Below are 115,343 nucleotides of genomic sequence, written 5' to 3'. Positions count from 1 at the left end.
ACGTCCTCGCCCAGCAGCTCGACGAGCGTCGGGTAGTCGCCGCCCGACGACGACGCCAGCCACCGCGGGCTCCAGCCCATCTTCGCGGCCGTGCCGACCGCGAGCGCCGTGAAGCCGTTCACCGTGGCGAGCAGCACGTCCTCGCACCCCGCGGCCTGGAGGGCCCCCATCTGCGCGGTGACGTCCTGGTTCGACGTCGAGTACGACTCGTGGGCGGTGACGCCGTCCGCGCCGAGGGCGAGCTCCACACCCTCGAGGAACTCCGCCCCGAAGTCGTCGTCCTGCCCGAGGACGCAGACCTTGCTGCCGGCGTGCTCGTCGGCGGTGTACTGCGCGAGCGCGGCGCCCTCGACCACGTAGTCGGCGTTGAAGCCGAACGTGTTCGGGTGCCCCTCGGGGTCGTCCCACATCGTGCTGCCGGACGCGACGAAGAGGTCGGGCACGTCGTTCTGGTCGAGGTAGTCGAGCACGGACGAGTGCGTCGGCGTGCCGAGGCCGCCGAGCAGGGCGAACACCTGGTCCTCCTGCACCAGCTCGCGGACCACGGTCTGGGTGTTCGCCGGGTTGTACCCGTCGTCCTTGACGACGTACTCGATGGAGCGGCCGTGGACGCCGCCGTTCGCGTTGACGTACTCGAAGTACGCCTTCGTGGCGGCCGAGATCGACGCGTACCCGGCGGCGGCCGGGCCCGTCAGCGGCTGGTGCGTGCCGACCGTGACGGTGTCGTCACTGATGCCGGGGGCCGCCGCGGCGGGCGTGCTGCAGCCGGCGAGGGCCAGGCACGCGACGACGGACGCCGCGGCCACGCCGGCCGTCGTACCGACGGTGGCGGTGCGGGGGTTCCGCATGGGGATCACCTCTCGAGTGGTTGTGACGCTGGGGGTGGTGGCGGGGCCGCGGGCGCGTCGGTGCGGCCGCGGGGACGGTGGGGACGGTGGCGACGACGGGCCGCGGCGCGGGCGAGCCCGCCCGGCCAGGCCAGGGTCACGACGATCAGCAGGGCGCCGAAGACCAGCACGGCGAGGTTGCCGGACAGCCGCTGCTCGAGGTCGGCCGGGACGCCGACGGCGCCGGTGACGGTGTCGACGAGCCACGGCAGCAGCACGACGAGCGCCGCGCCGGCGGCCGCGCCGCCGAGGCTGCCGAGCCCGCCGACGACGGCCGCCACGACGAGCAGCAGCGAGAACGCGAGGTCGTAGCGGCCGGGCCCCACCGACTGGGTGACGAGGCACAGGACGGCGCCGCCGAGCCCGGCGGCGAGCGAGCTCGCGACGAACGCGCCGACCTTGACGCGCGCCGGCGACACCCCGGAGAGCCGGGCCGCGGTCTCGTCGCCGTGCACGGCGCGCATGCGCAGGCCCGCGCGCCCGGAGCGCAGCACGGCCAGCGGCGTGACCGCGAGCGCGGCCACGACGATCGCCACCCAGGCGTGCCACTGCTCCACGACGATCAGCCGGGACAGCACCTCGGGCACGCCCTCGAACGGGACCGCCAGGCCCTGGTCGCCGCCGAGCGCCGGCACCTGCGTCGTGAGGGCGGGCAGCGCGACGACCATGGCGAGCGTCAGCCCCGCCAGGTAGGGCCCGCGCAGGCGGGCTCCCGCGAGGCCGAGCAGCCCGCCCAGCGCGCCGGAGGCGACCAGCGACCCGACCAGCCCGAGGACGACGCGCGCGGTGCCGGCCGCCCCGTCGCCGTCGAGGCCGGCGGAGGACGCCGCGTTCACGGCGAGGGCGTAGCCGTAGCCGCCCGCGGCCATGAGCACGGCGTGACCGAGGGAGAGCTGGCCCGTGAGCCCGACGAGGAGCGTGAGGCCGGCCGTCGCGCAGAAGGTCGCGGCGACGACGGCGAGCTGGTAGTTGCGGTACGGGTCGAGCAGGAACGTGGCGGCGACCGCCAGCAGCGTGAGCACGACCGCACGCAGCAGGATCCGCTGGGTCGGGGTGAGGCGGCGGGCGGGCCGCGGGTCGGGGCGGCGCGCGTCGCGCACGGCGGTCTCCTCGGTCTCGGCGGGTCTCGTGGCGGTCATGCGGCACGCACCTGGGCGGCCGCGAAGATCCCGGCGGGCCGCACCAGCAGCACGAGCGTGAGCAGGGCGAGCACGGCGAGCGGCGCGACGCCGGCGCCGAGGTACCCGGTCACGAGGCTGACGAGCACCCCCACGAGGACGCCGCCGATCAGCGCGCCGGTCGGCGAGTCGAGCCCGCCCAGGACTGCGACGGTGAAGGCGTGCACGAAGAGCAGGTCGGCGGAGTGCGCGTTGAGGCCGAGCTCGGTGGGCACGACCAGGAGCGCCGCGAGGGCGGCGACGGCGCCCGACAGCGCCCAGCCGAGGGTGACCATGCGCGGCACGCGCACGCCCAGCAGCCGGGAGACCTCCGGCGCCGCAGCCGACGCCCGCAGCTGCAGGCCCAGCGTCGTGCCGTTGAAGAGCCACGCGAGCAGCCCGACCACCGCCAGCGCCACGGTCAGCACGAACAGGTCGTACGGCGAGAGCAGGGGGACGCCGCCCACGACGAACGGGCGCTCGTCGAACGGCGCGGCCATCGGCCGGTGCCGGGGGCCGAAGGCGATCCCGAGCGCCGACTGCAGCACCATGACCAGCCCGATGGCGACGATCATCCCGGGCAGCGGGCTGCCCTGCGGCACGCGCCGCACGAGGCCGCGCTCCACGGCCGCGTTCACCGCTGCCCCGGTGAGGAGGGCGGCGGCCAGCCCCGCCCAGAAGGACCCCGTCGCGCCGGTGACGGCGAACGCGGCGAAGACGGCGACGGTGGCGACGGCGGCCTGCGCGAAGTTCACGAGGCGGGCGGCGCGCCAGACGATCACGAGGGACAGCGCGAAGAGCGCGACGACGAGCCCCCGGGCGAGCCCGGTGGCGAGGAGGAAGACGAGTCGGTCCATGGGGAGCCTCTCTCGGGGGACGCGGGTCGGGAGCCGGTCGGAAGCCGGTCAGAAGCCCAGGTAGGCGTGGCGGAGGGCGGGGTCGCCGGCGAGCTCGGCAGCGGGGGCGTCGACCACCACCGCGCCGAGGCTCAGCACGACGCCCCGGTCCGCGATCGACAGGGCGCTGGTGACGTTCTGCTCCGCGAGCAGCACCGTCAGGCCGGTCGCCCGCGCCGTGGCGCGCAGCACGCCCATGAGCTGCGCGACGACGCGCGGCGCGAGGCCGAGCGACGGCTCGTCGAGGAGCAGCACGCGCGGGCGGGCGAGCAGGGCGCGGCCGAGCGCGAGCATCTGCCGCTCGCCGCCGGAGAGCTGGTGCCCGAGGCTGGAGCGGCGGCGCGCGAGCGGCTCGAACAGGTCGTAGGTGCGGGCGACGGCGACCCGTCGGGCGGCGCGGCCGGGATGGCACCACAGGGCGCCGAGGTGGAGGTTCTCGTCGACGGTCAGCTCGGTCACGACGCTCCGGCCCTCGGGGACCTGGGCCAGCCCTCGCCGGGCGCGGTCCTCGACGCTCAGGTCGGAGAGGTCGGCGCCGTCGAGCAGCACGCGGCCCGCGCGCGGCGCCGTGAGGCCGGACAGCGCCCGCAGCAGGGTCGTCTTGCCGGCGCCGTTCGCCCCGAGCAGGGCGACCACCTCGCCGGGGGCGACGGCGAGAGCGAGACCGTCGAGCACGGGCGCGCCCGCGTAGCCGACGGTCAGGCCCTCGACGGCCAGGGCGGCGCTCACGCTGCCTCCAGCCCGAGGTAGGCCGCCTCGACGGCGGGGTCGGCGCGGACCTCGTCGGGCGTGCCGCTCGCGACGACGCGCCCGAAGTCGAGCACGACGACCCGGTCGGCCACGGCCATGACGAAGTCGACGTGGTGCTCGACCAGGAGCACCGCGCAGCCGTCCGCCACGACGTCGCGCACGACGTCGGCGAGGGCCTCCACGTCGTCGGCCCCGAGGCCGCCGGCGGGCTCGTCGAGCAGCAGGAGCCGCGGCCGCGCCACGAGCGCGCGGGCGAGCGCCACCCGCTTGCGCACGGGATAGGGCAGGGCGTCGACCGCGGTCCCGGCGTCGACTGTCAGGTCGAGCCGCGCGAGCGCGGCCGCCGCGGCGTCGGAGGCGCCGGCGGTCCCGGCCACCGGCACCAGGACGTTCTCGAGCACCGTGAGCCCGGCGAAGAGGCCGAGCCCCTGGAGCGTGCGCGCGAGCCCGCGCTCGAGCAGCCGGGACGGGGACGCGGGCGCGGGGCGCCCGTCGAGGCGGATCCCCCCCGCGGACGGGCGCACCAGGCCGCACACCGCGTTGAAGACGGTGGTCTTGCCCGCCCCGTTCGGCCCGATCAGGGCGACGGTCTCGGCGCCCTGCCCGGCCCCCTGATCGGCACGGCCGGACGGGTCGCCCACCGTGAGGTCGACGCCGTCGAGGGCGGTGAGGCCGCCGAAGGTCACGGTGAGGCCGGACACCTCCAGGCGCGGGCGGGCGGCGGGGCTGTGCGCGGCCACGGGGGACGCGGGGAAACGGCGGGACATCGGCACCTCTTCGTGTCGGGTGGTGCCACGCTAGCCGATAAACCGACTAGCCGGTATGCCCTGGCGAGACATTCTTCAGAATGTTGCAGTGCCGTGACGTCCGGCCCGCCCGGCGGGCCCGGGGACGCTCAGACGCCCGCGGTGAGGCCACCGTCCACGACGAGCTCCGTGCCCGTGAGGTACGCCGACGCGTCGCTCGCGAGGAACACCACGGCGCCCGCCACGTCGTCCGGCACGGCCGCGCGCCCGATCGGGATCGGCACGGCGTCGGTGTCGATGCGCGTCGTCATCTCCGTCCGCACCAGGCCCGGGTGCACGGAGTTCACCCGGACGCCGTCCCGCCCCAGCTCCACCGCGAGCGACTTGGTCAGCCCCCGCACGCCGAACTTGGACGCCACGTAGCCGTGCAGCCGCTCCCCGCCCCGCAGCCCCTCGACCGACGACACGTTGACGATCGACCCGCCCCCGGCGGCCTTCATCACCGGCACGACCGTGCGGCAGCCCAGGAACGTCCCGGTGAGGTTCACGGCGATCACGGCGTCCCACTTGGCCGTGGAGTAGTGCTCGATGGGGGCGGAGTTGGCGATGCCGGCGTTGTTCACGAGCACGTCCAGGCCCCCGAACGCCTCGACCGTGGCCTCGACCGCCGCCGCCCACCCCGCCTCGTCCGTCACGTCGAGGCGGACGGACCGCGCCCGGTCGCCGAGGTCGGCCGCGAGGGCCGCGCCCTCGTCGTGGAGCACGTCCGCGACGACGACGGCGGCGCCCGCCGCGTGCAGGGCGCGGACGTACGCCGCGCCCAGGCCGCGGGCACCGCCGGTGACGAGCGCGACCCGCCCCTCGAGCGGGCGGTCGGGGACGGTCGGGACGGGACGAGCGGGCATGGTTCCTCCGAGCGAGATCTGGCGTGCCCCTTCGGTCAGGGGTTCGCGTCAGCCGGCGACGTGGACGACGAGGCGGCCGGTCGTGGTGCCGCCGGCGAGTCGTTGCACGGCGGCGGGGGCGTCCTCGAAGGGCACCTCGTCGGCGACGACCGGCCGCACGGCGCCCTCCGCGACCAGGCGCGTCAGCGCGTCGTGCGCCGCGTCGACCAGGTCGGGACGGCGCTGCTGGTAGAGGGCCCAGTGCAGGCCGAGCACGTCGTAGTTCTTCACGAGGGCGTGGTTCGAGCGCACCGGCGGGACGTCGCCGCTCGCGAAGCCCACCACGACGATCCGCCCCTCGAAGGCGATGCAGCGCGTCGACTGCTCGAACGACGCGCCCCCGACCGGGTCGACGACCACGTCGGCGCCTGCGCCTCCGGTGAGCTCCTTGACCCGGGCGGCGAGGTCGTCGTCGCGCACGAGGACGTGGTGCGCGCCAGCCGCCGTCGCGACGGCGGCCTTCGCCGGGCTCCCGACGACGCCGATCACCCGGGCCCCCGCCGCGACGCCGAGCTGCACCGCCGCGGTCCCCACGCCGCCGGCCGCGGCGTGCACCAGCAGGTGCTCCCCCGGCCGGATGCGGGCCTTGCGGTGCAGGGCGAACCACGCCGTCTGGTACGCGATCGTCAGCGCGGCCGCCTCGGCGTCGCCCAGGCCCTCGGGCGCCGGCCGCACGGCGGCGGCGGGCAGCGCCGCCAGCTCGGACAGCACGCCGATCGCGGAGCCGACCACCCGTGCGCCCGGCGCGAGCCCGCGCTCTCCCACCGCGACGCCCTCGCCGAGGGCGACCACGTCGCCGCACAGCTCGATGCCGGGCACGAACGGCGGCTCGGGCCGCACCTGGTACTCGCCGCGGGCCAGCAGGACGTCGGGGAAGTTCACCGCGACGGCGCGCACCCGCACGAGCACCTCCCCCGGCCCCGGCTCGGGCGCGGGCACCTCGTCGAGCCGCAGCACGTCGGCAGGTTCGCCCGGGCCGGTCACGCGCCAGGCGCGCATCGTCGCGGGACCCTCGGCGGCGGGGGTACGGGCGGGGGTCGTGCCGGGCAGCGTCGTCATCGTCGCTCTCGTCTCGTCGGTGTCGTGCCCGCCCGGTCGTCGGCGCCGCGGCGGACCTGGTCAGTCCGCGGCGGTCCGGATCCCGCGCAGGAACAGCTCCGTGAGCTGCTCGGCCACCTCGGACTTCGTCTCGGGCCCCTCGGGCGAGTACCAGTGCGACAGGTAGTGCACGTCGCTGAAGAAGTGCGCCACCAGCAGCGGCCGCGGGACGTCGGTGCGGAAGACGCCCTCGTCCTGGCCGCGCCGCAGGAGCGCCGCGAACGCGTCGTGGTACTCGCGACGGCGCTGCGTGACCTCCTTGAGCCGCGGCTCGGTGAGCATGTGCATGCTGCGGAAGAAGACGGTGCCCTCCGGCAGGAAGTCGATCGACGTCTCGACGACGTCGACGCACACGGCCCGCACGACGTCCTCGACCGGCCCGCCCGCGGCGACGATCTGGTCGAGGTGGGCCTTCTGCAGCGCCAGCATCCGGTCGTAGATGGCGAACAGGAGGTCGTCCTTGGACTGGAAGTAGTGGTACATGGCGCCCTTGGTGACGCCCGCGGCCTCGACGATCTGCTGCACGCTGGTGGTGGCGTACCCCTGCGTAGCGAACAGGTCCAGGGCGGCCGCGGTGACCCGGTCGGCGACGTTCGTGCTCTTCATGCCCCCATCCTTCACCCGACGGGCGCGATGCTCGCGCCGCCGTCGATCCGGAGCGTCTGGCCGGTGACCCAGGCCGCGTCGTCCGAGAGCAGGAAGGCGACCGGCCCGGCGACGTCGTCGGGCACGCCCAGCCGCGCGAGGGGGTAGCGCTCGGCCACCTGCCCCTCGTGCCCCTCGTAGAGCGCGCGGGAGAACCGCGTCTTCACGACGGCCGGGGCGACGGCGTTGACCCGGAGCGCGGGCGCCAGCTCCTGGGCGAGCTGCTGGGTGAGGTTGATGAGGGCAGCCTTGGATGCGCCGTAAAAGGCGATGTTCGGGCTGGACGACGTCCCCGAGATCGACGCCACGTTCACGACCGACCGGCTCAGCCCGCCGACGACGGCGTCGCGGGTCCACTCGAGCGCGGACACGACGTTGACCTCGAGGATCTTGCGCGCGACGCCCGGGTCCACCTCGAGCGCGGGCCCCCACGCCGGGTTGATGCCGGCGTTGTTCACGAGGTGGTCCAGGCGCCCGTGGCGCTCGGCGACGTGAGCCAGGACGGCGGCGCGGTGCGCGGGGTCGTCGACCCGGCCCGCCACGCCCGAGGCGCGCTCCGGCCCGAGGGCCGCGACGGCCTCGTCGAGCGCCTCCTGCTTGCGCCCGGTGACGACGACGGCACAGCCCTCGTCCACGAGCCGCCGGGCGACCGCGAGCCCGATGCCCCGGCTGCCGCCGGTCACCAGCGCGACCCTGCCCGTGAACCTGCCCGTGAACCTGCCCGTGAACCGGTCGACCGACCCCACCATCGCCTCCTCGCGACGCTCCCTGCCGATCGGCGTACCGTCCGGTCGGTTTGCGCGAGCACCGTACCACGGCCCGCCCGCGCCGCGCTCTGGCCTGCATCGCCGCCCTGGCCAGCACCGCGGGCGGTCGGGCAGCATGGCCTCATGACAGGCACGGACACAGGCATGGAATTCGCACGACCGCTGCCCCCGGACCCGTACTCGCTGCTCCCCGTCCCGGCGACGTTCACGCTCAAGAGCGCGGACGTCACCGACGGCGAGCCGCTCGCCGTCGAGTTCAGCGTCGACGGCGCCGACGTGTCGCCCCACCTCGCGTGGTCGGGCGCGCCCGCGGCGACGCGGTCGTTCGTGGTGAGCTGCTTCGACCCGGACGCACCGACGCCGTCGGGCTACTGGCACTGGACCGCCGTCGACGTCCCCGCGGACGTCACCTCGCTGGAGCGCGGCGCGGGCGCGGTCGGCGGGGCGAGCCTCCCGGCCGGGGCGTTCCACGTGCCGAGCGACGGCGGACGGCTCGGCTTCGAGGGGGCCGGCCCGCCGCCCGGCGACCACCCGCACCGCTACGTCTTCGCGGTGCACGCCCTCGACGTCCCGTCGCTCGGCCTGTCCGAGGAGAACAGCCCGGTGCACGTCGCGTTCAACGTCTACTTCCACGTCCTCGCGCGCGCCACGCTCACGGCGACCTACCGCCGGTGAGCGGCGCGACGACACCCGGGATGCCCGGGCTCCCCACCCTCGGCGACCTGACGTGGACGCCCGCGCTCGACCGTCCCGACCTGCTCGCGCCGCCCGTCGCCGACGCGCTGCGCGCCTGGGCCGCGCTGGACGACCGCGTCGGCGGGCTGGTCGCCGTCACGGAGATCGACCCGGACCACGCGGACACAGCCACGCTGAACGACCTGCACGGGCTGCCGCCCGAGGCCTCCGCCAACTGCGTCGTCGTCGCGGGCCGGCGCGGCGACGTCGAACGCGTCGCCGCCTGCGTCGTCACCGCGGCCACGTTCGCCGACGTCAACACCCGCGTGCGCAAGCTGCTCGACGCACGCAAGGCGTCGTTCCTGCCCATGGAGCGCGCGACCGACGAGTCGGGGATGGAGTACGGCGGCATCACCCCGGTGGGCCTGCCCGCCGGGTGGCGGGTGCTCGTGGACTCCCGCTTCGCCGCACCGGGGGCGCTCGCGCTGATGGGCTCCGGGGTGCGGCGGTCCAAGCTGCTCATGTCCGGCGAGCTCCTCTGCGCGATGCCGGGCGTCGAGGTCGTCGACGGGCTCGGCGTCACCCGCTGACGCCGCACGCACGACGGCGCCCCGCTCCCGAGGGTCGGGAACGGGGCGCCGTCGTCGGCTCAGCGGACCGTCAGCACTCCGCGCGGCCGCGACGCCAGTAGCCCATGAACGCGACGGCCTTGCGGTCGACGCCCTTCTCCGAGACGAGGTAGCGGCGCAGCGTCTTGATCGAGCCGGCCTCGCCGGCGAGCCACGCGTACAGCACCGTGTCCTGCGCGAGCGGCTGGCCGGTCGCGTCGACGGGCACCTCCCAGAGGATGTCCGCGTCGATGTCGACGTCGGGCAGGTCGCCGTCCAGGTCGACGCCCGCGGCGGTCAGCGCCGGGCCGTCGCCCTCCGCGGCCAGCAGCTCGGGAACGGCAGGGGCGTCGGCCGACGGGCGCACGCCCATGGCGAGCAGCCGGTCCGCGGCCTCCTTCACGGCGGGCACGAGCACGTCGCCGTGCTCGCGGTCCTCGCGCGGCAGCCACGAGATCCGCACGCCGGCGGGCGCGGCGAGGGTCCAGCGGTCCTCGCGGTGCGGGACCTCGAGGAAGACCTCGCCGACGGCGTCGTCGGGCAGGGACTCGCAGATCGCGGCGATCGCCGGGACAGCGGTCTCGTCGCCGGCGAGCAGCAGGGCGTGGCTGCGGGCGGGCGGGTTGAACTCGAGCCCGCCGTGCGGCCCGTCCGTGTACGCGGCGTTGGGCCCCATGATGACGAGCGGGGCGCCCGGCTTCGCGCCGTTGGCCCAGCGGGAGGCGGGCCCCGTGTCACCGTGCAGCACGATGTCGACGTCCACCTCGCGCAGGTCCTGCCGGACGGCGCGCACGGTGTAGGTGCGCAGCGGGTTGCGGCGCTCCTCGGGCAGCGCGCGCCACGAGGTGAACCAGTCGGGGTTCTGCCGATCGAGGTACTCCCAGCCACCGCACGGCGCGGGGAGCAGGAACTTGATCCGCTGGTCCTTGCCGTTGTCGGCGAACCCGTCGAGGTCCTCGCCGGTGAACGTGATGCGGATGAACGACGGGCAGAGCCGGGTGACCCGGGAGACCGTGACGTCGAACATGCGGTACGGCTGCTCGGGGACGACGTCCTGCGCGGCGGTCTGGTCGGCGCGCTCGGTCGCCTCGACGGTCTCGGTCACGGTGGTAAGCCTAACCTCACCTCGCCGGGGGTCCGCAACCCCGGGTGACCGTCGTCACACACGCGCTGAGCACCGGTGGGCACCGGCGCGCACCGCCTACGTGGTCGCCTCCACCGCGCCCGGCGCGCGGACCACCACGACCGGGCAGGCCGCCGTCCGCACCAGGGTGTGCGTCGCGGAGCCCAGGAGCAGGGACGCGAAGCCGCCGCGGCCGCGCGTGCCCAGCACGAGTCGCTCGGCGCGCTCCGCCTCGCGGTGCAGCACCCGGACCACCTGGCCCTCGCGCGTCTCGCCGAGCACCTCCAGCGCCCCCTCGGGCGCGCCGCGCTCCCGCAGCCGCTCCTCGACCCGGGCCAGGGCGTGCTGCAGCACCGGCCCGGCGTCGGCCTCGGTGATGTCGTGCGCCTCGTGCTCGGTGGGTCCGCGCGACGTCACCCACTCGGTCACACCGGGCCGCCACACCACGACGACGCGGAGCGCGCGTCCCAGCTCCCACGCGGCGTCGACGGCGGCGTCGAGGGCCACGGCGGACTGCTCCGAACCGTCGAAGCCGACGACGACAGGGGCGTCCGGCGGCAGGTCCGCCCGCGGGCCCTCGGCCGGCACGACGACGACCGGGCAGTGGGCGTGCGCGGTCACCTGCAGCACCACCGTGCCCCGGATCGCCTCGTACAGGCCGCCGTGCCGGGTGGCACCCAGCACGAGGGCGCCGGCGTCGGCCGACATGCCCACGAGCGCCGCGGACGGGGAGGCGTACTCGACGAAGGTCTCGACGGTCACGCCGGGGGCGACGTCGCGGGCGCGGGCCGCGGCCTCCTCGACGACGGGCCACGCGCCGCCTTCGCCGCGCTCCCCCAGGTCCTCCCCGTGCGGCCGCGCGGCCACCCCCGTGTCGTGGGCGTCGCGCACGTAGACGACGCGCAGCACGGCGCCGCGCGTGCGCGCCTCCCGCGCCGCCCAGGCGAGGGCGACGTCGGCGGGCTCCGACGCGTCGTAGCCGACCACCACCGGGGCGGCCCTGTGCTCGTCCACCCCGTCATCGTCCCTCGCCGCGGCCCCGCTCGAAAGGCGGCAAGGGTCAGGCGGTCGCGCGTCCCCGCGACCGCCAGAGCAGGTAGACGAAGTACGGCGCCCCCAGCAGCGCCGTCCCGAGGCCCGCGGGGATCTGCCCGGGGGCGATGACGACGCGGCCGAGCGTGTCCGCCGCGGACACCAGCACGGCGCCGACGAGGATCGCCACGGGCAGCACCCGCGCGTGCCGGGCCCCGACCAGCGCGCGGGCGGCGTGCGGGGCGACGAGCCCGACGAAGCCGATGACGCCCACGGCGCACACGGCGGCGGCCGTGGTCAGCGCGGCGGCCCCGAGCAGCACCAGCCGCGAGCGGTCGACCGGGAGCCCGAGGACGCGGGGGGTGTCCTCGTCGAGCGACAGCACGTCGAGCTCGCGGCGGTAGGTCGCCGCGAGCGGCACCATGACGAGCAGGGCGAGGGCGACGGGCAGGAGCTGCTCCAGGCTGCGCCCGTAGGTCGAGCCCGACAGCCACGTGAGCGCGAGGTTGACGTCCCACGGCGCGATGACGAGGACGACGAGCGTGATGAGCGCCGTCGTGCCCGCCTGGGCGCCGATGCCGACGAGGACCAGGCGTTCGGAGCCGAGCCCGCCGCGCGACGACAGCACGTACACGAGGGCGAACACGCCGAGCGCGCACGCGCCCGCAGCCGCCGACATCGGCCAGATGCCGACCCCGGGCACGAGCAGGATCATCAGCACCGCGCCGAGGCCCGCGCCCGACGTGACGCCGAGCAGGCTCGGCTCGGCGAGCGGGTTGCGGCACACGGCCTGCACGATCGTCCCGGCGAGCGCCAGCGCCGCCCCCGCGAGCACGGCGGCGAGCACGCGCGGCACGCGCTGGTCGAGCACGAAGCTCACCTGGCGCCCCGCAGCGCCCTGCACCCAGTTCGAGACGTCGCCGAGCAGCACGATCCGGTCCCCGAGCAGCAGGCCCGCGACCACGGCCGCGACCAGGGCGACGGAGAGGACGACCAGGACGGTGACGACCCACGCTCGTGAGCGGGGCCGCCCCAGCGCCCCTCGGGCGCCCCGTGCCCCCGCCCCGGCGTCGCGCAGCCGCCGGGCCATCCACACGAGGATGCCTGCGCCGAGCACGCTGGTCACGACGCCGGTCGGCACCACGACCGAGGCCTGACCGGGCAGGATCGCGCGCAGCAGCACGTCCGCGCCGAGCACCACGACGACGCCGACGAGGGCCGCGAACGGCAGGAGCAGCACGTGCCGGCCGAGGCCGGGCACCCTGCGACCCACGAGCCGGGCGATGACGGGCGCGGCGAGTCCGACGAAGCCGATCGGGCCGGCCACCGTCACGGCGATCGCGGCGAGCAGGACGGCCGCCAGGACGGCGAGCACCCGCGTGCGGCGCACGTCGATACCGAGGACGCGCGCGGCGTCGTCCCCGAGACCGAGGAGGTCGAGCCGGCGGGCCAGCAGGAGCGCGCCGAGCACCCCGGCGGCCACCACCGGCGCCGCGAGGCTCACCGTCCGCGTGCCCGACTGCACGATGCTGCCGCTCCCCCACGCGAACAGGCCGGTCGTCTCCTGCTCGAAGAGCACGAGCAGCACCATCGTCAGCGAGTGCAGCGCGAGCATGATGGCCGAGCCGGCGAGGACCAGCCGGGTGGGGCCGTCGGCGCCGCCGCGCGCGAGCGCGAGCACGAGCGCCGCGGCCGCCAGGCCGCCCACGAACGCGATGCCGCCCTGCAGGTAGAACGGCACCGACAGGCCGAGCGCGGCCGCCGCGACCACCGTGACGTACGCGCCGGCGTTGACCGCCAGGGTGTCCGGCGAGGCCAGCGGGTTGCGCGCCACCGACTGCAGCACCGCCCCCGCGACGCCGAGGGCCACGCCCACGAGCAGGCCCGCCAGCAGGCGCGGCAGCCGGGAGGAGACGAGCACGGCGACCGTGCCGTCGTGGTCGGCGCCGACGAGCGCGCGCAGCACGTCGAGCGCGCCGACGTCCGCCGTGCCCTGGGTGAGGTGCACCGCGGCCAGGACGAGAACGGCCAGCAGCGCGACGGCGAACGCCGCCACGACACGGACGGGCGCCGCCCGCCGCCCCGGCACGGTGGCGGGGGCGGCGGACAGCGGGGAGACGGTCACGGACACGTGCTGCGGGCGGGTCAGGCGAGCGCGTCGACGAGCGCGTCGATGTACGCCGCGCCCGACAGCGGGCCGCCGAACATCCAGATGCCGTCGGGGATGCGGTGCACGTCGCCCCCCGTGACGAACGGCAGCTGCTCCCACACCTTGTTGCCCTTCAGCCCGTCGGCGAACGGGTCCGCCTCGGAGTCGTTGGCGGCGTAGACGAACTTCACGTCGCCGAGCTTCGTCAGGCCCTCGACGTCGGTCTGCGCGAGCCCGTAGTCGGGGTCGCCGCCCTCGGTCCACGCGTCCTTGAGGCCGACGGCCTCGCCCAGCGCGCCGAAGAAGGACCCGGGCGTGTACATGCGCACGGAGACGGTGCCGTTGGCGATCCACCCGTCGGCCATCGTGAACTCGGCGCCGCCGAGCCCGGCCTCCTCGAGGGCGGCCTTGCCCTCGGCGACCTTGGCGTCGAAGTCGTCGAGCGCGGCCGCGGCGGCGTCCTGCTTCCCCGTGACCTCACCGAGGGTGGTCACGGTCTCCCTCATGTACCCGAGCGGGTCGGTGCCGTCGGAGCCGCGCAGCGTCAGGACCGGCGCGACCTCCTCGATCTGGGCGATGACGTTCTCGGGGAGGTCGGTGGTGGTGACCACCAGGTCCGGTTCGAGCGCCGAGATCGCGTCGAGGCTGGGCTCGCCGCGCGTGCCGACGTCGGGCGTGCCCTCGTCGATCGGCGCGACCGTGTCCCACGTGTTGTAGCCGGCCACGTCGGCCTGGCCCGCGGGCTCGACACCGAGCGCGACGAGGTTCTCCGTGAGGCCCCACTCGAGCGAGACGACGTCGGCCGCAGGGGCGTCGAGGGTGTGCTCGCCGCGCTCGTCGGTGTACGTGACGGGACCGGTCGCGGCCGACGGCTCGGCGGCGGCCTCGGCCGCCGGGTCCTCGGTGGTGCCGCACGCGGTGAGGGCGAGCGCGGCCACGGCGGCGGCGGTTCCGGCCAGCAGCGAACGGGTGGGGATGCGCATGGGTGTCTCGGTGTCCTTCGGGTCGGTGCGCCACGGGTGCGGGCGCGACGGTGCCGGGCAGGGCGCCGGCGGGGTGTGGGTCTGGTGGCGACGGGGAGGTCAGGCGCCGCGCGCGGCGTGCCTGCCGACCGCCTCGCAGCGGGTGCGGCCGGTGTCCGGGTGGGTCGTGACGTCGACGCGGATGCCGTAGACCTCGGTGAGGAGCTCGCTGGTGAGCACCTCTCCCGCCGGGCCGGAGGCCCGCACCTGGCCGCGGTGCAGCACCACGACGTGGTCCGCGACGGCGGCAGCCTGGTTGAGGTCGTGCAGGACGACGCCCACGGCGACGCCGTGCTCGGTGGCGAGGTCGCGTACCAGGTCGAGCAGCTCCACCTGGTAGCGCAGGTCGAGGTAGGTGGTGGGCTCGTCGAGCAGCAGCACGCCGGTGTCCTGCGCGAGGCAGGTCGCGAGCCACACCCGCTGCAGCTCGCCGCCGGAGAGCTCGTCCACGCCGCGCTCGGCCATCTCGGCGACGCCGGTGACGTCCATGGCGTGCGCGATCGCCCGGGGGCCGTCCGCGTCCGCGGACCGGAAGCGTCCGCGGTACGGGTGCCGGCCGTAGGCGACGACGTCGCGGACGGTCACGCCGCTCGGCGTCGGGTGGCTCTGCGACAGCAGCGTGACCCGCCGCGCGAAGTCCTTGGGGTGCAGGGCGAGCGCGTCGGTGTCGCCGTCACGGTCGCCGTCGGCGAGCGTGACGCTGCCCGCGTCGGGGCGGTGCAGCCGCGCGAGCGAGCGCAGCAGGGTCGACTTGCCCGAGCCGTTGGGGCCGAGCAGCGCCGTCACGGCGCCGGGCCGCAGCTCGATCTCCGCGTCGTCGACGACGGTGCGGCGGTCGTAGGACAGCCGCAGCCCGCGCCCGGCCATCGCGGCGGCGGGACGGGACTCGACCACGGGGGGCGCCGTGGGCGCCAGGGTCTGACTCACGTAGGTGAGGCTAACCTTCACCCCAGGGTTTCGTCATCCCCCTGTTGCGTAATTCCGTGTGGCGCGGGTCACCGACGAGCCCCTGACGACGACCCCGTCCTCCTGTTGACAGGAGCATCGACCTTCGCCAGGGTGGTCAAACTGGTCTAGACCAATGGAGGTTCTCATGACCACCGTCATACGACGACTCGCCGCCGGCACGCTCACGGCCACGATGCTCCTCGCCGCCGGCGTGACGACGACCGCGTCCGCGTCGCCCCCCACCCGGGACGACCTTCCCACCGTCAGCCCCGCACCGCAGGAGATATGGCGTTCCGACGACGACCTCCGCCTCCCCCGGTCGGTGGACGTCGTGGTCGACGCCGACACCGACGACGAGGCGCGCGACGCGCTCACCCGCACGCTGCAGGAGCACGGGGTGCGCACCGTCGTCCGCGGCCCCGACAGCCGGCGTCCGGGCGGCGCGGGGGTCCGCGTCCTCCTCGGCGACGCGTCGCGCACCGACGTCCGGGCCGCCCTGGGCCGCGTCACGGTGCCCGACCACGACGAGGCGTACGCGGTGCAGGTCGACGCGCACAGGGGCCGCGGCACCGTCGTGCTCGCCGGGGCCGACGCGACCGGGCAGTTCTATGCCGTCAAGACCCTCGGGCAGCTCCTGGTCGACGGTCGGCGGGGTACGGCGCTCGCCGGCGCCACGGTCCGCGACTTCCCCGCCATGCCGTTGCGCGGCACCATCGAGGGCTTCTACGGCGAGCCGTGGACGCACGCCGAGCGACTGGACCAGCTGGCCTTCTACGGCGACGTCAAGGCCAACACCTACGTCTACGCCCCGAAGGACGACCCGTACCACCGCGAGAAGTGGCGCGAGGACTACCCGGCCGACAAGCTCGCCGAGCTCGCCGAGCTGGCCGAGGCCGCGACGACGAACCACGTGCGCTTCACGTTCGCGCTCTCCCCGGGCAACAGCGTCTGCTACTCGAGCGACGAGGACATGGCGGCCCTCGAGCGGAAGTTCCAGGCGTTGTACGACGTCGGCGTCCGGGCCTTCAGCGTCCCGCTCGACGACATCGACTACTCGCGCTGGGCCTGCGACTCCGACCAGGAGGCCTACGGCGACCCGTCGCCGGGGAACGCCGGGAAGGCGCAGGCGGACTTCCTCACCCGCGTGCAGCAGGGCTGGATCGAGACCCACGACGGCGCCCGGCCGCTCCAGATGGTACCGACGGAGTACTACAACACCACCGAGTCGCCGTACAAGGCCGCGCTGCGGTCGATGGACGAGGACGTCGTCGTCATGTGGACGGGCAACGACGTCGTGCCCCAGTCGATCTCGGTGGACCAGGCGATCGAGGCCGACACCGTCTTCGGCGGCCCGACCTTCCTGTGGGACAACTACCCGGTCAACGACTACGGCCAGACCAGCGGGCGGCTCCTGCTGGCGCCGTACGACAAGCGCGAGCCGGGGCTGTCGGACCACCTGGCCGGCATCGTCTCGAACCCGATGAACCAGGCCGCGGCGAGCAAGGTCGCCGTCTTCGGCATCGCGGACTTCGCGTGGAACGACCGCGGGTACGACCGTGACCGGAGCTGGCTCGAGGCGATGCGCTACCTGGCCCACGACGACCACGACGCGGTGGAGGCGCTCCTGGCGTTCGGGGACCTCAACCACCTGGCGCCGAGCTTCGGCGACCCGTGGCAGCCGCAGGCCCCCGCCCTCGCGGCGGAGATCGACGACTTCTGGGAGCGCTGGGAGGCCGGCGACCAGGCGCCGGCGATCGCCCGCCTCCGGGACGACGCCCGGACGGTCGCGGGCATCCCCGAGACGCTCCGACGGTCCGGCGTGGACCCCGCGTTCGTGTCGGACGCCGCGCCCTGGCTGGAGGCGAACGACCTGTGGGGCGACGCGTTCCTGGCCACCCTCGACGCCGCCAGGGCCGACCTGCGCGGCGACGCCGCGCGGCGCGACGCGCTCCTCGCCCGGGCCGACGCCTCGGCCGTGGCGGCCGAGCAGGTGATCGTGGACCCGCCGGACAACCGCTGGGGCGCCGCCCCGGTGAAGCTGGGCGACGGCGTGCTCGACGTCTTCCTCGACGACCTGGCGGCCGAGCTGAAGGGTTGACCGGGTTCGCCGGGGGGCGACGAACGGAGGGGGTCGGTGCGGTTGCACCGGCCCCCTCGTCCGTGCCGGGATCAGGCCCGGGTCGCCCAGAACGCCACGGCGGACGCGGCGGCGACGTTGAGCGAGTCCACTCCCCCGGCCATGGGGATGCGCACGACGACGTCCGCCGCGGCCACGGCACCGCGCGACAGGCCGTCGCCCTCGGTGCCCAGCACCATCGCGAGGCGCTCGGGCGGGTCCGTCACGAGGTCGTCGAGGGACACCGAGTCGTCGGACAGGGCGAGCGCCGCGACGGTGAAGCCGTCGTCCTGCAGCGCGTGCAGGCCGCCAGGCCAGGAGTCCAGCCGTGTCCACGGCACCTGGAACACGGTGCCCATGGACACGCGCACCGAGCGGCGGTACAGCGGGTCGGCGCAGCGCGGCGAGACGAGGACGGCGTCCACGCCCAGGGCCGCCGCGCTGCGGAAGATCGCGCCCACGTTCGTGTGGTCCACGATGTCCTCCAGCACGGCGACGCGGCGCGCGCCCGCGCCCCCGCGGGCCGCGGCGAGGAGGTCGTGCACGGAGGGCAGCACCGGTCGGTGCATCGCCGCGAGCGCCCCGCGGTGCAGGTGGAACCCGGTGATCCGCTGCACCACGTCGTCCGACCCGACGTACACGGGGGCGTCGGGGTGGGCGGCGAGCACGTCGGCCATGGAGTCGAGCCACTTCTCGGCCATGAGGAACGACCGGGGGCGGTGGCCCGCCTCGAGCGCACGCCGGATCACGGACGACGACTCGGCCATGTACAGCCCCTCTGCGGGCTCCCTCGCGGCGCGGAGCTTCACGTCCTTGAGGTCGGTGTAGTCGTGCAGGCGCGGGTCCGCGGGGTCGGTGACGCGGGTGGTGCGGGCGTCGTCGACGCCGGGCTCGGGGATGCTCACCGAGGCATTCTCCCCCGCACCGGCACCCCCACCGGACCGGTGCCGGCCGCCCTCAGCGTGCGAGCACCTCGGCGAGGCTGCGCGCAGGGCCGGTCGAGCGCCACGCGCCCGGCGTGGCGCCGTGCCGCCGCACGAAGGCGCGGTGGAACCCCGGCACCGAGTCGTAGCCGACCTGCCGGGCCACGCGCTCGACGCTCGCGTCCGGCGCGCGGAGCAGCCGCGCGGCGGCGTCCATCCGGCACCCGGCCACGTAGCCCATGGGCGGCTCGCCCACGGTGCGGGCGAACCGTTCGGCGAACGCGGACCTGGACAGCCGCGCGACGGCAGCGAGCGACTCCAGCGTCCACGGGCGCTGGGGCTCCGCGTGCACGGCACGCAGCACGGGCCCGAGCGCCGGGTCGCGCAGCGCGGCGACCCACCCCGACGCCGGCTCCTCCGCCTCGAGCCAGCGCCGCACCACGTGCACCAGGAGCACGTCGGCCAGCCGGGCCGTGACCACGTCCGTGCCCGGCCGCGGGTGGTGCACCTCGTGGTCGATCGCGGCGACGACGGCGCGCAGCCAGCCGCCGTCCGGCCCGTCGTCCGCGCCCGACCCGCTCGCGGCGTCCGGCGCCCGCAGCACCGGCGGCAGGCTCGCCAGCAGGCGGCCGACACCCGGGTCGGTGAACCCCACCGCCCCGCAGACCAGGGTCGCCGGGCGTCCGCCCCCGTCGATCCGCAGCTGCTCGTACCGGTCGGCGACCACCGTGCGGTCGACGTCCCACAGCCCGGTGGCGGGGTCGTCGGCGGTGCCCGTGATCGCGTGGCCGGCGCCGTGCGGCACCAGCACGAGGTCGCCGGGGCCGAGGTCGTGCCGCCCGCCCTCGACGTCGACGACCGCCCGGCCGTCGAGCAGCAGGTGGAACATGAGGACGCCCGGCAGCGCCGGCATCGCGATGCCCCACGGCTCGGAGAACCGGCCGGTGGAGCAGAAGACGGCGTCCATCTCGAGGGTCCCGAGCACGTCGGCCCAGGGATCGGCCTGAGGCTTCCCGGCGCCCGGGACGGGCAGCAGGGCGGCAGCGTCGCTCATCCCGCCATCCTGCGACCCTCCGGACGAACGGTCAAGACTCCCGGATGTCACCTCATGGTTCGTCCGGCGCCGTGCCGGAAACCTGGAACCAGACGCCGAAGCCGCACGGGCCCGGCACGACGAGGAGGACTCTCATGGACGTACTGGTGGTCGGAGCGACGCGGGGCAGCGGCCTCGCCATCACCCGCGAGCTCGTGGCCGCGGGGCACCGCGTGACCGCGTTCGGCCGGACGGCGAGCACCGCGTTCGCCGCACCGGTCGCAGGTCCGGACGCGCAGCCGGGGTCCCTGCGGCCCGTCGACGGCGACGCCCTCGACCCCGAGGCGGTCGCCAAGGCGGTCGCCGGGCAGGACGCCGTCGTCGTCACGCTCGGCATCTCGGACAACCCGCTCGCCGTGCAGTGGCTGCGCCGGTCGAGCACCCCTGCGGACGTGCGCTCGCGCGGCACGGCGACCGTGGTCGCGGCCATGCGCGAGACCGGCGTACGCCGCCTGGTCGTGCAGAGCACGTACGGCCTCGGCGGCTCGTGGGCGCACCTCGACCTCACCTGGAAGCTGGTGTTCCGGTTCGTCATCGGCCGCCAGTTCACCGACTCGGGTCGGCAGGAGGAGGTGGTGCGCGCCAGCGGCCTCGACTGGACCCTCGTCCGCCCGGTCTCGCTCACCGACGTCCCGGACGACGCGACCGACGGCGCCGGCGTCGGGGGCCCCGCCCACGTCACGACCGACGACACGCGGCGCGGGCTCACGGTGTCCCGCGCGCAGCTCGCGCGGGTGCACGCCGAGGCGCTGGCCGACGTCGCCACCGTCGGCGCCACCCTCAGCGTCTCGGGCTGATCCCGGCGTCGGGGCCCCGTGCGAGGATCGCCTCGTGCCACGCCGAGTGACCACCGCCCCCGCCATCACCGTCCGTCCCCGCGTCGAGGCCGACGTCCCGACGTTGATCGACGTCGTCCGCGAGCAGCAGCCGACCAGCGGTTACCCGCGGGCCTGGCCGCCCGTCGTCGGGGTCCGCGAGTTCCTCGTGCGACCGGACGAGGAGGCCGCGTGGGTCGCCGTCCACGAGGGCCGGGTCGTCGGGCACGTCAGCGTGACGTCGGTGCACGACGACGAGCACGGCGCGATCTGGTCGGCCGGCGCGGGGCGCCCGGTCGACCAGCTCGGGTGCGTCTCGGTGCTCTTCGTCGCGAGCGACGTCCAGGGCATGGGCGCGGGAGGTCGCCTGCTCGACGCCGCGGAGCAGCACCTGCGCGCCCGGGGCCGCACGCCCGTCCTCGACGTCGACGACCGCGACGGCGTCGCGCACGCCGTCTACGTGCACCGAGGCTGGCAGGTCGTGGGCGAGGCCCGCTTCTTCTGGCAGGCCCCCGACTCTCCGCCCGCCCGGCTGCTCGTCCTGCCCTGACCCCTGACGACATCGAGCGTGCCGGGGCGAGGTCAGACCCCGGCGGGACCGGCGACCACGTCCTCCTCGTCCACCACGGGGGCGCTGAACTGCGACTCGTAGAGCCGCGCGTAGGCCCCGCCCGCGGCGAGCAGCGTGTCGTGGTCGCCCTGCTCCACGATCTGCCCGTGCTCCATGACGACGATGGTGTCGGCGTCGCGGATGGTCGACAGGCGGTGCGCGATGACGAACGACGTGCGGTTGGCCCGCAGCGCGTTCATCGCCTGCTGGACGAGCACCTCGGTGCGGGTGTCGACGGAGCTCGTCGCCTCGTCGAGCACGAGGATCTCCGGGTCGGCGAGGAACGCACGGGCGATGGTCAGCAGCTGCTTCTCGCCCGCCGAGAGCGAGGTCGCCTCGTCGTCGAGCAGCGTCGCGTACCCGTCGGGCAGCGTGCGCACGAACGGGTCCACGTGCGTGGCCCCGGTCGCGGCGAGGAACTCCGCCTCGCCGACCGAGGCGCCGTCGCGCACCCCGTACCGCAGGTTCTCCTCGATGGTGCCCTTGAACAGCCACGTGTCCTGCAGCACCATGCCGATCCGCGAGCGCAGGTCGTCGCGCGTCAGGTCCCGGCTGTCCACGCCGTCGAGCGTGATCCGGCCGGAGTCGACCTCGTAGAACCGCATGAGCAGGTTGACCAGCGTCGTCTTGCCGGCGCCCGTGGGGCCGACGATCGCGATCGTCTGCCCGGGCTCCGCCACGAGGTCGAGATGCTCGATGAGCGGCGTCTCGGGGTCGTAGGAGAACGAGACGTCCTCGAACGCGACCCGGCCCTGCACGTGGTCCAGCCGGCGCGGGTCGGCCGGGTCCGGCTCCTGCTCGGGGGCGTCGAGCAGCTCGAAGACCCGCTCGGCCGACGCGACGCCCGACTGGAGCAGGTTCATCATCGACGCGATCTGGGTGAGCGGCTGCGTGAACTGCCGCGAGTACTGGATGAACGCCTGCACGTCGCCCAGGGACAGCTGCCCCGAGGCCACGCGCAGCCCGCCGATCACGGCCACGATCACGTAGTTGAGGTTGGCGAGGAAGCCCATCGACGGCTGCATCGTGCCGGAGATGAACTGCGACTTCCTGGACGCGTCGTAGAGCGCCTCGTTCTCCGCGCCGAAGGTCCGGGCCGCGGCCTCCTGGCGACCGTAGACCTTGACCAGCGAGTGGCCGGTGAACATCTCCTCGACGTGCGCGTTGAGCCGCCCGGTCGCCGCCCACTGCGCCACGAACTGCGGCTGCGACCGCTTGGCGATCTGCATGGTGAGGATCACCGACAGCGGCACGGTCACCAGCGCGACCAGCGCCAGCACCCACGAGATCCAGAACATCATCCCGAGCACGCCGATCACCGTGAGCACGGAGGTGACGAGCTGCGCGAGCGTCTGGGTCGTCGTCTGCGCGACGTTGTCGATGTCGTTGGTGACGCGCGAGAGGATCTCGCCCTTGGCCTGCTTGTCCACGTAGCTCAGCGGGATGCGGTGCAGCTTGGCCTCGACGTCGTCGCGCAGCCGGCGCATCGTGTTCTGCACGGCGATGGTCATGATCCGCGCCTGCAGCCACCCGAAGAGGAACGCCCCCAGGTAGATGGCGATCACCCACATCAGGATCTCGCCGAGGCGGGTGAAGTCGACGCCCTGGCCCGCCACCACGTTCGGCAGGGAGGAGATCAGGCCGGCCTGTGCGCTGTCCCCGGAGGCGCGCAGCGTGGCGGCGGCCTCGTCGCCGGTGGTCCCGGCGGGCACGCCGGCGGCCGCCAGTCCCTTGCCGACGAAGCCCGCGAAGATGACGTTGGTCGCGTCGCCCAGGATCTTCGGCCCCGCCACGGTGAGCGCCACCGAGACGACGCCGCACAGGGTGAGCAGGACGACGCGCGCCCGCTCGGGGCGCATCACCCCCGCGAACCGCACGAGCGACCCGCGGAAGTCCATCGCCTTGGCGCCCGGGGCGCCGCCCATCATGCCCATCGGGCCGCCGCCACGGGGGCCGCCACCCGGCCGGGCCGCCGGTACCTTGCGTTCGGTGCTCATGCCGCCTCCTCGAGGGACATCTGGGAGGTGACGATCTCCTGGTAGGTCTCGTTGTCGGCCAGCAGCTCGGCGTGCGTACCGCGCCCGACGATGCGCCCGTGGTCGAGCACGAGGATCTGGTCGGCGTCGCGGATGGTCGCCACGCGCTGCGCGACGACGAGCACTGTCGCGTCCTGGGTGCGCGGCCGCAGGGCGGCGCGCAGCCGCGCGTCCGTGCTGTAGTCGAGGGCCGAGAACGAGTCGTCGAACAGGTACACGCGCGGACGCCGGACGACGGCGCGCGCGATCGCGAGCCGCTGGCGCTGCCCGCCGGAGAACGTCGTCCCGCCCTGCGCGACCGGCGCCTCGAGCCCCTCGGGGAGCGCCTCGACGAAGTCGCGCGCCTGCGCGATCTCCAGCGCGGCCCACATCTCGTCCTCGGTGGCGTCGGCCTTGCCGTAGCGCAGGTTGTCCGCGACGGTGCCGCTGAACAGGAAGGCCTTCTGGGGCACCAGGCCGAGCTGCGACCCGAGGTCGGCCGTCGCCAGCTCGCGCACGTCCACGCCGTCCAGGAGGACTCGGCCGCCCGTGACGTCGAAGAGCCGCGGCACGAGGTTGAGCAGCGTCGTCTTGCCCGCACCGGTGGAGCCGATGATCGCGGTCACCCGGCCGGGCGACGCGGTGAACGTCAGGTCGTGCAGCACGGGCTCGTCGGCGCCCGGGTACCGGAACTCGACGCCCTCGAACGTCACCTCGCCGCGCGGCCCCTCTCCGTCGGCCAGGGAGGTGAGGGAGACCGGCGCGGCCGGCTCGGTGACCGAGGTCTCGGTGTCGAGGACCTCGGTGATGCGGCCCGCGGCGACCGACGCGCGCGGCACCATCATCACCATCATCGTCGACATCATGACGGCCATGAGGATGTACATGATGTAGCTGAGGAACGCCATGAGCGCCCCCACCTCCATCTGGCCGTTGTCGATGCGCTGCGCGCCGAACCACAGCACGGCGACGCTCGACGCGTTCATGATGAGCATGACCATCGGGAACGCCAGCGCCATGAGCTTGCCGGCGTTCAGCGACGTGTCGTAGAGGGCCTCGTTCGTGGCACCGAACCGCTCCAGCTCGCGGTCCTCGCGGACGAAGGCGCGCACCACGCGCAGGCCGGTGATCTGCTCGCGCAGCACGCCGTTGATGGCGTCGATCCGCTTCTGCATGGCCCGGAAGTACGGCACCATCCGCCACATCAGCAGGCCCATCGCGATGCCCAGCACGGGCACCACCACGAGCAGCAGAGCGGACAGCTCGACGTCCTCCTGCAGCGCCATGATGACGCCGCCGACCAGCATGATCGGCGCCATCACCATGATGGTGAAGGTCATCAGCACGACCATCATGACCTGCTGCACGTCGTTGGTCGTGCGGGTGATGAGCGACGGGGCGCCGAACTGACCGAGCTCGCGGGCGGAGAAGCCCTGCACCGAGTCGAACAGGTCGCGGCGCACGTCACGGCCCAGCGCCGTCGCGGCCCGGGCGCCCAGGAACACCGCGCCGATCGCGCAGGCGACCTGGACGAGGCTCACGACGAGCATCCACCCGCCCACCCGCATGATGTAGGCCGTGTCCCCGGTCGTCACGCCGTTGTCGACGATGTCCGCGTTGAGGGACGGCAGGTAGAGGGAGGCGAGCGTCGCGAGCAGCTGGAGCACCAGCAGCACGCCGACGGCGCCGGCGTACGGGCGCAGATAGGTCCGCGCAAGGGAGACGAGCATCAGGGCTCCTGGGGGTGGGAGGTACGGGGCGTCGCCGTCCCGGGGGGAATCTCGGACACGGTGGTCTTCCGGTCCGCAGTGTTCTGCGCCGCGGTGGCCTCGGGCACGTGTTTTTCTCCTCGATCCTCCGCGATGCCGTGGACGAGCGCATCGGCGACGACCCGGGGCGAGGGTGCCGGCAGCAGGTGGTCGACGCGGGCGTGCGTGCCGGCGATGCTCGCCTCGACCAGGGCCACGGCGACCTCGATCGGCACCCGGAGCCGGTGCTCGTCGGGCTGCAGCACCCCGATCAGGCCGGCGACCGTGGCCTCGCGCTGCTGCTCCCGCTGCTCCATCAGCTGCGCGCGGAAGTCCTGCACGTGCCCGGGCTCGACCTGGTCGCGCGCCCCGGTGCGGTGGTGCAGCGCACGCAGCACACCCATCCAGCGCATGACATCGCTCATCCGGCGGCGGCCGAGCTCGATGACCCGCTCGAGCCGCTCCTCGAGCGGCGCCTCGCGGTCGATCGCCGCCAGCTCCGCGCGCGTCTCGACCGGCCCGGACGCGCGGTGCAGGCCCTCGACCGCCACCGCGCCGATGAGCGTGTACTTGTCCCCGAAGGCGCGGAACAGCGTGCCCTCGGCGACACCGGCGGCGTCCGCGAGCTCGCGGGACGTGACGTCGAGGCCGAATTCGCCGACGAGCGGGAGCACGGCGTCGACGATCGCCGAGCGGCGGTCGTCCGGCGCCATGGGGGCGGCACGACCGGTCGGCGTGGGCGGGGGGCTCATGGGCGACACACTAAATGAGTGAGCACTCACTCCGCAACGCGGTCGTCGCTTCCCCCGACGGCACCGCCCGGAGACGCACGAGGGCCGTCACCCCTCGGGGTGACGGCCCTCGCGACCGCGCCGGCGACGTGCCGGGCTGCTGCTACTGCTGCGGCTCCTCCGGCTCGCCGCCGAGCGACCGCGGCTGCGCGCCGGGCGACGGCGGCGCCGTCGGGCCGTCCGACGGCCGCTGGCCGCGCTCGGCGGACGGGTCGAACGGCGCACCCGACCGGGTGCCCGCGCTCGTGGCGTCCGCCGTGGCGGCCTCGGCCTGGCGCCGAGCCTCCGCGAGCGCCTCGCCCGGGTCCTCCAGGGCCTGCGCGGGGAGCGACGTCGCCCGCGGCCGCGGCTCGGCGGCGCCCTCGTCCTCAGCGGGCGGGGTGGGGATGCCGGGGGTGCCGGGCACGCCGCCGAAGCCCTGGGCGATGGACCCCAGCGCGGCCGTGAACTCGGTCGGCACCACCCACAGCTTCGAGGCCGTGCCGTTCGCGATCTGGGGCAGCATCTGCAGGTACTGGTACGCCAGCAGCTTCGGGTCGGCGTCGCCCTCGTGGATCGCGCCGAACACCTGGAGGATGGCGCGCGCCTCGCCCTCGGCCTGGAGGATCGCCGCCTGGGCGTTGCCCTCGGCCCGCAGGATCTGGGACTGCTTCTCGCCCTCGGCGGTGAGGATCTGCGACTGCTTGACACCCTCGGCGGTGAGGATCGTGGCGCGGCGGTCGCGCTCGGCGCGCATCTGCTGCTCCATCGCGCCCTGCACGCTGGCGGGCGGGTCGATCGACTTGAGCTCGACGCGGTTGACACGCACGCCCCACCGCCCGGTGGCCTCGTCGAGGACGCCGCGCAGCTGGCCGTTGATCTGGTCGCGGCTGGTCAGCGTCTGCTCCAGGTCCATGGACCCGACGACGTTGCGCAGCGTGGTGACCGTGAGCTGCTCGATACCGGTGATGTAGTTCGCGATCTCGTAGACGGCCGACTTCGGGTCGGTGACCTGGAAGTAGATGACCGTGTCGATGCTCACCACCAGGTTGTCGCTGGTGATCACCGGCTGGGGCGGGAACGAGACGACCTGCTCGCGCAGGTCCACCCGTGCTCGCACCTTGTCGATGAACGGGACGAGCCAGTGCAGCCCGGGCTCGAACGTCTTGTTGTAGCGGCCGAGACGCTCGATGACCTGCGCGCTGGCCTGCGGCACGACCTGGACCATCTTGAACAGCGCCACGACCACGAAGATCACGAGCGCGAGAATCACGATCCACAGCACGATGGTGCCGGCGGAGGGGTCGGACACGAGGGTCCCTTTCTGTCGACGTCGATCAGGGCGCCGGCGGACCGGCGGGTGGTGCAGGCTCAGGAGGTGCGCGGGCGGGGCGGTCGAGCGTCGGTCACGCGGTGCGCTCGGGCTGGGTGTGCGAGGACCCGGCGGGCTCGACGACGGCGGTGGCCCCGTCGATCCGCACGACGCGCAGCTCGGCACCCACGGGCACGCGGCCCGTGGAGTCGGGGACACCGTCGTCGACCAGGCGCGCGCTCCAGACCTCGCCCATCAGCTTGACCCGCCCACCGGCCTCGGTGACCTCGGTGATCGCCACGGCGGGGCGCCCGACGTGAGCGGCGGCGTTGGTCTCGACGAGCGGCACCCGCTGCTTGAGATGCTGAAGCAACCACGGGCGCAGGACGAAGAGCAGCAGCAGGGCGACAGCGCACGCGACGACGAACTGCAGCCACACCGGCCCGCCTGCCGCGGCCGTCACCGCACCACCGAGCGCGCCGCCCGCGAGCATGATGAACACGAGGTCGAGCGAGAGCATCTCGATCGCGGCGAGCAGCAGCGCGCCTCCGACCCACCACAGCCAGGAGTCCACGGCCCTCTCCCCTCGTCGTCCCTCGCGGGAGCGTGCGGTGCCGGGAGACCCCTCAGGGGGGCGACGCCCCCGCCACCAGGTTTTGCACAGACTTTACCAAGCCTGAGCCGACGCGGGAAGCCGTCTCAGCGACCGGCGGGTCGCGCCGCGCGGGCCAGCCAACGGCCGCCGCCGTGGGCGACCATGAGGGGCGTGCCGAACGCCTGCGAGAGGTTGTCCGCGGTGAGCACCTCGCGGATCGGGCCCGCGGCCTGGATGCCGCCACGCTTCATGAGCATGAGGTGCGTGAACCCCGGCGGAATCTCCTCGACGTGGTGCGTCACGAGCACCAGGACCGGCGACGCCGGGTCGGCCGCGAGCTCGGCGAGCGCCCCGACGAGCTCCTCGCGGCCCGCGAGGTCCAGGCCCGCCGCGGGCTCGTCGAGCAGCAGGATCTCCGGGTCGGTCATGAGGGCACGGGCGATCTGCACGCGCTTGCGCTCGCCCTCCGAGAGGGTCCCGTAGAAGCGGTCCGCCAGGTCGGCGACGTCGAACGCCGCGAGCAGGTCCTTGGCCCGCTGCTCGTCGAACTCCTCGTACGTCTCCTGCCAGCGGCCGGTCACGCCGTACGCCGCCGTGAGCACGACGTCGCGCACGGCCTCGCTGCCCGGGATCCGGTCGGCGAGGGCGGCGGAGGCGAAGCCGATCCGGGGGCGCAGCTCGAAGACGTCGACGCGGCCCAGCCGCTCGCCCAGGAGCTCGGCCGTGCCGGCCGTGGGGTGCGAGCGCGCGGCGAGGATCTGCAGCATGGTCGTCTTGCCGGCGCCGTTGGGGCCGAGGACGACCCAGCGCTCGCCCTCGTTCACCTGCCAGTCCACGGCGTCGAGGATGGTGGTGGTACCGCGTCGAACGGTGACGCCCTGCAGGTCGAGAACCGCGCTCATGAGGCCCGACCCTACCCGAGCCGCGCGCCGCGACCGGCCCGCGTCCCGGCCTGCGACGACGGCGGCGGGACGTCTACTGTGAGGGCCGTGGAGACCGACCCGACCGCGCTGCCCCGCAGCGTCGTGCTGGCGCTCTGGCTCGCCACCACCGGCGCCGCGCCCGGCGTCGTCGTGCGCAGCGTGCAGGGCGACGACGAGCCGCACGGCGTCGTGGGGATGCCGGGGCGGGAGGACGACGCCGACCTGCGCGCCCTGGTAACCGCCTGGCTCGCCGGGCCCCGCGAGGTCTGCGCCCTGCTGCCCGCCCCCGGCGACCTGGGCGGCGCACCCGCCGCCGTCAGCGCCGAGGCCACCGACGCCGGCGAGTGCGTGATGATCACCACCCCGGCCGGGTCGTGGGCCGCGGTCCCGGCCGTCACGGCGTTCGGCAGCGCGCTGGAGCCCGGCCACCTCGTGGCCTGGCAGGTGCGGCCCGTGCCCGCCTGGTCGACCCACGTCGCCGGGACCCTCGGTTCCCTCGCCGACGCCGAGCAGGAGCTGCGCACCAGCCTCGTCACCGCGACCGACGCCCTCGACGCCCTCGACGTCGCCCGGTGGCGCGACGACGCCGCGGACGCCATCGAGCGGCTGCGCGGCGGCAGCACGGACGGCTGGCCCGTGCCCGCGCTGGACGGCCGGCGTGCCCGGGTGCTGCAGCTCGCCACCCGGCTGCTCGCGATCGTCGACCTCGCGACCGTCGACGACGGCGGCGCCGTGAACCTCTGGCAGTCGGACCAGCGGTCCACCGCCCTGCGCGAGGTGGAGCGCACCGCACGGCACGCGCTCAGCGCCGCGACGTACGCCGCGGTCCGCTGACGGCGCCGGCGGCCCGTCCCCCGGCGTCCGGTCAGTCCGCGAGGACCGTCCGGTAGACGTCGAGGGTGCGCTCGGCCACCGCCTCCCAGGAGAACAGCTCCTCGGCCCGGCGCCGGCCGGCCTCCCCCATCGCCGTCGCACGCGCGGGGTCGGCGAGCACCCGCTCGAGCGCGGCCGCCAGGTCCGCCACGAACCGCTCCCGGTCCAGCGGCGTGCCCGTGCCGTCGTCGGCCTGCTCGATCGGCACGAGCGCACCCGTGACGCCGTCGTCGACCACCTCGGGGATGCCGCCGGTCGCGGTACCGACCACGGGCAGGCCGACGGCCATCGCCTCGAGGTTGACGATCCCGAGCGGCTCGTACACCGACGGGCAGACGAAGACGGTGCTCGCCGCGAGCACGGCGACCAGGTCGGGACGGGGCAGCATCTGCTCGATCCAGACCACCCCGGCCTCGGCACCGGAGCCGCCGGGGCCGGCGACGTCGGTGCCGCCCGTGCCCCCGCGGGCGCGGCGCAGGTCGGCGACGAGCCCGCGCACCTCCGCCATGAGCTCCTCGGTGTCGGGGGCGCCCGCGCACAGCACCACCTGCACCTCGCGCGGCAGCCGCGCCGCGGCGCGCAGCAGGTACGGCAGGCCCTTCTGCCGCGTGATACGGCCGACGAACACGACGGCCGGGCGCTCGGGGTCGATGCCGAGCTCGCGGACGACCCGCTCGGCCGCCGGGTCGCCGTCCGCCGGGCGCCGCCAGCCCGCGAGGTCGATGCCGTTGTGCACGACGTGCACGCGCTCGGGATCGAGCTCCGGGTAGACCCGGAGGATGTCGGCGCGCATCCCGGCGGACACCGCGATCACGCCCGCGGCACCCAGGTAGGCGGTGCGCTCCGCCCACGACGACAGTGCGTACCCGCCGCCGAGCTGCTCCGACTTCCAGGGCCGCAGCGGCTCGAGCGAGTGCGCCGTCACGACGTGCGGCACCCCGTGCAGCAGGCCGCCGACGTGCCCGGCGAGGTTGGCGTACCAGGTGTGCGAGTGCAGGACGTCGGCTCCCCCGACGTCCTGCGCCATCGCCAGGTCCACGCCGAACGTGCCGAGGGCGGGGTTGGCGGCGGCGAGCTCGGCCGGCACGCCGTACCCGGTGACGCCCGCCTCGGCGTCGTCACCGGCGCGCGGCCCGTCGAAGCAGCGCACCCGCACGTCGGCGTGCCGGCGCAGCACCGCCGACAGCTCCGCCACGTGCACGCCCGCGCCGCCGTAGACGTGCGGCGGGTACTCGCGGGTCAGCAGGTCGACCCGGAACGGGCCGCTGGAGAGGGTGCTTGCTGGGCTGCTGGCTGGCGTGCTCACGCGGCCAACCTAGCGGGGTCGGCGGGTCGCGGGCGCGGCGGCCTGCAACCCCCTAGGGTCGTGGCATGGCGTCGACCCAGCCCCGCGTGCTCGCGATCGTCCTCGCCGGCGGCGAGGGCAAACGCCTCATGCCGCTCACCGCGCACCGCGCCAAGCCGGCGGTCCCCTTCGGGGGCATCTACCGGCTCGTCGACTTCGCGCTGTCCAACATCATCAACTCGCACTACCTGCACGTCATCGTGCTGACCCAGTACAAGTCGCACTCTCTGGACCGGCACATCTCGAAGACGTGGCGCATGTCGTCGCTGCTCGGCAACTACGTGTCGTCGGTGCCCGCGCAGCAGCGGGTCGGCAAGCACTGGTACCTCGGGTCGGCGGACGCCATCTACCAGTGCCTCAACATCATCGACGACGAGCGGCCTGACATCGTCGTCGTGGTCGGCGCGGACCACGTGTACCGCATGGACTTCTCCCAGATGGTGGAGGCGCACGTCTCCTCGGGTGCCCGCGCCACCGTGGCAGCCATCCGCCAGCCGATCGCGATGGCCGACCAGTTCGGCGTCATCGAGGTGGACCGCGAGGACCCGACGCGGATCAGCGAGTTCCTGGAGAAGCCCGAGAGCCCGGTGGGGCTGCCCGACTCCCCCACCGAGGTGCTCGCCTCGATGGGCAACTACGTGTTCGACGCCGACGCGCTCGTCGAGGCCGTCACGAAGGACTCGGCCGACCCGGACTCCCGGCACGACATGGGCGGCGACATCATCCCGGCGTTCGTCGCCGACGGCACCGCCGGCGTGTACGACTTCATCCGCAACGACATCCCCGGCTCCACCGACCGCGACCGCGACTACTGGCGCGACGTCGGCACCATCGACGCCTACTTCGAGGCCAACACCGACCTCATCGCCGTGCACCCGGTGTTCAACCTCTACAACCAGGACTGGCCGATGTTCACGGGGTACACGGGCCTGCCTCCGGCCAAGTTCGTGCACGCCGGGCCGGGTCGCCTGGGCCACGCCGCCGACTCGATCGTCTCGCCTGGTGTCCTCATCTCCGGCGCGACCGTCGCAGGGTCCATCCTGTCCCCGGGCGCGCACCTGCACTCGTGGGCCACCGTCACGGACGCCGTCGTGATGGACAACGTCCAGGTGGAGCGGCACGCCCAGGTCCACCGCGCCATCCTCGACAAGAACGTGGTGGTGAGCGAACGGGCCCGCGTCGGCGTCGACCACGACGAGGACCGGGCCCGCGGCTTCACCGTCTCGGAGTCGGGGATCACCGTCGTCCCGAAGGGCACCGTCGTTGCTTGACCCCGCTCCCCGTACCGCCCCCGCCCCCGGCAGCACCGCGGACGGCGGCGCCGAGGCGCCGCGCCGCCGGCTCGTCGTCACCGACGTCGACTCCACGTTCATCACCGCCGAGGTGATCGAGCTGCTCGCCGACCACGCCGGCACCCGCGCCCAGGTCGCCGAGGTGACGGAGCGCGCGATGCGCGGCGAGCTCGACTTCGCCGGCTCCCTGCGCGAGCGCGTCGCCACGCTGCGCGGCGTGCCCGTCGAGGCCCTCACCGCGGTGCGCGACGCCGTCGTGCTGACCCCCGGCGCCGCCGACCTCGTGAGCGAGGTGCACCGCCGCGGCTGGGAGTTCGGGCTCGTGTCCGGCGGCTTCGCCGAGATCCTCGGCCCGATCGCCGACGCGCTCGGCATCGGCCGCTGGCGCGCCAACCGCCTCGAGGTGGCCGACGGCGTGCTCACCGGCCGCACCGTCGGTCCGGTCGTCGACCGTGCCGACAAGGCCGCCACGCTGCGCCGCTGGGCCGCCGAGTGCGGGCTCGAGATGGTCGACACGGTCGCCGTCGGGGACGGCGCCAACGACCTCGACATGATCGACGCCGCGGGCATCGGCATCGCCTTCGCGGCCAAGCCGCTCGTGCGAGCGCAGGCGCCGTTCAGCGTGGACGGCCCCCGGCTCGACGACGTGCTCGGCGTCATCGACGCCGTCGACGCCGCGGCGGGCCGCGGGCCCGGGAGCGCCCGCCCCTGAGCCGGCGGCCCGAGCGCACCGGCCCGAGCGCGCACCCGTAGCGCGAAACCCCTGGCAGGGGCCAGGATCGGACCATGGCGACGACGGTCGAGACCAACGCGCTCAACACCATCGACGAGTCCGAGCGGCACGGGAGGCCGCGGGACCTGTTCTGGCCATGGTTCGCGGCCAACGTGTCCGTGCTGGGCCTGGGCTACGGCGCGTACCTGCTGGCGTTCGGCGTGTCCTTCTGGCAGGCCGTGGCCGTGGGTGCGGTCGGCATCGTGGCATCGTTCCTGGCCTGCGGGTTCATCTCCCTCGCCGGCCGGCGCGGGTCGGCGCCCACGATGGTGCTGAGCCGGGCGGCGTTCGGCGTGGACGGCAACCGGCTGCCGTCGCTGCTGTCCTGGATCCTCACCGTGGGCTGGGAGACGGTGCTGGTCGCCCTCGCGACGCTCGCCACCGCGACCGTGCTCGGCACGCTCGGGTGGGGCGGCGGCACCGTGACGCAGGTCGTGACGCTCGCCGTCGTGGCCCTGGTCGTGGTGGCCGCGGGGATCTTCGGGTTCCAGCTCGTGATGAAGCTGCAGCAGGTCATCACCGTGCTGACCGCCGTGCTCACGGTGGTCTACGTCGTGCTCGTCGCGGGCCACGTCGACTGGGCGACCGTCGCGGCCATCCCGGCCGGGCAGGCGCCGCAGGTCATCGGCGGGCTCGTCTTCATGATGACCGGCTTCGGCCTCGGCTGGGTGAACATGGCGGCCGACTACTCGCGCTACCTGCCGCGCACGGCGTCCGGGGCGGGCGTCGTCGGGTGGACGACGTTCGGCGCCTCCCTCCCGCCGGTGCTGCTGCTCGTCGCCGGGATGCTGCTCGCCGGCTCGGACCCCGCCCTCGCCGACGCGATCGGCGCCGACCCGATCGGCGCGCTGGCCGTGCTGCTGCCGGAGTGGTTCCTCATCCCCTTCATGGTCGTGGCGCTGGCCGGGCTGATCGGCGGCGCGGCGCTCGACATCTACTCCTCGGGCCTCGCCCTGCTGTCGCTGGGGCTGCCCGCCCCGCGCTGGGTGGCGGCCGCGATCGACGGCGTCCTCATGGTGCTCGGTGCCACCTACGTCGTCTTCGTCGCCGACGACTTCTTCGGCCCGTTCCAGGGCTTCCTCATCACGCTCGGCGTACCGATCGCCGCCTGGTGCGGCGTGCTGCTCGCCGACATCGCGCTGCGCCGCAAGGACTACGCGGACGACGAGCTCGCGGACCGGCGCGGGCGGTACGGCAGCGTGCGGTGGTCGGCGGTGCTGCTCGTCGTGGCGGGCACCGCCATCGGCTGGGGTCTCGTCACCAACACGTACGCCGGGTGGCTGTCGTGGCAGGGCTACCTGCTGGGGCCGCTCGGCCTCGGCGGCCGCGACGGCCAGTGGGCGGGCGCGAACCTCGGCGTGCTCGTGGCCCTCGCGCTCGGGCTGCTGGGCACGTTCGTCCTCTCGGCGCGCGCGGTGCGACGCCAGGAGTCGGTGCAGGACTCGGTGCAGGACTCGGCGCAGGAGTCGGCGTGAGCGCCGCGCTCGTCGTGGTCGACATGCAGGTGGTCTTCGGCCGGCCGGGCAGCCCGTGGGCCGCGCCGGGCTTCGACGCCGCGTCCGCGCACCTGCGACGGCTGCTGCCGGCCTTCGCCGGCCGGACGGCGTGGACCCGCTACGTGGCGCCCCTCGCGCCGCAGGGCGCGTGGCGGGAGTACTTCGCGCAGTGGCCGTTCGCCCTCGTGCCGCCCGACGACCCGCTGTACGGCTTCGCGGACGGCCTGGACCCCGCGGGGGCGCCGGTCGTCACCGCCACGACGTTCGGCAAGTGGGGGCCGGAGCTCGACGCGGCGACCGGGCACGCGGACGAGCTGGTGGTGGCCGGCGTCTCGACCGACTGCTGCGTCCTGTCCACGGTGCTGCCCGCCGCGGACGCCGGGCGGCGGGTGCGGGTGGTGGCCGACGCGTGCGCCGGGGCGAGCGACGCCGACCACGCGCGGGCGCTCGACGCGATGCGGCTCTACGCGCCGCTGGTCGAGGTCACGACGGTCGACGAGGTGCTCGGCGAGCTGCCCGACGACGGTCGCGGCACGTCCTGACGGTTCAGGAGGGGCGGCCGACGTGCACGAGGCGGGCGCCGTCGCGGCCCCACTCGGCCCAGGGCTCCGCGGACTCCAGCACCGCGTAGGTGGCGGTCGGGACGCCCACGCGCACCTGCGCGACGGCCGCGGCGTCCGAGCCGTCGCCCGCGAGGTACGCCGCCGTCGCCGCCATGGTCGGCTCGTGCCCGACGACGAGCACGGTGCGCGCGGACGCCTCGACCTCCCGCAGGAGGCCGAGCACGTCGCGCACGCTCGCCTCGTAGAGCTCGTCGCGCACGTCGAGCGCGGCGTCGGCCGAGCCGTCCAGGTGCGAGGAGGCCAGGTCCCAGGTCTGCCGGGTGCGCAGCGCGGAGGACACCAGCGCGACCTGCGGCCGCAGGCCCGCCGCGGTGAGCGCCATGCCGACGCGGCTCGCCTGCTTGCGACCGTTCAGCGCCAGCGGGCGCCGGTCGTCGGGGATCACGCCCTTGCCGGGCTCGGCCTTGGCGTGCCGCAACAGCACGAGGCGCCAGGTCGGCGCGTCGCCCTCGGCCTGCGTTACCGCTCTCATGCGCTCCGTCTCACAGGTCGTCCCAGGGGCCCGTGCCGGGCCCCCGACCCGTCACTGACCCATCGCGTGCACACCGCCGTCGACGTGGACGATCTCCCCGGTCGTGGCGGGGAACCAGTCCGAGAGAAGTGCCACGACGGCGCGCGCAGCCGGCTCCGCCGTCGTCTGGTCCCAACCCAGCGGGGCCCGCTGCGGCCAGGCGTCCTCCATGGTCGCGAAACCCGGGATGGACTTCGCGGCCGTGGTGCGGATGGGCCCGGCGGAGACGAGGTTACACCGGATGCCGTGGGGCCCGAGGTCGCGGGCCAGGTACCGGTTGGCGGACTCCAGGCCCGCCTTCGCGACGCCCATCCAGTCGTAGACCGGCCAGGCGAAGGAGGCGTCGAACGTGAGCCCCACGTAGGCGCCACCGGACATCAGCGGGCGGGCCGCCTCGATGAGCGACTTGTACGAGTACGTCGAGACCTGCAGGGCCGTCGCGACGTCGCCCCACTCGGCCGCGAGGAAGTTGCCGCCCATCACGGTCTGCGGGGCGAAGCCGATGGAGTGCACGACGCCGTCGAGGCCGTCCACGTGCTCCTTGACGCGCTCGGGGAGCGCCGCGAGGTCCTCCTCGCTGGTGACGTCCAGCTCCACCACGGGCGCCGTGACCGGCAGCCGCTTCGCGAACGCCTGCGTGAGCTTCATCTGGCGGCCGAAGGAGGTGAGCACCACCTCGGCGCCCTCCTCCTGGGCGAGGCGGGCCGCGTGGAACGCGATGGAGCTGTCCGTGAGGACGCCGGTGACGAGGAGCTTCTTGCCGTCGAGCAGAGCCATGATGACCTTCCGGTTGTGCGGGGGTGAGGAAGCGAGGGGGCAGGGCCAGGGCTGGTCAGTGACCCATGCCGAGGCCGCCGTCGACCGGGACGACGGCGCCGGAGACGTACGCCGCGGCGTCGGAGGCGAGGAACTCCACGACGCCGGCGACCTCGTCGGTCGAGGCGAAGCGGCCCGCGGGGATGGACGCCTGGTACTGCTTCTGGGTGGCCTCGGGCAGCGCCGCGGTCATGTCGGTCTCGACGAAGCCCGGCGCGACGACGTTCGCGGTGATGCCACGACCGCCGAGCTCACGGGTGATCGACCGGGCCATGCCGACGAGCGCGGCCTTGGACGAGGAGTAGTTCACCTGGCCGGGGCCGCCGTAGAGGCCCACGACCGAGCCGACGAGCACGATGCGGCCCTTGCGCGCGCGGATCATCCCCTTGGAGGCGCGACGGACACAGCGGAAGGTGCCGGTGAGGTTGACGTCGAGCACCGTCTCGAACTCCTCGTCGCTCATGCGCATGAGGAGCTGGTCGCGCGTGACGCCGGCGTTGGCGACGAGCACCTCGACCGGGCCGAGGTCGGACTCGACGGCCGAGAACGCGGCGTCGACGGCGGCGCTGTCGGTCACGTCCGCGACGTAGCCGTGCACCCCGTCCGGCAGGTCCCCGCCCCGGTAGAGCGTGGCGACCGTGTCGCCCGCGGCGACGAAGCGCTCGGCGATGGTGCGGCCGATGCCGCGCGCCGCACCGGTCACGACGACGACCCGTCCGGCGGGCGCGGCGGGCTGGGGGGCGGGGGCGTCGGTCACGGGTTCTCCTCGGCGGTCGTGCGGGTGGTCACGGACGGGGGGTGGGCGGGACGGCGTGCGGGCGGCCGTCGACGCCCTGGTGACGCTACCCCGAGCGAGCGGCCACGCAGGGTCGCGGCGCCTCACACGTCCTCGCGACGCTTTGTCGGATCCCTACAAGGCGGGTCGCTCGGCGGAGAGGTCCCTGGGGCTTCGCGCGCCGTCCTAGACTGGCCGGGTGAGCAACGCCCGCGCGACCTCTCCCGGTCCGCGCCCCTCCGGAGGCCGGCGCCACGGTGCGGACCAGGGCGCCGAGGTCCCCTCGATCACCAGCGCCCCCGAGCCGCTGGAGGAGGACCAGGCGCGCCGCACGCGGCGCTACCTCGTCCAGATGGGCATCCGGATCGTGTGCTTCCTCGGCGCCATCGCCGCGGACGGCTGGGTGCGCTGGACGCTCGTGGTGCTCGCCGTCGTCCTGCCCTACTCGGCGGTGCTCTTCGCCAACGCCGGCCGCGACCGCGTCTCCTACGACACGTCGCCGATGGTCGACGTCGCGCCCACCGAGCTGACCGCGTCCGCCCAGGGCGACGCCGACCCGCACCGCCAGGAGGCTTCCGGGCCGGAGACGTTCGACGGCCCGCACCGCGTCGTCGAGCACCAGGACGACCCGGCGGACGAGGACGAGGACGAGAACGAGAACGAGAACCCCGGAGGGACCCGCTGATGGACGTGCTCGGGACGAACGCCGACCCGGTCGTGGGCGAGCTGGTCTGCTCCGCCAAGGGCTGCCGCGCCGAGGCCGCGTGGGGCCTGCTGTGGAACAACCCGCGGCTGCACACCCCGGAGCGCCGCAAGGTGTGGCTCGCGTGCGACGACCACCGCGAGCACCTCGAGCAGTTCCTCGGCGCGCGCTCGTTCTGGAAGCAGACCGTCCCCGTCGCGGAGCTCGATCGCGCGTGACGACCGACCGCTCCCCCGACGCGCCGACACCCCCGCGCACCCGCCGGCAGTGGATCACGCTCGGCCTGGGCGCCGTGCTCCTGGCCGCCGTGTGCGTCCTGGCGGCTGTGTGGCAGTGGCACCGGTACACCTGGCGCGAGGCGCAGATCGACCTGGTGCAGTCCAACTACGCGGCGTCCCCCGTCCCCCTCGCCGACGTGCTGCCCGAGCCCGGCGCCGTCCTCGACCCGGACGACGAGTGGCGCCCCGCCGTCGCGACCGGCACCTACCGCCCCGAGGACACGGTGCTGCTGCGCAACCGCCCCGTCGGCGGCCAGCCCGGCTTCCACGTGCTGGTGCCGCTCGAGACCACCGGGGCGGACGGGCAGCCGGTCGTCCTCGTCGTCGACCGGGGGTTCGTGCCGCTGGGCGAGGACGCGAGCGCGCCGTCCTCCGTGCCCGACCCGCCGGCCGGCGAGGTCGAGGTGACCATGACGATGCGGCCCGACGAGCCCGCCTCCGACCGGGGCACCCCGGCGGGGCAGGTGCAGGCGATCCACACCGACCAGGTGCTCGCCGCGGGCCCGGACGGCGCCGCGTGGGCCGACGGCGACACCGTGGGCGGGTACGGGCAGCTGCGCTCCGAGGACCCGGCCGCCGCGACGACGCCGGGGGCCCTTCCCGAGCCGGACACCGACCCGGGGTCGCACCTCAGCTACACGGTGCAGTGGTGCATCTTCGCGCTCGGCGCGCTGGGCGGCTACGTCGTGCTGTGGCGGCGCGAGACCCGGCCGGTGCACGTGACGGCGGGCGATCTCCTCGCCGCGGGCGACGGCCCGGACCCCCTGGACGGGACCGGGCGGCCGGGCGCCGCGGTGCGCCCCCAGCGCCCCCGCCGACGGAAGGTCGACGAGGACTACGAGGACGCGCTGCTGGACGCCGCCGAGCGGCCGCGGGCCGACGCCGACAGGCCCGCCGGCGAGCGTCAGGCCAGCGACACCAGCTCGGCGTAGTCCGCGGACCACAGGTCCTCGTCGCCGTCGGGCAGCAGCAGCACCCGCTCCGGGTTGAGCGCCTCCACGGCGCCGTCGTCGTGGGTGACCATCACGACGGCGCCCTCGTAGGTGTCGAGCGCCCCGAGGATCTCGGCGCGCGACGCCGGGTCGAGGTTGTTGGTGGGCTCGTCGAGCAGCAGCACGTTCGCGCTCGAGACGACGAGCGTGGCGAGGGCGAGGCGGGTCTTCTCGCCGCCGGACAGCACGTTCGCCGGCTTCTCCGCGTCGTCGCCGCTGAACAGGAACGAGCCGAGCACCGAGCGCACCTGCGTGTCCGTGAGGTCGGGCGCCGAGTGCCGCAGGTTCTCCACGACCGTGGCGTCCAGGTCGAGGGTGTCGTGCTCCTGGGCGTAGTAGCCGATCTTCAGGCCGTGCCCCGGCACGACGCGGCCGGTGTCCGGCTCCTCCACGCCGCCGAGGATGCGCAGCAGCGTCGTCTTCCCGGCGCCGTTGAGGCCGAGGATGACGACGCGCGACCCGCGGTCGATCGCGAGGTCCACGCCGGCGAAGACCTCCTGCGAGCCGTAGCTCTTGGACAGCTCCTCGGCGGTGAGCGGGGTGCGGCCGCACGGCGCGGGCTTCGGGAACCGCAGGTGCGCGACCCTGTCGGCGCGCCGCTCCCCCTCGACGCCGGAGAGCATGCGCTCCGCGCGCTTGATCATGTTCTGCGCGGCGGTGGCCTTGGTCGCCTTGGCGCGCATCTTCTCGGCCTGCGCGACCAGGGCGCCGGCCTTCTTCTCGGCGTTGGCGCGCTCGCGCCGGCGGCGGCGCTCGTCGGTCTCGCGCTGTGCGAGGTAGGCGTCCCAGCCGAGGTTGTACTGGTCCAGCTCGCCGCGGTTGGCGTCCAGGTGGAACACCTTGTTCACCGTGGCGCGCAGGAGGTCGTTGTCGTGGCTGATCACGATGAACCCGCCGCTGTACGCCTTGAGGTAGTCGCGCAGCCAGGCGATCGAGTCGGCGTCGAGGTGGTTGGTCGGCTCGTCGAGGAGCAGCGTGTCGACGCCCGAGAACAGGATCCGCGCCAGCTCGATGCGGCGGCGCTGACCGCCGGACAGGGTGTTCAGCGGCTGGGCCAGGACCCGGTCGTCGAGGCCCAGGTTGCTGGTGATCCGGTGCGCCTCGGACTCCGCCGCGTACCCGCCTGCGGCGAGGAACCGCGCCTCGAGCTTCGGGTAGCGCTCGAGCGCCGCGGCCTGCGTGTCGGCGTCGGCCGAGGCCATGAGGCCCTCGGTCTCGCGCATCTGCGTGACGATGTGGTCGAGCCCCCGCGCGCTGAGCACCCGGTCCATCGCGACGACGTCGAGGTCGCCCGTGCGCGGGTCCTGCGGCAGGTAGCCGATGTCGGTGCCCCGCGTGATCTGCCCGGCCGCGGGGAGCGTCTCGCCCGCGAGCGTCTTGGTGAGCGTCGTCTTGCCCGCGCCGTTGCGGCCGACGAGGCCGATGCGGTCGCCCGGGGCGATGCGGAACGTCGCCTCGTGCAGGAGGGTGCGGGCGCCGAAGCGCAGCTCGACGCCGTGGGCGGTGATCAAGGCAGGGGTGTCCTTCGACAGGGGGTGGGAGGCCCCCCGAGTCTAGTGCTCCCGGGGTCCGGCCCACGACGACCTAGGTCACACCCCCGCCGGGCTCGGTAAGGTTCGCGCGTGAACCGCGCCCCTCGCCCGACGACGGCCGTCCTCGCCGTCGCCGTGGTCCTCGCCGGCCTCGGTGGCCGCGCCCTGCTCCCGCCCGCGGTCGGCGGGCCGCTCGGGGACGCCCTCTACGCGACGCTCGTCGTGCTGCTCGTCGCGTTCCTCGCCCCGCGCACGCGCCCCGTCGTGGCCGGCGTCGTCGGGCTCGTCGTGTGCGCGGGGATCGAGGCGGCCTGGCTGACCGACGTCCCGGCCCAGGTGGTCGCGCGGTTCCCGCTCACGCGGTACGTGCTCGGCACGGCGTTCACGCCCACCGACCTGGCGTGGTACGCCGCGGGGGCCGTGGTGGGCGGGGCGCTGATCGCCCTGACCCGCCCCCGGCCGCGCGGGGTCGACCTCTCGCTGCGGCACGTGCGCGCCGAGACCGGGGGCCGACGACGGGGGGCGCGTGTCGCGGTCCCGGTGGTGCTGGTCGTCGCGCTCGCCGCGGGCGGCGGCGCCCTGGCCTGGGTGCTGCGTTCCGAGACCCAGGAGCTCTCCGCGCGCGTCGTCGTCGCGCAGGACGCCCTCGACGGTTCCGCCGACCGGGTGGCCGACGCCGGCGTCCGCGACGACCTCGCCGCGACGATCGACGAGGCCCGCGCCCTGCTCGACGCGACGCCGGTCCTGGACCGGATGCCCGGCGACGCGCCCGCGCTCGCGACGCGGCTCGACGGCGACGTCGAGGCGGTGGAGGCCTCGCGCCTCGTCCTCGCCCGCACGCAGGCCGCCGACGCGCGCGACGCGCTCGCCCCGGTGGCGCGTCGCGCCGACCGCGTGCTGGCCGCGACCGACGAGCTCGCCGAGAGCGGGCGGGACGCCGGCGAGAGGGTGCGCGCGTCGTCCCGCGACGCGCTCGGCACCGCGGACGAGCTGACCGCCGAGACCCAGGACGACCGGATCGCCACGGCGTCGTTCACGGAGCTCGAGTCCGCCGCGGCGGACCTGGCCGCGCTGCGCGCCGACCTGGCGGACGCCACCACGGACCTCCTGACGGCGCAGGACGCCGTCGTCTGCCCCGAGCCGGACCAGGTGTGGTTCCCGGAGGCCGGGAAGATCTCGGCGACGAAGCTCGCGCCGATCCCGTGGGCGCCGCAGCACTCCGTGCGCGCGGACGTCCTGGACGGGCTGGTGGCGCTCGACGCCGCCTACCGCGCCGAGTTCGGCCAGCACCTGACGGTGAACTCCGCCTACCGCAGCTACGACCAGCAGGTCGAGGTGTACCACCCGGACGACCCGAACCCGCTGGCCGCGCCGCCCGGCTGCTCCAACCACGGCCTGGGCACCGCCGTCGACATCTCCATGGGCCCCGAGGGGTTCGACGGCGCGCGCTACGCCTGGCTCAAGAAGCACGCCGAGGAGCACGGCTGGACCCACCCGGGCTGGGCCGAGCCCGACGGCCGGCTGCCCGAGCCGTGGCACTGGCAGTCGGTGGAGACGCCGACGGAGTACTGAGGAGCCGGGCGGCGACGTCCCGTCACGCCCCGGGGAGGCGTCGCACGTCGAACGGCACCTCGCGCGCACCGTCGCCGTCGCGCTCGACGCGCAGGACGGGGCGGTCGGGTCGCTCGCTCACGGCCTCGACGGGCACGCCGTCGACGAACCGCAGGGCGGCGTACTCGTCCACCGCGTACCCGTCCGCGAGCGCCCCGGACGACACCCAGCCCAGGTAGGCGTCGCGGCGGTCCGCCTCGCCCAGGTAGTGCGGGCAGGCGCTGCCGGGCAGGAACCCGAGCCCGTCGTCGAGCGGCGCGAGGGGGCCGAACGAGTCGGTCGAGGAGGACTCGAACCAGCAGTTCATCCCGGCGCTGATGCCGGCGAGGACCGTCCCCTGCGCCGCGGCGCGGGCGAGCAGGTCGGGCAGGCCGTGCCGACGCCAGACGACCAGCAGGTTCGCCGTCGAGCCCCCGCCCACGTACACGACGTCCTGCTCGAGCAGCATCTCCGGGTCGGCGTACCCCCACGGCTCGTGGCAGAAGAGCGACAGCACCGACGTCCGGGCCCGACCGGCGAACGCCTCCTCGAAGCGGCGCGCGTACCCGTTGTCGTCGCCGCTCGCGGTGGGCACGAAGCAGACCCTCGGGGTGTCCTTGCCGGTGAGGTCGAGCAGGTGGTCGTCGATCGCGGAGGAGCCGTCGTCCGACATCGAGAATCCGCCGCCGCCGAGGGCGAGCACCGTACCGGTCATTCCCGTGGGCATCGTCGCGAGCATGCCCGCACCCTACGGAGCGGGCGGCGCCCCGGCCCGCTGTTTTCCGCGCGGCCGCTTCCCGCGCGATCGCCCAGACCCCGGCCTAGCGTGGTCCCGTGACCTTCAACGAGGGCGGCGAGTTCGAGGGTGGCCGGGTCCGCAAGGGCGGGGGCGGACGCCGCGGCGCGGTCGTCGGCGGCGGCATCGGCGCCATCGTCGTCGCGCTGCTGGCCGTGTTCCTCGGCGGCGGCGACCTGGGCCAGCTCACCGGCGCCCTCGGCGGCGCCGTCCAGGACGCCGGGGCGCCCGCGGGCGACGGGCAGGACGCCGGGGCGCCCGCGGGCGACGGGCAGGAGCAGTACGTCGAGGCGTGCACGGCCGAGCAGGCGAACACCGACCGCGAGTGCCGGCTCTCGGCCACCGTGCAGTCGCTCGACGCCTACTGGGAGCGCGTGCTGCCGCAGCAGGCCGGCGTGGAGTACGCGCTGCCGTCGGTGGAGAGCTTCTCCGGGTCGACGACGACGGGGTGCGGGGCCGCGACCAGCGCGACGGGCCCCTTCTACTGCCCGCCGGACCAGACGGTGTACGTCGACGTCGCGTTCTTCGACCAGCTGAGCTCCCAGTTCGGCGCCGAGGGCGGGCCGCTCGCCGAGGAGTACGTCGTGGCGCACGAGGTGGGCCACCACGTCGAGCAGCTCACCGGCGCCATGGACGCCGCCGACCGGCGCGGCAGCGGGCCCGAGTCCGACTCCGTGCGCATCGAGCTCATGGCCGACTGCCTCGCCGGCATGTGGGCGGGCTCCGCCGCGACCGAGGTCGACCCCGACTCGGGCGTGACGTTCCTCGACCCGGTCTCCTCCGCCGAGCTGCGCCAGGCGCTCGACGCTGCCGCAGCGGTCGGGGACGACCGCATCCAGCAGCGGGCCACCGGCCAGATCAGCCCGGAGGGCTTCACCCACGGCACCTCCGAGCAGCGGGTGCGGTGGTTCACCGTCGGCTACGAGGGCGGCACCCTGGACGACTGCGACGCCCTGGCCGCGCGCGCTCTCTGACGCTCGACCCGGCCGCGCAGGGCGCTCCCGGCTGCATCGACGCAGACGGGCCCCTACGATCCGAGCATGGGTGACGCGCCACGGCTGCACACGATCCTGGTGACCGGAGCGGCCGGGCCCGCGGGCAGGGCGCTCGGCCCTCAGCTCGCACGCCGCGCCGACGCGGACCTCCGGCGGGTGGTGGGGGTCGACCTGGCACCGGCCGCGGGCACCGGCTACGACGTGGTCGAAGCCGTGCCCGCGGCAGCCGACCCCGCCTACGACGCGGCGACTCTCGACCTGCTGCGCCGTCACCGTCCCCGTCTGGTCGTGCCCACCGTCTCCGACGAGCTGCCACGGCTCGCGGTGCTCGCGGGGGCGGCCGGGCTCGGGACGTCGGTCGTGCTGTCGGCGCCGGGCCCCACCGCCGTCGCCGCGGACAAGCTCCTCACGATGTGGTCGCTCGAACGGCACGGGGTCTCCGTCCCCCGGCACCTGCCCGCCGACGCGCTGGGCTCGGCGGCCGAGGCCCTGGCGTGGGCCGACGGACCGGTCGTCGTCAAGCCGCGCGTCGCCCGCGGCGGGCGGGGCGTGCACGTGGTGGAGGACCCTGACGACCCGGTCTGGGCGAGCACGGACGCGTCGTGGGTGGTGCAGGCCTTCGCCCCAGGCACCGAGTACAGCCCCCAGGTGTACCGCTCCCCCGTCGACGGTCGCTGCATCGTCGTCGTGCTCGAGAAGACGGGCCGCAAGGAGGGACGCGTGGGCAACGCCACCGCGGTGGAACGGCTGGCCACCGGGACGGCGGACGACGTCGCGAAGCTCGCCTCCCGCACCGCGGAGGCGCTCGACCTCGTCGGCCCGCTCGACATGGACGTCCGGCTCCTCGCGGACGGCACGCCCGTGGTCCTCGAGGTCAACGCCCGGTTCGGCGCCGTCTCGGCGGCCGCACCGGAGGTGCTCGACGCGGTCCTCGACGAGTGGCCCTCGACGAGCGACCGGGTCGCGCCGTGACGTCCGTCCTCGTCGCGCTCGTCCTGGTGCTCGGGCTCTCGCTGCTGGTGGTCGGGCTGGTCCGCCTCGCGTTCGTGCCCGCTGCTCTCGTGTTCGAGGCCCGGCGCCGCCGCGACGACCCCGGCCCGGCGGGTTGCGGCCCGATGTTCCCCGAGGCGCCCATGGTGAGCGTCGTCGTGCCGGCGTACGAGGAATCCGTGGTGATCGAGAACTGCGTGCGCTCCGTGCTGCGCAGCGAGCACCCTTCGCTGGAGATCGTGTGCGTCGACGACGGCTCGTCCGACGACACGTTCGCGCGCATGGAACGGCTCGCAGCGGAGCACCCCCAGGTGCGAGCCCTGCGCCAGGACAACGCCGGCAAGGGGGCGGCGCTCAACACGGGGATCGCGGCGGCGCGGGGCGACGTCCTGGTCCTCGTCGACGCGGACGGCCTGTTCCGGCCGGACACGGTGACGCGGCTGCTGCGCGGGTTCCGCGACGACCGGGTCGGCGCCGTGTGCGGGAACGACCGGCCCGTCAACCTCGACCGCGTCCTCACCCGGCTGCTGTCCCTCATCAGCCACGTCGGGACGGGGCTCATGCGCCGTGCGCTCGACGTCCTGGGGTGCCTGCCGATCGTGTCGGGGAACATCGGCGCGTTCCGGCGGGACGTGCTCGACCGCGTCGGCGCGCTGCACACCGACACCCTCGGCGAGGACCTCGAGCTGACATGGCGCGTCGCGCGGGCGGGCTACCGGGTGACGTTCGCGCCCGACGCCCTCGTCTACGCCGAGTCCCCGTCGACCCTGCGCGGCCTGTGGCGCCAGCGCGTCCGGTGGGCCCGCGGTCTCCTCCAGGTGACCTCCATGCACCGCTCGATGGTCGGCAACCCGCGCTACGGTGCGTTCGGCGTGTACCTGCTGTACAACACCGCGGCCCAGGTCGTCGCGCCGTTCGTGCAGGTGCTGGCCATGATCGCGCTCGCGGTCCTCGTGCTCGTCGACGGGCCCTCGTGGGTGCCGTCGTCCTGGTGGGGATGGGTGCTCCTGCTCGGCCTGCCGCTGTCGCTCGCGCTGCTGCTGCTCGCGGTCCTCCTGGACCGGGCACCCGGGGACCTCCGGCAGCTGTGGACCCTCCCGTTGTGGCCCGTCTACTCGCTGATGATGACCTTCGTCGTGCTCGACGCCGCGCGACTGGAGCTGGGGAACGCGGAGAACCGATGGAACAAGCTGGACCGGAGCGGGACGGTGTCGGTGCGCGGGCTCGTCGACGACGACGGCCCTGGCTCCTGACCGTCGTCGCCACGCTCGGCGTCGCCGTCGGAGCCGCCGTGCTCCTCGCGCGACCGTGGGAGGACGTGCCGCCGACCATGCGGCCCACCGTCGTCCCCGAGCAGGAGCGCTCCGTCAGCGTCGACTTCGGCATCGTGACCGACCCCGACACGGACTGGGCCGCGATCGACCGGCACCTCGACGCCGTGGGTGCCAACGGCGTCGACCTCAACGCGGGACGGGTCGAGTTCACGGCGTTCGACTGGCCCGCTCACCCGGAGGTCGCGGCCGAGCCCGGCAGCGACCACCTGTCGCGCGCTGCCCGCGCGCTGCAGAGGGCCGCCGACGGCACGCCGCGCGAGATCGGGCTCATCGTCGACGCCTACGTCCCCGAGTGGATCAAGTCCGACCCGTCGATCGCCGGGGTCTCGGCCAAGGGCACCCCCTCCCCCTACCGCGCGTCGGCCTCGGAGCTCGCCACAGGCGAGGTGGGAGACCGGCTCGTCGAGTACGTCACCGATCTCGGTGAGCGCTACAACCCCAGTCGGATCGCCGTCACCGAGCTCTTCCTCAACTTCTACAGCTTCGGCGACGACGACCTCGCCCTCTACCGCGAGATGACGGGCGCCGACGACTGGCCGCGGGACGCCGACGGCCAGATCGACGAGGACGACCCCGAGCTCGGCACCTGGCGGTCGGAGGTGCTGGCCGGGCTGCTGGCCCGGATGCGCGCCGGTCTCGACGGCGTGCGCGACGGCCAGGGCGAGCAGATCGAGCTCGCGATGGACGTCCGCGTCGGCTGGGACGACCCTGCCGCCGGTGCGCCCGCGAGCGGACACGACTACGAGATCCTCCTGCAGTCCGCCGACCGCCTGGTCGTCTGGGCGTACGTCGGGGCCAGGGCACGCACTCCCGCGGACGTCGAGCGGGTCACGGCGGCGCTGCAGTCGGCAGGCTTCGACATGTCCCGCTTCACGGTCTCCGTCGGTCTGTGGGCGGCCTCGGCGGACGCCGACCCGCCCCAGGCGATCTCGCCGGAGCGCATGGCTGCGACGCTCCGGGCCGCGACCACCCACGGCGTCGGGGACGTGAACGTCACGCCGCTCTCGCACCTGTCCCCGGCGCACCGGGCGACGCTGGCCCGGGTCTGGGGCGGCGCAGCGCCTAGCGCGTCGGCAGGTCCGGGAGGGTGACGTCCACCTCGGTCCCCTGACCCGGCACGCTGCGGATCGACATCACGCCGCCGTGGTCGTGCACGACCCGGTCGACGAGCGCGAGCCCGAGGCCCGCGCCGCGCACGCGTCGCCGTCGGGTGTTGCGGGTGCGGTAGAACCTCTGGGTGACGCGGTCGAGCTCGTCGGCCGGGATGCCGATCCCCGCGTCCGCCACGAGCAGGCGCGCCAGGTGCGACCCGGTGGGCGTCGCCCCGCTCGTCACGGAGACCTTGACCTGGGAGCCCCGGTCGCTGTACTTCACCGCGTTGCTGAGCAGGTTCTCGACCATGTGGCCCAGACGGTGGGGGTCGGAGACGAGCGGGACGACGGCGTCTCCCTCGACCACCACCTCGATCCCGGCGGCCTCGGCCGCCGGGCGCTCGCTCTCGACGGCGTCACGGACGACCTGGACGACGTCCAGCTCGTGCCCCTCGAGCACCTGACGACCCGCGACGATCTGGGCGCTGGTCAGCAGGTCGTCGATGAGCGCGCTCAGCCGTCGCGCGTTGCGCTCGACGACCCCCAGGTAGTGCCGCTGCTCGTCGTCCAGCCGGTCCTCCTCGAGCCGCAGCAGGTCCACGTACCCCAGGATCGACCCGAGCGGAGTCCGCAGCTCGTGGCTCACGAGCCCGACGAACTCGTCCTGGATGCGCTCCTCCTCGTGGCGGGCGGTGACGTCGGTGGCGACGACGAGGAAGCCCGCGGGGAGGTCCGACGCGGCCCCGGCGAGCGCGGATCGCTCGGTCACGGTGAGCTCGAGGTACCGGCGCTCCCCGTCGGGCAGCATCACGGGCCACTCGGCGACGTGGGTGGCTCCCGTGACCGCGGTACCCAGCACGACCCGGTTCGCCGCGACCCTGTCCGGGGCTCGTCCCGTGCCGGGGCCGTCCGCCTCGGCCAGCCGCGCGGCGATGGCCGCCGGTTCCACGAGCTGCGAGACGTCGAGGCCGATCAGGTCCTCCTCGGCGCGCGCGAGCACCCGCACGGTGCCCGGGCTGGCCCAGACGATCCTGCCCGAGACGTCGGTCGCCACGAAGCCCTGCTCCGTCGCGGCGGCCATGATGCCCCGCAGGTCGTCCCGGGACTCGCGCAGGTGCCGCGCCGCGGTAGCGAGCTCGTCGCGCGCACGACCCAGCTCCCGGGCCTGGCCGCGCGCCACCCCCACGAAGCCGTGCGTCCCGACCGCCACCAGGCCGAGCACCAGCAGCACCACCAGCGCGTGCATGGCGGGATGGACCCGCTCGACGGCCGTGACCGGCATCATCATCGGGCCGAACAGGACCAGCACCGAGCCGCCCATCGCCAGCACCAGCCCCCAGGCCTCCCGCTGCAGCGCCAGGCTCACGACCGGGAGGAACAGCAGCGCGTCGAAGCTCGCCAGGATCAGGCCGGAGCCGACCTCCAGCGCACCGATCGCCACCATCTGCGTCAGGGGGAGCACGCATCGCCAGCCCGGCGACCACCGGTCCCAGCGCCCGAGGCTGCCCGCCAGCTGCACCGCGACGACCAGGACCACGGCGAGCGTGAGCCACACCGGGTCCCCGTCGATCCCGCTGATGCGCATGATCACCAGCACCACGAGGAACGAGACGGTGAGCGGAAGCTGCCGCAGCCCCACGGCCTCGTCGGCGAACCACGCGCCCCAGACCCGGTCAGACGTCCGACCGAGACGGTGGACCAGGTCTCGGGTCATCAGGGGCCCGCCCCCGCCCCGCCCCGCCGGACGTTCTGGTGCGCGGCGGGGGCCCGCGGGGTCAGCAGCGAGGACAGGTCGACCGGGGCGCCCGAGTCCTGCCCGTCCACGGCGGGCGTCGCACGCACGGCCGACGACCGGGCGAGCGTCTCGCTGGCCCGGACCGTCTCCAGGGGCTCGACCTCGCGCGCCGGGCTGAACCGCGCCCAGTACCGCGCGGTCGCTCGCACCACGTCCGGCTGCATGTACTCGCGGTGGGCCTGCGACACGTAGGCCGCGAGCATCCGCAGCTTCACCTCGACGAAGCCGTCGACGTCCACGAACCGGTTCGGGGCGAAGGCCACGGTCGAGGACGGGCTCTGGAAGCACCACAGGCTGGGCACCTGGCGCGCCGCGATCTGCACCGCACCGTTCACCGCCCGGTGGTCCTGGTGCCGGTCGTTCGCGCTGTGCGTGTACACGCGGTGCGGGTCGACCTCGGCGACGACCTCCTCGATCGCCCCGATCACGCCAGTGGCCGGGTCGATGTGGGTGTCCGGGAAGTCGAGGTGCACCAGCCGCGCGCCGACGACGTCCGCCGCCGCGAGCGCCTCCTCGTGCCGTTCCGCGGCCAGACCGCCCACCGAGCCGCCCGAGAGCGTGAGGATCACCAGCTCGTCCCCCACCGCGCCGTGGGCCGCCAGGGTGGCGCCCACCCCGATCTCGACGTCGTCGGGGTGGGCGCCGACCGCCAGGACCCGTTGCCGCGACGACTCCCGCTCCCGGCGGGCGCGCTGCGCGAGCTCGGTGGCCCGCTCCACCACCGTGGACGCCGCGACCGGCTTGACCAGGAAGTCGTCGGCGGCCTCCCGCAGGGCGGTGACGGCGTGCGTCACGGTCGGGAACGCGGTGACGATCATGATCGGCAGGGTGGGGTCGATCGCCCGGACCTCGGGCAGGATGTCCAGCCCGGAGCGCCCCGGGAGCTGGATGTCGCTCACGAGGACGTCGTAGGTCGAGCGTCTCAGCGCGGCCAGCGCCTCCTCGGCGTCCGTGGCGATGTCGACGTGCATCCCCCCGTACCGCGCGAGCGCGATGCGGACGAACTCCGCCGAATCAGGGTCGTCCTCGAGCACCAGCGCACGGAAAGTGTCGTCGGACACCGGCTCTCCCCCTCACAAGTCCCGCCTGGTCAGACCGTACGCGCCGCGCGTCGTGGACGCGCGACGACGGGCGCGGGCGGTGCTCACCGGCCGGCCGCGACGACCCTCCACGGCCCGTGCTTCGACGTGCCCGGCTCCTGGTCGCGGGTCCACCACCGCGCCTCGTACCGCGCGCCGTCGTGCACCACGACGTCGCCGTCGTCGAAGATCCGCGACCCCGTCCAGACCGCCGTGCCGTCGCCGGCGCGGACGAGCTCCTGCCACGGCCCGCTCGCGGAGGTGCCCGGCTCCTGGCCGCGCGTCCACCAGGTGGCGGCGAACTGCCCGCCCTGGTGGAAGACGACGTCGCCGTCGTCGTAGGTCGCCTTCGCGTCCCACGCGGGCTCGGCGTCGCCGGGCACCTTCGCCAGCACCTCGACCTCGCTGACGATCATGTGCGTGTCCGGGTGCGCCGTCATCACCACGCGCACCGCGTCCGCGCGCACGTCCGCGGGGACCTCGGCCACGAGCGTCCCGTCGTCGGTCGACGCCTCGCCGACGGCCTGCCAGGCGCCGTCGACGCGCGCCTCGACGGCGACGTCGGTGGCCCAGCTCCGGTGCGAGCCGTCCCGGAAGAACCGCGTCACGACGCCGGTGACGTCGCGCGCGCCCGGCAGCGTCACGGTGAGCGTGTCCTCGGGGTTCTTGGCGTCGGGGCGCCAGTTGGACCAGCCCTTGTCAGAGGTGTCGCCGTTGATGACGCGCGACGCCGGGTAGCCGGGCTCGGTGGACGTGGCGGCCGCCGTGGTGCCCTCGGCGAGCGCGGCGTTCGCCTCGCCCGGCGGGGTGACCAGCACCCGCACCGTGGCGGGCAGCGTGCCGCCCGCACCGTCGTCGGCGGCCCCGGTCAGCTCGACCACGCCGAGCTCGTCGAACGCGCCTGCGGGGACGTCGTCCCAGGTCACCGGGCGCTGCACCGCGCCGCCGCCGGCGGCGACGGCGGTCACCGTGGCGGGCAGCCCGACCTCGGCCGCCGCCTCGCCCGCGTAGGCCTCGGCGCGGGCCGTCTCGGTCCGCTCGAGCGTGTCGACCAGCACGGTGGCCGTCGCCTGGACCGTGCCGCCGGCCGGCACCTGCACGGTGCCGCCGACCTCGACCGTGCCGGCACGCGCCCACGCGTCGTCGCCGGGCACGTCCCACGTCACCGGCAGCTCGCCGCGCGCGCCGCCCGGGTGGACGGGGGTGACGACGTCCGGCAGCACCGGCGCGACGCCCGGCGTCGTGAACACGTCCACCGGCTCGGTGCCGAGCACGGTCTCGTCGACCACGGCCCAGCGCTGGTTGGCGCCGGACGTCGCCCGGTAGGTCCCGACGGGCGAGCCGCCGGCCGTGGCCTCGCCACCCACCTCGAGCAGGGTGCGCGACGACGCGTTGACCAGCGTGTACGTGCCGTCGCCGGTGGTGGACAGGATCCAGCGCGCGACCTCCGGGGTGTCGGCGGGGTCGGCCGGGGCGTCCGCGAGCACCGCGGAGGTGTCCTCGCTCACCGCGAGCTGCTGCCCCGTGTCCACGTTCGTCACGGCGTACCGCGTGCGGTGCGAGCCCGAGCCCTCGGGGGCACCGAGATCCTCGAGGGTCCAGAGCTGCTCGGCCGCGGCCGGGTCGTCGGTCGCGATCTGGAGGGCGTCGCCGTCAGGCGCCAGCGAGCGGCCCGACTGCGCGCCGTCGAGCCGGACGACGTGGCCGTCCTGCGCCAGCGGCGCGTCGTCCGCGACGCCCGAGACGCCGTCGACGACGAACGTCGTCACCGACTCCGCCGGCACGGTGACCGTGGCCGCCGCGTCCTGCACGGCCACCGGCTCGCCCTCGACGAGGTACCCGTCGGTGCTGGTGGTCACCGGCGTGACCGTCGCGCCCGCCGTGGTCGCGAAGCCCGACAGGTCGAGCGTGACGTCGCGCGACGCCGTCGTGTCGTTGACGTGCACGACGGTCGCGGCGTCGCCCGCGGCCGAGACCGCGGCGGTGCTGTCCGCGTCGTCCACCCCGACCAGCCGGTCCCCGGGCGCGATGTAGTGCGTGAAGTTCTGGGTGACCCAGTACTTGGTGTTGGTGTAGATCGGGCAGCTCTCGAGCGTGTCGTCCGCGGTGCAGGAGAACGAGAGCTGGATCTCGCCCCAGTTGCCGCCCTCGGGGCTCTCGCCGCCGGGCGCCATGTTGTCGTAGTCCTCCACGGGCTGCCAGAACACCCACGCGGTCGGCTCCAGCTCGCGCAGGTCGTCGACGATCTGGTGCGCGCTGCCCAGGCCGGACTCCATGGACTCGAAGTCCTGCCCGGTGCTCGACCAGGAGCCGCCGACCTCGCTCATCCACAACGGCTTGTCCTCGCCCTTGGCGATGTCGCGGACCGTGGTGCGCTGGCCCGTGCCGTACGTGTGCACGTTGAGCTGCGACACCTGGTCGCGCACGGCGTCCGGGTAGGAGTTCCAGTTGGTGGCGAAGCGGCCGGGGTTGGTCTCGTCCATCGCCGAGATCACGGCGCCGGTGCCGGAGCCGTCGAGGGCGCCCGCGAGCGCCGGGATGACCTGCTGCTGCAGCTCGGGGCCGATGTGCGCGCCCTCCTGGCGGCCGCCGGTCGGGTTGCCGTCCGCGCCGAGCTGGGTGCCCCAGTAGTTCGTGTTCGGCTCGTTGAACGGGTCGATCGTGTCGACGTCGATGCCGTGCGCGTCCTCGAGGCGCTCGACGGCGCCCACGAGGTACTGCGCGAAGTCGTCGACGCTCGCGGTCTTGAGCTGGTCGGCGTTCGCGTCGAAGTTCCCCGACACGTAGCCGGACTCGGTCATGAACCAGGGCGGGGAGTTGCTGAACGCCTCCCAGTGCGTGACGTCGTCCTTGATGCGGTCCACCCACCAGCGCTGGGTGGCGTCGGCGTCCGCGTCCCAGTGGTCCGGGTCCGCCGGGTCCCACCAGTCCACGTCCTCGCGGGTGGTGCCCTCGGGCGCCTTCCACCAGCCGTCGACGGCGCCGCCCGCGCGCAGGTAGTCGGGCACGTCGGGGGCGTTGCCGCCGCCCACGTTGTAGCGCGCGATGTTGAGGTTCAGCCCCTCGTCGCCGAACACCATGTCGGCGAGCCGGTCGCGGATCTCGTCCGGGTAGCCGCCCGTGGCGTTGGCGAACCACACGAGGCTGGTGCCCCAGCCCTCGAACGGCTCCCCCGCGTACGACGGGTCGGGGCGGACCGTCACGCCGGCGGCGTCGGACCCGGCCGCTGCGGCGGGGACCGGGGAGGTCGCGGGCTGTGCGGACGCCGGGGCCAGGCCGGCGGCGAGCAGCGCGCCCGCCGCCCCGGCGACGACGGCGATGCGTCGTCGGTGGTGCCTTCTCGTCGGGCTCATCGGTGAACCTCTCTCTCGCGTCGGTGCGATGGGTGGGGTCGTGCGACGGGTCGTGCGGGTCGGTTCGTGCGGGTCGGTTCGTGCGGATGTGAGGTCGGTGCGGTCAGTCGGTGCGGCCGGCCGGGGCGGACGGCGGGGCGAGGAGGAACGCGGGCGCGGCGAGGCCGGCGTCGGCGAACGCTGCGCGGACGTGCGCGACGACGGCGTCGACGTCGACGTCCCGCACCAGCGCGAGCGTGGAGCCCCCGAAGCCGCCGCCCGTCATGCGGGCGCCGAGCGCGCCGGCGGCGACGCTCGCGTCGACGGCCAGGTCCAGCTCGGGCACGGTGACCTCGAAGTCGTCGCGCAGCGACACGTGGGAGGCGGTCATCAGCGGCCCGACCTGCTCGTACGCGCCGGCGCGCACGAGCTCGGCCACGTCCGCCGTGCGCGCCGTCTCCGTGACGACGTGCCGCACCCGGCGGCGCAGCACGCCGTCGGGGTCGTGCGGGGCCAGCGCGGCGAGGGCGTCGTCCAGGGCCACGGGGCCGACGTCGCGCAGGCTGTCGCGGCCGAGCAGCGCGGCCGCCCGCTCGCACGACGCGCGCCGGGCGGCGTACTGCCCGTCGACGAGCCGGTGCGGCGCGCGGGTGTCGACGGCGAGCAGCGCCAGCCCGGCCGACGCCAGGTCCCACGGCAGCGGGACGGCGTGCTCCTCCGGCGGCAGGCCCGCGCGGAAGTCGAGCAGCAGCGCCTCGCCCGCGCGGCACAGCAGGGAGGCGGACTGGTCGAGCCCGCCCGTCGCCGCGCCGGCCACGTCGTTCTCGGCGCGGACCGACGCCTCGACCAGGCGGGACCGGCCGGCGACGGAGCCGCCCAGGCCGAGCCCGTGCACGTCGTCCAGCGCCACGGCGACAGCGCTCTCCAGCGCCGCGGAGCTGGACAACGAGGCGCCGAACGGCACGCAGGAGTCGACGGCGGCGTCGAAGCCGCCGACCGCGTGCCCGGCCTCGCGCAGCGCCCACGCCACCCCGGCCAGGTAGGCGCCCCAGCCGGAGACGCCGCCGGCCGCGCCCCCGTCTGCGCCGACGTCGGCGAGGTCCGCCTCCCACAGGCCGTCGGCCTGCGCCGACGCGAGGCGGACGACGTCGTCGGTGCGCGGCCGCAGCGCGACGTACGTGCGGTGGGGCAGCGCGGTGGGCAGGCACAGCCCGGCGTTGTAGTCGGTGTGCTCGCCGATGAGGTTCACGCGGCCCGGCGCGGACCACACGCCGACGACCGGGTCGCCGGCAGGGTCGCCGCCGAACGCCCGGGCGAAGACGTCCCGGGCGCGCCGGGCGCCCTCGGCCGGCGACCACGCGACGTGCCAGCCGGCGTCGTCCACGGGCTGCGCCCCCATCAGGCCTCCGTGGGGCCGAGGTCGGGGGCCGCGACGAACCGCGCGCGGGGCGCGGCGGCGCCGTGCAGCTCGAGCAGCACCAGCTCGTTGCCCTCGGTCCGCAGGAGCGGGCCGGGCACGTAGAGCGTGCCCGTGGGCCCCTGGCTCGAGTACCGGCCGAGCAGCTCGCCGTTGACCCACACGAGGCCGCGGGTCCAGCCGTCCAGGCGCAGGAAGTGGTCGACGCCCGCCACGGAGCCGAACGTGCCGCGGTGGAACGACGGCCCGGCGACGGGCCCGCCGACCTGCCCGTCGAGCCGGCCGGCGTCGTCCGCGGCCGCCCACAGGGCGTCGTCCAGGAGCGCCGGGGCGTCCTCGAGGCGCAGGGGCACGGCCTCCCAGTCGGTGAGCTCGCGGGTGGCGGTGCGCACCGTCCCGACGATCCCCTTGGGCTCGCCGATCCGGGGGCCGTAGTTGACGCGCCCCCGGTCCTCGACGAGCAGCGTCAGGGTGCCGGCCCGCCGCGGCAGCGGCAGCGACCAGGCGTGGGCGGTGCGGTCGAGCACGCCCACCGGGTCGCCGTCGAGCGCGACGACGGCGCGGTCGCGCACCTCCTCGACCACCAGGACGGCGTCGTCGGCCGTGATCTTCGTGCCGTACAGCGCGAAGCCGGACCACTGGCGCAGGTCGTCCATCGTCGGGGGCTGCGGGGCCGACGTCCGCGACCTCCGCCCGGACACCAGGTCCAGGACGGCGTCGAGCGCCACGCGCCGGTCGAGGACGACGTCGAGCTCCGGTGCCGGGGCCGGCTCGAGGGGCACCTCGTCCGGCACCGGCGCGTGCTTGGCGATCACCGCGCGCAGGGCGTGGAACTTCGCGGTGGGGCCGCCGTGCTCGGACAGCGGGGCGTCGTAGTCGTACGACGTGGTGATGGGCAGGTACGTGCCCTTGTCGTTCGCCCCGTTGGTCAGCCCCAGGTTGGTGCCGCCGTGGAACATGTAGAGGTTGACCGACGCGCCCGCGCCGAGCAGGTCGTCCAGGTCCGCCGCCGTGGTCTCCGGCGCGGTGACGTGGTGCTCGAGCCCCCAGGAGTCGAACCAGCCGTCCCAGAACTCCGTGCACATCAGCGGCCCGGTGGGCTGGTGCCGCCGCAGCACGGCGAGCCGCTCCAGCGACCGCGAGCCGAAGTTCGCGGTCTTGTGCAGCTCGGGCAGGCCGCCGAGCGACAGGTGCTCGTCGTCGGCCTGGTCGCACGTGAACAGGGGCACCTCGATGCCCTGCTCCCGCGTGAGGTCGACGAGCGCCCGCAGGTAGCGGGTGCGCTCGTCGGCGGGCACGCCCGGGTAGGCGCCGTACTCGTTCTCCACCTGCACCAGGAGCACGGGGCCGCCGCGTGTCACCTGCCGCTCGGCCACCAGCGGCAGGAGGTGCGCGTAGTAGGTGCCGATGGCCGCGAGGAACGCGGGGTCGTGCCGCCGGACCCCCGCGCTCCCGCCGGCGAAGAGCCAGGCGGGCAGCCCGCCCCCGTCCCACTCCGCGCAGATGTACGGCCCGGGCCGCACGATCGCGTGCAGCCCCTCCGCGGCGACCAGGTCCAGGAAGCGGCCCAGGTCGCGCCGTCCGGCGAGGTCGAACACGTCGGGCTCGGGCGCGTGGAAGTTCCACGGCACGTACGTCTCGATCGTGTTCAGCCCCATCAGGCGCGCCTTGCGGATCCGGTCCGCCCACTGGTCGGGGTGCACGCGGAAGTAGTGCAACGCCCCGCTGATCACCTGGAAGGGGCGGCCGTCGAGCAGGAAGTCCCGCTCGCCGATCTCGAACGTGGGCATGGGGCGGAAAACCTCTCCGGGATCGAGGAGCGCGAGGTCGCGCCGGGCGGCGCGAGCGTCTCTGCCGGTCAGGGATCCGGTCCGGGACGCTGACCGACAGAGACGCTCGTCGGGACTACTTGTTGACGGTGAAGCCCTGGCCGTTGCCGTACGTGGCGGACTGCTCCTGCCACTTCGTGAGGCCGTCCGTCAGCGTGGTGCCGGAGACGTACGCCTGGCCCACCGTGTCGTTGAAGATCGAGTTCGCGTAGACCTGGAACGGCAGGTACTGCCAGCCCTCGACGACGTTGGCCGCGGAGTCGGCGAGCACCTCGTTGATCTTCTGGCCGCCGAAGTACTCGGACTCGGCGCTGCGGAACTCGTCCGACTCGAGGTCGGCCGTGGTGGCCGGGAACGCGCCACCGTCGAGGCGGGCCTGCACGCCGTCACCGTTCGTGGCGTAGTCGACGAAGGCGTAGGCGAGCTCCGCGTTCGTGCTGGCGGCGGGCACGGTCAGCGACGAGCCGCCGTTCTCGGAGGTGGCGTGCTGCCCGGCCTCCCACTGCGGCATCTCGGCGACGCGCCACTTGCCCTTGCCCTGCGGGACGCCGGACTCGAGGTTGGCGGGCATCCACGCGCCGATGGTCAGCGTCGCGATGGTGCCGTTGCCGAGGCCCTGGTACCACTCGTCGCTCCACGAACCGACGGGGGCCAGGAGGTCCTCGTCGATCAGCTGCTGCCACACCTCCGCGAACTTCTGCGTGCCCTGGTCGCCGGCGAAGTCGATCGTCACGTCGGTGCCGTCGACCTGGTACGGGTGCCCGCCCGCCTGCCAGATCATGCTGGTGGTGAAGCCGGCGTCGCCGATGTCGTTGGCGATGTACGCCTTCGGGTCCTTCTCGTGGATGGTCCGGGCGGCCTCGAGGTACTCGTCCCACGTGGTCGGCACGTCGACGCCGTACTTCTCGAAGACGTCCTCGTTGTAGAAGAGGGCCATGGGGCCGGAGTCCATGGGCAGGCCGTAGACGCCGTCGCCGCTGTGCACGGAGCTCCACGGGCCGGTGCTGAACGTGCCGTCCAGGTCGTCCGCGCCGAGCGGGCCGAGGTTCGTCAGCGCCTCGGAGATGGCGAACTGCGGCACGGCGTAGTACTCGACCTGCGCGACGTCGGGCACCCCGTCGCCCGCCGAGATCGCGTTCTGCAGGGCCGTGTACTGGTCGTTGCCCGTCCCGACGTTCTCGAGGTTCACCGTGACGTTCGGGTACGTCTTCTCGAAGTCGGTCACGACCTGCTCCAGCGTGGGCTCCCACGCCCACACGGTGATCTCGCCGCCCTTCTCGAGGACGGCGGCGGTGTCGACGGGCGCGGCGTCGCCGCCGCCGGAGCCGCCGTCGTCGCCGGAGCCGCAGGCGGCCAGGCCGAGGGCGAGCACGCCGGCGAGGGCGGTACCGCGCGCCAGGTGGCGGGATCGTGCGTTCATGGGGTCCTCACTTCGTTGTCAGACGGGGGATACGCGGGGAGGTACGGGGTCACTCCTTGACGGACCCGGCGGCCAGGCCGGACTGCCAGTAGCGCTGCAGCAGCAGGAAGGCGGCGACCAGCGGCAGGATCGTCAGCAGCGCGCCGGTGATGACGAGGTTGAAGATGGCCTCGCCGCCGGCGGTGGCGGCCTGCGCGTTCCAGGCGTTCAGGCCCAGCGTCAGGGGGTACCAGGACGAGTCGCGCAGCATGATCAGCGGCAGGAAGTAGTTGTTCCAGGTGGCGACCATCGTGAACAGCAGCACGGTGACGATCCCCGGCGCGAGCAGCGGCAGGCTCACCCGGAAGAAGGTGCGGAACTCCCCCGCCCCGTCGATCCGGGCCGCCTCGAGCAGCTCGCCGGGGATGGCCTCGGCCGCGAAGGTCCACATGAGGTACAGGCCGAACGGCGAGATCAGCGACGGGATGATCACGGCCCAGGGGGTGTTCGTCAGGCCCAGCTGGCTGAACATGAGGAAGGTCGGGACGGCGAGCGCCGTGCCGGGCACGGCCACCGCGCCGATGACGAGCGCGAACACCCCGCGCTTGCCCGGGAAGTCGAACTTCGCGAGGGCGTAGCCGCCCAGGATGGCGAGGAACGTCGCGCCGCCCGCGCCCACGACCACGTACAGCACGGTGTTGCCGAACCACCGCACGAAGACGCCGTCGTCGTAGGTCAGCGTGGTGACGATGTTGTCCCACAGCGAGAACGAGTCGCCGAACCAGAGGCCGAACGAGGAGAACAGGTCCTCCTGCGTCTTGGTCGCGTTGATGAGCAGCCAGGCCAGCGGCACCAGCGAGTACACGAGCACGACGGCGGTGAGCACCGTGAGCAGCGGGCTGCGGCGCGGCCGGGCCACCGAGTGGTGGCGCGGGGTGCGCAGCCTCGGGGCGGGACGGGCGGGGGCGGTCAGCGTCGACACGGGTCACGCCTCCTTGCGCATGCCGCGCAGCTGCACCACGTAGGCGATCACCATGGTGATCAGGCCCATGATGATGGCCACGGTCGCGGAGTAGTTGTACTGCTGGCCGGAGAACGACAGCGAGTAGGCGTACAGGTTGGGCGTGTACGACGTCGTGATGGCGTTCGGGGCGAGCGACTGCAGGATGCTGGGCTCGTTGAAGAGCTGGAAGCTGCCGATGATCGAGAAGATCGTCGCGATGACGAGCGCGCCGCGGATGGCGGGCAGCTTGATGGCGCTGATGACGCGCCACTGGCCGGCGCCGTCGATCTCCGCCGCCTCGTACAGCGAGTGCGGCACGACGCGCAGCGCGGAGTAGAAGATCAGCATGTTGTAGCCGACGAACTCCCAGGTCACGATGTTGCCGATCGACGCCAGGACGAGGTCCGGCGACAGGGGGTTCGGCAGGCTGACGCCGAAGGCGTCGTTGATGTTGCCCACCAGGCCGAAGCGCGTGCCGTACATGAAGCCCCACATGAGGGCCGCGACGACGGCCGGCACCGCGTAGGGCATGAAGATCGAGATCCGGAAGAAGCTCTTGCCGTACAGCCGGCCGCTGTCGATCGCGAGGGCGACCAGCAGCGCGATGCCGAGCATGATCGGCACCTGCACCAGCAGGAACAGGCTGACGCGGCCGAGGCCCTCCCAGAACTGCGGGTCGGCGAGCGCCTGCGCGTAGTTCTCGAGCCCGACGAACGTGGTGCCGCCCACCATCTGCGTGCGGAACACCGACAGGTACAGCGAGTAGGCGATCGGGGCGAGGAACACCAGCGCGAACACCAGCATGAACGGGCCGACGAACATCCATCCCGTCCAGCGCCGACGGCTGCGGCGCACGGCGGGCACGGCGGTCGGGGCGGGCGGCGAGGATGCCGGAGCGTCTGCGGTCACGAAGCAACTCCCAGGAGGACGGAGCCAAATGTTTACGTAAACATCCTGGCCGGACTAGAGTGTCGCGAGGCGCCGGGGATGTCAAGCCCCGGACGTCGGCAGAGTCACGCGATGCCGCACGAGAAGCGGCACGAGAGGCGGCGATGGTGGAGACGAACGGCGTGCCCGGCGTGCAGACTCGAGGGCGGGCACGCCCCCGGACGGCGCCCTCGATGGCCGAGGTCGCGGCGCTCGCGGGCGTCTCCTCGCAGACCGTCTCCCGCGTCTCGATGGGGCTCGACAACGTCAAGCCCGCGACGCGCGACCGCGTGCTCGCCGCCATGGCCGAGCTGGGCTACGCGCCCAACACCGCCGCCCGCGCGCTGCGGTACGGGAGCTTCCGCACGCTCGGGGTCATCGCGCACCAGCTGGCCCGCACGGGCGAGTCGCGCACCGTCGAGGCCGTCGTCGAGGCCGCCCGCGCGGAGGGCTACACCGTCACCATCGTCGACGTCGAGAGCCCGTCCCCCGACGACGTCTCCGCGGCCGTCACCCGCCTCTCCCACCAGGCGATCGACGGGCTCGTCATCGTGCGCGCCGAGTCCGCCACCCCGGACACGCTCGCCCTGCCCGCGCAGCTGCCCGTCGTCGTCTCCGACTCGCGCTTCGTCGGCACGCACCCCGCCGTGCGCGCCGACCAGACGGAGGGCGCGCGCCTCGCCGTGCAGCACCTGCTGGACCTCGGTCACCGCACCGTGCACCACGTCGCGGGCCCCGACGACTCGCTGCCCGCCCGGAGCCGCATCGACGCCTGGCGCGCCACGCTCGAGGCCGGCGGCCGAGCCGTCCCCGAGCCCCTGCACGGCGACTGGACCGCCCGGACCGGGTACGCCGTCGGCCGCGAGCTGGCCACCGACCCCGACGTCACCGCGGTGTTCTGCGCCAACGACGAGACCGCGGCCGGCGTGCTGCACGCCCTGCACGAGGCCGGGCGCCGGGTGCCGGACGACGTGTCCGTCGTCGGCTTCGACGGCATCACCCTCGCCGAGCACCTGTGGCCGCCGCTGACCACCGTGGAGCAGGACTTCGCGCGCATCGGCAGCAGCCTGGTCGACCTGCTGCTGCGCCAGGTGCGCGACGAGGTCGACCTGAGCGGCACGCACGAGACCGTGCCCGTACGGCTCGTCGTGCGGGAGAGCACCGGTCCGGCGCCGCGACGGCCGTGACGCCCGGCCCGGTCAGAGCGCGATCGCGGCCCGGGTCGTGACCAGGCCGACGTCGCCGAGGAAGCGCTCCAGCGCGATCATCGCGACCCCCGTGGCCACCGAGTTCCCCCGCACCGTCGAGATCTCCAGGCTCAGCCCGGCGGCGGACACCCCGGGCGCCTCCTCGACCAGGCGCGCGCGGGCGAGCGGCAGCAGACGGTCGCCGATGGCCCACGTCGTCCAGCCCGTGAGGGTCACCCGCTCCGGGTTCACCACCGCCACCAGGTCCGCGAGCGCGGACCCGAGGTAGCGCGCGGTCGTCGCGAGCGTCTCCTCGACCGCCGGGTCGGGCGCGTCCGCCGCGCTGGCCCTCGCGAGCGCCTGGATGAACTCCCGCTGCAGGTCCAGGTCGCACAGCGGGTGCTCGGGCGCGATCTCGCGGAGCGTCTGCTGGATGCCGGGCGCGCCGACGTACGCCTCGACGCAGCCGCTCCGACCGCACCGGCAGCGCCGGCCGTCGACCGCGAGCAGGGAGTGCCCCCACTCCCCCGCGGCGTTGGTCGCGCCGCGCAGGATGCGGCCCTCCAGGACGATCCCCGCCCCGACCCCGGTGCCGAGGTTCACCGTCACCATCGAGTCGGCCCCGCGGCCGGTGCCGAACCACAGCTCCGCGGTCGCGATCGCCTTGAGCGGGTTGTCGAGCACCAGGGGCACGCCGATCCGGTCGCGCAGGCTGTCCAGCTCGACCGATCGCCAGCTCCAGTGCGGGACGACGACGGCGACCCCCGACGCGCGCTGCACGATGCCGGGGAGGGCCACCCCGACGCCGAGGACGTCGGCGGCGTCCACGCCGGCCCTCGCGAGGGCGGCGTCGAAGGTCCGGCCGATGCCCTCGACGACGTACTCGGGTGAGCTCTCGTGCTCGTCGCGCGGGGTCTCGGCCGCCGCCACCTCGTCGAGGGCGGCGTCGAACACGATCGCGCGCACGTACGTCTCCGCGACGTCGATGCCCACCACGCGGCCGCGGTCGGCGTTGATGCGCAGGCTGGCGGTGGGCCGCCCGACCCGGCCGGCGCTGAGCCGCGACTCGGTGACGATGCCCTCGGAGAGCAGGTCGCCGACGACGGTGGCCACGGTGGCCGGGCTGAGCCCGGTCGAGCGGGCCAGCTCGTTGCGGGTGGCCTCCTCGGCCGACAGCAGGGCGTGCATCACGTCCAGCCGGGACTCGCTGCGGATGTCGCGCGACGTCCGCCTCTCGACTGCCATGGTCACTCCTGGGTGGCGACGGTGCGAAGACGCGCCAGCTGCGGTCGGTTCGGCCCGGCGGTCGCGCGCACGAGCAAGCGTAGCCCGCCCTCGTTCCAGGCCGCAGGAAGCCAGAGGCGGGTCGGCCGGCCCCCGGAGAACCGGGGCGCGGCGGGGTCGTCGAGCCAGACCCGGCCGAGCAGCTCGCCGTGCGCGAAGGCGCTCACACGCACCTGGGTGCCCGCGAACCACAGGGACCACCCGCCGGGCGGCAGCGCGACGTCGAACCACGCCTCGTCGCCGGGCTCGAGTTCCAGCGGCAGCCCCACGTCCGCGCCCGGGGCCGGCCGCGCGGCCAGCCCCACGAGCGCCGTGTCCGGCTGCGCCTCGACCTGCCAGCCGCGCACAGGGTCGAGGCGCAGCAGCTCCGCCCCGCTCAGCGCGCCCGGCGTGTGCGACAGCGTGACGGCGACGTCCGCGCCCTCCCCGGGCGCCAGGTGGAGCCACGGGTCCTCGGCCGTCACCGTGCGCCGCGCGCCGTCCACCCGTACGTCGACCGCCCCGGGCACGCCGTCGAGGCGCAGGGCGTGGTGCCGGACGCCGTCCACGGGCAGCGACCGCCGGTACGTGACCGGCCGCCCGACCCGCGTGCTGCTCCAGCCGCCGAGCGTGCGCAGCGGCGCCGGGTCGCCCGCCCACTGCTCCCCGCCCCCGACGCTCCAGTGCGCGGACACGTCGTCACGGGCCGCGACCGACCAGACCCGCCCGAGGCCGCGCAGCGACCCGGCGCGCAGGCCGGGCAGCCGGGCGTCGTCGAAGTTGGCGTGGCCCCAGGTCTCGACGGTCGCGGTCAGCCGGCTCGCGCCGCCGGTCGCCACCACCGTCGTCGCGCCGAAGCGCCCGAGGGTCGGGCGGACGACGCCGTCGAGGGCGAGGTCGACCATGTCGCCCGCGCCCTCCAGCAGCAGCGCGGCGGCGCCGGTGACGTCGGCCGCGTAGTGCGTGCGGCCGCGGTGGACTCCGACCTCCTCCGACGCCGGCGGAAGGTCGTACGCCTCGGGTCGGCCGTCGCGGACGGGCAGGTCGAGCCGCACGGCCCGCGCCACGTCGGTGACGCGGACCGTCGCGTCCTGCGCGGGGTCGGCGTCCACGTCCCCCGCGGGCACGGGCGGGGCGGAGCTCTCCCCCGGCCCCGGCACGTCCTGCGGGTGGCGCAGGACGACGTCCCACCGGTCGTCGCCGGCACGCGCGGTCGCGCGGACCGGCGCTCCTGGTGCGGGCGCGGCCAGCTCCACGAGCGTCGTGCGGCCGTCGTGCGCCTCGAGGACGAGGACCGCCCGGCCCTCGCCGGCGAGCTCGAGCCCGGTGGGTCCCGCCGCGACGAGGTCGGCGGTCGACAGGCGCAGCGTCCCGGGTGCCCCGAACCGGCCGAGGGGCAGGTCCCGCAGCACCAGCAGGCACGACGCGGGCGGCAGCGCCACCTCCACGGTCGCCGAGCCTTCGGCGTCGACCGGCAGCAGCGCCTCGGCCCACGACTCCCCGAGGTTCGGCACGCCGAGGAGCGATCCGCCGCCGTCGAGCCCGAGGCACGACGGCGACGCGCTCGTCGGCGCCGACGTCGCGTACGCGCCGGGCGCCGCCCGGGGCACGCCGCGCGCCAGGGCCGGGCCGAGGGTCCGCACGACGGCGGCCAGCACGCGCGCCTGGGCCGTCTCCGGGCGCGGGGCGCCGACCGGCGAGAGGAACCCGCCGAAGTCGTAGTCGTGCGTCATGAAGCTGCCCGGGTCGCCCCAGTTCCCCACCGACGGCGTGTACCCGAGGTCGAAGCCGGACGCCTGCAGGTAGGGCGCGAGGAGCGTCGCGCCGCTGACCAGCAGCCGGCGCAGGGTGACGTGCCGCCGGTTCGTCTCGGTGACCAGGAGCGGCAGCCCCCGGTCGGCGACGAGGTCCGCGTAGCGGCGCACCTCCGCCTCGACGTGGGGCGACCGGTCGTCCGGGTAGAAGTTGAACGCCGGCGCCACGCCGTCGACCCCGCCCGTCGCGCCGACCAGGTCGCCCTGGCCGGCGCACGCGACGAGCGGCACGGTGATGCCGTGCTCGCGCGCCGTGGCCGCGAGCGCCCCGACGTAGCCCGCCCGGTCGTCGCAGTCGAAGAAGTCGAGCTCGTTCTCCAGCTGCACGGCCACGACGCTGCCGCCGCGGCCGTGCTGGCGAGCGGCCAGGATCGGCAGCACCTGGTCGAACCACTCCCGCACCCGGGCCAGGTAGCGCGGCTCGGCCTGGCGCAGCCGCAGCCCCGGCTCGAGCGTGAGCCAGGCGGGCAGCGCGCCGCCGTCCCACTCCGAGCAGATGTACGGCCCGGGGCGGGCGACCACGAGCAGCCCCGCCTCGTGGGCGAGGTCGAGGAACGTCCCGACGTCGCGCCGCCCGGTGAAGTCCCACCGGCCGGGCTCGAGCTCGTGGAAGTTCCACGGCAGATAGACGTCGACGGCGTCGTACCCCGTCGCCCGCACCTGGGCGAGCCGCGCCGCCCACTCCTCGCGCGGCAGGCGGAAGGAGAAGAGGGAGGCGCACAGCAGCGCCTTCTCCTCGCCGTCCACCACCAGGCCCGAGGGGCCCAGCACCACGCTGCCGGTCACGCTGCCGGTCACGCTGCTGGTCACGCTGCTCGTCACGCTGCTGGTCACGACCGTCACTTCACACCCGCGCTTCCGACGGAGACGTTCATCTCGTAGAGGTACTTCTGGCCGAGGTAGTACACGACGATCATCGGCAGCGTCAGCATGATCGAGCCGACCATGACGAGGTTCCACGGCGGCAGCTGCATGGCGTTGCTCGTGGAGGTCATGTACTGCAGGCCGAGCGCGAGCGGCATCGTCTCCTCGGAGTTGAGGTAGATGAGCGGCCCCATGAAGTCCCCCCACGCGTGCGTCAGCGTGAAGATCGCGATGGCCGTGAGGATCGGCCACATCATGGGCAGCACGATGCGCCGGTAGATGCCGAAGTAGCCGAGCCCGTCCACCTGCGCGGCCTCGTCCATCTCGCTCGGGATGCGGGAGACGAACTGCCGCACGAGGAACACGTTGAACGCGTTGGAGAAGAAGCTCGGCACGATAAGCGGCAGGTAGGTGTTCACCCAGCCCAGCTCCTTGAACAGCAGGAACTGGGGGATCATCGTGATCTGCGCGGGGATCATCATGGTGGCGAGCACGACGACGAACATGACGTTCTTGCCGGGCGCGCGCAGGCGGGCGAACGCGTAGCCGACCAGCGACGACGAGAGCACCTGGCCGACGGCGGACAGGGTCGCGATGATCACCGAGTTCAGGACGAACCGGCCCACGGGCAGGCCCGTGGCCGTGAAGACGTCGCTGAAGTTCGACCAGAGGAACTCCGTGGGGATCACGGTGAACGCGTTCTGCGCGCTGGTCTGGTCGCTCGCCAGCGCGATGGAGACCATGAGGATCAGCGGCACGAAGAAGACCGCCGAGACGATCAGCAGCACCGCGTAGGTGGCGGGCGACGCCTTGAACGCCTTGAGCGTGCGGGCCGTGGCGCCGCGGCCGGGCGCGACGGCCGGCTCGGCCACGGCGGCGGGTGGGGCCTGAGTCGCTGCGGCCATCACCGCACCTCCGTCTCGTAGAACACCCAGCGCCGCGACGTGCGGAACGCGAGCGCGGTGAAGCCGATGATGACGACGAACAGCAGCCAGGCGACGGCCGACGCGTAGCCGAAGTGGTAGAAGCCGAAGGCCTGGTCGAACAGCAGCGGCACCACCATCTGGCTGGCGTTGTCGGGTCCGCCCTGGGTGAGGATGTACACCTGGGAGAAGATCTGGAACGCGCCGATCAGCCCCATGATGAGGTTGAAGAAGATGATCGGCGTGATCTGCGGGAACGTGATCGACCAGAACTGCCGGAACGGACCCGCCCCGTCGATCTCGGCGGCCTCGTAGAACTCCCGCGGGATACCGTTCATGGCGCTGAGCAGCAGGACGGTGGCGCTCCCGGCGCCCCACGCCGACAGCACGACGAGCGCGGGCTTGACCCACAGCGGGTCGAGCAGCCAGTCGGGCCCCTGGATGCCGAGCACCCCGAGCAGGTCGTTCAGCGGGCCCGACGGCGCGAGCACCATCTTGAACACCATCGCGGTGGCCACGAGCGGCACCAGCGTGGGCAGGTAGATCATCGTGCGGAAGAACTTGCGGCCGCGGACCTTCTTGTTGAGCAGGTTGGCCAGCCAGAGGCCGACCGCCAGGCCGAGCGGGACCGAGACCGCGGCGTAGAAGAAGGTGTTCCACAGGGCCTTCCAGAACACCGGGTCGCCGGTGAGGGCCTGGACGTAGTTGTCCAGCCCGACGAACACGGGCGGCGTGAACGAGTCCCACTCGGTGAGCGAGATGTACACGGACGCGATCATCGGGCCCAGCAGGAACCCGACGAAGCCGACGAGCCAGGGCGAGATGAACAGCCAGAAGAACCGGGCCTCCGTCCGGCCCCGCCGGGACAGCTTCGGGCGGGGCAGGCGTGCGGCGCGCCGGCCCCCCGCGCGGCGCGGGCTCTGGGCCCGCGCCGCACCGAGGACGGCGCCGAGGTCGGCGGCCATCGTCAGCCCTGGCCGACGATCGACTCGAGCTTCGTCTGGATCGCGTCGAGCTGCGTCTTCGCGTCGCCGCCCTCGTTCCAGAACGTGCCCAGGTTGTCGTCGAACGTCGCCTGCATCTCGTTCCACTCGGGGATCAGGGGCGACGTGAAGACGAAGTCGGACGACTCCGCGAACGCACCCATGTTGATGTCCTTCGTGGCCCACTCCGGCTCGAGGAACGCGTCCGACTGCTGCACCTGGACGTTGGCGGGCACGTCCTGCGCGTTGTCGATGATGACCTGCTGCGCCTCGGCGTCGGTCAGGTAGTCGATCGCCTCGAACGCCTTGTCCGCGTGCTCGGAGTCGCGCGAGATCGCCAGGCCGGAGCCGAAGGCCGACACGGCCTGCTCGTCGCCCTGCCACATCGGGGCGATGTCCCAGTCGAAGTCCGACTCGAGGAGGCCGCCGATGGCCCAGAACCCGGTCGTGTTCATCGCGACCTTCTGCGCGGCGAACGCCGGGTCGCCGCCCATGTCGGGCCCCATGTCGGCGTACTCGGCCGCGGTCGGCACGACGTGCTCCTTGAAGGTGAGGTCGTTCGCCCACTGCAGCGCGTCGACGACCTCCGGGGTGTTCACCGTCGGGGCGCCCGAGTCGTCGATGATCTGGCCGCCGTTCTGGTAGGCGAAGCTCCACCACTGCGCCCACCAGCCGGCGCCGCCGTAGCCCCACTGCTCGCCCGGCACGGTGAGCTTCTCCATCGCCGCCTGGGCGTCCTCCTGCGTCCAGTCCGCCGTGGGGTAGTCCACGCCGGCGGCGTCGAAGAGGTCCTTGTTGTAGTAGACGATCATCGCGCCGGAGCGGTCCGGGATCGCGTAGACCTTGTCCTGGTAGGAGTACAGGGAGCCGGTGGGTCCGAAGCGCTCGTCGAGGTCCATGCCGGACTTCGACACGTACTCGTCCAGCGGCAGGATCTGGTTCTTGGACGAGTAGACGTTGACGCCCTCGGCGACCTGCATGATGTCCGGGCCGTTGCCGCCCGCGATCATCGTCTGCACCTTCTGCTCGTACTGGTCGCTCGGGATGAGCTGGAGCTTGACCTTGATGTCGGGGTGCGCCTTCTCGAGCATGTCGACGCGCTCCTGGTACGACGTCTTGTCGACGTCGCCGCCCCAGACCGTCATCGTCAGGGTCGTGACCCCGCCGTCGCCCGAGTCCTCGCCAGAGCCGCACGCCGCCAGCGCCGACATGCCCAGCGCGGCGAGCGCCACCCCGGCGACGCCCCTGCTCCATCGCGTCCTTGCGTTCATCGTCTCCGCCTCTCTGCGGTGGGCCGGTCGTCGTCGACCGTCCCCTCGATTACAACGTTGGTAAAACTAACCCCTGGATAAATAGATGTCGACGGTTCAGGGATCACGAAGTGGTCACGGCGGCCGGGCGACCCGGCCCGGCCCCGCGTCAGCCGCAGGTACGTGCCGCGTACCCGACGGCGACCGCCGGCCCGTCGCCCATCGCGACGGTCGCGGTGCCCGCGTCGAGCGCCCGCCCCCGCGTGCTCACCACCGCGGACCCGCTGGCGCCCGGTGCCACGCCCCGCACGGTGCGGTCCCCGACCGCCGTCCGGATCTCGACGTCGCCGGCGCGGTCCGTCGCGTTGCGGACGGTCGTCACGAGCTGGACGCGCCCCTGGCCCACGCAGCGCGCGGCCACGGACGGCTCGACCGCCGTCGGCGGCGCGTCCACCGTGAGCTCCGGGATCTTGAGGTACGAGCCCGGGGTCGCGAAGGTGATCCGCACCGCCGAGGCCCAGACCGGGTCGAGGGCGACGGCCGTCCGGGTGCCGTTCGCGCCCGGAGCCACGTCCTGTGCCGTCGTCGCGTGCCAGGCGCCGTCGGCGTCCCGGTACTCGACGCCGAACCGGGCGATCGTGCCCTCGATGTTCGTGAACGCGACCTGGTCGACGACGTGCGCCGCGGCGGGCTCCACGGTGAAGGTCACCTCGTCCTGCGTCGAGCCGCTCGCCCACGTGGACCACGACGTCGACGCCTTGCCGTCGCAGGCGCTCTCGGCCGGCATCGTCTCCCAGTCCGTCTGGTGGAAGCTCGCCGAGACGGTCGTCCCGTCGACCCCGCACAGCTCGACGACGCCGTCCTCGGACACCTCGATCGCACGGCTGAACGTGCGGCCCGCGGAGAACCGGTCGTCGGCGGCGAGGGTGCCCGTGATCGTGTGCTCGCCGCGCGTGGCGAACGACGTCGCGTCCCAGGTCACGGCCACGTCGGCGGTGACGCCGTCCACCTCGACCGGCACGGTCGCGGGCAGGTCGTCCCCGAAGTCCTCGCCGGGCCCGACCCGCTCGGGCAGGCCGTCGTCGACCACCGACCAGACGCCGTCGCCCAGGCCGCGCGCGTCCCAGTAGCTCTCGTCCCAGCCGTCGCCCCAGCGCTCCGGGTCCTCCACGGCGGGGTTGCGCATCTCGGCGCGCCCGTTCTCGCCGATGGTGATCGGCAGCCACACGTACGTCGAGTCGGCAGCACCGGCGTTCCAGCGGTCGCCCATGTAGACGAACCGGCCGCCGCCCAGGTCGAGCACGTTCGTGGACTGCGAGCCGAACGTGGACCGGCGCGTGTCGCCGACGGACAGCAGCCCGTCGCCGCCCTCGGGGATGGAGCCGTACGGGACGTCCTCGTACCGGTCGTCGGGCTCGACCCCGCGGATCCACGGCCCGAGGATGCTGTCGGCCGTGTAGTACGTCTGCGGGTTGGGGTCCCACCCCGTCGCGCCGGACGCGACGGCGTAGTACCGGCCGCCGTGCTCGAACAGCGCGGGCGCCTCGAGCATCCCGCACTCCTTGACGATCTGGAAGTCCTCCCCGCGCACCGGCGCCTCGGCGGTGCCGTCCGCGAAGAGGTACGGGTACCGGCCGTCCTCCGAGTACTGCCCGGCGCCCGCCATGTCCGTGCCCGTGGTGTGCGTGACGTTCGTGTACGTCTCGTCCAGCTCGGCCACGTAGAGCGACCGGTTCTCCTCCGAGGAGTAGACGATGTACGCCGTGCCGTCGTCGTCCTGGAACACGGTCATGTCGCGCGCCTGGCCCGGCACCGCGGCGGAGATGCAGTCCTGGTAGCCCGTCCGGTTCGGCATCCGGTACACGCCCGTCATGCGGAACGGGCCGGTCGGGCTGTCCGACACCGCCACGCCCGCCATGGAGCGCGCGTACATGCTGCCGCCCGACGTCGTCTGGCCGTCCGAGTGCCACCACAGCACCCACTGGTCGGTCGCGGCGTTGTACAGCACCTTGGGCCGCTCGAAGATCGTCGTGCGGTCGGCCGCCTCGTTCGTGTCGAGGTGGTAGTCGAGCTCCGCGATCCGGTCGGCGCGCGGCTGGCCGGCGTCGTCCACGGTGTCGTAGAGCGCGTCGAAGTACTCCGACTCCAGGTCCGACGGGTCGGACACGGACCGCAGGACGACGCCCTCGTCCGTCCAGTTCTTGGTGTCGTACGACTTGTACGCGTGCACGCCGGGGCTGCCGTAGTAGCCGTTGCTGCGGTCCTCGCCGTACCAGTAGTAGACGGTGCGGCCGTCCTCCTCGCTCTGCACCACCTGGCCGCCGTGCGCCTGGACGTGCTCGCCGCCGTCGTCCAGCCAGGGCGGCGAGAAGTAGTCGTCGGCGCCGGTCCCCGGGTCGAGGACGGCGGGAAAGCGCGTGTACCCGGCGGTGTCGGCAACTCCGCCGGAGCCGTCGGAGCTGCCTGAGGGGTCGTCGGCCGCGGCGCCGGCCGTGGCCTGCAGGCCGACCAGCGCGAGGGCGAGGCCGACGCCAGCGGCCGCGGCCCGCCGGCCCAGGGGCGGCGCGGCACCGCGGTCGTCGCGGGGGTGAGGCATGTCGTTCTCCTTCGTCGTCGAAGCGAGACGTGCGTGGCGGTCGACCGCCGTCGGTCGCCCGCACGCAGGCTGGCACGTCGGAATGTTTACGTCAACATTTGGTCGATGCGCCGTTTCGTTTCTGTTCGCTTCGGCCACACGACCGTCGCGCACCGCCGCCGCGGCCCACCAGCGCGTCGGCGAGCGGAGGTTCGCGGCCCGCAGCCTGGGCGACACCGGACCGTCCTCAGCGACGCCGGGCGTCGTGATCTCGCGCGGGAGTCGAGCGGGGCGTCCGTCAGGGCAGGCGCACGGTGGTGCGCGCGCCGTCGGACCAGACGACGACGGCGGTCGCCCCGTCGACCGTCACGGCGGCGCCGTGGGTCGACGGGTCGCCGGACCCGTCGCTGCGGCGCAGGGCGACGAGGCAGGCGGCCCAGGCGCCGGGTGCCGCGGGCAGGTCGACCCAGGGCACGCGCGCGCCCTCGCCGAGCGGGCTGACGTCGTCGCGCGCGGTGGTGCCGCCCGTCCCGTCGCCGAGCAGCGGGACGACGACGGAGCTCAGGCCGTCGCCGGCGACGGTCGGCCAGCCCGAGACGCGCAGCCGTGCTGCCGTGGCGGCACAGTCCGCACCGGCGGCGAGCGCGTCCGCCCGGACGCAGCGGACCTCCCACGGCCCGCGGACGACGGACACGACCGTCAGGACGCCCGCGTCGACGGCGTCCCCGGTCGCGCCGGACCCGTGGCCCTGCCGGTCCTCTGCGGGGAGCACCCAGTGCGCCGCGACGCGCGACGCCGCCACCGCCGCCTCCGCCTCGCCGGCGGCGGGCTCGACGACGCCCACCTCGAGGGTGGTCATCCCGGTGCGGTGCGTGGCCCGCCCGGTCGCATCGACGAGGCTGACGGACTGGTCGACGGGCGAGAGCCAGCTGTCGTCGTCGAGCCACGGGCAGGTGGCGGTGGAGTAGCCGAGCCGCGCGTACAGGGGCGAGTCGCCGGTGCGGTCGCCCTCGCGGGCGTGGTCGGTGCCGTGGTTGACCACTCGGACGACGCCGTCGGCCCGGGTGCCGCTGACCACCCAGCCGGGCGCGCGGACGACGCGCAGCACGTCGCCGCGCTCGACCGGCAGCGGCTCCTCCGGCGCGGTCCAGGCCGGGTGGTCGGCGGGCAGCGCGAGGCCGAGCAGCCCCTTGCTCGCCCAGTAGGGCGAGCCGGGGCCCGAGTACGACTGCGCCAGGCGCGGCCAGGCGTGGTGCCAGCCGAGCCTGAGCAGGCCGTCGTCGTCCGGGGCGCCCCGCTCGACGAAGTGCCCCACCACGGCGGACGCCGCGCGCCGCAGCAGGCCCGGGGGCAGCGACGGCACCTCCGCCATCGCGCCCACCCAGAACGGCGCGGCCGCCGCGAACCGATAGGTGAGGGAGCGGCCCTGCACCAGCGGCGACCCGTCGCCGCCGACCAGCGCCACCGCGTCCTGCAGGTAGCGGTCGAGCAGCGCGACGTCGCGCTCGCGGCGCGGGGCCGCGAGGTCCGCCGCGCCCGCCATCCGCGCCCACAGGGTCGGGTACAGGTGCAGCGCCCAGCCGGCGTAGTGGTCGAAGGCGCGCTCGGCGCCGTCGGACATCCAGCCGTCCGCGCGCTCGAAGGAGTCGTGCGTCGCGAGGTCCGCGGCCATCTCGTCCAGGGAGTGCGGCCCGCCGACCGAGCGCAGGAACGTCTGCACGACCAGCCGGAACCAGACCCAGTTGATCCGCGGATAGGTGTCGTCGCCGACCGCCTCCGCGAGGTAGTCGACCACGCGCTCCTGCACGGCCGGGTCGAGCCGGTCCCAGATCCACGGCCGCGTCAGGTCCAGGACCAGCGCGATCGACGCCGCCTCCACCTTGGCCTGCCCGTGCTCGGACAGCCGCACCCAGCGCTCGGGGTGGCGGGGGTCGGTCCCGGCCGCGAGGCCCGCGGCGTACCGCTCGGCGTACCCGTGCGGGTCGGCGCCGCACTCCCCCGCCAGCCGGAACCCGGCGAGCAGGAAGGTGCGGGCGTAGCCCTCGAGACCGTCGACGGCGCGGCCGTAGCCGCCCGCCGGCCCCGGGAGCGTCACGAGCGAGCCGTCCGGCGAGGCGAACGGCCGCACCGAGTCGAGCATCGTGTCCGCGAGCGCCGCCCAGCGGCCTCGGTCCCAGCGGGAGCGGCCGCTCACGGCGTGGTGGCCGGGCGGTCGTGCGCCGCGGACCTCTCGGGTCGCGCCTGCGAGATCCATCGCACCCTTCCTCCTCGAGGGATCCGACCGCCGTGGCGATCACGCCCGATCATCCGCGATCGACCAGGAACAGAGTCAAGCGTTCCGGTTCTCGCCACGTCAAGCACGTGGCTGTACTGTCATGATCGTTTGAGTTCGTTGTCGGTCACTGATCCGAGACGAGGTCGTCGTGGACACCCCGCAGGACCGCTTCGCCGGGCCGCTCGCCGCGACCCTCCCCCTGCCACCACCCGGAGCCGAGCGCGCGGCGGCCCTGGACGCCCTGCTGCTCCCGCCCGACGCGGCGCTCCCCGTCCCGCCCGCCACCGAGCGCGGGCGGTGGGACCCCGCCCGCGGCGCGCTCGACGCGGCCACCGCGACCGCCGTCGTCGACCGCGCCGAGGCCGACCTCGGCACGCCGTGGCCCCTCCCGCTCGCGAGCACCGCGGCCCGCCTGCACCGCGACGGCGACCGCGACACGCACGAGCAGCTCGTGCACGGCCGCGAGCGACGCCTGTCCCGCGCGGCCGTCGCCGCGGCGGTCTCGCTCGGCGCGCCGGGAGCCGACCGGTGGCTCGACGAGGTGGCGGACGGCGTCTGGCAGCTGTGCGAGCAGAGCTCCTGGTGCTGGCCGGCCCACGACGACTCCCGACTCCGCCACGGGTCGGTGCTGCCCACGGTCACCGACCCGTACCTCGACCTCGGGGCCGGCGAGGTGGTCGGTCAGCTCGCGTGGGTGGACCACCTGCTCGGGGCGGGGCTCGACGCGCGCTACCCGGGCCTGCGTGCGCGGGTGCGCCACGAGGCGCGCGCCCGCGTCGTCGAGCCGTTCCTGCGCCGCCGCGACTGGCACTGGCTGGGGCGGGACGGCGACGTGCACAACTGGAACCCGTGGATCCACGGGAACGTGCTGGTCGCCGCCCTGCGCCTGCTCGACGGCGAGCACGAGACCGCCGAGCGCGCCCGCGTCGTGGAGCTGGTGCTGCAGGGCCTGGACCGCTACGTCGGGTGCCTGCCCGACGACGGCGCGATCGACGAGGGCTACGCCTACTGGTGGAACGGCGCCTGCCGCGCGCTCGAGGCCCTGGACGTGCTGGCGCACGCCACCGGCGGCGCGGTCGACGCCCTGGACGCCGGGCGGTCGCCCGCCGCGCTGCGCGGGACCGTCGCGTTCCCGCACCGGATGCACCTGGGCGGGGCGTGGTACCTCAACCTGGCCGACGGCCAGGCCAGGCCGCACCTGACGCCGCCCTGGCGCGCCCTGCACCGCGCGGCGCTCCGCACGGGCGACCCCGACGCGGCGGCACACGCGCTCGCGCACCGGGTGGCCGGGGCGGGCGCCGAGGAGCAGCAGGGGCTCGGGCGGCTGCTGCGCGCCCTCACCGACCGCGACTGGCAGGCGACGTCCGACGCGCTCCCGCCGCTCCCCGCCGAGACCTGGCTCGGCTCCACCGAGGTGCTCGTGGCCCGCGAACGCACGGGCGATGCGGCCGGGCTCGCGCTCGCCGTCAAGGGCGGGCACAACGCGGAGGCGCACAACCACAACGACGTCGGGTCCGTCGTCGTCGCGTCCGACGGCGTGCCCGTGGTGGTCGACGCGGGGCGTCCGACGTACACCGCGCAGACGTTCGGCCCCGACCGCTACCGGATCTGGACCATGCAGTCGTCGTGGCACTCGGTGCCCGAGGTCGCCGGGACCGCGCAGGCGGTGGGCGCCGGGGCGCGGGCGCGCGACGTCCGCCCCGCCCTCCGGGGCGACGACGCGGGGGCGCCGTCCGGCGTGACGCTGGACCTCGCCGCCGCGTACCCCGTGGCGGGGCTGCGGTCCTGGCGGCGCTCGGCACGCCTCGAGCGCGGCCCCGACGCCCGCGTCGTGGTGTCGGACGCCTGGGACCTCGACGACCGGCGCGACGACGGGCGCGACGACCCCGCGGCGACGACGGTCCGCTTCCTCCTCGCCGGCGACGTCTCGCTGACGCCGGGGAGCGCCGTCGTCGTCCCGCTCGACGGCGCCCCTCCCCTGCGCCTCACGTGGCCGCCGGACGTCCCCGCCGCGCTCGTGGACCGCCCCCTCGACGACCCGGTGCTGAGCGAGGTGTGGGGCGACCGCCTCGCACGCCTCGACCTCGACGTCACCGCCCGCGCCGACCTGCAGGTCGCCATCGCGCGGGACGTCGACGCGGAGGGGGCAGGACGACCGGGCGGCGGGCCGTCGCCCGCCGCAGCGAGGAGGAAGAGTGACCACTGATCCGGAGCTGCGCGCCCCGCTCCCGGCCGAGCGCCGGGCCGCCCTGCTCGCCGCCCTCGACCGCGACGGCGTCGTGCGGGTCGCCGACGTGTCGAAGGCCCTCGGCGTGACGGCCGTGACCGTGCGACGCGACATCACGCAGCTCGAGCGTGAGGGCCGGCTCGTGCGCGTGCACGGGGGCGCCGTGCCCGCCGCCGCGCCGGCGGGCGGCGGCGCGCCCGCCCCGTCGCCGACCTCGCAGGCCGTCGGGGTGCTCGTCCCCTCCCTGGACTACTACTGGCCCGGAGTGGTGCGCGGGATGGAGGCCGTGGCACGGGAGCACGGGCTGCGCGTCGTGCTCCGCGGCTCCCACTACGACGCACCGGACGAGCGGCTCGCCCTGCAGCGGCTGGCCGAGGCCGACGGGGTCAGCGGGCTGATCCTCGCCCCGCGCACCGACGGCACCCGGGGGGCCGACGTCGCCCAGTGGCTCCGGGACTCCGGCCTGCCCCACGTGCTCGTCGAGCGCGAGGCCGCGCTCGCTCCCCACCGCGAGGCGCTCGAGTCCGTGGTCTCGGACCACGCCCTCGGCGCGCTCATGGCCGTGCACCACCTCGCCGACCTCGGCCACCGCCGGGTGGGACTCGTGCTGTCCCGCGAGTCGCCGACGTCTCGCAAGATCGCCGCGGGCTGGCGCGCCGCCTGCGCCGAGCTCGGGCTGTCGACCGAGGAGCACTTCGAGCGGCTCGCGCCCGACCGCCGCAACCCCGAGTTCCCGGGGGTCGTGACGGAGGTCGTCGACACCGCGGTCGCCTCCGGCACGACGGCGCTGCTGGTGCACTCCGACCCCGAGGCGTCCGCCGTCGTGCAGGAGGCGATGGACCGCGGCCTCGGCGTGCCGGGCGACCTCTCGGTGCTGTCGTACGACGACGAGGTCGCCGGGCTCTTCAGCCCGGCCCTCACCGCCGTGCGGCCGCCGCGCGCCGCCGTCGGTCACGCCGCCGTCGACCTGCTGCTCAAGCGCCTCGCCGACCCCGAGCGGCCCGTGCACCGCGTGGCGATCAGCCCGCGCCTGGTGGTGCGGGAGTCGACGGGGCCGGTGCGCCCGGGGTAGCCCGCGGCCGCGCACGAGGCGTGGGGCGTCGAACGTTCACCGCGATTCACAGAGGCGGCACGGGGTGCGGCAGGACGACGCACGTCGCGCTCGGCGGGCCACGACGCCCCGACGAGGCGATCCTGGACCCGGAGGTGACGGCGGATGACAGCACACCGGGCGACGGCCGGCGAAGAGGCCGGCACGCCGCCGACGGGCGAGCGTGCCGTGTACTTCGTCTCCGACGGCACCGGCATCACGGCCGAGACGCTGGGCGGCGCGCTCCTCGTGAACTTCCCGGGCGTCACGTTCCGCCGCCACACCGTGCCGTTCGTCGACACCGACCGCGCCGCGCGCGCCCTCGTCGCCGAGATCGACCGGTCCGCTGCGGACGGCCTGGGACCGATCGTCTTCACCACGGTGCGGGCGCCGGCCGTGCGCGAGGAGCTCGAACGGTCGCGCGGCGTCCTCATCGACCTCCTCGGCGGGCACCTCGTCGAGCTCGAGCGGGCGCTGGGCACGACGTCGAGCGAGCACCTCGTCCCGTCCCACGGCGTCGGCGACCTGGAGCGCTACTTCGCCCGCATGCGCGCGGTCGAGTACGCCATCGAGCACGACGACGGGCAGAGCCGCCGCGCGCTCGACCTCGCCGACGTCGTGATCATCGCGCCGTCACGCTGCGGCAAGACCCCCACCACGATGTACCTCGCGCTGCAGCACGGCCTCCTCGTCGCGAACTACCCCCTGACCGAGGACGACTTCCCGACCGACGACCTGCCGCCGGTGGTGGCGCCCTACGCCGCGCGGTGCTTCGGCCTCACCACGACGCCCCTGCGCCTGAGCCAGGTACGGCACGAGCGGCGCCCGAACTCGCAGTACGCGAGCCTCGCCCAGTGTCGGCTCGAGCTGCGCCAGGCCGAGGACCTCTACCGGCGCACGCGCGTCCCGTTCCTCAACTCCTCCACCAAGAGCGTCGAGGAGATGTCCGCCGTCATCCTCCAGACCATGAAGCTGCGCGGCTGACACCCCACGATCCGCACCCACGATCCGCACCCACGAAGGGACCGACGATGGCCCACATCCTCTGGTTCGACGAGATCGGCATGGACGACCTGGCCCGGGTCGGCGGCAAGAACGCCTCCCTCGGGGAGATGGTGTCCCGGCTCGCGGCGGCCGACGTCCGCGTGCCGCGCGGGTTCGCCACCACCGCCGAGGCCTACCGCCGGTTCCTCGAGCACGACGACCTCGCCGGCCGCATCCGCGCCACCGTCGAGGGCCTGGACACGGACGACGTCGCCGCCCTCGCACGGGTGGGGTCGACCGTGCGCGGCTGGGTCGAGGAGCAGCCGTTCCCGGCCGACGTCGAGGCGGACGTCCGCGCGGCGTTCGCGACTCTCGTGGCCGAGGACCCCGAGCCGGAGCAGGTGACGTGGGCCGTGCGTTCCAGCGCCACCGCCGAGGACCTGCCCGACGCGTCGTTCGCGGGGCAGCAGGAGACCTTCCTCAACATCGGGGGCATCGACAACGTGCTGCACGCCGTGCGCTCCGTCTTCGCGTCCCTCTACAACGACCGCGCGATCGCCTACCGGGCGCACCACGGGTTCGACCAGCACGACGTCGCGCTCTCGGCCGGGGTGCAGCGGATGGTGCGCTCCGACGTCGGCGCCTCCGGCGTCATGTTCACGGTCGACACGGAGTCCGGGTTCGACCAGGCCGTCTTCGTCACCAGCTCCTACGGGCTCGGGGAGGCCGTGGTCCAGGGCGCGGTCAACCCGGACGAGTTCTACGTCTACAAGCCCGCGCTGCGCGCCGGTCGGCCCGCCGTCCTCAAGCGCTCCGTCGGTGAGAAGGCGGTCGCCATGCGCTACGCCGCCGGCCGGCACGTCGGCGGCAGCACGGTGTTCGCCGACGTCGACCCCGCCGAGCGCGCCCGCTTCTCGCTCACCGACGCCGAGGTCACGGAGCTCGGCCGCATCGCGCTCGTCATCGAGGAGCACTACGGGCGCCCCATGGACATCGAGTGGGGCAAGGACGGGGTGGACGGCAGGCTCTACGTCCTGCAGGCGCGGCCCGAGACCGTGGTCTCGCGCGACTCGGGCAACGTCGTGCACCGTTTCACGCTCCGCGAGCGGGGCACGGTGTTGCTGGAGGGGCGCGCCATCGGGCAGAAGGTCGGCGCCGGCCGCGCGCGGGTGCTGTCCTCCGTCGACCAGATGCACGACTTCGCGCCCGGGGACGTGCTCGTCGCGGACATGACCGACCCGGACTGGGAACCCATCATGAAGCGCGCCGCGGCGATCGTGACGAACCGCGGCGGGCGCACCTGCCACGCGGCGATCATCGCGCGCGAGCTGGGCATCCCGGCCGTCGTCGGGACGGGCACCGCGACCGCCGACCTGCCCGACGGGCGCGAGGTGACGGTCTCCTGCGCCGAGGGCGACGAGGGTCGCGTCTACGAGGGCCTGCTGGCGTTCGACGACGCGGCGACCGAGCTCGACCGGATGCCCGAGCCACCCGTGAAGATCATGATGAACGTCGGCACCCCCGACCAGGCGTTCTCCTTCGCCCGGCTGCCGAACCACGGCGTCGGGCTGGCCCGCCTCGAGTTCATCATCAACCGGCAGATCGGCATCCACCCCCGCGCCCTGCTCGACGCCGACGGGCTGCCGGCCGAGCTGCGGGACGAGGTCGCGGGCCGCGTCGCCGCCTACCCCTCCCCGCGCGAGTACTTCGTGCAGCGCGTCGCCGAGGGGGTGTCCACGATCGCCGCCGCCTTCGCGCCCGAGCCCGTCATCGTACGGCTCAGCGACTTCAAGTCGAACGAGTACGCGAACCTCCTCGGCGGCACGCTGTACGAGCCCGACGAGGAGAACCCGATGATCGGCTACCGGGGCGCGTCCCGGTACCTCTCCCCGGACTTCCGCGAGTGCTTCGACATGGAGTGCGAGGCGCTGCGCCGCGTGCGCGACGACATGGGGCTCACCCACGTGCGGGTCATGATCCCGTTCGTGCGCACCGTGGCCGAGGCCGAGGGGGTCGTCGAGCTCCTCGCCGAGAACGGGCTGCGGCGCGGCGAGAACGACCTCCAGGTCGTCATGATGTGCGAGGTCCCGTCCAACGCCCTGCTCGCCGACGAATTCCTCGAGCACGTCGACGGCTTCTCGATCGGGTCCAACGACCTGACCCAGCTCACGCTCGGCCTCGACCGCGACTCCGCGCTCGTCGCCCAGGCGTTCGACGAGCGCGACGCCGCCGTCCGGGAGCTCCTCGGGCTCGCCATCGACGCCTGCCGCCGCCACGGCAAGTACATCGGCATCTGCGGCCAGGGCCCGTCCGACCACGCCGACTTCGCCCAGTGGCTCGTCGAGCGCGGCATCGAGTCCGTGTCCCTCAACCCCGACACCGTCGTCGACACCTGGCTCGCGCTCGCGGCCGCCGCCGAGGGGAGCACCCATGCCTGACGCCCCGGCCCCCGCCGCGCTCATACCCTCGACCCGACCCGAGCCGACCATCGACCGGTTCCTCCGCAACGAGACCACGACCCGGTAGGCCTCGGCCGGCGACTACGCCTCTCACGACGGCGCCCTGGGGGGTGGGCCCGCCCGCGTCCCCGGCGCCGACCGACGGCTCGCGCGCGGACGTCGACGAGAGCCACCGCGTCGTCGAGGTGCCGTAGGGTCCCGCGCATGACCGACCAGCGCGGCACCGCCGCCACCGACGAACGGCCTCGGATCGCGGGGCCGGTGCGCACGATCGACTACCACACGGCGGGCGAGCCGTTCCGCATCGTGCCCGAGCCGCCCGTGCCGATCCCCGGCGCGACCGTCGCCGAGCGGCGCCGGCGCGCGATCGACGACCCGGACGTCGACGGCCTCCGCCGCCTGCTGTGCTTCGAGCCGCGCGGCCACGCCGACATGTACGGCGGCTTCGTCACCCCGCCGGACGACGAGGGCGCGCACCTCGGCGTCCTGTTCTGGCACAAGGACGGGTTCTCCACCGCGTGCGGCCACGGCACCATCGCGCTCGGCGCGTGGGCGGTGCGCTCCGGCCTGGTGCCCGCCGATCCGTCCGGGGTCACCGACGTGGTGATCGACGTGCCGTCCGGGCGGGTGACCGCCCGCGTGCGCACCGGCGAGGACGGCCGGGTGCGCGAGGTCGACTTCGTGAACGTGCCGAGCGCGCTGGTCGCCGCCGGCGTGCCGGTGGTGACGAGCCGCGGCGAGATCCGTGCCGACCTCGCCTGGGGCGGTGCCCTGTACGCGTGCGTCGACGCCGCGAGCGCGGGCCTCACGGTGGCGCCGGAGAACCTGGGCGAGCTCATCGCCCTCGGCCGCGAGGTCAAGGCCGCCCTCGCCGGCGACCCCCGCCTCGAGCACCCGACCGACCCCCGGCTGAGCGGCCTGTACGGGACGATCGTCGTCGACGACCTCGGCACGTCGCCCGACGGGGGCCCGCACCAGCGGAACGTGACGATCTTCGCCGACGGTCAGGTCGACCGCTCCCCCTGCGGGTCCGGCACGGCCGCGCGGGTCGCCGTCCTCGCCGCCACGGGGCGGCTGGGCGACGACCAGGTGCTCGTCCACGACTCGATCGTCGGCACCCGGTTCTGCGCCCGCGTCCTGGAGCACGTGACCGACCACGGCCGCGACGCCGTCGTCCCGGTCGTCACCGGCACCGCCCACCACGTCGCCACGTCGGTCTTCGAGGTCGACCCGGACGACACGCTGACCCCCGGGTTCGTGCTGCGCTGATCGGGCGGGACGCGCCGCCGTCCCCCTCAGGGACGACGAAGGCCTCGCCCTCCCGAGAGGGCGAGACCTTCGTCGACGAGCCGTCCGACGCTCGGGTCAGACGTTGAACGCACAACCGTGCTCTGACCTGCGGTTCCACCGTGGACTGCGGACCTGTGGGGGGAACCGCGGGGGAATCAGAGCAAGGAGCGCTCCCCCGCTGCGGCGGGGACAGCAGGATCCCGACGGGAACGTCGAGATCTCCAATGTGGCGTCGGCGACGCCACGTGCTGAGTCTATCGAGAGCTCTTCAGCACACGAGATCCCGCGCCCTCGACCGAGCCGCAACACGTCGCGAGGAGTGCAACCGCGAAGGGCATGGCTCCCTCGCCAGCGCCGTTGACCGTTCCTCCTGACCCGGAATGTTGTTCGAGTACGAGTACGCGTTCCACTGCTGCGGATCGGACAGATCCGTCACCGGATCCACACTGATGATGCGTCCACGCTTCCGTCATCCGCCGCAGACCATCTGCCCTTGCCACCGCTCGGAGTGTCCGCGACAACGCAACACGTTCCCCGCCTCGTCTTACGAAGACTCCGCGACGTACTGGAACACCGACGCCCCCTCACGCTACATCCACGACGGCATATCAGTCCGGCTTCCGCTACCCCTCACTTCCCTGAGTCGGAGCGTCGCGCAGAAACACCCTCACACCGAGCAACAATTCGGCCGCAACTACGAGAACCGCGAGGAAGGATGTCAGCCAAGCAACTCCCGTCCAAGCGGATAGCAGCACCCCGACCGCCAGAACGCAGAGGATCAGGACCCAAGTTCGAACCGCTATCGCGCCAGGAACCGACACTCTAGCAAGACCTCTTCCGAAAAATTTGCCGGTCAACACCCCGCTTGGAACGCTTGCCACCGCCACTATGGCGATCATCCAAACGAACCCGACCGAGATTGATAGGACAAGCAGGCCGACAGCAACAACGAAGGTCGCAATAGGTTGCCACCTCCGGACATTAGCGGCAGATGCATCGACCTTTCCGACTGTCTCAGAATTGGCTCTCATGCTGTGCCCTCGAGGTCGTCGCTGTGTGAATGAGACCGTCCTAGGTGGCGTAAATACCGGACTCCCAATCGCGGCGCTACTCGGATACAGGGCGTGCGGTGTGGCACAACGTTATAGACCGCGGTTGCCGACCTTGTCGAACTCGTGCCGGTCCAGCACTTCGCTTTTGCCACCCACCGATACCGCATAATTCTTCTACCGCGATGGCGACATCCCAGCATGAACATGCTCCGATCGTCCGGACAAATCTAGCGATATGAGCAGTTCAATGCTTTTCCGTTTCCCGAATGAGGGCAATTCGCCGTCGATATTCCGCCTTTGTAAGCAGGCCCTCCCCCGCGATGCGGATTATCTGGCCACTCTTGAGATCTAACTCTGCATACTCTTGTGCCTCGGCAGTGGTGTAACCAGCCCGAAATTCCGCGTTTCGCTTTCGAACATGCAGCCCCCAAGAGAGCAGGCATGAAACGATCGCTACCAACATGCCGATCATTGCAACCAGAGTCACCGGGTGGTCCGGATATCCGTCTCCGGTCGCTAGCATTCCGATCACTAGAACCCCCGCGCTTACAAAAAGGAGTGTCACCGAAACCAGCATTGCCACGCCGTATCGCACGGCCGCAGGGCCGGGCAGAACATCTACTTTCTGACCTGGCTTCCAATCACCCGTTCCCATAATCAATCCCTAATCCAGCCGGCAGTCTGAGCCGTGGAGTAGCTCAAACCGATTGTGTCGAAACTCGTTCCCATGACGTCCGACATAACATCTACACCGTTCCCGATGATGTCGCTTGCCGCTTCACCAGGCATTCGCATACTCTCATTGACTCCTCGGACCGCACGGCCAACTGCAGGAACGGCTCGCGCGGCCTTGAGCGCGTATCCTGCGCCGCCCGTTAGAGTTCCCAGAATTCCGAGTGCGCAGCCACCAGACATGCCGTTCACACAGTCAATCCCTGTACTTGCCGCGCCCAGAAGCATGCTGCCGCCGATCGCTACCCCTGCCACCCAACCCACCGGATTGGAGACCATCGCGAGAACACCGATGCCTAGCGCAACCGTTGAGAGTACCTGGCTTGCGGCCTGCCCCTTATCACTGGCAGCCCAAGACTTGAGGTTGCCGAACCAGTCACCCCGCTCCTTCTCCTGCGCGGCTGCCGCCGCGGCGGCAGCTTCCCTCTCGGCCGCACGCTTCCGATTAATTCCTTCATGGCGCGCGTCGGAGCGCGCCCGCTGGATCGAGCCCGTACGGTCAACGGTGATGTCGGCGTACGACCTTCGAGGGCTCTTGGCAAAGTACGTATTTGCATACGCTGTGTAGTTCGAGCGCACGCGCACGGGTGTATGCGTGTGCTCGTCGCGCACCGTCCGCACGCACGAGATCGCCTTCGTGCACGTGTCGTACTTGCGCTTGTCGTTCTTCTGCTTCGGGTTGTACCCCACATGCCCGGCACCGATCGGGAGGGACTGCTGCACGGATGGGTGCCACCTGACCCGTGGTGCCGAGGAGCGCTGCGGGAAGGACGGGCTCGCCCGAGAGCCATTCATGCACAGACCTCGCCCTCGCGAGTCGGATGCAATACGCGGGTCCGTCGCGGTCAGCGAGTGACAGCCACGAAGTTCGTCGGTCGCCTGGGCTCCGTCCACCCGTTCGAACCGAAGTTCCGCACGCGAAGGGCCCCACCGTGCGGCACGGCGGGGCCCTTCGCGACGAGAGAAGCACGCCTCATCTGCTTTGCCAGTTTTGAGAGCTTTGTCCTAGACGTTGAACCCCAGCATCCGCAGCTGCTCACGGCCCTCGTCGGTGATCTTCTCCGGACCCCACGGCGGCATCCAGACCCAGTTGATGCGGAAGCCGTCGACGAGCCCCTCCAGCGCGGTGCCGGCCTGGTCCTCGATGACGTCCGTGAGCGGGCAGGCCGCTGACGTGAGCGTCATGTCGATCGTGGACATGTTGTTCTGGTCCACCTGGATGCCGTAGACGAGGCCCAGGTCGACGACGTTGATGCCCAGCTCGGGGTCGATGACGTCGCGCAGGGCCTCCTCGACGTCCGCCGCCGTGGTGGGCGTGGGGGCCGCGGCCGGCTCGGCGACGGGCGGGGCGGCCGCCTCGGTCGTGTTCTCGGTCATCGTGTCCTCTCAGGTTCAGGTCGGCTTCAGCCCAGCGCGCCGCTGCGCGCCAGCGAGTCCTTGAGCGCCGCCCAGCCGAGCAGCGCGCACTTGATGCGGGCGGGGTACTGCGAGACGCCGGTGAACGCGCTCGCGTCGCCGATGGCGTCCAGCGCGTCCTCGTCGTCCAGACCCTTGCCCCGCGAGGCCATGAGGTCGTGGAAGACGGCGTCCAGGCGGGCGACGTCGGACAGGTCGTGCCCGGTGACGAGCTCCGTCATCACGGAGGCGGACGCCTGCGAGATGGAGCAGCCCTGGCCCTCCCAGGACACGCCGGACACGGTGGAGCCGTCGACGTCCACGCGCAGCGTGATCTCGTCGCCGCAGGTCGGGTTCACCTGGTGCGACTCCCCCGACCGGTGGTCGGCGGGCGGGTCGACGAGGCCCCGTCCGTGCGGGCGCTTCGCATGGTCCAGGATCACCTGCTGGTACATCTGCTCGAGCGAGCTCACTGCTGTCCTCTCCGCCTACGTCAGTCCACACCGAAGAACGCGCGCACGCCCGACAATGCTTCCCGGAACGCCGCGATCTCTTCGGCCGTGGTGTACACGGAGGCCGACGCGCGCGCCGTCGCGGCCACGCCGAACCGGCGGTGCAGCGGCTGCGCGCAGTGGTGCCCCACGCGGACGGCGATGCCCTTGTCGTCGAGCACCTGCCCGACGTCGTGCGCGTGCACGCCGTCGACGACGAACGAGACGACCGCGAGGCGGTCGCGCGCGTCGGCCGGCCCGACGATCCGCACGCCGGGGATCTCGCCGATACGCACCAGCTCGGCCGCGAGCTCCCGCTCGTGCTCGGCCACGCGGTCCATGCCGAGCTCGTCCAGCCACTGCGCGGCCACGCCCATGCCGACGGCCTGCGCGACCATCTGCGTGCCCGCCTCGAACCGCTGCGGCGGCGGGGCGTAGGTGGTCTCGGCCATGGTCACGACCTCGACCATCGACCCGCCCGTGGTCACGGGCGGCATGGCCTCGAGCAGCTCGCGCCGCCCGTACAGCGCGCCGACGCCCGTGGGGCCGAGCATCTTGTGCGCGCTGAAGGCGGCGAGGTCGACGTCCAGGGCGTGCAGGTCCACCGGCAGGTGCGGCACCGACTGGCACGCGTCGAGCACCGTGACGGCCCCGACCCTCTTCGCGGCGGCGACCAGCTCCGCCACCGGGGCGATCGCGCCCGTCACGTTCGACACGTGGCCGAACGCCACCACGCGCGTGCGCTCGGTGATCACGCTCGCGACGTCCGACAGGTCGATCCGCCCGTCGTCGTCGACGCCGAACCAGCGCAGGACGGCGCCGTTACGGGCGCACAGCTCCTGCCACGGCACGAGGTTGGCGTGGTGCTCCGCCTCGGTGACGACGATCTCGTCGCCCGGGGACAGGCGGAACCGCTCGGCGGCGGCACCGCCGCGCCCGGCCGTCGCGTTGGAGAACGCGTACGCCACGAGGTTGAGGGCCGCGGTCGCGCCCGGCGTCCAGACGATCTCGCCCTCGTCGGCCCCGACGAACCTCGCCACGGCGGCCCGGGCGTCCTCGAACGCCTCGGTCGCCTCCTCGGCGAGCTGGTGCGCGCCGCGGTGCACAGCCGCGTTGCGCTGCTCGTAGAAGTCGACCTCGGCCTCGAGCACGACGTTCGGCTTCTGCGACGTCGCGGCCGAGTCCAGGTAGACCAGCGGCCGGCCACCCCGCACCGTGCGCCCGAGCAGCGGGAAGTCCGCCCGCACGGCCGCGAGCTCCGCCGCGGTGAGCGACGGGCGCACGGTGTCGGTGGTGGTCATGCTGTCCTCCTGGTGACGGCTCCTGGTCGAATGCTCGACGGGGAGGTCAGGCCATCGTCGCGCCGGTGCCGACGTACTTGTCGTAGCCGTTCTCCTCGAGCTGCTCCGCGAGCTCGGGGCCGCCCTCCTCGGCGATCTTGCCGTCGACGAAGACGTGCACGAAGTCCGGCTTGATGTAGCGCAGGATGCGCGTGTAGTGCGTGATGAGCAGCACGCCCACGTCGGTGTTTGACTTGGCGCGGTTCACGCCCTCGGACACGACGCGCAGGGCGTCGACGTCGAGGCCGGAGTCGGTCTCGTCGAGGATCGCGAAGTGCGGCTTGAAGAGCTCCATCTGGAGGATCTCGTGGCGCTTCTTCTCACCGCCGGAGAAGCCCTCGTTGACGGAACGCTCGGCGAAGGTCGAGTCGATGCGGAGGTTCTCCATCGCACCCTTGACCTCCTTGCCCCACGTGCGCAGGGCGGGCGCCTCGCCGTCGATGGCGGTCTTGGCAGTGCGCAGGAAGTTCGCCACGGACACGCCGGGCACCTCGACCGGGTACTGCATGGCGAGGAAGAGGCCGGCGCGGGCGCGCTCGTCGACGGTCATCGCGAGGAGGTCCTCGCCGTCGAGCGTGACGGTGCCGGAGGTCACCGTGTACTTCGGGTGGCCGGCGAGGGCCGAGGCGAGGGTCGACTTGCCGGAGCCGTTCGGCCCCATGATGGCGTGCGTCTCGCCCGAGTTGATGGTCAGGTCGACGCCGCGCAGGATCGGCTTGGCGCCTTCCTTGGTCTCGACGCTGACGTGCAGGTCGCGGATCTCCAGGGTGGGCATGCTTCGTGTCTCCAGGTCTGTGTTGCGAAAGTCTGAGGCAGGTCAGGACGCGACGGCGAGCCGCTCGTCGACGTCCACGAGGATGCGGTCGCCGTCCACGGTCACCGGGTACACCGGCACGGGCTGCGTCGCGGGGAGCTGGACCGGCTTGCCGGTGCGCAGGTCGAACTGCGAGCCGTGCAGCCAGCACTCGACCAGGCAGCCCTCGACCTCCCCGTCGGACAGGGAGACCTGTCCGTGCGAGCAGATGTCCGAGAGGGCGTGCCAGCCGCCGTCGGCGTCGCGGACGACCGCGACCGGGACCGGGGCCCCGTCCGCGCCGTCGAGCTCCACGAGCATGGCCTCCTCGGGGGCGAGGTCGTCGGCCATGCAGGCCAGCTGAGAGGTCATCGCCGCGTCACTCCGCGACGCCGGTGATGGCGCTCATCGACTTCTCCAGCTCCGCCTCGATCGACGCGAGCAGGCGCTCCTCGACCGACGGGACGCCGATCTCGTCGATCAGCTCGGCGAAGAAGCCGCGCACGACGAGGCGACGGGCGTCGACCTCGGGGATGCCGCGGGCCATGAGGTAGAAGAGCTGCTCGTCGTCGAACCGGCCGGTCGCCGACGCGTGCCCCGCGCCCTCGATCTCGCCCGTCTCGATCTCCAGGTTCGGCACCGAGTCGGCGCGGGCGCCGTCGGTGAGGACCAGGTTGCGGTTGAGCTCGTAGGTGTCGGTGCCCTCGGCCTCGGCCTGGATGAGCACGTCCCCGACCCACACCACGTGCGCGCCGGCGCCCTGCAGGGCGCCCTTGTACGTGACGCGCGACTTGCAGCGCGGCACGGCGTGGTCCACGAAGAGGCGGTGCTCCTGGTGCTGGTCGGCGTCGGCGAAGTACAGGCCGACCATCTCGACCTCGCCGCCCTCGCCCGTGAACGTCGCGTCCGGCGTGAGGCGCACGACGTCGCCGCCGAAGGTCACGACGACGTGCTTGAGCTTGGCGTCGCGGCCGATGCGGGCGCGGTGGCTGGAGGCGTGCACGGCGCCGTCGGCCCAGTCCTGCACGCTGACGACGGTGAGGTGCGCGCCCTCGTCGACGACGATCTCGACCGTCTGGTTGAGGGTCGCGTCGCCGCGGTGGTCGATGACGACGACGCCCTCGGCGTGGTGCTCGGCGTGCACCAGCAGGTGCTGCGCCGTGAGGTCCTTCGTCGCGCCCTCGACGCGCACGGAGGTGACGTCGGTGGCGACGGCCTCGGCGGGGAGCGTGACGACGGTGGCCTCGGCGGCCGCGTTCCACGCGGTCACCGCGGTGCGGTCGCCCGGCTTGCCGGTCGTGCCCAGGCGCGGGTCGTCCTTGCCGACGATCTCGACCTTGGCCTCGGGGGCCTCGACGACGGTCGTCAGCACGCCGCCGGCGCCGTGCTCCTCGCCGAACAGCGGCTGGAGCCGCGCCACCGGCGAGAAGCGCCACTCCTCCTCGCGCCCGGTGGGCACGGGGATGTCGGCGAGGTCGAACGACGTCTTGCGCTCGGCGCGCGAGCCCGCCGGCACGACGCCGTGGGAGTGGGCGCCGTCGGCCACGGCGCGGGAGTGATCGGTAGTGATGGCCATCAGCCGACGGACCCTTCCATCTGCAGCTCGATGAGGCGGTTGAGCTCGAGCGCGTACTCCATGGGCAGCTCGCGCGCGATGGGCTCGACGAACCCGCGCACGATCATGGCCATCGCCTCGGTCTCCTCCATGCCTCGGGACATGAGGTAGAACAGCTGGTCCTCGCTCACCCGCGAGACCGTCGCCTCGTGCCCCATGGACACGTCGTCCTCGCGGACGTCGACGTACGGGTAGGTGTCGGACCGGGAGATCTGGTCGACGAGCAGCGCGTCGCACAGCACGGTGGACGCGGAGTGCTTGGCGCCCTCGAGCACCTGCACCAGGCCGCGGTACGACGTGCGGCCGCCGCCGCGGGCGACGGACTTCGACACGATCGACGACGACGTGCGCGGCGCGGCGTGCACCATCTTGCAGCCGGCGTCCTGGTGCTGGCCCTCGCCCGCGAAGGCGATGGACAGCGTCTCGCCGCGGGCGTGCTCGCCCAGCAGGTAGATCGCCGGGTACTTCATGGTCACCTTGGAGCCGATGTTGCCGTCGACCCACTCCATGGTGGCGCCCTCGGCGGCCGTGGCGCGCTTCGTCACCAGGTTGTACACGTTGTTCGACCAGTTCTGGATGGTCGTGTAGCGCACGCGGGCGTTCTTCTTCACGACGATCTCGACGACCGCGGAGTGCAGCGAATCGCTCGAGTAGATCGGCGCGGTGCAGCCCTCGACGTAGTGCACGTAGGAGCCCTCGTCCGCGATGATCAGCGTCCGCTCGAACTGGCCCATGTTCTCCGTGTTGATGCGGAAGTAGGCCTGCAGCGGGATCTCCACGTGCACGCCCGGCGGCACGTAGACGAACGAGCCGCCGGACCACACGGCGGAGTTCAGCGCGGCGAACTTGTTGTCGCCCGCCGGGATGACCGTGCCGAAGTACTCCTGGAACAGCTCCGGGTAGTCGCGCAGACCGGTGTCGGTGTCGACGAAGATGACGCCCTGGGCCTCGAGGTCCTCGCGGATCTGGTGGTACACGACCTCGGACTCGTACTGCGCGGCAACGCCGGCCACGAGGCGCTGCTTCTCCGCCTCGGGGATGCCGAGCCGGTCGTAGGTGGCGCGGATGTCCTCGGGCAGGTCCTCCCAGCTGGCGGCCTGCTTCTCCGTGGAGCGCACGAAGTACTTGATCCGGTCGAAGTCGATCCCGGTGAGGTCGGCGCCCCAGTTCGGCATCGGCTTCTTGTCGAAGAGTCGCAGCGCCTTCAGGCGCGCCTTGCGCATCCACTCGGGCTCGTTCTTGAGCTCGGAGATGTTCTTGACGACGTCCTCGTTCAGACCGCGCTGCGCAGCCTCGCCCGCGGCGTCGCTGTCGCGCCAGCCGTACTCGTACGCACCGATCGAGTCGATGATCTCGTCATCGGACCGCTTCTCGGTGCCCTGCGCCGAAGCCGCCTGGGCGGCGTCCTGGGTGGGAGCGCTCATCGTGTTCCTTCCTGCGTGCCGCGGGTGCGGTGGGCCGGGGTGGGGAGGTTCTGGGGGGACGTCGGGGTGGAGACGATCGGGACGTTCGTGACGCACGCGTGCGCGCCTCCCGCGATCGTGGCGAGGCGCTGGACGTGCGTGCCGAGCAGCTCGGAGAACGCGCGGGCCTCGGCCTCGCACAGCTCGGAGAACTCCTCGGCGACGTGCTGCACCGGGCAGTGGCCCTGGCACAGCTGGACGGTGGGCAGCAGCGGGCCGCTCACCGGGCGGACCGAGGCGGCATAGCCGTCGGCCGACAACAGGTCGGCGAGCTGGGCCGCGCGCTCCTGCGGATCGCTGGCGGTCAGGCGCGGCGCGTACCGCGCGACCACGGCGTCGTACCGGTCGGCGGCGAACCGCGCCACGGCGTCCGTTCCGCCGATCTCGCGCAGGTAGCGCATCACCTGGGCCGCGAGCTCGGAGTAGCCGCCCGCGAGGTCGGACTGCCCGCGGGCACTCACGACGTAGCGGCGGGCGGGGCGGCCCCGGCGGCCCGACGACGGACCGGCCTCGTGCACCGCGATGGTGCCGTCCTCCTCGAGGCAGGCGAGGTGCCGGCGGACGGCGGCGGAGGTGAGGCCGAGCCTGTCGGCGAGCTCCCCCGCCGTCACGGGGCCCTCGCCGGCGACGAGCTCCAGGACGCGGCGACGGGTGGTGCCGTCGGCCTCGGGCGCGCCGTCGAGCAGGCGGGGGTCGACGCGTGCGGGCGTGCGGTCGGTCGTGCTGGTCGGCATGCGCTCACCCCCGTGCGGCTCGTGGACCACCGGGGGCAAACCTCACCCCGGCGACGACGTCGATATAGGGAACATCCTTGTTGCGTAATCCAGGATGTCAAGCAAGGCAAGCCTCACCGGGGCCCGTCGAGAGCCCCGGTGTCGCGAACGTCACTCGTCGGTGACGATGCGGCCCTCGATGACCTCGCCCGGGCGGCCGCCCGCGCCCCCGCCGGACGCCTGCTGCCCGAGCTGGCGCAGCTTGATCCCGAGGGCGATCATCACGATCCCGATGATCACCGCGAACACGCCGATCACGATGGACAGGCCCACGATCGCGTCGGCCGGGTTGACGAAGCACACCACCGCGAGCGCCACCAGCAGCAGGCCCGCGAGCAGGTTCCACACCCACGACGCCCCGCCGCGCCGACGCATGGCAGGGACGACGAACAGCTGCAGGAGGCCGAAGATCAGGGCCCAGATGGCCACGAGGATGAGGACGACGCCGAGGAACACCTTCGGCAGGAGCAGCAGCAGGGCGCCGAACACCAGCGCGACCATCCCGACGCCCGTGTTCACCGAACCCGCCGAGGTGCCGCGCCGGCGGATCCCGTCGACGATGCTCACCAGACCGTCGACCAGCACGAACACCCCGAACACCTGGACGAGCAGCGTCGGCGTCTTGTCGGGCAGGAAGATCGCCAGGAGCCCGAACAGCAGGGCGAGCACGCCACGCACGACCGGCCAGTACCAGAGCCGCCGCGCCAGGGCTGCGACGTCCTGCGGCGGCGTGAACGCGTAGAAGGTCATGTCCGTCGTGCTCCTCGGGTCGTACGAGCGTGCGCCGCCCGGCCGGGCGACGTCCGTAGAATCTTCCGGTGCCCACCTCGATCGCGCCATCGGGCGCGGACGGCGCCACGCCGTCCGCGCACTCTGCCGAGGACCCGCGCGCCGGCTCCGTCGATCCCGCTGCCGGGGCCGCCGTCCGCGTGCGGGGCCTGGTCAAACGCTACGACGGGCGCGACGTCGTCGCAGGTCTGGACCTCGTCGCCGACGCCGGGGCGGTGACGGCCGTGCTCGGGCCGAACGGCGCGGGCAAGACCACCACCGTCGAGTGCTGCGAGGGCCTGCGCTCCCCCGACGGCGGCACGGTGCGCGTCCTCGGCCTCGACCCGGTGGCCGACGCCCGCGCGCTGCGCCCCCGCGTCGGCGTCATGCTGCAGGACGGCGGGCTGCCCACCGGCGCCCGCGCCGGCGAGGTCCTGCGCCACGTCGCCTCCATGTACGCGGCGCCGCGGGACCTGGGCGAGCTCGGCGAGCGCCTGGGCCTCGGGTCGTTCGCCCGCACCACGGTGCGGCGGCTGTCCGGCGGGCAGCGGCAGCGGCTGTCCCTCGCGGCGGCGGTCGTCGGGCGGCCCGAGGTGGTGTTCCTCGACGAGCCGAGCGCGGGCATGGACCCGCAGAGCCGCCACGCCGTGTGGGACCTCGTGCGCGAGCTGCGCGACGAGGGCACCGCCGTCGTCCTCACGACGCACCTCATGGACGAGGCCGAGGACCTCGCCGACCGCGTGCACGTCGTCGACCACGGCCGCCTCATCGCCAGCGGCTCCGTGCCCGAGCTCCTCTCCCCCGACGCCCAGGACGACCGCACGCTGCGCTTCGACGCCGCCGCGGGCCTCGACCCCGCCGCCGTCGCGGCAGCCCTCGACGCCGCCGGCGAGGGGCCTTGGGTGGTCACCGAGCCGCAGCCCGGTTCGTACGTCGTCGCCGGCCCCGCCGGCCCGCGTACCCTGGCCGTCCTCACGGCCTGGCTCGCCGACCACGACGTCCTCGCGAGCCGCCTCACCGTGGGCCGGCGCACGCTGGAGGACGTCTTCCTCGACCTGACGGGACGGCACCTGCGATGACCACCACCACCCCGCACCCGACCAGCGGCACGAGCCGGCCCGGCGCCGCCGCCCCCGCGTGGCGCCGCGTGCTGTCCCAGACCGGGTTCGAGACGCGGGCCGTGCTGCGCAACGGCGAGCAGCTCCTCGTCACGATCGTGCTGCCGGTCATGGTGCTCCTCGGCCTGACGCGCACCAGCGTCGTCGAGATCGACACCGGCGGCCTGGACCGGATCGACTTCGTGACGCCGGGCGTGCTCGCGCTCGCCTGCGTCTCGACGGCGTTCACCTCGCAGGCCATCGCCACGGCGTTCGACCGCCGCAACGGCGTGCTGCGACTCCTGGCGACGACGCCGCTCGGGCGCGGCGGGCTGCTCGCCGGCAAGCTGCTCGGCGTCCTGGCCGTCGAGGTCGTGCAGGTCGTCGTCATCGGGGCGGTCGCGCTCGCGCTGGGCTGGCACCCCGCCGCGGGCGGGATCCTCGCGGCCGTCGGCGTCGGGCTGCTCGGCACGGCCTGCTTCACCGCGCTGGCGCTCCTGCTCGCTGGCACGCTGCGCGCCGAGGGCGTGCTCGCGCTCGCGAACCTCGTCCTCGTGCTGCTCGTCGTGGGCGGCGGCCTGCTGGTACCGCCGGCCCAGCTGCCCGGTCCGCTCGAGCAGCTCGCGACGTTCCTGCCGTCGGGCGCCCTCGGCGAGGCGATGCGGGGCGCGCTGCTCGGCACCGGCGTACCCACGCTCGCGCTGGTGGTGCTCGCCGCCTGGACCGCGCTGCTGGGGTGGGCCGCGGCCCGCTTCTTCCGCTGGCAGTGACCAGGAGCTGACAGGACCGGGCCAACGTCACACCGTGGGGCGGCCGTCGCCGCCCGAACGGCCCGGCCCGAGGGATAGCGTGGACCCGTGACCTCGCCGAGCCCCGCCGCGCCCGCCCCCGAGGCGGGTGCCGGCGCCACGCCCGACCGGACCGACCGCCCCGACCGCCTCGCCCGGTTCCGGCCCTGGACCCGCGGCGTGCTCCTGGCGAACGTCATCGGGCAGATTCTCGTCATCGGCACGGGCGGCGCGGTGCGCCTCACCGACTCCGGGCTCGGCTGCTCCACCTGGCCGATGTGCGAGCCGGGGCACTTCACGCCCGTGTTCCACGAGGCGTCCTCGATCCACTCGTTCGTCGAGTTCGGCAACCGCACCATGACGGGCGTGCTGAGCGTCATCGGCGTCATGCTGCTGGTCCTGGTATGGACGGACCGCCGCCGGTCGGAGTCGTACCGGGCCCTCGGCATCGTGCCGCTGGCGGGCGTGCTCACCCAGGCGGTCATCGGGGGCATCGTCGTGCTCCTGCACCTGCACCCGGGCTGGGTCTCCCTCCACTTCGGCGTCTCGGTCGCGCTCGTGTGGTTCAGCGCGTACCTGCTGCACCGGCACGGCGAGGGCGACGGGCCCCCGCAGCGCATCGCGGGCCGCGGCGTCGCGACGACCGGCGCCCTGCTCGGCCTGCTGCTGATCCCGGTGGTGACGCTGGGCGTGCTCGTCACGGGCTCGGGTCCGCACTCGGGCGACGACACGGTCGGCTACCGGCTGGCGCTCGACCCGCTGACCATGACGCGGGCGCACTCCGAGTCCGTGTGGCTGTTCCTCATCACCCTGGTCGTGCTCCTGGTGCTGCTGCACCGGGCGCCGGCCGGCCCGCGGGTCGCGGCCGCGCGCAAGGGCGCGTGGGTGCTGCTCGCGGTCACCCTGTCGCAGGGCCTCGTCGGCTACGTGCAGTACTTCACCGGCCTGCCCGAGATCCTCGTCGGCGTGCACCTGGTGGGCGCCGGCTGCCTCGCCTGGGCCACCGCGAACGCCGTCCTGAAGCTGCGCACCCGCGCCTGACGCAGGCGTCCCCGCGCTACGGTGCAGGCGTGCGCATCGAGGTCGACGGCCGCCCCGCGACGGCCGAGCAGGTCGCGTCCACGGACGGTCACTTCACCGCCATGCAGGTGCGTGGCGGTGGTGTGCAGGGCCTGGGCCACCACCTGACCCGGCTCGACGTCGCGCACCGCGAGATCTTCGGTCTCCCGCTCGACGGCGACCGCGTCCGCAGGCTCCTCCGGCACGCCCTCGCCGGTCAGGACGACGCCTCGGTCCGCGTCGTGCTGCGCGACCCGGAGCACGTCGCCGTGCAGGTGGGCGCCCCTCGCCTCGCCCCGACCCGTCCGCAGCGCCTGCGCTCCGTGCCGTACCTGCGCCCGTTCGCGCACCTCAAGCACCTGGGCGGCTTCGCGCAGGCGCAGTGGGCGCGGCAGGTCGGGCGCGAGGGGTACGACGACGCGCTGCTCGTCGGCCCGGACGGCGCCGTCGCGGAGTCGACGATCGCGAACGTCGGCGTGCTCGGGCCCGACGGCGGCGTGCTGTGGCCCGACGCCCCGCACCTGCGCGGCACCGGCCTCGCGCTGGTCGAGGAGACGACGCCGACCCGCACCGGTCCGGTGCACCTCGGCGACCTGCGCCGCGCCTCCGGGGCGTTCCTCGTCAACTCGATCGGCATCGTCGGCGTCGCGTCCGTCGACGGGACGGCCCTCCCGGACGCGACCGGGCGGGTGGAGGAGATCCGGCGCCGGGTCGCCGCCCTCCCGTGGGAGGCGCCGTAGCCGCTGGTCGGCGGGCGCATGACTGCCGAGGCGAGCGCGTGACAGCGCCGTGACAGCACGCTGGGAGCAGCACCGCGCACGGTGGTGCCATGACCACCACCGCGATCGAGGCCGAGGGCCTCGTCAAGACCTTCGGCGACAACCGCGCCGTGGACGGGGTCGACCTCGAGGTCGCCACCGGCACGGTCTACGGGGTCCTCGGCCCGAACGGCGCCGGGAAGACCACCACGATCCGCATGCTCGCGACGCTCCTGCGGCCGGACGCCGGCCGGGCGTCCGTCTTCGGCCACGACGTGTCGCGCGAGCCGTTCGTCGTGCGCCAGCTCATCGGCGTCACGGGGCAGTACGCGTCCGTCGACGAGACGCTCAGCGCCACCGAGAACCTCCTGCTGTTCTGCCGGCTCAACGGGCTCAAGGGGTCCGCCGCGACGCGACGCACCCGTGACCTGCTCGAGGAGTTCAGCCTCACCGACGCCGCCGCGCGCCCGCTGAAGAACTTCTCCGGCGGCATGCGGCGCCGCCTCGACCTGGCCGCGAGCCTCATCGCCCAGCCCCCGCTCCTCTTCCTGGACGAGCCGACCACCGGCCTCGACCCGCGCACCCGCGCCCAGATGTGGGAGACCATCCGCCGCCTCGTCGCGACGGGCTCGACCGTGCTGCTCACCACGCAGTACCTCGACGAGGCCGACCAGCTCGCCGACCGCATCGCCGTGATCGACCGCGGCCGCGTGGTCGCCGAGGGCACCGGGGACGAGCTCAAGTCGTCGGTCGGCCAGCAGTCGCTGCAGCTCGCCCTCGTGCGGCCCGACGACGCCCCGGCCGCCCAGGCGGCCGTGCTGGACGTTCTCGGCGTGGCCGCGACGGTCTCCCCCGAGGCGCGCCGCCTCACCGTGCCCGTCGCCGACCCCGCCCGCGTCACCGACCTGCTGGTCCGCCTGCGCGGCGCCGGCGTCGACCTCGACGGGCTGTCGATGGACAAGCCGACCCTCGACGAGGTGTTCCTGACGCTGACCGGCCACGACGCCACCGACCAGTCCACGACCGACCGAGCCGCCGGCTCCCCCGAGCCCGAGGAGATCTCCGCATGACCACCCTCACCACCGCCTCCGCGCCCGTGGCGCCCAGGGGACGCATCGTCCCCGGCGCCGAGCGCACCCTGCGCAACCGCGTGACCGCCGGGCAGGCCGTCTCCGACTCCCTGGCCATGGCGCGCCGCGGGCTCATCAAGATCCGCCGGACGCCGGAGCAGCTCATCGACGTCACGGTGCAGCCGATCATCTTCACGCTGATGTTCACGTACATCTTCGGTGGGGCGATCTCCGGCAGCATCGCGGCCTACCTGCCGGTCATCATCCCCGGCATCCTCGTGCAGACCGTCATCACGGCCTCCGCCGTCACCGGCACCCAGCTGCGCGAGGACATGGACAAGGGCGTGTTCGACCGGTTCAAGTCGTTGCCCATCGCCCGCATCGCCCCGCTCGCCGGGGCCCTGGTCGCGGACCTCGTCCGCTACCTCATCGCCACGACGCTCACGATCGTCATGGGCCTGGTCATGGGCTGGCGACCGGGCGGCGGCGTCGGCGGCGTGCTGCTCGCCGGCCTGCTGGTCATCGTGTGCGCCTGGTCCCTGAGCTGGATCTTCGCGTTCTTCGGCGTCATCGGCAGGTCCGCGTCGTCGGTGCAGGGCATCTCGTTCCTGGTGCTCTTCCCGCTGACGTTCCTGTCCAACGCGTTCGTCCCGGTGGACACGATGCCGGGCTGGCTGCAGGGCTTCGTCAACGTCAACCCGGTGTCGCACCTCGTGACCGCGGTCCGCGACCTCGCCAGCACCGGCAGCGTGACCGGTCAGGTCGGCATCGCGCTGCTGAGCTGCGCCGTCGTCGTGGCGATCTTCGCCCCGCTCGCCGTGCGGAGCTACATGAAGAAGGCCTGACCGGGCCCGTCCGGCCCGAGCTCCTGGTCCGACTCCGCCGCGAGACGGACCAGGAGCTCGTCCGCGCGCGCCACCAGGTCGTCCCGGTCGAGGGCATCGGCCCGCCGCTCCCCCGCGCGTACGACGTCCGCGCCGTGCTCGGCCAGGGCGGCGGCCACCTCCGCGCGCAGCGCGTCGAGCCGCAGGGCGGGCAGGTCCTGGCGCGCCCCCAGCCGGCCCGCGATCGTCAGCAGCTCGACGCCCTCCGTCACCCGCCCGAGGTCCAGGTCGCCCGACCCCACGGGGACGAGGCAGGCCCAGTACGCGACGCCGACCGACGAGGTCGCCAGCACGGGACGGTCGACGAAGCCGCGGCCGCCGCCGCGCACCCTCCGCCCCACGTCGACGATCCGGCGAGCGAGCCCGGTCTCGTCGGCCCCCGCCTGCACCCGCCGGACCAGGGTGGCCGACGCGAGCAGGAGGAACCACGGCGCGGCGTCCCCCTCCGGCTGTCCCGCCCCGAACGTCGCCAGCGACCGCGCGAGGTGCGCGAGCGCCGCCGGGTGGTCGCCCCGCGCCCACGCCAGCTCGCCACGGCCGAGCTCGACGACGCCGCGCGCCTGGGCCTCCCGCCCGTCGTGCGCGCCCTCGGCGGTGGGGACCATCGACGCGACGACGGCCTCGGCCGCGTCGAGGTCCCCGAGGGAGAGGGCGGCGCCCAGCTCGATCCAGCGGACCTGCCACTGCATCTCCTCCGCCCCGATCGCGAGGACGCCCTCCTTCGCGGCGGCGACCCAGCGGACCGCCTCCGCCTGCTCGCCCCGCTCCGCGAGGAACGACGCGAGAACCATCGCCGTCATGGCCGACGCCGCGGCGTCGTCGATCCCGCGCGCGACGTCGTGCGCGGCCCGCGCGAGCTCGACGGCACGCGCGATCTCGCCGTCGTTCTCCCGCTGCTGCGCCTCGAACATGTGCCCCAGCAGTGCCGTGTACCCGTCGTCCGACCCCTGGAGCCGGGTGAGGACGGCCTGCGCGTCCTCAGGGGTCCGGGCCAGGACGAGGTCCGCGAGCTCTCGGGTGCGCGACCCCACGGACCCGCTCGTGCGCAGCAGCCGGCGCAGGCGCGCCAGCGGGCGCGCCGCCCGACCGGGGACGCCGAAGACCGAGGACGCCGCGATCGCCTCGAGCGCGATCGCGGTGGCGTCCGCGTGCTCGTCCGGCACCACCCACCCCTCGAGGGAACGCAGCACCCCCGGCACCAGCCCGATGACGCGCTCCTCCGCGCCGCGCACGGCCCAGGTGCCGAGCAGCCCGACGAAGCCGTGCACGACGGCGTCGGGCCGGCCCAGGTCCATCGCGCGTCGCACCGCGAACAGCAGGTTCTCCTGCTCCCGGCCGAGCTCCGCGACGGCCTCGCGCTGCCGCGGGCTCAGCAGCCGCGAGGCGCACCGCCTGGACACGGTCAGCGACCACGCGAGCACGGCCGCGTCGGCGGCCGTCTCCTCCCCCGCCGCGGCGAGCCGCAGCAGCCCGAACTCCCGCACGGTCTCGACCATCCGGTACCGGGTGCCTCCGTCGGCCTCCTCGACGCGCACGAGGGACTGCAGCTCCAGCGTCGTGACGTCGTCGTCCACCTGCCACCCGGGCACGTCGGGCAGCAGGGCGCGCGCCGCCTCCGCCGAGAACCCGTCGGGCAGCGTGGCGGCACGCCGCCACAGCGCCTGCTGACCGGGCGTGAGCAGGTTCCAGCTCCAGTCGAGCACGGCCTCGAGCGTGCGGTGCCGGTCGGGCACCGAGCGGTCGCGCACGCGCAGCAGGGCGAACCGCTCGTCGAGCCGCTCCTCGACCTCGGCGACGCTGAGGGTCCGCACGCGCGCGGCCGCCAGCTCGATGGCCAGCGGGAGCCCGTCCAGGCGGTCGCACAGGCGCGCGACGGCCGCGCGGTCCAGCAGGGCGTCGGGACGCACCGCGCGGGCCCGCTCGACGAACAGGCGCACCGCGGGGCCGCCGTCCTCCTCGTCCGGGTCGGCGCCGAGCGGCGCGGGCGCGTACGTCGACTCCTCGTCCAGCAGCAGCGGCGTCCGGCTGGTGGTCAGCACCCGCAGCCGCGGCGAGACGTCCAGCAGCACGCCGGCCCAGCGGGCAGCTCCCTCGATCACGTGCTCGCAGTTGTCCAGGACGACGAGCGCGTCCGCGTCGCGCAGCCGGCCGGCGACCTGGCTCGCCAGGTCGCCGGCCTGGAGCCGGTCGGCCAGGCGCAGGGTGCTCGAGCCGGGCGCCACGCCCAGCGCGTCGGCGAGCGCCAGGACGACGTCGTCGTCGGCCCGCACGCCAACCAGCTCGACGACGACCACGAGCCCGGTGCCGGCGACCGCGCGGCGCGCCACCTCCTGCGCGAGCCGCGTCTTCCCCAGCCCGCCCGGCCCCAGGACGGTGACGAGCCGGGCCGTCCCGAGGGCGTCGCGCACGGCGGCGACGTCGGCCTCCCGGCCCAGCAGGGGCGTCGGGTAGCGCCGGAGGCCGCGGGCCGTCCCGGCGGCCGCCCGGGCCGGGGTCCCGACTGCTCCCGTGCCGGTCGGAACGGGCGACGGCGGGGCCGATGACGGCGCCGACGGCGTGCCCTCCCTGGCGACGTCGGCGGCGAGCCGCTCGTAGAGCGAGACGGTGGCGGGTCCGGGCTCGCTGGCCAGCTCGCGCACCAGGACCGACCGCAGCCGGGTGAAGACGCGCAGCGCCTCCGCCGGCCGGCCGAGCCCGCCCAGGGCGCCCATGAGCGCGCGGGCGGCGTCCTCGTCCGTGGGGTCCGCGGCGACGTCCGCCCCGGCGACCTCGGCGACGACCGCGTGCCGGCCCGCGGCCTCGGCCGCGTCGCGGCGCACGAGCCGCAGCTCGTCGCGCCAACGCTGCGCGACGGTCGCGAGCTCGCGCGCGACGTCGGCGAACTCGCCTCCCTCGAGGTCTCCGCCGGGTGTGCCCGTCCACAGGCGCAGGGCGTCCTCAGCGGTCGCCTGGGCGGCGGCCGGGTCGCCCGAGACGACCTCGCGGCGCGCCCGGGTCAGCCCGTCGCGCACCCGGTCCAGGTCGGAGGCGACGCCCAGGGCGTAGCCGGTCTCCGTCGCGCGCACGACACCGCGACCGGCGACCGCCCGAAGCCGGGAGACCAGGTTCTGGAGCGCGGCCCGCGGGTCGCCGGGCAGCGACTCCTGCCACAGCCGGTCGACGAGGCCGCCGGAGGAGACACCCCGGGGCCCCGCGAGCGCGAGGAGCGCGACCAGCGCCGCGGCGCGAGCCCCGCGGGGAGCGCGCTCGGCGCCGTCCGGACCCGCGACCCGGACCGGGCCGAGGACCCGCACCGCGGGCGCGTCGTCGGCAACGGGACCGGGGTCGGTGGCGTCACGCACGCCTGTGGAGCCTACCGGCCGCTCAGGCGCCCCGTCGCGACGGCCAGGGCGCGTCCGCCGGCCGCAGCGACGCCCACCCGCCCGCACGGCTCGCGGCGGCGGCGAGGACGCCCACGACGGCCGACGGGTTGTGCAGGCTGCCGTCGAGCACCCGGGCGACCGCCTCGTCCAGCGGCACCCACCGGAGCTCGATCTCGGCCTCCTCGCCCGTGCGCGTGTGGCGGTCGGCGTCGGGCACCGGACCGAGGCCGCGGGCGAGGAAGACGCGCACCGCCTCGTCGCTGCTGCCCGGCGACGACGCGAAGTCGGCCAGCACGTGCCACCGCGCCGCGGTGGTGTCGGTCTCCTCCGCGAGCTCGCGGGCAGCCGCCTCCGCGGGGGGCTCGCCGTCGACGTCGAGGAGCCCGGCCGGGACCTCCCACATCCGTGACCGCACCGGGTGCCGGTACTGCCGCAGCAGCAGGACCCGGTCGGCGTCGTCGAGGGCGACGACCGCGACCGCACCCGGGTGCACCACGTACTCCCGGGTCACGGTCCCCGCGGCGCCGAGGTCGACGTCGTCGCGCACCAGGTCGACGATGCGGCCACGCTGCAGCACCTCGTGCCGCAGCACCGGCCGCGGGGCCTGCTCGTCCGCGACGGACGGGCCCGCCCCGCCGTCGGGCGCCGTCACGCGCCCTGGCGCTCGAGCGCCGCCGCGACCAGCCCCGAGAAGAGCGGGTGCGAGCGGGTGGGGCGCGACTTGAACTCCGGGTGCGCCTGGGTGCTCACGTAGTACGGGTGCACGTCGGCGGGCAGCTCCACGAACTCCACGAGCTGCGCGTCGGGCGACGTGCCGGAGAACACCAGTCCCGCCTCCTCGAGCTGCGCGCGGTACGCGTTGTTGACCTCGTACCGGTGGCGGTGGCGCTCCGACACCCGCTCGCTGCCGTACGCCTTGGCGACGACGGAGCCGGCCCCGAGGTGGGCGTCGTACGCGCCGAGGCGCATGGTGCCGCCCAGGTCGCCCTCGCCGCCCACGATCGCGAGCTGCTCGGCCATCGTCGCGATGACCGGGTGCGTGCTGTTCGGGTCGAACTCGGTCGACGAGGCGTCCTCGAGGTCGAGCACGTTGCGCGCGTACTCGATGACCATCGACTGCAGGCCCAGGCAGATGCCCAGCGTCGGCACGAGGTTCTCGCGCGCCCAGCGCAACGCACCGACCTTGCCGTCGATGCCGCGCACGCCGAAGCCGCCGGGCACGAGCACCGCGTCGACGCCCTCCAGCGCCTCCTGCGCGCCCTCGGGCGTCTGGCAGTCGTCGGCGGCCACCCACCGGATGCCGACCTTCGCGTCGTTGTCGAAGCCGCCGGCGCGCAGCGCCTCGGTCACCGACAGGTACGCGTCGGGCAGGTCGATGTACTTACCGACGAGCGCGATCTCGACGTTGTGCTCCGGCTCGTGCACGCGCTCCAGGAGCTGGCTCCAGCCGTCCCAGTCGACGTCGTGGAAGGGCAGGTCGAGGCGGCGCACGACGTAGGCGTCCAGGCCCTCGGCGTGCAGCACGCGCGGGATGTCGTAGATGCTCGGCGCGTCGACGGCGTTGACGACGGCCTCGTTGTCCACGTCGCACATGAGCGCGATCTTGCGCTTGATGGGCTCCGGGACCACGCGGTCGGCCCGCAGCACGATCGCGTCGGGCTGGATACCGATGGAGCGCAGCGCGGCCACCGAGTGCTGGGTCGGCTTGGTCTTCAGCTCGCCCGACGGGCCGATGTAGGGCACGAGGGAGACGTGCAGGAAGAAGCAGTCGTCACGGCCGAGCTCGTGCCGCACCTGGCGCGCGGCCTCGAGGAACGGCTGGGACTCGATGTCGCCGACGGTGCCGCCGATCTCGGTGATGATCACGTCGACGTCGGGGCCCGCCTGGTCGCGCATGCGCGACTTGATCTCGTCCGTGATGTGCGGGATCACTTGGACCGTGTCGCCCAGGTACTCGCCGCGGCGCTCCTTGGCGATCACGCGGGAGTAGACCTGGCCGGTGGTGACGTTCGAGGAGGCCGGGAGCTCCACGTCGAGGAACCGCTCGTAGTGGCCGATGTCGAGGTCGGTCTCGGCGCCGTCCTCGGTGACGAAGACCTCGCCGTGCTGGAACGGGTTCATCGTGCCCGGGTCCACGTTGAGGTACGGGTCGAGCTTCTGCATGGTGACGCGCAGGCCCCGCGAGCGCAGCAGGCGCCCGAGCGAGGAGGCGGTGAGTCCCTTGCCGAGAGACGAGGCCACACCGCCCGTCACGAAGATGTGCCGCGTCTGGTGCGTCGCACCCGTACGGCTGGAGGAGCGGGGCTGGAGTCTGTTCGCGCTGTCGGCCACGGAACTCCATCCTAACAGCGGGTCGGACGGCGGCACGCGGGCCGCGCGGTGCGCCTGGTCACTCCGCGGGTCGGTCGGCCGGTTCCGCAGCCTCGGCGGGCTCGCCAGGCTCGCCAGGCTCGTCGGTGGGCGCGGGGCCGCGGCGGCGCACGATCCCCGTCACGGCGGACCGGTCGGCCAGCAGGAAGCCGCCCACGACGACGACGCCCCCGACCACGGCGGCGAGCACCCCGACGCCCAGAGCCGGGAGGATCGAGGCGTCCGCCGGGAGCAGCGCGCCCGACACCAGCGACCCGGCCCACGCACCGAGCCCGGTCGCGACGACGAGCACGACGAGGGTCCGCGGGATCCCCCGCAGCGCCTCGCGGCCGGCGTACCGGCCCACCGCCGCGAGCAGGCCCGCCCCGGCGATCGTCATGCCCAGTGCCGTGGCCAGGCCGAGCTGGGCCAGCACGCCCGCCTGGTCCCGGACTCCCGTCACGGCGGGCAGCGCGAACGCCGCCACGGCCACGACCAGCCACCCGGCCGCCGTGACGACCACCGCCACCCGTTGGTGGTCGATCGCGTACAGCGCCCGCGAGAGGTGCAGGATCAGCGCGAACCCGACGATCCCCGGCGCCATCCACGCGACGGCGCCGCCGAGCCCCGCGACCGACCCGCTCGCGATGCGGGCGAACACGGCCTCCACGGCCCCTGACGCGGCGACGAGCGCACCCACGCCCAGCCCGGACACCACGAGCAGCGTGCGGGTGGTCGTGGCGAGCAGGCCGCGGAACCGGTCGTGGCGTCCGTGCGCCACGTGCTCGGCGAGCCGCGGGAACGCGCTCGTCGCGAGCGGGAACGCCAGCACGGCGTAGGGCAACAGGTAGACCTGCTGCGCGAACGTGTACGTGGGGAACGTCTGCTCCGGCCCGAACTGGAACGCCGCCCCCATCACGGCGAGCACGGACAGCTGCTGCGCCACCAGTGCACCGACGCCCGCCAGCGCGAGGTTGCGGGCACGGACGCCCTCGCCCCCGGGGAAGCGCAGCGTGGGGCGCAGCCGCGTCCCCGTCCGGAGCACCGGGAGGACGAGCGGCAGCGCGAGGAACGCGACGCCCGCCGTTGTCCCCCAGCCCAGCCATCCGATGGCCGTCGTCGAGAGCGCCGCGACGTCGCCCTGGTCGCCGTCGGCCATGCCGACGAACACGAGGTAGACGGCGATCACGGCGAGGCTGGACAGCAGCGGCGCGAACGCCTGCCAGAAGAAGCGCTTGTGGGCCTGCAGGATGCCGCCGAGCACCACCGCGAGCCCGTACAGCGGCACCTGGAGCGCGAACGTCCGCACGAAGGTGGCGGTGACGTCCACGAGCTCGGGGTGCTTGTCGCCCATGAGGAGCGACGCGATCGGCCCGGCGAGGATCGCGAGCAGGGCGCCGAGCGGCACCAGGACGGCGAGGGTCCAGCCGAGCAGCGCCGAGGCCACCCCGGAGGTCTCCTTCGCGGAGCGCCGCGCGATCGGCCCGGCGAGCAGCGGGACGACGGCGCCCGCGAGCGCGCCGCCCGCAGCGACCTCGAACAGCACGTTCGGCAGCTGGTTCGCCGCGGTGTACGCGGGGCCGACGCCCTCCGTGCCCACGGCCCACGACAGCACCAGCGACCGGGCGAACCCGACCAGCCGGCTCGCCACCGTCACGACGGTGATCATCGCGGCGGCGCCGGCGAGGGTCTGGGTCGCCGCCCGCAGCCCGCCCGGGCGCGACGTCATGGGTTCACTCCCCCGAGGCGGGTTCCTGCGCCGGGCCCGGCGTCGCCGCCGGGCGGCGACCCCAGCCGTCCGCGGCGCGCAGCCACGGCGTGCGCTCGATGACGGCGGAGAAGCTCACGCGCTCGGACGCGAGCGTGAGCCCGACGACGGACGCCAGCGCGGCGAGCCGCACCGCGCGCGGGGCGCCGAACGCCCACTGCGCGCCGACCAGCGCGCCGAGCGCGTTCGCGCCGCCGTCGCCCAGCATGTCCCGCTCGGCGAGGTCGCCGGGGGCCGCGACGGCGGCCGCACCGAGGACGACCCCGGTCGCCGCGCCCGCGGTGCCGCCCGCGACGGGCAGGCTCAGGGCGGCCGACGCCTTGAGCGCCCTGCCGGGACGCAGGTCGAGGAGGTTGAGCAGGTTGGCCGTGCCCGCGACGAGGGCGCCGTTCACCGCGACGTCCAGCAGGTGCCCCGCCGCGCCACCGGTCCGTCGGGTACCGACCGCGGCACCGACCAGCGCCGTCGCGCCGATGCCGAGCACCTTGAGCCCGCCGGTCGTGAGGCGGCCCTCGGCGAGCGCGCCGAGGTGTCCTCGCAGCCCCTTGACGCGCGTGCTCGTGTCCTCGGCGAGGTCGTCCACGAGCCCGAACGCGGCCGCGCCGGCGGTCGCGAGCGCGGCGCCGGCCCGCTCCCGGCCGCCGCCCGCAGCGAGCGTCCCGGCGACGAGCCCGGCCGCGACGGCCGGACCTTCGAGCATGCTCACCGGTTCGCCGCGATGGTTGGTGCGGGTCCAGCGCGCGGCGCCGCCGGGCGGGTCGGTGTCCAGGGCTCGCCGGGCGAGCGCCGTGCCCGCCGCCGCGACGACCGCGCCTCGCAGCAGCGCGCCCACGCCGGCCCCGCCGGCCATCAGCCGTCCCCCTGCGTCTCGCCCTGCTCGACCACCGGCGGGAGGACGGACGCGCCCTCCTCGAAGCCGTACTGGTCGACGGCGCCGGCGTCCTGGGCGGCGATGGCGAGCGGCACGACGATCTGCCCCGTCGTCTGCTCCACGCCGCTGACCGTGCTCACCAGGTCCGAGAGCCCGTCGTCGGCACGGATCGTGGCGATCAGGTCGCCGTCGTGCGTCGTCGGCCCGGCCACCACCGAGGTCCCCGCGATCTCCGCGGACGTCCCCGCGAGCGCGGCGAGGGCGCCCATCCCCGTCTGCTCCGGGTCGGCGTCCTGCGTCTGCTCCTCCTCGTCGGCACCGGTGGCGCCGCTCGACAGCAGCAGGATCGCGTCCGCGGGCGCGCTCGGCTCGGCCACCTGCTCCACGAGGCCCACCTGCTCCAAGAGATGCTGCTGCTCGAGGGCGGCCTCGCTGAACGCGGACGGGCCCGCGGAGCCCGAAGAGCCCGAGGAGTCGGTGAGCGCCACCGTGAGCGACGCGGCGAGCAGCTCGGCCGGGCCGGAGTCCTCGTCGACGACTCCCTCGACGGCGTCGGCGGGCAGCTTCTCGCGCAGCCCGTCCGCGACGGTCTCCCGCATGGTCAGCTCGTCGGCCGACGTCCACGACGCGGCCAGCCGCTCCTGCGCGACGACCGTGCTGTCCGCCGCCTCCAGCTGGTCCAGCACGGCCTTGCGGTTCGCGTCGCTCACCTCGTCCACCTCGACGACGGCGACGTTCATCCCCGCGAGCGACCCGGCGACGAGCTGGTCGCCGGCGCTCTCGATGAAGCGCCGCTGGTCCTGTGCCGTGGTCTGCGCCTGCCCGAGCTCCTCGCGCAGGGTGTTGCGCTCGGTGCGCAGCGCGTCGACCTGCTCGGTGAGCTGGTCCCCGAGGGTGCCCTGGAGCGGGCCGGCACCGAGGATGATGCCCACCGCGAGGGCGAGGAAGACGGAGATCAGCGAGACGAGGTGATACCTGAAGTCGATCACGGTCGGCAGAGGTTCCTTGTCGGTCGGAGCGGTCGGGTCGGAGCGGTCGGGTCGCAGCGGTCGGGTCGGGTCGAGCAGGATGCCGGGAGGGCGCGCGGGGGGCGTCACCCGCCGAAGAGGCTACCCACCCAGGAGACGAGGTCGTCGATCCGGGCACCGATCAGCCCGAAGAGCGTCTGCCCCGCGGCGGTGGACCACAACGCCGCGACGACGGCAGCCACGCCCGCCAGGGACAGCAGCGTGAGCTGCAGGTTCGAGATCCGGGTGCGGTACAGCCGGGACACGCCCTTGGCGTCCACGAGCTTGCCGCCCACGCGCAGCCGGGTGAGGAAGGTGCTGGCCATGCCCGCCCGCCCCTTGTCGAGGAACTCGACCAGCGTCGCGTGGGTGCCGACCGCGACGATCAGCTCGGCGCCCTTGTCGTCCGCGAGGAGCATGGCGATGTCCTCGCTGGTCCCCGTCGCGGGGAACACCACGGGCTCGACGCCGAGCGCCTGCACGCGGTCCAGCCCGGGCGAGTTGCCGTCGCGGTACGCGTGCACCACGATCTCCGCGCCCGACGACAGTGCCCGGTCGGACACCGAGTCCATGTCGCCGACGATCATGTCCGGCTTCCAGCCCGCGTCGATGACTGCGTCGGCGCCGCCGTCGACGCCGACCAGCACCGGCCGGTTCTCCGTGATGTAGGACCGCAGCATCGCCAGGTCCTCGCGGTAGTGGTAGCCGCGGACGACGATCAGCACGTGCCGGCCCTCGAACTTCGTCCGCACGTCCGGCACGCCGACGCCGTCGAGCAGGAGGTCCCGCTCACGCCGCAGGTACGTCATCGTGTTCTCGGCGAAGTTCTCGATCTCCTCCGACAGCCCCTCGCGCGCCGCGACCATGTCCGCCGCGACGGTCTCCGGGGACTGGCGGACGCCCTCCGCCACGGTGGTGCCGTCGACGACCACGGTGCCGCCGTCGATCCGCACCGTGGCGCCCTCGGGCAGCGCCATCACGGCGGGGCCGAGGTCGTCGACCAGCGTGATGCCGGCGTCGACGAGGATGCCCGGCCCCGCGTTCGGGTAGCGGCCCGACGTCGAGCGGGCGGCGTTGAGCACCGCCGCCGGGCCGACCGCCACCAGCGCGTCCGCCGCGACCCGGTCGATGTCGACGTGGTCGATGACGGCCACGTCGCCGGCGTGCAGGCGCTTGGTCAGGTCCTTGGTCCGCGTACCGACCCGGGCGGGCCCTGTCACGTCGGTGCTCTCGTCGCCGGCGTCGGGCGCACGCTCGGACTTGCGCAGGATCATTCTCATCGCCCCTATCGTCCCACGGTGGAGGACTCCAGGAGCTCGACCGCGTGCTGACGGGCGGTCGCGGACTCCTCCTGCCCTGAGAGCATCCGCGCCAGCTCGCGGACCCGCGCGTCGTCCGTGACCTCGCGCACGCCCGTCACCGTGACGCCGGCCCGGTCGTCGGGAGCGTCGTCGGGAGCGCCGTCGGGGGTGGACTTCGTCACCACCAGGTGCGAGTCCGCGAACGCGGCCACCTGGGGGAGGTGCGTCACGACGACGACCTGCGTGCTGCGCGCGAGCACCGCCAGGCGCCGGCCGACCTCGACCGCCGCGCGACCGCCGACGCCGGCGTCGACCTCGTCGAAGACGAACGTCGGCAGGGGCGCCGTGGCCCGGCCCGAGCCCGCGCCGGACCCGGCCTCGACGCGCGCGGTGGCGAGCGCCACCTCGACGGCGAGCATCACCCGGGACAGCTCGCCGCCCGACGCGCCCTTGCCCAGCGGGCGGGCGGGCGCGCCGGGGTGCGGCTCGAGGAGGAACGCGACCTGGTCGGCACCCCAGGGCCCCGGCTCGTCGGCGGGCGCGACGTCGACGACGAGCCGCGCGCCCTTCATGGCCAGACCCGACAGCTCCTGCGTCACCGCGTCCGAGAGCGCCTCCGCGGCCTTGCGCCGGCCGGTCGTCAGCCGCTCCGCCGCGCCCGCGAGCTCGGCGTCCAGCTCGGCCGTGCGCTCGCGCATGCCGGCGAGCCGCTCGCCGCCGTCGTCCAGGTCGAGCAGCCGCAGCCCCGCGTCGCTCGCCCACCGCAGCACGTCGTCGATGGTCTCGCCGTAGCTCCGGGTGAGCGTCGTGAGCTCCGCGAGGCGTGCGTGCGCGGTCTCGAGGCCCGCCGGGTCCGCCTGCAGGTCGTCCACGTACGACGACAGCTCGGTCGCGACATCGGCGAGGAGGTACCCCGCCTCGGCGAGCCGGGTCGCGTGGCCGCCGAGAGTCGGGTCGTCGGAGGCCGCCGCCTCCAGCGCCCGACGTGCGCGCTCGACCGCCTCCACCGCGCTGCCCGCCGTCTCCACGTCGTCGCCCGCGACGGCGTCGTGCGCCTCCTGGGCCGCCACGCGCAGCTGCTCGGCGTTGCCCAGCCGCCCGACGAGGGCCGTGAGCTCGGCGTCCTCCCCCGACTGCGGGTCCACGCGCTCCACCTCGGCCAGGCCGAGCCGCAGGAGCTCCGCCTCCCGGGCGCGCTCGGCGGCCCGCGCGGTGAGGTCGTCGATCTCGGCCTGCAGCCCGGCACGCTCGGACCACGCCGCCCGGTAGGTGTCGAGGTCGTCCTGGTGGTCGGGGCCCGCGAAGGAGTCCAGCGCCTCGCGCTGCTTGGCCGCCGTGCGCAGCCGCAGCTGGTCGGCCTGGCCGTGCACGGTCACGAGCTCGTCCGCGATCTCCGCGAGCACCGCCTGCGGCACGCCGCGCCCGCCCAGGTGGGCGCGGGAGCGGCCGGCCGCCGCGACGGTGCGGAGCACGACGACGGTCCCGTCGTCGTCGACCTCGCCGCCCGCCTCGTCGACCCGCGCGGCGACGCCCGGGTGCGCGGCGACGCGGAGCCGCCCCTCGACGACGGCGCCGTCCGCGCCCGGTCGGACCGCGGCGGGGTCGGCCTTGCCGCCCATGAGCAGGCCCAGCCCGGTGAGCACCATCGTCTTTCCCGCGCCCGTCTCGCCCGTGATGACGGTCAGCCCGTCGGCCAGGGGCACCCGGGCGGCGCGGATCACGCCCAGGTTCTCGATCGCGATCTCCTCGAGCACCTCACGCCTCCTTGTCGTGCTCGTCGAGCTTCTCGTCGTGGCCGGGCCCGGGCGCCGGCGCCCGATGGTCCGGGCGCTGGGCCGCCAGCTCGCGCCACCCGACGACCGGCAGCGAGAACTTGGACACCAGCCGGTCGGTGAACGGCGCGGGCGAGAGCCGCGCGAACCGCAGCGGCAGCGCGCCCCGCCGCACCTCCACGAACGACCCGACCGGCAGGTCGATGCGTCGCCGGCCGTCGCAGGTCAGCACCGCCGGGACCGGGCTGCGCTCGAGCACCTTGACCGTGTACGTCGACCGGGGGCCGATCACCAAAGGGCGCGCGAACAGGGCGTGCGCCGACAGCGGCACCAGCAGCACACCGTCCACCTCGGGCCACATCACCGGCCCGCCCGCGGAGAACGCGTGCGCCGTCGACCCGGTCGCCGTGGACATCACCACGCCGTCGCAGCCGAACGACGAGAGCGGGCGACCGTCGACGGCGATGCCGACCTCGACCATCCGCTCGCGCCGCGCCTTCTCCACGGTCGCCTCGTTGAGCGCCCACCCCGTCCGGGGGGTCTCCTCCCCCGGCAGGTGCACGGCGACGTCGACGACGGCGCGCTCCTCGACCTCGTAGTCGCGGGCGGCCAGCCGCCGCACCGCGTGCCGCAGGTCGTCGCGCTCGCTCTCGGCGAGGAAGCCGACGTGCCCCAGGTTGACCCCCAGGAGCGGGACCCCTGTACCGTGCGTCAGCTCGGCGGCCCGCAGGATCGTGCCGTCGCCGCCCAGGACCATGACGGCCTCGGAGTCGGTGACGCCCTCGCGGACGCGCGCCGCGGCCATGTGGTCGCCGAACGACTCGGCGAGGTCGTCGTCGTGCAGGGCCACCTCGAAGCCCGCCTCGGTGAGCTCGCGCACGGCCTCGGAGAGCGCCGCCACGGCCTCCGGGCGGCCCCCGTGGGTGACGATCAGGACTCGGCGGGTCACTGTGCTCCTCCGACGGGCAGGACGGGCGGGACGGACGGCGGCGTGCCGGGGTCGCCGGGTCGCCAGGCGACGGCGGCCGCCACGGCCTCGTCGGCCGGCTCGGCGGCGGACTCGGATGCGGCCGCCGGATCCCCGCCGTCGGGTCGGAACCAGCAGAAGTACTCGCGGTTGCCGCTGGGCCCTGGCAGCGGGCTCGGCACCACCGCGCGCGCCCGCAGGCCGTGCCCCGCCGCGGCCCGCAGGACGGCGAGCACGGCCTCGGCGTGCAGGGTCGGGTCGCGGACCACGCCGCCGCTGCCGAGCCGCTCTCGGCCGACCTCGAACTGCGGCTTCACCAGCAGCAGGGCGTGACCCTCCGGGGAGAGCACCGCGGCGAGCGGCCCCAGCACGAGCGTGAGGGAGATGAAGGACAGGTCCCCCACCACGACGTCGGGTGCGCGCTCCAGGTCGGACGGCGTGAGGTCGCGCAGGTTGAACCCCTCGACGACCGTGACCCGCGGGTCGGTCCGCAGCGCCGGCACGAGCTGGTCGTGCCCGACGTCGAGGGCCACCACCTGCCGTGCACCCCGGCGCAGCAGGACGTCCGTGAAGCCGCCGGTCGAGGCGCCGACGTCCAGGCACCACCCGTCGTCGACCGCACGCAGCAGCTCCTGGCCGGCCGGGTCGGCGGCGAGCGCGTCCAGCGCACCGGCCAGCTTGCCCCCGGCGCGCGACGCGTACCCCGGGTCCTCGGGATCCGTGTGCACCGCGACGGGCGCGCCGTCGGGCACCGGCGTGGACGGCTTCGTGACCACGCGGCCATCGAGCCGCACGCGTCCGGCGTCGATCAGCTCCACCGCCTGCCGCCTCGAGCGGGCCAGGCCGCGGCGGACGAGCTCCGCGTCCATCCGCGCGTCCGTGCGTGCCACCGCCGTCAACGCCGTGGCCCCGTGTCCTGCACCCCGTCCAGCCCGGTGGTGCCCGGCGCGCCGTCGAGGCGCGCCCGCAGACCGTCGTGCACCGCGGTGAAGCGCTCCACGTGCTCGGCGAGGGGGAGGTCGTCCAGGCCCTCGAGCTCGTCGGCGCCGGACGCCGAGCCGGTCCCGGCAGGAGTCCGAGGGGTCGGCCGGGCCCCGACAGGGGCATCGGCAGCGGGGTCGTCCGCCGACCCGGCCGCCGCTCCGGGCGTCGACTGATCCTGTCTCATGGTCCCTCCCTACCGCTCGCGGTCTCTTCGCCAGCACCGTTGACGGGTGCGCACGGACCGCCGGTCCGAGGGGCGGCTGGTCGCGCGGGTGGGCCGCCGTCCGAGGTCCGGGTCCACGCTACCTGCTGGCACGGACGTCCCGTGCACGACGCACAGCCCGCGACCAGGTCCGTGGCCGGCGTCCGAGCCGTCGGCCGTCGTCATGCCCGCCCGGCGGGAGCGCGTCACCCCGCGCCCGCTCGTCACGCCGCGGTCAGGCGTGCAGCTCCGGGACGGTCGACGCCGACACCGGGGCGCCCCGGTCCGCGGCGTCCCACGCGGCCGCGCAGGCCGCGCGGACGACGTCGATCCCGTGGGGCCCCTGTCGATCGAGCTCCAGCGCTCCGTCCACGATCCGCGCCGCGCGACCCTCGCACGTCCACCAGCCCTCGGCGGTCCGCTCCGGGACGGGGTGCGGCTCGAGCAGGGCACGAAGGTCGGCACCCACGAAGTCCGGGCGCAGGCCGGGCTCGGCCAGCACGGCGTCGCGTGCCGTGGACACTCCCGTGAGCACGTGCAGGCCGGGGTAGCCGCCGGCGCGCGCGCCGGCGAGGTCCGTGTCGAGGCGGTCGCCGATCACCAACGGCCGTTCCGCGCCCGCCCGGTCGACCGCCAGGTGGTACATCGTGGGCGACGGCTTGCCCGCGCTGTCCGGCTCGACACCGGTCGCCGCCACGACCGCGCCGACGAGCGCGCCGTTGCCGGGAGCGAAGCCCCGCGCCGTCGGGAGCGACAGGTCGAGGTTGCTCGCCACGTGCCAGGCGCCGCCGGCCACGGCGTAGGCCGCCTCGGCCAGGTCGCTCCAGGCCAGGCCCGCCGCGTAGCCCTGGGCCACCGCGTCGGGGGCGTCGTCCGCGGAGTCGACGACCGTCAGCCCCGCGGCGGCGACCGCCGTCCTCAGACCCGCCCCGCCGACGACGAGGACCCGAGCGCCCGGCTCCAGCCGCGTGCGCAGCAGCGCCGCGCACGCCTGGGCCGCCGTCATGACCTCGTCCGCGCCCGTCGGGATGTCCAGGCCCGTGAGCTGGCCGGCCACCTCCTCCGGCTCGCGCGACGCGTTGTTCGTCACGAAGACCAGCCGTAGACCCGCGGTCCGTGCCGCCGTCAGGCTGTCCGCGGCGTGCGGGATGGGCAGGTGGCCCTTGTAGGCGACGCCGTCGAGGTCGACCAGCGCCAGGTCGTGCGCCGACGCGAGCGGGACGGCGCTCCCCGCCAGGGTCGCCGTCATGCCTGGCTCGCGTCCGGGGCGCCGGCCTCCGTGTCCGGCTCGGCGCCCGCCGCCTGCTCCGTCCGAGCGGCCTCGGTCTCGCCGGCGTCAGCGTCGAGCTCGTCGGCGTCACCGTCGAGCTCGCCGGAGCTGTCGGCCTCGTGCGCGTCCTCGCGCGCGGTGGGCGCACCTGCAAGGACGTCGCCGTCCTCGGGGTCGTCCTCCGTGTCGAGGTCCTCGTCCACGGCGTCCACGTCGTACGTGTCGTAGACGACGACGTCGTCGGACTCCTGCGTCAGGCCGGACGCCCGCTCGAGCTCGGCCGGGTCGACCCCTGCCAGGAGCCGCGCCGCCTCGTCCTCACGGCCCGCAGCCTCCAGGGCGGCCGCCCGTGCCTGCAGCACCCGGAGGCCCAGGTCTCCCCGCCGCTCGGCGGCGGGGATCCGGTCGAGCACGGCGATAGCGGCGTCGTGCTCCCCGAGGTCGCTCCGCGCGCCGCTCGCGACGATGGCGAGCTCGGTGCGCCCCTCGGCATCGAGCGTCCGCGCCTCCTCGCTCGCGGCGAGAGCCAGGGCACGCTCCGGGCGCCCGAGGCCGCGCTCCGCGTCCGCCATCAGCGGCAGGTGCTCGGAGGAGCCGTTGAGGCGTCGTACCGTGCGCAGCTCGCGCAGCGCCTCCGCGAACCTCCCGGTGCGGTACGCCGCGATCCCCGCGGCTTCCCGCACCACGTCCACCCGACCTCCGCGACGCACCGCCGCCTGGGTGTGCTCGTAGGCACGCTCCGGGTCGACGTCGAGGAGTCGGCCCGCCATCACGAGGTGCAGGCCGATGCGCTCGGCGTTCTCCTTCGTCAGGCCGCGCAGACGACCCCGGACGTCGCGGCTGAGCTGACCCATCGACGCGTCCTCGGCGATCTCCGGCTCGACGGCGCGCGGGCGCCGCTCGGCACCGGCCGCCGGACGGGCGGGTCGTCCGCCGCCCGCGCGGCCCTGCCCCTCTCCGCTGCGCCGTCCGGTCGCCGGACCGCGAGAGCCGGCACCATGGGAGCCGGCACCACGGGAGTCCTGCCGCGGACCGCCGCTCCTGCCGTCGCGCGGCGCCGCACGGTCGCTCCCGTAGCCGCGGCGGTCACCCCGGTCGTCCGAGCGTCCTCGGTCCCCCGCGTAGCCGCGACGGTCACCCGAACCCGCCCGGTCGTCCCGGCCGCGGCCGTCGCGGGACGACGGACGCCGGTCTCCGCGGTCGTCGCTACGCCCTCGCGCGTCGTGCTGCCCGGCCCGTCGGGAGAAGTCGCCCCGGTCACGGCCGTCACCCTGGCTCGGACGGTGCTCCGCCCCCCGGCGGGCGCCGCCACGCTCGTCCCGGCGGTCGTACCCGTCACGAGACTGCTCACGACCGCGCGAGGGCCGCTCCTCCCGGCGATCGCGGGACGCGGGGCCCCGACGGTCCCCCGTGTCACGGGACGAACGCTCGGTGCGACGGTCGTCGCCGTACGCGCGCCCGCCCGCGGGTCGCCGTCCGGAACGCTCCTGGTCGCCTCGCTCGCGGTCGGCCGGACGGCCGCGACGCTCCGCCGTGCGGTCCGTGCGGTCCGTGCGGTCCGTGCGGTCCGTGCGGTCCGTGCGGTCCGTGCGACCCCGGCCGCCGTACCCGCCTCGGCCGTCTCGCGCCGCGTCACCTCGCGCCGGACGTCCCGCGCCCTGCCGGCGCTGCATGCCCTCGCGCTGCGGACGCTCATCGCGTCCGCCCTGCGAGCCTCGGCTCCCGTTCCGCGAGCCCCCGCGCGCGCCCCCTTCACGGGACGACGGTGCACGACCCCCCGCACCGCCCTTGCTCTCGTCCCGCGGTGAATCGTTCACGGTCTTCCTTTCCGACGCCGACACGACCGGTATTCTCCCACGCCACATCCTCGGAAGAGTGGTCGCGAAGCCCCCTCCGGATGTGATGGCAGGCACGGGGCCGAGCCCTCACGATCCATGCCACCACGGGCCCTGCGCCCATGCCAGGCGCACGCGCGCCACGGCGGCGCCGAACCCGTGCTGCCGTCATGACGGGCTCCGCGGCAATGGGGCTCGTCGAAGCCCGAGTGGCGCCGAGCGAAGCCGTCCGAGCACGACGTGCTCACAGGAGGGCGGACCTCGTGGTCGTCCCGGCTCCACGCACGCGCGCACACGCCACTGGACACGACGCGCACACGGCGCACAAAGCCCAGTGCACCGCATCCGGGTATGCGAAAGGCCCACCCCGGTGTGGGGTGGGCCTTTCGTGAATGGGTGTCCGGCGGCGTCCTACTCTCCCACCCCCTCGCGAGGGCAGTA

At 74.3% G+C, this 115,343-nt stretch carries 96 protein-coding genes (1 of these 96 running past the window's edge); 30 read left to right on the top strand and 66 right to left on the bottom strand.

Annotated features, from left to right (window positions below; translation table 11 throughout):
• The 9 genes from ACH443_RS13825 to ACH443_RS13785 form a co-directional block, all read right to left on the bottom strand.
• Positions 1–848 carry the 5' portion of an ABC transporter substrate-binding protein gene (locus ACH443_RS13825; RefSeq protein ID WP_429763323.1) on the bottom strand. Its footprint begins 427 nt before the window's first position, so only the first 848 of its 1,275 coding nucleotides appear in the window; the start codon lies at positions 846–848; the stop codon falls past the left edge of the window.
• A 5-nt stretch (positions 849–853) separates the two neighbouring features.
• On the bottom strand, positions 854–2,026 hold the full coding sequence (locus ACH443_RS13820; protein ID WP_430556123.1) for a branched-chain amino acid ABC transporter permease: 1,173 nt from the start codon (positions 2,024–2,026) through the stop codon (positions 854–856).
• Complete coding sequence (locus ACH443_RS13815) at positions 2,023–2,901, bottom strand: branched-chain amino acid ABC transporter permease (protein ID WP_430590633.1); 879 nt, start codon at positions 2,899–2,901, stop codon at positions 2,023–2,025. Before ACH443_RS13815 ends, ACH443_RS13820 begins: the two co-directional genes overlap by 4 nt.
• Before the next feature lie 48 nt (positions 2,902–2,949).
• On the bottom strand, positions 2,950–3,669 hold the full coding sequence (locus tag ACH443_RS13810) for an ABC transporter ATP-binding protein (RefSeq protein ID WP_430556121.1): 720 nt from the start codon (positions 3,667–3,669) through the stop codon (positions 2,950–2,952).
• Positions 3,666–4,457: an ABC transporter ATP-binding protein gene (locus ACH443_RS13805; RefSeq protein ID WP_430590632.1), complete on the bottom strand. Its 792-nt coding sequence runs from the start codon at positions 4,455–4,457 to the stop codon at positions 3,666–3,668. The genes ACH443_RS13810 and ACH443_RS13805 overlap by 4 nt, the downstream gene beginning before the upstream one ends.
• A 128-nt stretch (positions 4,458–4,585) precedes the next feature.
• Complete coding sequence (locus tag ACH443_RS13800) at positions 4,586–5,341, bottom strand: glucose 1-dehydrogenase (RefSeq protein ID WP_429763318.1); 756 nt, start codon at positions 5,339–5,341, stop codon at positions 4,586–4,588.
• A gap of 48 nt (positions 5,342–5,389) precedes the next feature.
• Positions 5,390–6,439 carry an NADPH:quinone oxidoreductase family protein gene (locus ACH443_RS13795; protein ID WP_430590631.1) on the bottom strand — a complete coding sequence of 350 codons (1,050 nt, stop codon included), beginning with the start codon at positions 6,437–6,439 and terminating at the stop codon, positions 5,390–5,392.
• Positions 6,440–6,499: 60 nt separating this feature from the next.
• Entirely contained in the window at positions 6,500–7,084 is a 585-nt protein-coding gene (locus ACH443_RS13790) for a TetR/AcrR family transcriptional regulator (protein WP_429763316.1), read from the bottom strand.
• 11 nt (positions 7,085–7,095) lie between these two features.
• On the bottom strand, positions 7,096–7,869 hold the full coding sequence (locus ACH443_RS13785; RefSeq protein WP_430590630.1) for an SDR family oxidoreductase: 774 nt from the start codon (positions 7,867–7,869) through the stop codon (positions 7,096–7,098).
• A 165-nt stretch (positions 7,870–8,034) separates the two neighbouring features.
• Between ACH443_RS13785 and ACH443_RS13780 the strand changes: the two genes are divergently transcribed.
• Positions 8,035–8,565 carry a YbhB/YbcL family Raf kinase inhibitor-like protein gene (locus tag ACH443_RS13780; RefSeq protein WP_429763314.1) on the top strand — a complete coding sequence of 177 codons (531 nt, stop codon included), beginning with the start codon at positions 8,035–8,037 and terminating at the stop codon, positions 8,563–8,565.
• A gap of 20 nt (positions 8,566–8,585) precedes the next feature.
• Entirely contained in the window at positions 8,586–9,155 is a 570-nt protein-coding gene (locus tag ACH443_RS13775; RefSeq protein ID WP_430556116.1) for a YbaK/EbsC family protein, read from the top strand.
• Between the two features lie 70 nt (positions 9,156–9,225).
• Here the strand turns inward: ACH443_RS13775 and ACH443_RS13770 are convergent, their stop codons facing one another.
• From ACH443_RS13770 to ACH443_RS13750, 5 genes are all read right to left on the bottom strand, one after another.
• Positions 9,226–10,278, bottom strand: a complete 1,053-nt coding sequence (locus tag ACH443_RS13770) for a siderophore-interacting protein (RefSeq protein WP_430556115.1) — start codon at positions 10,276–10,278, stop codon at positions 9,226–9,228.
• 96 nt (positions 10,279–10,374) lie between these two features.
• Positions 10,375–11,310, bottom strand: coding sequence for a universal stress protein (locus ACH443_RS13765; protein ID WP_429763311.1), 936 nt, complete (start codon positions 11,308–11,310; stop codon positions 10,375–10,377).
• A 46-nt stretch (positions 11,311–11,356) separates the two neighbouring features.
• Positions 11,357–13,453: an iron ABC transporter permease gene (locus ACH443_RS13760; protein ID WP_430556113.1), complete on the bottom strand. Its 2,097-nt coding sequence runs from the start codon at positions 13,451–13,453 to the stop codon at positions 11,357–11,359.
• Between the two features lie 20 nt (positions 13,454–13,473).
• Positions 13,474–14,460, bottom strand: a complete 987-nt coding sequence (locus tag ACH443_RS13755) for an ABC transporter substrate-binding protein (protein WP_429763309.1) — start codon at positions 14,458–14,460, stop codon at positions 13,474–13,476.
• A gap of 99 nt (positions 14,461–14,559) precedes the next feature.
• Positions 14,560–15,366: an ABC transporter ATP-binding protein gene (locus tag ACH443_RS13750; RefSeq protein ID WP_430556206.1), complete on the bottom strand. Its 807-nt coding sequence runs from the start codon at positions 15,364–15,366 to the stop codon at positions 14,560–14,562.
• 226 nt (positions 15,367–15,592) lie between these two features.
• Here ACH443_RS13750 and ACH443_RS13745 point away from each other — a divergent pair, with 226 nt between their 5' ends.
• A complete protein-coding gene (locus tag ACH443_RS13745; RefSeq protein ID WP_430590629.1) occupies positions 15,593–17,545 on the top strand; it encodes a beta-N-acetylglucosaminidase domain-containing protein in 1,953 nt (650 codons plus the stop codon).
• Between the two features lie 71 nt (positions 17,546–17,616).
• Here ACH443_RS13745 and ACH443_RS13740 read toward each other — a convergent pair whose 3' ends face one another.
• Both ACH443_RS13740 and ACH443_RS13735 read right to left on the bottom strand, forming a co-directional pair.
• Positions 17,617–18,468: a TrmH family RNA methyltransferase gene (locus ACH443_RS13740; RefSeq protein WP_429763307.1), complete on the bottom strand. Its 852-nt coding sequence runs from the start codon at positions 18,466–18,468 to the stop codon at positions 17,617–17,619.
• A 52-nt stretch (positions 18,469–18,520) separates the two neighbouring features.
• A complete protein-coding gene (locus ACH443_RS13735; protein ID WP_430556110.1) occupies positions 18,521–19,540 on the bottom strand; it encodes an AraC family transcriptional regulator in 1,020 nt (339 codons plus the stop codon).
• A gap of 134 nt (positions 19,541–19,674) precedes the next feature.
• On the opposite strand from ACH443_RS13735, the gene ACH443_RS13730 reads away from it, so the two are divergent.
• Together ACH443_RS13730 and ACH443_RS13725 are read left to right on the top strand one after the other, a co-directional pair.
• Positions 19,675–20,376 (top strand): NAD(P)-dependent oxidoreductase, encoded by a 702-nt coding sequence (locus ACH443_RS13730; RefSeq protein ID WP_430590628.1) that lies wholly within the window; start codon positions 19,675–19,677, stop codon positions 20,374–20,376.
• Positions 20,377–20,410: 34 nt separating this feature from the next.
• Positions 20,411–20,944 (top strand): GNAT family N-acetyltransferase, encoded by a 534-nt coding sequence (locus ACH443_RS13725; protein ID WP_430590627.1) that lies wholly within the window; start codon positions 20,411–20,413, stop codon positions 20,942–20,944.
• 32 nt (positions 20,945–20,976) lie between these two features.
• Here the strand turns inward: ACH443_RS13725 and ACH443_RS13720 are convergent, their stop codons facing one another.
• From ACH443_RS13720 to ACH443_RS13695, 6 genes are all read right to left on the bottom strand, one after another.
• Complete coding sequence (locus tag ACH443_RS13720; protein WP_430590626.1) at positions 20,977–23,001, bottom strand: ABC transporter ATP-binding protein; 2,025 nt, start codon at positions 22,999–23,001, stop codon at positions 20,977–20,979.
• Entirely contained in the window at positions 22,998–24,749 is a 1,752-nt protein-coding gene (locus ACH443_RS13715) for an ABC transporter ATP-binding protein (protein ID WP_430590625.1), read from the bottom strand. The genes ACH443_RS13720 and ACH443_RS13715 overlap by 4 nt, the downstream gene beginning before the upstream one ends.
• Positions 24,749–25,519 carry a TetR/AcrR family transcriptional regulator gene (locus ACH443_RS13710; protein ID WP_430590624.1) on the bottom strand — a complete coding sequence of 257 codons (771 nt, stop codon included), beginning with the start codon at positions 25,517–25,519 and terminating at the stop codon, positions 24,749–24,751. Before ACH443_RS13710 ends, ACH443_RS13715 begins: the two co-directional genes overlap by 1 nt.
• A 142-nt stretch (positions 25,520–25,661) precedes the next feature.
• Positions 25,662–26,849: an SPFH domain-containing protein gene (locus ACH443_RS13705; RefSeq protein ID WP_429763300.1), complete on the bottom strand. Its 1,188-nt coding sequence runs from the start codon at positions 26,847–26,849 to the stop codon at positions 25,662–25,664.
• A 94-nt stretch (positions 26,850–26,943) separates the two neighbouring features.
• Entirely contained in the window at positions 26,944–27,423 is a 480-nt protein-coding gene (locus ACH443_RS13700) for an NfeD family protein (RefSeq protein WP_429763299.1), read from the bottom strand.
• Between the two features lie 125 nt (positions 27,424–27,548).
• Positions 27,549–28,346, bottom strand: coding sequence for an ABC transporter ATP-binding protein (locus tag ACH443_RS13695; RefSeq protein WP_430590623.1), 798 nt, complete (start codon positions 28,344–28,346; stop codon positions 27,549–27,551).
• Positions 28,347–28,433: 87 nt separating this feature from the next.
• On the opposite strand from ACH443_RS13695, the gene ACH443_RS13690 reads away from it, so the two are divergent.
• A complete protein-coding gene (locus ACH443_RS13690; protein ID WP_430590622.1) occupies positions 28,434–29,201 on the top strand; it encodes a hypothetical protein in 768 nt (255 codons plus the stop codon).
• Between the two features lie 31 nt (positions 29,202–29,232).
• On the opposite strand, the gene glgA is transcribed toward ACH443_RS13690, so the two are convergent.
• Positions 29,233–30,546 (bottom strand): glycogen synthase, encoded by a 1,314-nt coding sequence (gene glgA, locus ACH443_RS13685; RefSeq protein ID WP_430590621.1) that lies wholly within the window; start codon positions 30,544–30,546, stop codon positions 29,233–29,235.
• Positions 30,547–30,611: 65 nt separating this feature from the next.
• Here glgA and glgC point away from each other — a divergent pair, with 65 nt between their 5' ends.
• From glgC to ACH443_RS13665, 4 genes are all read left to right on the top strand, one after another.
• Positions 30,612–31,856: a glucose-1-phosphate adenylyltransferase gene (gene glgC / locus ACH443_RS13680; protein ID WP_429763295.1), complete on the top strand. Its 1,245-nt coding sequence runs from the start codon at positions 30,612–30,614 to the stop codon at positions 31,854–31,856.
• Positions 31,849–32,589, top strand: a complete 741-nt coding sequence (gene serB, locus ACH443_RS13675) for a phosphoserine phosphatase SerB (RefSeq protein ID WP_430590620.1) — start codon at positions 31,849–31,851, stop codon at positions 32,587–32,589. The genes glgC and serB overlap by 8 nt, the downstream gene beginning before the upstream one ends.
• Positions 32,590–32,663: 74 nt before the next feature.
• Positions 32,664–34,124 (top strand): purine-cytosine permease family protein, encoded by a 1,461-nt coding sequence (locus tag ACH443_RS13670; RefSeq protein ID WP_430590619.1) that lies wholly within the window; start codon positions 32,664–32,666, stop codon positions 34,122–34,124.
• The gene (locus tag ACH443_RS13665) at positions 34,121–34,687 is read left to right on the top strand and encodes a cysteine hydrolase family protein (RefSeq protein WP_430556101.1); all 567 of its coding nucleotides are present in this window, start codon (positions 34,121–34,123) and stop codon (positions 34,685–34,687) included. The genes ACH443_RS13670 and ACH443_RS13665 overlap by 4 nt, the downstream gene beginning before the upstream one ends.
• A gap of 4 nt (positions 34,688–34,691) precedes the next feature.
• Here ACH443_RS13665 and ACH443_RS13660 read toward each other — a convergent pair whose 3' ends face one another.
• From ACH443_RS13660 to fabG, 3 genes are read right to left on the bottom strand one after another with little or no spacing between them, the layout of a single operon-like run.
• Positions 34,692–35,240 carry a SixA phosphatase family protein gene (locus ACH443_RS13660; RefSeq protein WP_429763291.1) on the bottom strand — a complete coding sequence of 183 codons (549 nt, stop codon included), beginning with the start codon at positions 35,238–35,240 and terminating at the stop codon, positions 34,692–34,694.
• A gap of 51 nt (positions 35,241–35,291) precedes the next feature.
• Positions 35,292–36,056 (bottom strand): enoyl-ACP reductase FabI, encoded by a 765-nt coding sequence (gene fabI, locus ACH443_RS13655; protein WP_429763290.1) that lies wholly within the window; start codon positions 36,054–36,056, stop codon positions 35,292–35,294.
• Positions 36,057–36,111: 55 nt separating this feature from the next.
• A complete protein-coding gene (gene fabG / locus ACH443_RS13650) occupies positions 36,112–36,852 on the bottom strand; it encodes a 3-oxoacyl-ACP reductase FabG (protein ID WP_429763289.1) in 741 nt (246 codons plus the stop codon).
• Positions 36,853–37,069: 217 nt separating this feature from the next.
• On the opposite strand from fabG, the gene ACH443_RS13645 reads away from it, so the two are divergent.
• Genes ACH443_RS13645 through ACH443_RS13635 form a run of 3 tightly spaced genes read left to right on the top strand, consistent with a single transcriptional unit; the run spans position 37,070 to position 38,783 of the window.
• A complete protein-coding gene (locus ACH443_RS13645) occupies positions 37,070–37,555 on the top strand; it encodes a DUF3099 domain-containing protein (RefSeq protein WP_429763288.1) in 486 nt (161 codons plus the stop codon).
• A complete protein-coding gene (locus tag ACH443_RS13640) occupies positions 37,555–37,791 on the top strand; it encodes a hypothetical protein (protein ID WP_429763287.1) in 237 nt (78 codons plus the stop codon). The genes ACH443_RS13645 and ACH443_RS13640 overlap by 1 nt, the downstream gene beginning before the upstream one ends.
• Positions 37,788–38,783 carry an SURF1 family protein gene (locus tag ACH443_RS13635; RefSeq protein WP_430556099.1) on the top strand — a complete coding sequence of 332 codons (996 nt, stop codon included), beginning with the start codon at positions 37,788–37,790 and terminating at the stop codon, positions 38,781–38,783. Before ACH443_RS13640 ends, ACH443_RS13635 begins: the two co-directional genes overlap by 4 nt.
• On the opposite strand, the gene ACH443_RS13630 is transcribed toward ACH443_RS13635, so the two are convergent.
• The gene (locus ACH443_RS13630; protein WP_429763285.1) at positions 38,756–40,354 is read right to left on the bottom strand and encodes an ABC-F family ATP-binding cassette domain-containing protein; all 1,599 of its coding nucleotides are present in this window, start codon (positions 40,352–40,354) and stop codon (positions 38,756–38,758) included. The genes ACH443_RS13635 and ACH443_RS13630 overlap by 28 nt on opposite strands.
• A gap of 111 nt (positions 40,355–40,465) precedes the next feature.
• On the opposite strand from ACH443_RS13630, the gene ACH443_RS13625 reads away from it, so the two are divergent.
• A complete protein-coding gene (locus ACH443_RS13625; protein WP_430590618.1) occupies positions 40,466–41,947 on the top strand; it encodes a DUF2809 domain-containing protein in 1,482 nt (493 codons plus the stop codon).
• A 22-nt stretch (positions 41,948–41,969) separates the two neighbouring features.
• Here the strand turns inward: ACH443_RS13625 and ACH443_RS13620 are convergent, their stop codons facing one another.
• Positions 41,970–42,704, bottom strand: coding sequence for a Type 1 glutamine amidotransferase-like domain-containing protein (locus ACH443_RS13620; RefSeq protein WP_429763283.1), 735 nt, complete (start codon positions 42,702–42,704; stop codon positions 41,970–41,972).
• Between the two features lie 95 nt (positions 42,705–42,799).
• On the opposite strand from ACH443_RS13620, the gene ACH443_RS13615 reads away from it, so the two are divergent.
• The 4 genes from ACH443_RS13615 (at position 42,800) to ACH443_RS13600 (ending at position 47,171) form a co-directional block, all read left to right on the top strand.
• The gene (locus tag ACH443_RS13615; protein WP_430590617.1) at positions 42,800–43,735 is read left to right on the top strand and encodes a neutral zinc metallopeptidase; all 936 of its coding nucleotides are present in this window, start codon (positions 42,800–42,802) and stop codon (positions 43,733–43,735) included.
• A gap of 66 nt (positions 43,736–43,801) precedes the next feature.
• Positions 43,802–44,728, top strand: a complete 927-nt coding sequence (locus ACH443_RS13610; RefSeq protein WP_430590616.1) for an ATP-grasp domain-containing protein — start codon at positions 43,802–43,804, stop codon at positions 44,726–44,728.
• Complete coding sequence (locus ACH443_RS13605; protein WP_429763280.1) at positions 44,725–45,999, top strand: glycosyltransferase; 1,275 nt, start codon at positions 44,725–44,727, stop codon at positions 45,997–45,999. The genes ACH443_RS13610 and ACH443_RS13605 overlap by 4 nt, the downstream gene beginning before the upstream one ends.
• The gene (locus ACH443_RS13600) at positions 45,927–47,171 is read left to right on the top strand and encodes a hypothetical protein (protein WP_430590615.1); all 1,245 of its coding nucleotides are present in this window, start codon (positions 45,927–45,929) and stop codon (positions 47,169–47,171) included. Before ACH443_RS13605 ends, ACH443_RS13600 begins: the two co-directional genes overlap by 73 nt.
• Here ACH443_RS13600 and ACH443_RS13595 read toward each other — a convergent pair.
• From ACH443_RS13595 to ACH443_RS13560, 8 genes are all read right to left on the bottom strand, one after another.
• On the bottom strand, positions 47,143–48,885 hold the full coding sequence (locus tag ACH443_RS13595) for an ATP-binding protein (protein ID WP_430590614.1): 1,743 nt from the start codon (positions 48,883–48,885) through the stop codon (positions 47,143–47,145). The two genes, ACH443_RS13600 and ACH443_RS13595, sit on opposite strands and share 29 nt — an antisense overlap.
• Positions 48,885–50,027 (bottom strand): response regulator, encoded by a 1,143-nt coding sequence (locus tag ACH443_RS13590; protein WP_430590613.1) that lies wholly within the window; start codon positions 50,025–50,027, stop codon positions 48,885–48,887. Before ACH443_RS13590 ends, ACH443_RS13595 begins: the two co-directional genes overlap by 1 nt.
• Before the next feature lie 83 nt (positions 50,028–50,110).
• Positions 50,111–53,398, bottom strand: coding sequence for an Ig-like domain-containing protein (locus ACH443_RS13585; RefSeq protein WP_430590612.1), 3,288 nt, complete (start codon positions 53,396–53,398; stop codon positions 50,111–50,113).
• A gap of 103 nt (positions 53,399–53,501) precedes the next feature.
• Positions 53,502–54,776: a galactokinase gene (gene galK / locus ACH443_RS13580; RefSeq protein ID WP_430590611.1), complete on the bottom strand. Its 1,275-nt coding sequence runs from the start codon at positions 54,774–54,776 to the stop codon at positions 53,502–53,504.
• Entirely contained in the window at positions 54,776–56,584 is a 1,809-nt protein-coding gene (locus ACH443_RS13575) for a beta-galactosidase (RefSeq protein ID WP_430590610.1), read from the bottom strand. The genes galK and ACH443_RS13575 overlap by 1 nt, the downstream gene beginning before the upstream one ends.
• A gap of 115 nt (positions 56,585–56,699) precedes the next feature.
• Complete coding sequence (locus ACH443_RS13570) at positions 56,700–58,043, bottom strand: ABC transporter substrate-binding protein (protein WP_430590609.1); 1,344 nt, start codon at positions 58,041–58,043, stop codon at positions 56,700–56,702.
• A gap of 49 nt (positions 58,044–58,092) precedes the next feature.
• A complete protein-coding gene (locus tag ACH443_RS13565; RefSeq protein WP_429763272.1) occupies positions 58,093–59,004 on the bottom strand; it encodes a carbohydrate ABC transporter permease in 912 nt (303 codons plus the stop codon).
• 3 nt (positions 59,005–59,007) lie between these two features.
• Positions 59,008–59,847 carry a carbohydrate ABC transporter permease gene (locus tag ACH443_RS13560; protein WP_429763782.1) on the bottom strand — a complete coding sequence of 280 codons (840 nt, stop codon included), beginning with the start codon at positions 59,845–59,847 and terminating at the stop codon, positions 59,008–59,010.
• Positions 59,848–60,077: 230 nt separating this feature from the next.
• Between ACH443_RS13560 and ACH443_RS13555 the strand changes: the two genes are divergently transcribed.
• Positions 60,078–61,139, top strand: coding sequence for a LacI family DNA-binding transcriptional regulator (locus ACH443_RS13555; RefSeq protein WP_430590608.1), 1,062 nt, complete (start codon positions 60,078–60,080; stop codon positions 61,137–61,139).
• Between the two features lie 12 nt (positions 61,140–61,151).
• Here the strand turns inward: ACH443_RS13555 and ACH443_RS13550 are convergent, their stop codons facing one another.
• The 7 genes from ACH443_RS13550 to ACH443_RS13520 all read right to left on the bottom strand — a co-directional run bounded on the left by ACH443_RS13550 (position 61,152) and on the right by ACH443_RS13520 (position 73,065).
• Entirely contained in the window at positions 61,152–62,384 is a 1,233-nt protein-coding gene (locus ACH443_RS13550) for an ROK family protein (protein ID WP_429763268.1), read from the bottom strand.
• 2 nt (positions 62,385–62,386) lie between these two features.
• The gene (locus tag ACH443_RS13545) at positions 62,387–65,050 is read right to left on the bottom strand and encodes a beta-galactosidase (RefSeq protein WP_430590607.1); all 2,664 of its coding nucleotides are present in this window, start codon (positions 65,048–65,050) and stop codon (positions 62,387–62,389) included.
• Positions 65,051–65,055: 5 nt separating this feature from the next.
• On the bottom strand, positions 65,056–65,985 hold the full coding sequence (locus ACH443_RS13540) for a carbohydrate ABC transporter permease (RefSeq protein WP_429763266.1): 930 nt from the start codon (positions 65,983–65,985) through the stop codon (positions 65,056–65,058).
• The gene (locus tag ACH443_RS13535; RefSeq protein ID WP_429763265.1) at positions 65,985–66,968 is read right to left on the bottom strand and encodes a carbohydrate ABC transporter permease; all 984 of its coding nucleotides are present in this window, start codon (positions 66,966–66,968) and stop codon (positions 65,985–65,987) included. The genes ACH443_RS13540 and ACH443_RS13535 overlap by 1 nt, the downstream gene beginning before the upstream one ends.
• A gap of 2 nt (positions 66,969–66,970) precedes the next feature.
• Positions 66,971–68,257, bottom strand: coding sequence for an ABC transporter substrate-binding protein (locus ACH443_RS13530; protein WP_430556083.1), 1,287 nt, complete (start codon positions 68,255–68,257; stop codon positions 66,971–66,973).
• A 148-nt stretch (positions 68,258–68,405) separates the two neighbouring features.
• Positions 68,406–70,832, bottom strand: coding sequence for a family 43 glycosylhydrolase (locus ACH443_RS13525; RefSeq protein ID WP_430590606.1), 2,427 nt, complete (start codon positions 70,830–70,832; stop codon positions 68,406–68,408).
• Positions 70,833–71,109: 277 nt separating this feature from the next.
• Positions 71,110–73,065 carry a DUF2264 domain-containing protein gene (locus ACH443_RS13520; RefSeq protein ID WP_430590605.1) on the bottom strand — a complete coding sequence of 652 codons (1,956 nt, stop codon included), beginning with the start codon at positions 73,063–73,065 and terminating at the stop codon, positions 71,110–71,112.
• Positions 73,066–73,234: 169 nt separating this feature from the next.
• On the opposite strand from ACH443_RS13520, the gene ACH443_RS13515 reads away from it, so the two are divergent.
• The 5 genes from ACH443_RS13515 to ACH443_RS13495 all read left to right on the top strand — a co-directional run bounded on the left by ACH443_RS13515 (position 73,235) and on the right by ACH443_RS13495 (position 81,115).
• Positions 73,235–75,292: a heparinase II/III family protein gene (locus tag ACH443_RS13515; protein WP_430590604.1), complete on the top strand. Its 2,058-nt coding sequence runs from the start codon at positions 73,235–73,237 to the stop codon at positions 75,290–75,292.
• Positions 75,282–76,385 carry a substrate-binding domain-containing protein gene (locus tag ACH443_RS13510; protein WP_430590603.1) on the top strand — a complete coding sequence of 368 codons (1,104 nt, stop codon included), beginning with the start codon at positions 75,282–75,284 and terminating at the stop codon, positions 76,383–76,385. The genes ACH443_RS13515 and ACH443_RS13510 overlap by 11 nt, the downstream gene beginning before the upstream one ends.
• Before the next feature lie 144 nt (positions 76,386–76,529).
• Complete coding sequence (locus ACH443_RS13505; RefSeq protein ID WP_430556078.1) at positions 76,530–77,387, top strand: pyruvate, water dikinase regulatory protein; 858 nt, start codon at positions 76,530–76,532, stop codon at positions 77,385–77,387.
• A gap of 47 nt (positions 77,388–77,434) precedes the next feature.
• The gene (gene ppsA / locus ACH443_RS13500; protein WP_430590602.1) at positions 77,435–79,825 is read left to right on the top strand and encodes a phosphoenolpyruvate synthase; all 2,391 of its coding nucleotides are present in this window, start codon (positions 77,435–77,437) and stop codon (positions 79,823–79,825) included.
• A gap of 225 nt (positions 79,826–80,050) precedes the next feature.
• Entirely contained in the window at positions 80,051–81,115 is a 1,065-nt protein-coding gene (locus tag ACH443_RS13495; protein ID WP_430556076.1) for a proline racemase family protein, read from the top strand.
• Positions 81,116–82,845: 1,730 nt separating this feature from the next.
• Here ACH443_RS13495 and ACH443_RS13490 read toward each other — a convergent pair.
• The 10 genes from ACH443_RS13490 to ACH443_RS13445 all read right to left on the bottom strand — a co-directional run bounded on the left by ACH443_RS13490 (position 82,846) and on the right by ACH443_RS13445 (position 91,540).
• Positions 82,846–83,643 carry a hypothetical protein gene (locus tag ACH443_RS13490; protein ID WP_430590601.1) on the bottom strand — a complete coding sequence of 266 codons (798 nt, stop codon included), beginning with the start codon at positions 83,641–83,643 and terminating at the stop codon, positions 82,846–82,848.
• Between the two features lie 282 nt (positions 83,644–83,925).
• Positions 83,926–84,297 (bottom strand): metal-sulfur cluster assembly factor, encoded by a 372-nt coding sequence (locus tag ACH443_RS13485; protein ID WP_429767164.1) that lies wholly within the window; start codon positions 84,295–84,297, stop codon positions 83,926–83,928.
• A 26-nt stretch (positions 84,298–84,323) separates the two neighbouring features.
• On the bottom strand, positions 84,324–84,788 hold the full coding sequence (gene sufU / locus ACH443_RS13480) for a Fe-S cluster assembly sulfur transfer protein SufU (protein WP_430590600.1): 465 nt from the start codon (positions 84,786–84,788) through the stop codon (positions 84,324–84,326).
• A 20-nt stretch (positions 84,789–84,808) separates the two neighbouring features.
• Positions 84,809–86,107, bottom strand: a complete 1,299-nt coding sequence (locus ACH443_RS13475; protein ID WP_430590599.1) for a cysteine desulfurase — start codon at positions 86,105–86,107, stop codon at positions 84,809–84,811.
• Positions 86,108–86,153: 46 nt separating this feature from the next.
• Positions 86,154–86,921 carry a Fe-S cluster assembly ATPase SufC gene (gene sufC, locus ACH443_RS13470; RefSeq protein ID WP_429767169.1) on the bottom strand — a complete coding sequence of 256 codons (768 nt, stop codon included), beginning with the start codon at positions 86,919–86,921 and terminating at the stop codon, positions 86,154–86,156.
• Positions 86,922–86,963: 42 nt separating this feature from the next.
• Complete coding sequence (locus ACH443_RS13465; protein ID WP_380316062.1) at positions 86,964–87,311, bottom strand: non-heme iron oxygenase ferredoxin subunit; 348 nt, start codon at positions 87,309–87,311, stop codon at positions 86,964–86,966.
• A gap of 7 nt (positions 87,312–87,318) precedes the next feature.
• Positions 87,319–88,515 carry a Fe-S cluster assembly protein SufD gene (sufD, locus tag ACH443_RS13460; protein ID WP_429767170.1) on the bottom strand — a complete coding sequence of 399 codons (1,197 nt, stop codon included), beginning with the start codon at positions 88,513–88,515 and terminating at the stop codon, positions 87,319–87,321.
• The gene (gene sufB, locus ACH443_RS13455) at positions 88,515–89,978 is read right to left on the bottom strand and encodes a Fe-S cluster assembly protein SufB (RefSeq protein WP_429767171.1); all 1,464 of its coding nucleotides are present in this window, start codon (positions 89,976–89,978) and stop codon (positions 88,515–88,517) included. The genes sufD and sufB overlap by 1 nt, the downstream gene beginning before the upstream one ends.
• On the bottom strand, positions 89,975–90,751 hold the full coding sequence (locus ACH443_RS13450; protein WP_430590598.1) for a helix-turn-helix transcriptional regulator: 777 nt from the start codon (positions 90,749–90,751) through the stop codon (positions 89,975–89,977). Before ACH443_RS13450 ends, sufB begins: the two co-directional genes overlap by 4 nt.
• 150 nt (positions 90,752–90,901) lie before the next feature.
• Positions 90,902–91,540 carry an HdeD family acid-resistance protein gene (locus tag ACH443_RS13445; RefSeq protein ID WP_429767175.1) on the bottom strand — a complete coding sequence of 213 codons (639 nt, stop codon included), beginning with the start codon at positions 91,538–91,540 and terminating at the stop codon, positions 90,902–90,904.
• A 179-nt stretch (positions 91,541–91,719) separates the two neighbouring features.
• Here ACH443_RS13445 and ACH443_RS13440 point away from each other — a divergent pair, with 179 nt between their 5' ends.
• The 6 genes from ACH443_RS13440 (at position 91,720) to ACH443_RS13415 (ending at position 97,175) form a co-directional block, all read left to right on the top strand.
• Entirely contained in the window at positions 91,720–92,637 is a 918-nt protein-coding gene (locus ACH443_RS13440; RefSeq protein ID WP_429767206.1) for an ABC transporter ATP-binding protein, read from the top strand.
• Positions 92,634–93,425: an ABC transporter permease gene (locus ACH443_RS13435; protein WP_430590597.1), complete on the top strand. Its 792-nt coding sequence runs from the start codon at positions 92,634–92,636 to the stop codon at positions 93,423–93,425. Before ACH443_RS13440 ends, ACH443_RS13435 begins: the two co-directional genes overlap by 4 nt.
• A gap of 87 nt (positions 93,426–93,512) precedes the next feature.
• On the top strand, positions 93,513–94,484 hold the full coding sequence (locus tag ACH443_RS13430) for a heme A synthase (protein ID WP_430590596.1): 972 nt from the start codon (positions 93,513–93,515) through the stop codon (positions 94,482–94,484).
• Between the two features lie 29 nt (positions 94,485–94,513).
• Entirely contained in the window at positions 94,514–95,242 is a 729-nt protein-coding gene (locus tag ACH443_RS13425; protein WP_430590595.1) for an aminotransferase class IV, read from the top strand.
• A gap of 89 nt (positions 95,243–95,331) precedes the next feature.
• Entirely contained in the window at positions 95,332–96,330 is a 999-nt protein-coding gene (locus ACH443_RS13420) for an ATP-binding cassette domain-containing protein (protein WP_430590594.1), read from the top strand.
• A complete protein-coding gene (locus ACH443_RS13415; RefSeq protein ID WP_430590593.1) occupies positions 96,327–97,175 on the top strand; it encodes an ABC transporter permease in 849 nt (282 codons plus the stop codon). Before ACH443_RS13420 ends, ACH443_RS13415 begins: the two co-directional genes overlap by 4 nt.
• Here ACH443_RS13415 and ACH443_RS13410 read toward each other — a convergent pair.
• The 13 genes from ACH443_RS13410 to ACH443_RS13350 form a co-directional block, all read right to left on the bottom strand.
• Positions 97,157–100,555, bottom strand: a complete 3,399-nt coding sequence (locus ACH443_RS13410) for an AfsR/SARP family transcriptional regulator (RefSeq protein ID WP_430590592.1) — start codon at positions 100,553–100,555, stop codon at positions 97,157–97,159. The two genes, ACH443_RS13415 and ACH443_RS13410, sit on opposite strands and share 19 nt — an antisense overlap.
• 22 nt (positions 100,556–100,577) lie before the next feature.
• Positions 100,578–101,228: an NUDIX domain-containing protein gene (locus ACH443_RS13405; protein ID WP_430590591.1), complete on the bottom strand. Its 651-nt coding sequence runs from the start codon at positions 101,226–101,228 to the stop codon at positions 100,578–100,580.
• On the bottom strand, positions 101,225–102,907 hold the full coding sequence (locus ACH443_RS13400) for a CTP synthase (protein WP_429767188.1): 1,683 nt from the start codon (positions 102,905–102,907) through the stop codon (positions 101,225–101,227). The genes ACH443_RS13405 and ACH443_RS13400 overlap by 4 nt, the downstream gene beginning before the upstream one ends.
• A 58-nt stretch (positions 102,908–102,965) precedes the next feature.
• A complete protein-coding gene (gene murJ, locus ACH443_RS13395; RefSeq protein WP_429767190.1) occupies positions 102,966–104,654 on the bottom strand; it encodes a murein biosynthesis integral membrane protein MurJ in 1,689 nt (562 codons plus the stop codon).
• Positions 104,655–104,658: 4 nt separating this feature from the next.
• On the bottom strand, positions 104,659–105,543 hold the full coding sequence (locus ACH443_RS13390; RefSeq protein WP_430590590.1) for a hypothetical protein: 885 nt from the start codon (positions 105,541–105,543) through the stop codon (positions 104,659–104,661).
• Positions 105,543–106,661 (bottom strand): copper transporter, encoded by a 1,119-nt coding sequence (locus tag ACH443_RS13385; protein ID WP_430590589.1) that lies wholly within the window; start codon positions 106,659–106,661, stop codon positions 105,543–105,545. Before ACH443_RS13385 ends, ACH443_RS13390 begins: the two co-directional genes overlap by 1 nt.
• On the bottom strand, positions 106,658–107,851 hold the full coding sequence (gene steA / locus ACH443_RS13380) for a putative cytokinetic ring protein SteA (protein WP_429767195.1): 1,194 nt from the start codon (positions 107,849–107,851) through the stop codon (positions 106,658–106,660). Before steA ends, ACH443_RS13385 begins: the two co-directional genes overlap by 4 nt.
• A 5-nt stretch (positions 107,852–107,856) precedes the next feature.
• Positions 107,857–109,626 carry a DNA repair protein RecN gene (recN, locus tag ACH443_RS13375; protein WP_430590588.1) on the bottom strand — a complete coding sequence of 590 codons (1,770 nt, stop codon included), beginning with the start codon at positions 109,624–109,626 and terminating at the stop codon, positions 107,857–107,859.
• 1 nt (position 109,627) lies between these two features.
• Complete coding sequence (locus ACH443_RS13370; protein WP_430556067.1) at positions 109,628–110,593, bottom strand: NAD kinase; 966 nt, start codon at positions 110,591–110,593, stop codon at positions 109,628–109,630.
• Complete coding sequence (locus tag ACH443_RS13365; RefSeq protein ID WP_429767200.1) at positions 110,590–111,501, bottom strand: TlyA family RNA methyltransferase; 912 nt, start codon at positions 111,499–111,501, stop codon at positions 110,590–110,592. The genes ACH443_RS13370 and ACH443_RS13365 overlap by 4 nt, the downstream gene beginning before the upstream one ends.
• A 5-nt stretch (positions 111,502–111,506) precedes the next feature.
• A complete protein-coding gene (locus tag ACH443_RS13360) occupies positions 111,507–111,779 on the bottom strand; it encodes a hypothetical protein (RefSeq protein ID WP_430590587.1) in 273 nt (90 codons plus the stop codon).
• A 253-nt stretch (positions 111,780–112,032) separates the two neighbouring features.
• Positions 112,033–113,046 (bottom strand): HAD-IIA family hydrolase, encoded by a 1,014-nt coding sequence (locus ACH443_RS13355; protein ID WP_430590586.1) that lies wholly within the window; start codon positions 113,044–113,046, stop codon positions 112,033–112,035.
• Entirely contained in the window at positions 113,043–113,921 is an 879-nt protein-coding gene (locus ACH443_RS13350) for a hypothetical protein (protein ID WP_430590585.1), read from the bottom strand. Before ACH443_RS13350 ends, ACH443_RS13355 begins: the two co-directional genes overlap by 4 nt.
• Between the last annotated feature and the right edge of the window lie 1,422 nt (positions 113,922–115,343).

This window comes from Isoptericola sp. NPDC019571, from assembly GCF_044389385.1.
Taxonomy (GTDB): domain Bacteria; phylum Actinomycetota; class Actinomycetes; order Actinomycetales; family Cellulomonadaceae; genus Isoptericola; species Isoptericola nanjingensis.
Note: the sequence above shows the minus strand (reverse complement) of the source record. Positions and strands in the feature narration are given on the sequence as shown.

What these genes read in the sequence shown, in the direction of transcription:
- ACH443_RS13420 (WP_430590594.1), top strand. Translation starts at nt 95,332, where the DNA reads ATGACCACCACCGCGATCGAGGCCGAGGGCCTCGTCAAGACCTTCGGC.
- ACH443_RS13520 (WP_430590605.1), bottom strand. Translation starts at nt 73,065, where the DNA reads ATGGATCTCGCAGGCGCGACCCGAGAGGTCCGCGGCGCACGACCGCCC.
- ACH443_RS13555 (WP_430590608.1), top strand. Translation starts at nt 60,078, where the DNA reads ATGGTGGAGACGAACGGCGTGCCCGGCGTGCAGACTCGAGGGCGGGCA.
- galK (WP_430590611.1), bottom strand. Translation starts at nt 54,776, where the DNA reads ATGGGGGCGCAGCCCGTGGACGACGCCGGCTGGCACGTCGCGTGGTCG.
- ACH443_RS13750 (WP_430556206.1), bottom strand. Translation starts at nt 15,366, where the DNA reads ATGGCCGGGCGCGGGCTGCGGCTGTCCTACGACCGCCGCACCGTCGTC.
- ACH443_RS13355 (WP_430590586.1), bottom strand. Translation starts at nt 113,046, where the DNA reads ATGACGGCGACCCTGGCGGGGAGCGCCGTCCCGCTCGCGTCGGCGCAC.
- ACH443_RS13720 (WP_430590626.1), bottom strand. Translation starts at nt 23,001, where the DNA reads ATGAGCACCGAACGCAAGGTACCGGCGGCCCGGCCGGGTGGCGGCCCC.
- ACH443_RS13735 (WP_430556110.1), bottom strand. Translation starts at nt 19,540, where the DNA reads ATGAGCGACGCTGCCGCCCTGCTGCCCGTCCCGGGCGCCGGGAAGCCT.
- steA (WP_429767195.1), bottom strand. Translation starts at nt 107,851, where the DNA reads ATGAGAATGATCCTGCGCAAGTCCGAGCGTGCGCCCGACGCCGGCGAC.
- ACH443_RS13390 (WP_430590590.1), bottom strand. Translation starts at nt 105,543, where the DNA reads ATGGCCGGCGGGGCCGGCGTGGGCGCGCTGCTGCGAGGCGCGGTCGTC.
- ACH443_RS13535 (WP_429763265.1), bottom strand. Translation starts at nt 66,968, where the DNA reads ATGGCCGCCGACCTCGGCGCCGTCCTCGGTGCGGCGCGGGCCCAGAGC.
- ACH443_RS13790 (WP_429763316.1), bottom strand. Translation starts at nt 7,084, where the DNA reads ATGAAGAGCACGAACGTCGCCGACCGGGTCACCGCGGCCGCCCTGGAC.
- ACH443_RS13465 (WP_380316062.1), bottom strand. Translation starts at nt 87,311, where the DNA reads ATGACCTCTCAGCTGGCCTGCATGGCCGACGACCTCGCCCCCGAGGAG.
- ACH443_RS13560 (WP_429763782.1), bottom strand. Translation starts at nt 59,847, where the DNA reads ATGTTCGTCGGCCCGTTCATGCTGGTGTTCGCGCTGGTGTTCCTCGCC.
- ACH443_RS13505 (WP_430556078.1), top strand. Translation starts at nt 76,530, where the DNA reads ATGACAGCACACCGGGCGACGGCCGGCGAAGAGGCCGGCACGCCGCCG.
- ACH443_RS13780 (WP_429763314.1), top strand. Translation starts at nt 8,035, where the DNA reads ATGGAATTCGCACGACCGCTGCCCCCGGACCCGTACTCGCTGCTCCCC.
- ACH443_RS13800 (WP_429763318.1), bottom strand. Translation starts at nt 5,341, where the DNA reads ATGCCCGCTCGTCCCGTCCCGACCGTCCCCGACCGCCCGCTCGAGGGG.
- ACH443_RS13415 (WP_430590593.1), top strand. Translation starts at nt 96,327, where the DNA reads ATGACCACCCTCACCACCGCCTCCGCGCCCGTGGCGCCCAGGGGACGC.
- ACH443_RS13360 (WP_430590587.1), bottom strand. Translation starts at nt 111,779, where the DNA reads ATGAGACAGGATCAGTCGACGCCCGGAGCGGCGGCCGGGTCGGCGGAC.
- ACH443_RS13710 (WP_430590624.1), bottom strand. Translation starts at nt 25,519, where the DNA reads ATGAGCCCCCCGCCCACGCCGACCGGTCGTGCCGCCCCCATGGCGCCG.
- ACH443_RS13450 (WP_430590598.1), bottom strand. Translation starts at nt 90,751, where the DNA reads ATGCCGACCAGCACGACCGACCGCACGCCCGCACGCGTCGACCCCCGC.
- sufC (WP_429767169.1), bottom strand. Translation starts at nt 86,921, where the DNA reads ATGCCCACCCTGGAGATCCGCGACCTGCACGTCAGCGTCGAGACCAAG.
- ACH443_RS13530 (WP_430556083.1), bottom strand. Translation starts at nt 68,257, where the DNA reads ATGAACGCAAGGACGCGATGGAGCAGGGGCGTCGCCGGGGTGGCGCTC.
- ACH443_RS13350 (WP_430590585.1), bottom strand. Translation starts at nt 113,921, where the DNA reads ATGGGTCAGCTCAGCCGCGACGTCCGGGGTCGTCTGCGCGGCCTGACG.
- ACH443_RS13715 (WP_430590625.1), bottom strand. Translation starts at nt 24,749, where the DNA reads ATGCTCGTCTCCCTTGCGCGGACCTATCTGCGCCCGTACGCCGGCGCC.
- ACH443_RS13660 (WP_429763291.1), bottom strand. Translation starts at nt 35,240, where the DNA reads ATGAGAGCGGTAACGCAGGCCGAGGGCGACGCGCCGACCTGGCGCCTC.
- ACH443_RS13595 (WP_430590614.1), bottom strand. Translation starts at nt 48,885, where the DNA reads ATGACCCGAGACCTGGTCCACCGTCTCGGTCGGACGTCTGACCGGGTC.
- ACH443_RS13775 (WP_430556116.1), top strand. Translation starts at nt 8,586, where the DNA reads ATGCCCGGGCTCCCCACCCTCGGCGACCTGACGTGGACGCCCGCGCTC.
- ACH443_RS13445 (WP_429767175.1), bottom strand. Translation starts at nt 91,540, where the DNA reads ATGACCTTCTACGCGTTCACGCCGCCGCAGGACGTCGCAGCCCTGGCG.
- ACH443_RS13575 (WP_430590610.1), bottom strand. Translation starts at nt 56,584, where the DNA reads ATGCCCACGTTCGAGATCGGCGAGCGGGACTTCCTGCTCGACGGCCGC.
- sufD (WP_429767170.1), bottom strand. Translation starts at nt 88,515, where the DNA reads ATGGCCATCACTACCGATCACTCCCGCGCCGTGGCCGACGGCGCCCAC.
- ACH443_RS13795 (WP_430590631.1), bottom strand. Translation starts at nt 6,439, where the DNA reads ATGACGACGCTGCCCGGCACGACCCCCGCCCGTACCCCCGCCGCCGAG.
- ACH443_RS13755 (WP_429763309.1), bottom strand. Translation starts at nt 14,460, where the DNA reads ATGCGCATCCCCACCCGTTCGCTGCTGGCCGGAACCGCCGCCGCCGTG.
- ACH443_RS13525 (WP_430590606.1), bottom strand. Translation starts at nt 70,832, where the DNA reads ATGCCTCACCCCCGCGACGACCGCGGTGCCGCGCCGCCCCTGGGCCGG.
- ACH443_RS13805 (WP_430590632.1), bottom strand. Translation starts at nt 4,457, where the DNA reads ATGTCCCGCCGTTTCCCCGCGTCCCCCGTGGCCGCGCACAGCCCCGCC.
- ACH443_RS13620 (WP_429763283.1), bottom strand. Translation starts at nt 42,704, where the DNA reads ATGCTCGCGACGATGCCCACGGGAATGACCGGTACGGTGCTCGCCCTC.
- ppsA (WP_430590602.1), top strand. Translation starts at nt 77,435, where the DNA reads ATGGCCCACATCCTCTGGTTCGACGAGATCGGCATGGACGACCTGGCC.
- ACH443_RS13815 (WP_430590633.1), bottom strand. Translation starts at nt 2,901, where the DNA reads ATGGACCGACTCGTCTTCCTCCTCGCCACCGGGCTCGCCCGGGGGCTC.
- glgC (WP_429763295.1), top strand. Translation starts at nt 30,612, where the DNA reads ATGGCGTCGACCCAGCCCCGCGTGCTCGCGATCGTCCTCGCCGGCGGC.
- ACH443_RS13745 (WP_430590629.1), top strand. Translation starts at nt 15,593, where the DNA reads ATGACCACCGTCATACGACGACTCGCCGCCGGCACGCTCACGGCCACG.
- ACH443_RS13600 (WP_430590615.1), top strand. Translation starts at nt 45,927, where the DNA reads ATGGAACAAGCTGGACCGGAGCGGGACGGTGTCGGTGCGCGGGCTCGT.
- ACH443_RS13485 (WP_429767164.1), bottom strand. Translation starts at nt 84,297, where the DNA reads ATGACCGAGAACACGACCGAGGCGGCCGCCCCGCCCGTCGCCGAGCCG.
- ACH443_RS13820 (WP_430556123.1), bottom strand. Translation starts at nt 2,026, where the DNA reads ATGACCGCCACGAGACCCGCCGAGACCGAGGAGACCGCCGTGCGCGAC.
- fabI (WP_429763290.1), bottom strand. Translation starts at nt 36,056, where the DNA reads ATGGCTCTGCTCGACGGCAAGAAGCTCCTCGTCACCGGCGTCCTCACG.
- ACH443_RS13550 (WP_429763268.1), bottom strand. Translation starts at nt 62,384, where the DNA reads ATGGCAGTCGAGAGGCGGACGTCGCGCGACATCCGCAGCGAGTCCCGG.
- ACH443_RS13670 (WP_430590619.1), top strand. Translation starts at nt 32,664, where the DNA reads ATGGCGACGACGGTCGAGACCAACGCGCTCAACACCATCGACGAGTCC.
- ACH443_RS13695 (WP_430590623.1), bottom strand. Translation starts at nt 28,346, where the DNA reads ATGAGCGCGGTTCTCGACCTGCAGGGCGTCACCGTTCGACGCGGTACC.
- ACH443_RS13495 (WP_430556076.1), top strand. Translation starts at nt 80,051, where the DNA reads ATGACCGACCAGCGCGGCACCGCCGCCACCGACGAACGGCCTCGGATC.
- murJ (WP_429767190.1), bottom strand. Translation starts at nt 104,654, where the DNA reads ATGACGTCGCGCCCGGGCGGGCTGCGGGCGGCGACCCAGACCCTCGCC.
- sufB (WP_429767171.1), bottom strand. Translation starts at nt 89,978, where the DNA reads ATGAGCGCTCCCACCCAGGACGCCGCCCAGGCGGCTTCGGCGCAGGGC.
- ACH443_RS13570 (WP_430590609.1), bottom strand. Translation starts at nt 58,043, where the DNA reads ATGAACGCACGATCCCGCCACCTGGCGCGCGGTACCGCCCTCGCCGGC.
- ACH443_RS13540 (WP_429763266.1), bottom strand. Translation starts at nt 65,985, where the DNA reads ATGGCCGCAGCGACTCAGGCCCCACCCGCCGCCGTGGCCGAGCCGGCC.
- ACH443_RS13640 (WP_429763287.1), top strand. Translation starts at nt 37,555, where the DNA reads ATGGACGTGCTCGGGACGAACGCCGACCCGGTCGTGGGCGAGCTGGTC.
- ACH443_RS13435 (WP_430590597.1), top strand. Translation starts at nt 92,634, where the DNA reads ATGACCACCACCACCCCGCACCCGACCAGCGGCACGAGCCGGCCCGGC.
- ACH443_RS13610 (WP_430590616.1), top strand. Translation starts at nt 43,802, where the DNA reads ATGGGTGACGCGCCACGGCTGCACACGATCCTGGTGACCGGAGCGGCC.
- ACH443_RS13475 (WP_430590599.1), bottom strand. Translation starts at nt 86,107, where the DNA reads ATGACCACCACCGACACCGTGCGCCCGTCGCTCACCGCGGCGGAGCTC.
- ACH443_RS13730 (WP_430590628.1), top strand. Translation starts at nt 19,675, where the DNA reads ATGGACGTACTGGTGGTCGGAGCGACGCGGGGCAGCGGCCTCGCCATC.
- ACH443_RS13585 (WP_430590612.1), bottom strand. Translation starts at nt 53,398, where the DNA reads ATGAGCCCGACGAGAAGGCACCACCGACGACGCATCGCCGTCGTCGCC.